Source organism: Desulfocucumis palustris (assembly GCF_002933875.1).
GTDB classification, from domain to species: Bacteria; Bacillota; Desulfotomaculia; order Desulfotomaculales; family Desulfocucumaceae; genus Desulfocucumis; species Desulfocucumis palustris.
Map to the genome: position 1 here is coordinate 1 of NZ_BFAV01000141.1, position 115,343 is coordinate 115,343.

At 50.7% G+C, this 115,343-nt stretch carries 105 protein-coding genes, 1 tRNA gene and 1 riboswitch (1 of these 107 running past the window's edge); of the genes, 26 read left to right on the forward strand and 80 right to left on the reverse strand.

Annotation, left to right across the window (positions count from 1 at the left end):
• Nucleotides 1-249: 249 nt before the first annotated feature.
• The 32 genes from spoIIGA to DCCM_RS12510 all read right to left on the reverse strand — a co-directional run bounded on the left by spoIIGA (nucleotide 250) and on the right by DCCM_RS12510 (nucleotide 38,852).
• Nucleotides 250-1,170: a sigma-E processing peptidase SpoIIGA gene (spoIIGA, locus tag DCCM_RS12350; protein ID WP_104372700.1), complete on the reverse strand. Its 921-nt coding sequence runs from the start codon at nucleotides 1,168-1,170 to the stop codon at nucleotides 250-252.
• A gap of 492 nt (nucleotides 1,171-1,662) precedes the next feature.
• A complete protein-coding gene (gene ftsZ, locus DCCM_RS12355) occupies nucleotides 1,663-2,718 on the reverse strand; it encodes a cell division protein FtsZ (RefSeq protein ID WP_104372701.1) in 1,056 nt (351 codons plus the stop codon).
• Between the two features lie 193 nt (nucleotides 2,719-2,911).
• Entirely contained in the window at nucleotides 2,912-4,126 is a 1,215-nt protein-coding gene (gene ftsA, locus DCCM_RS12360) for a cell division protein FtsA (RefSeq protein ID WP_165792141.1), read from the reverse strand.
• 85 nt (nucleotides 4,127-4,211) lie between these two features.
• The gene (locus tag DCCM_RS12365; RefSeq protein ID WP_104372703.1) at nucleotides 4,212-4,553 is read right to left on the reverse strand and encodes a small basic family protein; all 342 of its coding nucleotides are present in this window, start codon (nucleotides 4,551-4,553) and stop codon (nucleotides 4,212-4,214) included.
• Between the two features lie 169 nt (nucleotides 4,554-4,722).
• Nucleotides 4,723-5,418 (reverse strand): DUF881 domain-containing protein, encoded by a 696-nt coding sequence (locus DCCM_RS12370; RefSeq protein ID WP_104372704.1) that lies wholly within the window; start codon nucleotides 5,416-5,418, stop codon nucleotides 4,723-4,725.
• Complete coding sequence (locus DCCM_RS12375; RefSeq protein ID WP_104372705.1) at nucleotides 5,415-6,143, reverse strand: DUF881 domain-containing protein; 729 nt, start codon at nucleotides 6,141-6,143, stop codon at nucleotides 5,415-5,417. The genes DCCM_RS12370 and DCCM_RS12375 overlap by 4 nt, the downstream gene beginning before the upstream one ends.
• A 110-nt stretch (nucleotides 6,144-6,253) precedes the next feature.
• Nucleotides 6,254-6,994 carry a cell division protein FtsQ/DivIB gene (locus DCCM_RS12380; protein WP_104372706.1) on the reverse strand — a complete coding sequence of 247 codons (741 nt, stop codon included), beginning with the start codon at nucleotides 6,992-6,994 and terminating at the stop codon, nucleotides 6,254-6,256.
• Between the two features lie 511 nt (nucleotides 6,995-7,505).
• A complete protein-coding gene (locus DCCM_RS12385) occupies nucleotides 7,506-8,630 on the reverse strand; it encodes a HigA family addiction module antitoxin (RefSeq protein ID WP_104372707.1) in 1,125 nt (374 codons plus the stop codon).
• A complete protein-coding gene (locus DCCM_RS12390; RefSeq protein WP_104372708.1) occupies nucleotides 8,599-8,961 on the reverse strand; it encodes a type II toxin-antitoxin system RelE/ParE family toxin in 363 nt (120 codons plus the stop codon). Before DCCM_RS12390 ends, DCCM_RS12385 begins: the two co-directional genes overlap by 32 nt.
• Before the next feature lie 318 nt (nucleotides 8,962-9,279).
• Nucleotides 9,280-10,533 carry a UDP-N-acetylglucosamine 1-carboxyvinyltransferase gene (murA, locus tag DCCM_RS12395; protein ID WP_104372709.1) on the reverse strand — a complete coding sequence of 418 codons (1,254 nt, stop codon included), beginning with the start codon at nucleotides 10,531-10,533 and terminating at the stop codon, nucleotides 9,280-9,282.
• 16 nt (nucleotides 10,534-10,549) lie between these two features.
• The gene (gene murB / locus DCCM_RS12400) at nucleotides 10,550-11,461 is read right to left on the reverse strand and encodes a UDP-N-acetylmuramate dehydrogenase (protein ID WP_104372710.1); all 912 of its coding nucleotides are present in this window, start codon (nucleotides 11,459-11,461) and stop codon (nucleotides 10,550-10,552) included.
• 1 nt (nucleotide 11,462) lies between these two features.
• Entirely contained in the window at nucleotides 11,463-12,884 is a 1,422-nt protein-coding gene (gene murC / locus DCCM_RS12405) for a UDP-N-acetylmuramate--L-alanine ligase (protein ID WP_104372804.1), read from the reverse strand.
• Nucleotides 12,885-13,168: 284 nt separating this feature from the next.
• Nucleotides 13,169-14,311 (reverse strand): undecaprenyldiphospho-muramoylpentapeptide beta-N-acetylglucosaminyltransferase, encoded by a 1,143-nt coding sequence (gene murG, locus DCCM_RS12410; protein WP_444979467.1) that lies wholly within the window; start codon nucleotides 14,309-14,311, stop codon nucleotides 13,169-13,171.
• Nucleotides 14,312-14,330: 19 nt separating this feature from the next.
• Entirely contained in the window at nucleotides 14,331-15,437 is a 1,107-nt protein-coding gene (ftsW, locus tag DCCM_RS12415; protein ID WP_104372712.1) for a putative lipid II flippase FtsW, read from the reverse strand.
• A 72-nt stretch (nucleotides 15,438-15,509) separates the two neighbouring features.
• On the reverse strand, nucleotides 15,510-16,913 hold the full coding sequence (gene murD / locus DCCM_RS12420; RefSeq protein ID WP_104372713.1) for a UDP-N-acetylmuramoyl-L-alanine--D-glutamate ligase: 1,404 nt from the start codon (nucleotides 16,911-16,913) through the stop codon (nucleotides 15,510-15,512).
• Nucleotides 16,914-17,037: 124 nt separating this feature from the next.
• A complete protein-coding gene (mraY, locus tag DCCM_RS12425; protein WP_104372714.1) occupies nucleotides 17,038-18,030 on the reverse strand; it encodes a phospho-N-acetylmuramoyl-pentapeptide-transferase in 993 nt (330 codons plus the stop codon).
• A 119-nt stretch (nucleotides 18,031-18,149) separates the two neighbouring features.
• Entirely contained in the window at nucleotides 18,150-19,526 is a 1,377-nt protein-coding gene (locus DCCM_RS12430) for a UDP-N-acetylmuramoyl-tripeptide--D-alanyl-D-alanine ligase (RefSeq protein WP_104372715.1), read from the reverse strand.
• A gap of 74 nt (nucleotides 19,527-19,600) precedes the next feature.
• A complete protein-coding gene (locus tag DCCM_RS12435) occupies nucleotides 19,601-21,097 on the reverse strand; it encodes a UDP-N-acetylmuramoyl-L-alanyl-D-glutamate--2,6-diaminopimelate ligase (protein WP_104372716.1) in 1,497 nt (498 codons plus the stop codon).
• 149 nt (nucleotides 21,098-21,246) lie between these two features.
• Entirely contained in the window at nucleotides 21,247-23,433 is a 2,187-nt protein-coding gene (locus tag DCCM_RS12440) for a stage V sporulation protein D (protein ID WP_104372717.1), read from the reverse strand.
• Nucleotides 23,434-23,475: 42 nt separating this feature from the next.
• Complete coding sequence (locus DCCM_RS12445) at nucleotides 23,476-23,982, reverse strand: septum formation initiator family protein (protein ID WP_104372718.1); 507 nt, start codon at nucleotides 23,980-23,982, stop codon at nucleotides 23,476-23,478.
• Between the two features lie 7 nt (nucleotides 23,983-23,989).
• The gene (gene rsmH / locus DCCM_RS12450) at nucleotides 23,990-24,970 is read right to left on the reverse strand and encodes a 16S rRNA (cytosine(1402)-N(4))-methyltransferase RsmH (RefSeq protein ID WP_104372805.1); all 981 of its coding nucleotides are present in this window, start codon (nucleotides 24,968-24,970) and stop codon (nucleotides 23,990-23,992) included.
• A gap of 103 nt (nucleotides 24,971-25,073) precedes the next feature.
• On the reverse strand, nucleotides 25,074-25,511 hold the full coding sequence (gene mraZ / locus DCCM_RS12455) for a division/cell wall cluster transcriptional repressor MraZ (protein ID WP_104372719.1): 438 nt from the start codon (nucleotides 25,509-25,511) through the stop codon (nucleotides 25,074-25,076).
• Between the two features lie 210 nt (nucleotides 25,512-25,721).
• Nucleotides 25,722-26,621 (reverse strand): patatin-like phospholipase family protein, encoded by a 900-nt coding sequence (locus tag DCCM_RS12460; protein ID WP_104372720.1) that lies wholly within the window; start codon nucleotides 26,619-26,621, stop codon nucleotides 25,722-25,724.
• 200 nt (nucleotides 26,622-26,821) lie between these two features.
• On the reverse strand, nucleotides 26,822-28,075 hold the full coding sequence (locus DCCM_RS12465) for a diaminopimelate decarboxylase family protein (protein ID WP_104372721.1): 1,254 nt from the start codon (nucleotides 28,073-28,075) through the stop codon (nucleotides 26,822-26,824).
• Between the two features lie 487 nt (nucleotides 28,076-28,562).
• On the reverse strand, nucleotides 28,563-29,390 hold the full coding sequence (locus DCCM_RS12475; RefSeq protein ID WP_104372723.1) for a histidinol-phosphatase HisJ family protein: 828 nt from the start codon (nucleotides 29,388-29,390) through the stop codon (nucleotides 28,563-28,565).
• Complete coding sequence (locus DCCM_RS12480; protein WP_104372724.1) at nucleotides 29,380-30,462, reverse strand: uroporphyrinogen decarboxylase/cobalamine-independent methonine synthase family protein; 1,083 nt, start codon at nucleotides 30,460-30,462, stop codon at nucleotides 29,380-29,382. Before DCCM_RS12480 ends, DCCM_RS12475 begins: the two co-directional genes overlap by 11 nt.
• Nucleotides 30,463-30,852: 390 nt before the next feature.
• A complete protein-coding gene (locus DCCM_RS12485; RefSeq protein WP_104372725.1) occupies nucleotides 30,853-33,636 on the reverse strand; it encodes a 1,4-alpha-glucan branching protein domain-containing protein in 2,784 nt (927 codons plus the stop codon).
• 59 nt (nucleotides 33,637-33,695) lie between these two features.
• Nucleotides 33,696-34,208, reverse strand: a complete 513-nt coding sequence (locus tag DCCM_RS12490) for a DUF4912 domain-containing protein (protein WP_165792142.1) — start codon at nucleotides 34,206-34,208, stop codon at nucleotides 33,696-33,698.
• A gap of 318 nt (nucleotides 34,209-34,526) precedes the next feature.
• Entirely contained in the window at nucleotides 34,527-34,979 is a 453-nt protein-coding gene (locus DCCM_RS12495) for a Fur family transcriptional regulator (RefSeq protein WP_104372727.1), read from the reverse strand.
• Between the two features lie 79 nt (nucleotides 34,980-35,058).
• Nucleotides 35,059-36,333: a D-alanyl-D-alanine carboxypeptidase family protein gene (locus DCCM_RS12500; RefSeq protein WP_104372728.1), complete on the reverse strand. Its 1,275-nt coding sequence runs from the start codon at nucleotides 36,331-36,333 to the stop codon at nucleotides 35,059-35,061.
• Nucleotides 36,334-36,393: 60 nt separating this feature from the next.
• Nucleotides 36,394-38,331 (reverse strand): ferrous iron transport protein B, encoded by a 1,938-nt coding sequence (gene feoB, locus DCCM_RS12505; protein WP_307718815.1) that lies wholly within the window; start codon nucleotides 38,329-38,331, stop codon nucleotides 36,394-36,396.
• Between the two features lie 263 nt (nucleotides 38,332-38,594).
• Nucleotides 38,595-38,852, reverse strand: a complete 258-nt coding sequence (locus tag DCCM_RS12510) for a FeoA family protein (RefSeq protein WP_104372729.1) — start codon at nucleotides 38,850-38,852, stop codon at nucleotides 38,595-38,597.
• Between the two features lie 261 nt (nucleotides 38,853-39,113).
• Between DCCM_RS12510 and DCCM_RS18675 the strand changes: the two genes are divergently transcribed.
• Nucleotides 39,114-39,260: a hypothetical protein gene (locus tag DCCM_RS18675; RefSeq protein ID WP_165792143.1), complete on the forward strand. Its 147-nt coding sequence runs from the start codon at nucleotides 39,114-39,116 to the stop codon at nucleotides 39,258-39,260.
• A gap of 127 nt (nucleotides 39,261-39,387) precedes the next feature.
• Here DCCM_RS18675 and DCCM_RS12515 read toward each other — a convergent pair whose 3' ends face one another.
• Nucleotides 39,388-40,635 carry a glycosyl hydrolase family 18 protein gene (locus tag DCCM_RS12515; protein ID WP_104372730.1) on the reverse strand — a complete coding sequence of 416 codons (1,248 nt, stop codon included), beginning with the start codon at nucleotides 40,633-40,635 and terminating at the stop codon, nucleotides 39,388-39,390.
• A gap of 224 nt (nucleotides 40,636-40,859) precedes the next feature.
• Here DCCM_RS12515 and DCCM_RS12520 point away from each other — a divergent pair, with 224 nt between their 5' ends.
• Nucleotides 40,860-42,077, forward strand: coding sequence for an MFS transporter (locus DCCM_RS12520; RefSeq protein WP_231702763.1), 1,218 nt, complete (start codon nucleotides 40,860-40,862; stop codon nucleotides 42,075-42,077).
• 5 nt (nucleotides 42,078-42,082) lie between these two features.
• Entirely contained in the window at nucleotides 42,083-43,387 is a 1,305-nt protein-coding gene (locus DCCM_RS12525; protein ID WP_104372732.1) for a polysaccharide deacetylase family protein, read from the forward strand.
• Nucleotides 43,388-43,413: 26 nt separating this feature from the next.
• Here DCCM_RS12525 and DCCM_RS18680 read toward each other — a convergent pair whose 3' ends face one another.
• Nucleotides 43,414-43,557 carry a hypothetical protein gene (locus tag DCCM_RS18680; protein WP_165792144.1) on the reverse strand — a complete coding sequence of 48 codons (144 nt, stop codon included), beginning with the start codon at nucleotides 43,555-43,557 and terminating at the stop codon, nucleotides 43,414-43,416.
• Between the two features lie 266 nt (nucleotides 43,558-43,823).
• Between DCCM_RS18680 and DCCM_RS12530 the strand changes: the two genes are divergently transcribed.
• The 5 genes from DCCM_RS12530 to DCCM_RS12555 all read left to right on the forward strand — a co-directional run bounded on the left by DCCM_RS12530 (nucleotide 43,824) and on the right by DCCM_RS12555 (nucleotide 49,389).
• Complete coding sequence (locus DCCM_RS12530) at nucleotides 43,824-45,344, forward strand: class I adenylate-forming enzyme family protein (protein ID WP_104372733.1); 1,521 nt, start codon at nucleotides 43,824-43,826, stop codon at nucleotides 45,342-45,344.
• Nucleotides 45,345-45,787: 443 nt separating this feature from the next.
• The gene (locus tag DCCM_RS12540) at nucleotides 45,788-47,425 is read left to right on the forward strand and encodes an IS1634 family transposase (RefSeq protein WP_104372735.1); all 1,638 of its coding nucleotides are present in this window, start codon (nucleotides 45,788-45,790) and stop codon (nucleotides 47,423-47,425) included.
• A gap of 59 nt (nucleotides 47,426-47,484) precedes the next feature.
• Nucleotides 47,485-48,078 (forward strand): CBS domain-containing protein, encoded by a 594-nt coding sequence (locus DCCM_RS12545; protein ID WP_104372736.1) that lies wholly within the window; start codon nucleotides 47,485-47,487, stop codon nucleotides 48,076-48,078.
• A 276-nt stretch (nucleotides 48,079-48,354) separates the two neighbouring features.
• Nucleotides 48,355-48,897: a CBS domain-containing protein gene (locus tag DCCM_RS12550; RefSeq protein WP_104372737.1), complete on the forward strand. Its 543-nt coding sequence runs from the start codon at nucleotides 48,355-48,357 to the stop codon at nucleotides 48,895-48,897.
• 141 nt (nucleotides 48,898-49,038) lie between these two features.
• Nucleotides 49,039-49,389, forward strand: coding sequence for a YlbF/YmcA family competence regulator (locus DCCM_RS12555; protein WP_104372738.1), 351 nt, complete (start codon nucleotides 49,039-49,041; stop codon nucleotides 49,387-49,389).
• A gap of 169 nt (nucleotides 49,390-49,558) precedes the next feature.
• On the opposite strand, the gene DCCM_RS12560 is transcribed toward DCCM_RS12555, so the two are convergent.
• The 12 genes from DCCM_RS12560 to DCCM_RS12615 all read right to left on the reverse strand — a co-directional run bounded on the left by DCCM_RS12560 (nucleotide 49,559) and on the right by DCCM_RS12615 (nucleotide 65,786).
• Nucleotides 49,559-50,440 carry a CoB--CoM heterodisulfide reductase iron-sulfur subunit B family protein gene (locus DCCM_RS12560; protein ID WP_104372739.1) on the reverse strand — a complete coding sequence of 294 codons (882 nt, stop codon included), beginning with the start codon at nucleotides 50,438-50,440 and terminating at the stop codon, nucleotides 49,559-49,561.
• Nucleotides 50,440-51,036, reverse strand: a complete 597-nt coding sequence (locus DCCM_RS12565) for a 4Fe-4S dicluster domain-containing protein (protein ID WP_104372740.1) — start codon at nucleotides 51,034-51,036, stop codon at nucleotides 50,440-50,442. Before DCCM_RS12565 ends, DCCM_RS12560 begins: the two co-directional genes overlap by 1 nt.
• 174 nt (nucleotides 51,037-51,210) lie before the next feature.
• Nucleotides 51,211-53,466 carry a hydrogenase iron-sulfur subunit gene (locus tag DCCM_RS12570; RefSeq protein ID WP_104372741.1) on the reverse strand — a complete coding sequence of 752 codons (2,256 nt, stop codon included), beginning with the start codon at nucleotides 53,464-53,466 and terminating at the stop codon, nucleotides 51,211-51,213.
• A complete protein-coding gene (locus tag DCCM_RS12575) occupies nucleotides 53,459-54,721 on the reverse strand; it encodes a CoB--CoM heterodisulfide reductase iron-sulfur subunit A family protein (RefSeq protein WP_104372742.1) in 1,263 nt (420 codons plus the stop codon). The genes DCCM_RS12570 and DCCM_RS12575 overlap by 8 nt, the downstream gene beginning before the upstream one ends.
• A 308-nt stretch (nucleotides 54,722-55,029) precedes the next feature.
• A complete protein-coding gene (gene aprA / locus DCCM_RS12580; protein ID WP_104372743.1) occupies nucleotides 55,030-56,919 on the reverse strand; it encodes an adenylyl-sulfate reductase subunit alpha in 1,890 nt (629 codons plus the stop codon).
• A gap of 60 nt (nucleotides 56,920-56,979) precedes the next feature.
• Nucleotides 56,980-57,417 (reverse strand): adenylyl-sulfate reductase subunit beta, encoded by a 438-nt coding sequence (gene aprB, locus DCCM_RS12585; protein WP_104372744.1) that lies wholly within the window; start codon nucleotides 57,415-57,417, stop codon nucleotides 56,980-56,982.
• A 472-nt stretch (nucleotides 57,418-57,889) separates the two neighbouring features.
• Nucleotides 57,890-59,059, reverse strand: a complete 1,170-nt coding sequence (sat, locus tag DCCM_RS12590) for a sulfate adenylyltransferase (protein ID WP_104372745.1) — start codon at nucleotides 59,057-59,059, stop codon at nucleotides 57,890-57,892.
• Nucleotides 59,060-59,473: 414 nt separating this feature from the next.
• Complete coding sequence (locus DCCM_RS19505; RefSeq protein WP_104372746.1) at nucleotides 59,474-61,867, reverse strand: FAD-dependent oxidoreductase; 2,394 nt, start codon at nucleotides 61,865-61,867, stop codon at nucleotides 59,474-59,476.
• Between the two features lie 2 nt (nucleotides 61,868-61,869).
• Nucleotides 61,870-62,214, reverse strand: coding sequence for a 4Fe-4S dicluster domain-containing protein (locus tag DCCM_RS12600; protein WP_104372747.1), 345 nt, complete (start codon nucleotides 62,212-62,214; stop codon nucleotides 61,870-61,872).
• Nucleotides 62,215-62,305: 91 nt separating this feature from the next.
• Nucleotides 62,306-64,084 carry an adenylyl-sulfate reductase subunit alpha gene (locus tag DCCM_RS12605; RefSeq protein WP_104372748.1) on the reverse strand — a complete coding sequence of 593 codons (1,779 nt, stop codon included), beginning with the start codon at nucleotides 64,082-64,084 and terminating at the stop codon, nucleotides 62,306-62,308.
• 471 nt (nucleotides 64,085-64,555) lie between these two features.
• Nucleotides 64,556-65,293: a YkgJ family cysteine cluster protein gene (locus DCCM_RS12610; RefSeq protein WP_104372749.1), complete on the reverse strand. Its 738-nt coding sequence runs from the start codon at nucleotides 65,291-65,293 to the stop codon at nucleotides 64,556-64,558.
• 85 nt (nucleotides 65,294-65,378) lie between these two features.
• Entirely contained in the window at nucleotides 65,379-65,786 is a 408-nt protein-coding gene (locus DCCM_RS12615) for a hypothetical protein (protein WP_104372750.1), read from the reverse strand.
• A gap of 177 nt (nucleotides 65,787-65,963) precedes the next feature.
• Here DCCM_RS12615 and DCCM_RS12620 point away from each other — a divergent pair, with 177 nt between their 5' ends.
• Nucleotides 65,964-66,179, forward strand: coding sequence for a hypothetical protein (locus DCCM_RS12620; RefSeq protein WP_104372751.1), 216 nt, complete (start codon nucleotides 65,964-65,966; stop codon nucleotides 66,177-66,179).
• Nucleotides 66,180-66,287: 108 nt separating this feature from the next.
• Here DCCM_RS12620 and DCCM_RS12625 read toward each other — a convergent pair whose 3' ends face one another.
• Nucleotides 66,288-66,665: a NifB/NifX family molybdenum-iron cluster-binding protein gene (locus tag DCCM_RS12625; protein WP_104372752.1), complete on the reverse strand. Its 378-nt coding sequence runs from the start codon at nucleotides 66,663-66,665 to the stop codon at nucleotides 66,288-66,290.
• 352 nt (nucleotides 66,666-67,017) lie between these two features.
• Here DCCM_RS12625 and yyaC point away from each other — a divergent pair, with 352 nt between their 5' ends.
• On the forward strand, nucleotides 67,018-67,572 hold the full coding sequence (yyaC, locus tag DCCM_RS12630; protein WP_165792145.1) for a spore protease YyaC: 555 nt from the start codon (nucleotides 67,018-67,020) through the stop codon (nucleotides 67,570-67,572).
• A gap of 113 nt (nucleotides 67,573-67,685) precedes the next feature.
• Here yyaC and DCCM_RS12635 read toward each other — a convergent pair whose 3' ends face one another.
• Nucleotides 67,686-67,955, reverse strand: coding sequence for a hypothetical protein (locus tag DCCM_RS12635; protein ID WP_104372754.1), 270 nt, complete (start codon nucleotides 67,953-67,955; stop codon nucleotides 67,686-67,688).
• Nucleotides 67,956-68,165: 210 nt separating this feature from the next.
• Between DCCM_RS12635 and DCCM_RS18685 the strand changes: the two genes are divergently transcribed.
• Nucleotides 68,166-68,309, forward strand: a complete 144-nt coding sequence (locus DCCM_RS18685; RefSeq protein ID WP_165792146.1) for a hypothetical protein — start codon at nucleotides 68,166-68,168, stop codon at nucleotides 68,307-68,309.
• A 131-nt stretch (nucleotides 68,310-68,440) separates the two neighbouring features.
• Here the strand turns inward: DCCM_RS18685 and DCCM_RS19510 are convergent, their stop codons facing one another.
• The gene (locus tag DCCM_RS19510; RefSeq protein ID WP_269433753.1) at nucleotides 68,441-68,566 is read right to left on the reverse strand and encodes a hypothetical protein; all 126 of its coding nucleotides are present in this window, start codon (nucleotides 68,564-68,566) and stop codon (nucleotides 68,441-68,443) included.
• A gap of 1,354 nt (nucleotides 68,567-69,920) precedes the next feature.
• Here DCCM_RS19510 and DCCM_RS12645 point away from each other — a divergent pair.
• The 5 genes from DCCM_RS12645 to DCCM_RS12665 all read left to right on the forward strand — a co-directional run bounded on the left by DCCM_RS12645 (nucleotide 69,921) and on the right by DCCM_RS12665 (nucleotide 72,361).
• The gene (locus DCCM_RS12645) at nucleotides 69,921-70,070 is read left to right on the forward strand and encodes an aspartyl-phosphate phosphatase Spo0E family protein (RefSeq protein ID WP_104372756.1); all 150 of its coding nucleotides are present in this window, start codon (nucleotides 69,921-69,923) and stop codon (nucleotides 70,068-70,070) included.
• A 392-nt stretch (nucleotides 70,071-70,462) separates the two neighbouring features.
• Nucleotides 70,463-70,984, forward strand: a complete 522-nt coding sequence (locus DCCM_RS12650; RefSeq protein WP_104372757.1) for a tyrosinase family protein — start codon at nucleotides 70,463-70,465, stop codon at nucleotides 70,982-70,984.
• Between the two features lie 715 nt (nucleotides 70,985-71,699).
• Nucleotides 71,700-71,930 (forward strand): helix-turn-helix domain-containing protein, encoded by a 231-nt coding sequence (locus tag DCCM_RS12655; protein WP_104372758.1) that lies wholly within the window; start codon nucleotides 71,700-71,702, stop codon nucleotides 71,928-71,930.
• Nucleotides 71,914-72,021: a type II toxin-antitoxin system HicB family antitoxin gene (locus DCCM_RS19600; protein WP_307718816.1), complete on the forward strand. Its 108-nt coding sequence runs from the start codon at nucleotides 71,914-71,916 to the stop codon at nucleotides 72,019-72,021. Before DCCM_RS12655 ends, DCCM_RS19600 begins: the two co-directional genes overlap by 17 nt.
• Before the next feature lie 190 nt (nucleotides 72,022-72,211).
• Nucleotides 72,212-72,361: a type II toxin-antitoxin system HicA family toxin gene (locus DCCM_RS12665; protein WP_231702768.1), complete on the forward strand. Its 150-nt coding sequence runs from the start codon at nucleotides 72,212-72,214 to the stop codon at nucleotides 72,359-72,361.
• A gap of 456 nt (nucleotides 72,362-72,817) precedes the next feature.
• On the opposite strand, the gene DCCM_RS12670 is transcribed toward DCCM_RS12665, so the two are convergent.
• Both DCCM_RS12670 and DCCM_RS12675 read right to left on the reverse strand, forming a co-directional pair.
• Nucleotides 72,818-72,892, reverse strand: a tRNA-Thr gene (locus tag DCCM_RS12670).
• A gap of 206 nt (nucleotides 72,893-73,098) precedes the next feature.
• Nucleotides 73,099-73,407: a hypothetical protein gene (locus tag DCCM_RS12675; protein ID WP_104372759.1), complete on the reverse strand. Its 309-nt coding sequence runs from the start codon at nucleotides 73,405-73,407 to the stop codon at nucleotides 73,099-73,101.
• Nucleotides 73,408-73,523: 116 nt separating this feature from the next.
• On the opposite strand from DCCM_RS12675, the gene DCCM_RS12680 reads away from it, so the two are divergent.
• Nucleotides 73,524-74,102 carry a hypothetical protein gene (locus DCCM_RS12680; protein WP_104372760.1) on the forward strand — a complete coding sequence of 193 codons (579 nt, stop codon included), beginning with the start codon at nucleotides 73,524-73,526 and terminating at the stop codon, nucleotides 74,100-74,102.
• Nucleotides 74,103-74,126: 24 nt separating this feature from the next.
• Here the strand turns inward: DCCM_RS12680 and DCCM_RS12685 are convergent, their stop codons facing one another.
• From DCCM_RS12685 to cysK, 3 genes are all read right to left on the reverse strand, one after another.
• Nucleotides 74,127-74,669 (reverse strand): methylated-DNA--[protein]-cysteine S-methyltransferase, encoded by a 543-nt coding sequence (locus DCCM_RS12685; RefSeq protein ID WP_104372761.1) that lies wholly within the window; start codon nucleotides 74,667-74,669, stop codon nucleotides 74,127-74,129.
• 26 nt (nucleotides 74,670-74,695) lie between these two features.
• Nucleotides 74,696-75,595, reverse strand: coding sequence for a DMT family transporter (locus tag DCCM_RS12690; protein WP_104372762.1), 900 nt, complete (start codon nucleotides 75,593-75,595; stop codon nucleotides 74,696-74,698).
• Between the two features lie 242 nt (nucleotides 75,596-75,837).
• Nucleotides 75,838-76,761, reverse strand: a complete 924-nt coding sequence (gene cysK / locus DCCM_RS12695) for a cysteine synthase A (protein ID WP_104372763.1) — start codon at nucleotides 76,759-76,761, stop codon at nucleotides 75,838-75,840.
• A 273-nt stretch (nucleotides 76,762-77,034) separates the two neighbouring features.
• Between cysK and DCCM_RS19515 the strand changes: the two genes are divergently transcribed.
• Nucleotides 77,035-77,157, forward strand: a complete 123-nt coding sequence (locus DCCM_RS19515; RefSeq protein WP_193872606.1) for a sporulation protein YjcZ — start codon at nucleotides 77,035-77,037, stop codon at nucleotides 77,155-77,157.
• 339 nt (nucleotides 77,158-77,496) lie between these two features.
• Here the strand turns inward: DCCM_RS19515 and DCCM_RS12700 are convergent, their stop codons facing one another.
• The 13 genes from DCCM_RS12700 to DCCM_RS12755 form a co-directional block, all read right to left on the reverse strand.
• Complete coding sequence (locus DCCM_RS12700) at nucleotides 77,497-78,030, reverse strand: type II toxin-antitoxin system antitoxin SocA domain-containing protein (protein WP_104372764.1); 534 nt, start codon at nucleotides 78,028-78,030, stop codon at nucleotides 77,497-77,499.
• Between the two features lie 22 nt (nucleotides 78,031-78,052).
• On the reverse strand, nucleotides 78,053-79,330 hold the full coding sequence (locus DCCM_RS12705; protein ID WP_104372807.1) for an HD domain-containing protein: 1,278 nt from the start codon (nucleotides 79,328-79,330) through the stop codon (nucleotides 78,053-78,055).
• 700 nt (nucleotides 79,331-80,030) lie between these two features.
• Nucleotides 80,031-81,674, reverse strand: coding sequence for a chaperonin GroEL (groL, locus tag DCCM_RS12715; protein ID WP_104372766.1), 1,644 nt, complete (start codon nucleotides 81,672-81,674; stop codon nucleotides 80,031-80,033).
• 41 nt (nucleotides 81,675-81,715) lie between these two features.
• Nucleotides 81,716-82,003 (reverse strand): co-chaperone GroES, encoded by a 288-nt coding sequence (gene groES / locus DCCM_RS12720; RefSeq protein ID WP_104372767.1) that lies wholly within the window; start codon nucleotides 82,001-82,003, stop codon nucleotides 81,716-81,718.
• A gap of 297 nt (nucleotides 82,004-82,300) precedes the next feature.
• Complete coding sequence (locus DCCM_RS12725) at nucleotides 82,301-82,792, reverse strand: MogA/MoaB family molybdenum cofactor biosynthesis protein (RefSeq protein WP_104372768.1); 492 nt, start codon at nucleotides 82,790-82,792, stop codon at nucleotides 82,301-82,303.
• Nucleotides 82,793-82,882: 90 nt separating this feature from the next.
• Entirely contained in the window at nucleotides 82,883-84,808 is a 1,926-nt protein-coding gene (locus DCCM_RS12730; RefSeq protein ID WP_104372808.1) for a molybdopterin biosynthesis protein, read from the reverse strand.
• A gap of 66 nt (nucleotides 84,809-84,874) precedes the next feature.
• Nucleotides 84,875-86,116 carry a molybdopterin molybdotransferase MoeA gene (locus DCCM_RS12735; protein ID WP_104372769.1) on the reverse strand — a complete coding sequence of 414 codons (1,242 nt, stop codon included), beginning with the start codon at nucleotides 86,114-86,116 and terminating at the stop codon, nucleotides 84,875-84,877.
• 20 nt (nucleotides 86,117-86,136) lie between these two features.
• Nucleotides 86,137-86,319 carry a hypothetical protein gene (locus DCCM_RS12740; protein WP_104372770.1) on the reverse strand — a complete coding sequence of 61 codons (183 nt, stop codon included), beginning with the start codon at nucleotides 86,317-86,319 and terminating at the stop codon, nucleotides 86,137-86,139.
• 171 nt (nucleotides 86,320-86,490) lie between these two features.
• Complete coding sequence (locus tag DCCM_RS18690; protein WP_165792147.1) at nucleotides 86,491-86,643, reverse strand: hypothetical protein; 153 nt, start codon at nucleotides 86,641-86,643, stop codon at nucleotides 86,491-86,493.
• A 101-nt stretch (nucleotides 86,644-86,744) separates the two neighbouring features.
• Complete coding sequence (locus DCCM_RS12745; RefSeq protein WP_104372771.1) at nucleotides 86,745-86,972, reverse strand: hypothetical protein; 228 nt, start codon at nucleotides 86,970-86,972, stop codon at nucleotides 86,745-86,747.
• Nucleotides 86,951-87,121, reverse strand: coding sequence for a hypothetical protein (locus tag DCCM_RS18695; protein WP_165792148.1), 171 nt, complete (start codon nucleotides 87,119-87,121; stop codon nucleotides 86,951-86,953). The genes DCCM_RS12745 and DCCM_RS18695 overlap by 22 nt, the downstream gene beginning before the upstream one ends.
• Complete coding sequence (locus DCCM_RS12750; RefSeq protein WP_104372772.1) at nucleotides 87,121-88,377, reverse strand: Ger(x)C family spore germination protein; 1,257 nt, start codon at nucleotides 88,375-88,377, stop codon at nucleotides 87,121-87,123. The genes DCCM_RS18695 and DCCM_RS12750 overlap by 1 nt, the downstream gene beginning before the upstream one ends.
• On the reverse strand, nucleotides 88,374-90,032 hold the full coding sequence (locus DCCM_RS12755) for a spore germination protein (protein WP_104372773.1): 1,659 nt from the start codon (nucleotides 90,030-90,032) through the stop codon (nucleotides 88,374-88,376). Before DCCM_RS12755 ends, DCCM_RS12750 begins: the two co-directional genes overlap by 4 nt.
• A gap of 220 nt (nucleotides 90,033-90,252) precedes the next feature.
• On the opposite strand from DCCM_RS12755, the gene DCCM_RS12760 reads away from it, so the two are divergent.
• A complete protein-coding gene (locus DCCM_RS12760) occupies nucleotides 90,253-91,452 on the forward strand; it encodes a GerAB/ArcD/ProY family transporter (RefSeq protein ID WP_128739148.1) in 1,200 nt (399 codons plus the stop codon).
• 337 nt (nucleotides 91,453-91,789) lie between these two features.
• Here DCCM_RS12760 and DCCM_RS12765 read toward each other — a convergent pair whose 3' ends face one another.
• From DCCM_RS12765 to DCCM_RS12775, 3 genes are read right to left on the reverse strand one after another with little or no spacing between them, the layout of a single operon-like run.
• Nucleotides 91,790-92,983: an iron-containing alcohol dehydrogenase gene (locus DCCM_RS12765; protein ID WP_104372775.1), complete on the reverse strand. Its 1,194-nt coding sequence runs from the start codon at nucleotides 92,981-92,983 to the stop codon at nucleotides 91,790-91,792.
• 31 nt (nucleotides 92,984-93,014) lie between these two features.
• A complete protein-coding gene (locus DCCM_RS12770; protein WP_104372776.1) occupies nucleotides 93,015-94,529 on the reverse strand; it encodes an aldehyde dehydrogenase family protein in 1,515 nt (504 codons plus the stop codon).
• A 21-nt stretch (nucleotides 94,530-94,550) separates the two neighbouring features.
• Nucleotides 94,551-95,279 carry a FadR/GntR family transcriptional regulator gene (locus tag DCCM_RS12775; RefSeq protein ID WP_104372777.1) on the reverse strand — a complete coding sequence of 243 codons (729 nt, stop codon included), beginning with the start codon at nucleotides 95,277-95,279 and terminating at the stop codon, nucleotides 94,551-94,553.
• A gap of 258 nt (nucleotides 95,280-95,537) precedes the next feature.
• Here DCCM_RS12775 and DCCM_RS12780 point away from each other — a divergent pair, with 258 nt between their 5' ends.
• Both DCCM_RS12780 and DCCM_RS12785 read left to right on the forward strand, forming a co-directional pair.
• Nucleotides 95,538-96,680, forward strand: a complete 1,143-nt coding sequence (locus DCCM_RS12780) for a hypothetical protein (RefSeq protein ID WP_104372778.1) — start codon at nucleotides 95,538-95,540, stop codon at nucleotides 96,678-96,680.
• A 163-nt stretch (nucleotides 96,681-96,843) separates the two neighbouring features.
• Nucleotides 96,844-97,344: a CBS domain-containing protein gene (locus DCCM_RS12785; RefSeq protein ID WP_104372779.1), complete on the forward strand. Its 501-nt coding sequence runs from the start codon at nucleotides 96,844-96,846 to the stop codon at nucleotides 97,342-97,344.
• Nucleotides 97,345-97,420: 76 nt separating this feature from the next.
• On the opposite strand, the gene DCCM_RS12790 is transcribed toward DCCM_RS12785, so the two are convergent.
• Both DCCM_RS12790 and cbiQ read right to left on the reverse strand, forming a co-directional pair.
• Nucleotides 97,421-98,266, reverse strand: a complete 846-nt coding sequence (locus tag DCCM_RS12790) for an energy-coupling factor ABC transporter ATP-binding protein (protein WP_307718817.1) — start codon at nucleotides 98,264-98,266, stop codon at nucleotides 97,421-97,423.
• A 55-nt stretch (nucleotides 98,267-98,321) separates the two neighbouring features.
• On the reverse strand, nucleotides 98,322-99,116 hold the full coding sequence (cbiQ, locus tag DCCM_RS12795; RefSeq protein WP_104372781.1) for a cobalt ECF transporter T component CbiQ: 795 nt from the start codon (nucleotides 99,114-99,116) through the stop codon (nucleotides 98,322-98,324).
• A gap of 306 nt (nucleotides 99,117-99,422) precedes the next feature.
• Nucleotides 99,423-99,608: riboswitch (cobalamin riboswitch) on the reverse strand.
• Between the two features lie 204 nt (nucleotides 99,609-99,812).
• Here cbiQ and DCCM_RS12800 point away from each other — a divergent pair.
• Nucleotides 99,813-100,418: a flavodoxin family protein gene (locus tag DCCM_RS12800; protein ID WP_104372782.1), complete on the forward strand. Its 606-nt coding sequence runs from the start codon at nucleotides 99,813-99,815 to the stop codon at nucleotides 100,416-100,418.
• Nucleotides 100,419-100,557: 139 nt separating this feature from the next.
• Here the strand turns inward: DCCM_RS12800 and DCCM_RS12805 are convergent, their stop codons facing one another.
• Nucleotides 100,558-102,183 carry a long-chain-fatty-acid--CoA ligase gene (locus tag DCCM_RS12805; RefSeq protein ID WP_104372783.1) on the reverse strand — a complete coding sequence of 542 codons (1,626 nt, stop codon included), beginning with the start codon at nucleotides 102,181-102,183 and terminating at the stop codon, nucleotides 100,558-100,560.
• A gap of 348 nt (nucleotides 102,184-102,531) precedes the next feature.
• Here DCCM_RS12805 and DCCM_RS12810 point away from each other — a divergent pair, with 348 nt between their 5' ends.
• The gene (locus tag DCCM_RS12810; protein ID WP_104372784.1) at nucleotides 102,532-103,254 is read left to right on the forward strand and encodes a type 1 glutamine amidotransferase; all 723 of its coding nucleotides are present in this window, start codon (nucleotides 102,532-102,534) and stop codon (nucleotides 103,252-103,254) included.
• 28 nt (nucleotides 103,255-103,282) lie between these two features.
• Here the strand turns inward: DCCM_RS12810 and fdhF are convergent, their stop codons facing one another.
• From fdhF to DCCM_RS12835, 5 genes are all read right to left on the reverse strand, one after another.
• Nucleotides 103,283-105,970: a formate dehydrogenase subunit alpha gene (gene fdhF, locus DCCM_RS12815; RefSeq protein ID WP_207655597.1), complete on the reverse strand. Its 2,688-nt coding sequence runs from the start codon at nucleotides 105,968-105,970 to the stop codon at nucleotides 103,283-103,285.
• 171 nt (nucleotides 105,971-106,141) lie between these two features.
• On the reverse strand, nucleotides 106,142-107,071 hold the full coding sequence (locus tag DCCM_RS12820; protein ID WP_104372786.1) for an NADH-quinone oxidoreductase subunit G: 930 nt from the start codon (nucleotides 107,069-107,071) through the stop codon (nucleotides 106,142-106,144).
• Nucleotides 107,072-107,089: 18 nt separating this feature from the next.
• Complete coding sequence (gene nuoF / locus DCCM_RS12825; protein ID WP_104372787.1) at nucleotides 107,090-109,042, reverse strand: NADH-quinone oxidoreductase subunit NuoF; 1,953 nt, start codon at nucleotides 109,040-109,042, stop codon at nucleotides 107,090-107,092.
• A 15-nt stretch (nucleotides 109,043-109,057) separates the two neighbouring features.
• Complete coding sequence (gene nuoE, locus DCCM_RS12830) at nucleotides 109,058-109,543, reverse strand: NADH-quinone oxidoreductase subunit NuoE (RefSeq protein WP_104372788.1); 486 nt, start codon at nucleotides 109,541-109,543, stop codon at nucleotides 109,058-109,060.
• A 134-nt stretch (nucleotides 109,544-109,677) separates the two neighbouring features.
• Nucleotides 109,678-110,247: a 5-formyltetrahydrofolate cyclo-ligase gene (locus DCCM_RS12835; protein ID WP_104372789.1), complete on the reverse strand. Its 570-nt coding sequence runs from the start codon at nucleotides 110,245-110,247 to the stop codon at nucleotides 109,678-109,680.
• An 817-nt stretch (nucleotides 110,248-111,064) separates the two neighbouring features.
• On the opposite strand from DCCM_RS12835, the gene DCCM_RS12840 reads away from it, so the two are divergent.
• From DCCM_RS12840 to DCCM_RS12850, 3 genes are read left to right on the forward strand one after another with little or no spacing between them, the layout of a single operon-like run.
• The gene (locus tag DCCM_RS12840; protein ID WP_104372790.1) at nucleotides 111,065-111,664 is read left to right on the forward strand and encodes a CBS domain-containing protein; all 600 of its coding nucleotides are present in this window, start codon (nucleotides 111,065-111,067) and stop codon (nucleotides 111,662-111,664) included.
• Nucleotides 111,665-111,700: 36 nt separating this feature from the next.
• The gene (locus tag DCCM_RS12845) at nucleotides 111,701-112,990 is read left to right on the forward strand and encodes a sulfite exporter TauE/SafE family protein (protein WP_104372791.1); all 1,290 of its coding nucleotides are present in this window, start codon (nucleotides 111,701-111,703) and stop codon (nucleotides 112,988-112,990) included.
• Complete coding sequence (locus DCCM_RS12850; protein WP_104372792.1) at nucleotides 112,987-113,697, forward strand: hypothetical protein; 711 nt, start codon at nucleotides 112,987-112,989, stop codon at nucleotides 113,695-113,697. The genes DCCM_RS12845 and DCCM_RS12850 overlap by 4 nt, the downstream gene beginning before the upstream one ends.
• A 77-nt stretch (nucleotides 113,698-113,774) precedes the next feature.
• Here the strand turns inward: DCCM_RS12850 and DCCM_RS12855 are convergent, their stop codons facing one another.
• A complete protein-coding gene (locus DCCM_RS12855; RefSeq protein WP_104372793.1) occupies nucleotides 113,775-114,206 on the reverse strand; it encodes an ACT domain-containing protein in 432 nt (143 codons plus the stop codon).
• A gap of 53 nt (nucleotides 114,207-114,259) precedes the next feature.
• On the reverse strand, nucleotides 114,260-115,343 hold the 3' portion of the coding sequence (locus DCCM_RS12860) for a phenylacetate--CoA ligase family protein (RefSeq protein ID WP_174705164.1). It continues 215 nt past the right edge of the window; 1,084 of the gene's 1,299 nt are visible here — the last part of the coding sequence; its start codon lies beyond the right edge, outside the window; the stop codon is at nucleotides 114,260-114,262.

The following is a 115,343-nucleotide window of genomic DNA, read 5'->3' on the forward strand; positions in this document are numbered from 1 at the left end:
ATTCCTCTGACCCGAAAGCCATGCTCCAAAGAGAGGTGTGTCCCCTAACCTTAGATAGAGGTGTGTCCCCTAACCTTAGATAGAGGTGTGTCCCCTTTCCTAAATTGCCTGTTTATCCCCGGCCTTCAAGGGCGGGGTCTTACAGGCTGTTAGCGAGATAAACACAGGCTAAAGCCGCCTCATGGTAATTACAATTACCCCGCCGGCCGGCGTCTCCAGATTCTTTTAAAAGCCGGTGCGCGTATAAAATCAAGCCGCGGGAACATTCTCAACCAAATCCGGATGCAGCAGGGCGCTGTATTGACGGCCGGGGTCCAGGCGGCTGTTATGAATTGCCAGAACAGTTTTTTCCACCCTTTTTATTTCCGAACCTGATTTTATTTCCAGGCAGTCGGGCCTTATACCAAGCAGCAGGCCCCTGTCATTGCCCAGAGATTTAAACGGTATCAGCCTCAGCCGCTCGTTCCACCGGGTACCGGCCATCACCGACACCACCGTCATGCCGTCCCGGTATTTCTCCATTGCCGCCTTTAAGGGATCAGGCAGAATATTTTTTAAAGCGCCATACTCCACCACCATGACAGGAACGCCGGAAACCGGGTCGGTAAGACTGTTACCCGTATCCACCAGCCCTTCCACCACCACTTTTTTACCCCATAAAATTATGGTTACAGGCATTTTGAGAGCATCTTTTTTGAGCCGGCCGCGCAACTGCCGGGGCACCGCCACGGAAGCCCCCAGCAAGACCAGAGCCGCCAAAATTAATCCCGGCCACAGATATCTGTCAACTACTTCTAAAACGTTTTTTACACCTTGATAATAGCCGCCCCGGTATATCAGGTAGGAAAATCCCATAACCGCGCCGCCCAGCAAAAAAGATCCCAGGTAGAAAAAACCCAGACAGGATAGGTAACGCCTTACCGGCAGGGGTAAAAAGGCCACCCCCACCATCAATAGCGATACGGCAATTTTTATAAAAAAGTAAAAATACCGCCCCGTACCCGGCAGAAACATTAAAACCGCGTACAAGCTGCCCAATCCGGCCGCAACCAGCAGGCGAATCCGGTTTCCCCGCACCCCGGCCAGCCTTCCGGAGGTCCGGAGAATTAGATAATTAACGGCCAGATTTCCTATAAAGACCTTATCCAGATATACCACATGTTCGCTCATTTTATATCCCCGCAGTCGCCTTCAGACAGTGGCGGCCCGCAAAACTCCGTTACCAGTATATGGCCGCTTTTAATTGAATATTACATTTTTGTTTTTTACAGCAAAAAAATAACCCTGCCTCATATTATACACGGCAGGGCTGGAATAAATTGTCAAAATAGTGTGGCGCCAACATTTTTATTTCACCGGGTCAACACTTTTTCAAATATCTGTAATTCAACCTGGGTGACAGCAAAATCCACAGGGGATGTCCACTATTTATTGGAGGGCCCTCTTTCGGGATCGATAATCTTCTGCTTTCCCCGGACGCTGTTCAGATTTTCCTTGCGATTGCCCTTTACTTCCCTTTGTTCCTTATTTTCCCGGGACATGCTTTTAAACCCCCTTTTTGCGCTAATATCCCCATTAAAAACGTCAATTAAACAAAAAACCTCTCCGTTCAGAGCTCACCCACCTTGCAAAGCTCTAACGGAAAGGTCTGTGTCAATATATTTACTTTCTTCTCAGGAATGCCGGTATATCAAGGTCGTCGTGGGAGCTGAAGGGCTTTATCACATCCACTTCCTGCTGTCTGGCCTTATCTTTCTTGCCCATCCGCTGGTCAAAGCCCGTGGCTATAACGGTGACCCTTACCTCATCCTCCATCCGCTCGTCAATAACCGCACCGAAGATAATATTGGCTTCCGGATCCGCCGCCTGGGAAATTATTTCCGCGGCTTCATTCACTTCAAACAATCCCAGGGAGGATCCGCCGGTTATGTTGAGTAAGACACCCCGGGCGCCTTCTATTGACGTTTCCAGCAGGGGACTTGATATGGCCAGGCGGGCCGCTTCCGTGGCGCGGTTTTCGCCGCTGGCGCTGCCTATGCCCATCAGGGCCGAACCTGTTTCCTTCATTATTGTTTTAACGTCTGCAAAATCCAAATTTATCAGGCCGGGCACGGCAATCAAGTCGGAGATGCCCTGTACGCCCTGCCTGAGCACATCATCCGCTATACGGAAAGCCTCCATGATGGATGTGTGCTTGTCAATCACCTGCAGCAGCCTGTCGTTGGGTATGGTAATGAGGGTGTCCACCTTTGCTTTCAGGTTTTGTATACCGGCGTCGGCCTGGGTCAGGCGCTTGCGGCCTTCAAAGGTGAAGGGCTTTGTTACCACGCCCACGGTAAGAGCGCCCATTTCCTTGGCCACCTCGGCCACCACCGGCGCCGCGCCTGTTCCGGTGCCGCCACCCATGCCGGCTGTTACAAAAACCATGTCAGCTCCCTTTAATGCCTGTATGATGTCATCCCGGCTCTCCTCCGCAGCCTTCTGACCGATATCCGGATTCGCACCGGCCCCCAGGCCCTTGGTCAGCTTCGCCCCTATCTGAATTTTAGTGTTTGTCTGGGATAGCTGTAATGCCTGGGCATCGGTATTAACTGAGATAAACTCGACACCTTTCAGGCCGGCAATGATCATTCTGTTAACGGCATTATTACCGCCGCCCCCCACTCCAATTACCTTTATATTGGCAAGCGGTTCCTGGTCGAGTTCAAAGTCAAGCATTAATTATCCTCCTCTGTAGATTATCAGCCTGGGAAGCCGCTCCTAAAAATGTCGCCTGGCAAATTAAGTCGGTGTCAAGTAACGATGCCGGGAGTTGTAAAACAGCGCCCTGTTATGGAAACCAGTTTACAGCCCCACATCTGACTACTGCCTGCCGACCACCGAATTTTCCATGCTTGTTTTTAACCGGCCTCTAATTTCTTTCCGAAGTCCTTAAATATTCTATTAGACTCTTCCATACACCCCTCTGCCGGCCTTCAGCGGAAGGGGGTTTCAGGTCGAATTCGTCTTTTTGAAGAAGGCCAACCGCCGCTGTACAGCAATAGCCCTCCGACACTTTGCCGTCCGGGCCGGGTATCCTGGTGCCCGCCAGTCTTACCGGCATATCCAGGTATTCAGCCGCGAATTTTTCCAACCCTCCCAGCGCCGCCCCGCCACCGGTTAAAACCACTCCACCGGGAAGGGCCGTATCCCCTGCTATTTCTTTAATGGCTATTTTCGCCATATCCAGTATCTCGGCAACCCTGGCTTCAATAATTTTTTGGGCAAATTCACAATCTATCCGGTGAGTGCCGGTACCGTTAATACCGGGCGCCTCAAGATTCTCAGGAGCAATTTTGATTTCAAGACCAATACGCTTTACTATTCCCCCGGCGGCCTCCAGGGTGGTTCGCAATCCCACCGCCAGGTCTCCGCTGATATGCTCTCCCCCCACGGGAAGCAGTTTAAAACCAAGCCGGCAACCGTAATTATACACGGTCAGCCCGGTGGCGACGGCTCCCAGGTCTAGCAGCGCCGTTCCCAGATGCATTTCCGGGGTGGTCATGGCCCCGCCGGCCGCCGCCAGGGTGGAAGGTACAAAGCCTGTGGGCTTCAAGGATATTCTGTTGAAAACATCAGTCAGTGAATTTATCAGTTTGCTGTCCACAGTCAGCAGTCTGGCAATTAATTTAAGGGTTTTAAATTTCATACCCAAAGGATTATTTACCCCGGCCAGAGAATCCACCACGTAATCCACGGGCATTACCTGCAAAATTTGTTTGCCGGCAGGAATATTCTTTGTGGCGGCAATCCCCTTTAGCCTGTCAAGATCCCCCTGATTCACCCTGCGGGTACCGGCGGCGGTAATTTTAACCTCAGCCGGTACAAACTCCACGGTGTAGCCGGTGAAACCGACCCTTACGGCGGGAACCTTGATTCCCGCTGATTTTTCCGCTTTTTGCAGCGCGTCTGCCACACACCGGGCAAGGCTTTCAGGATCGGTTATCACACCCCTGCGCATTCCCACCGTGGGACATGCCGCAACGGCCGCAGGTATGGAACTACCGGTAGCATAAGCAACCGCGGCAACCACGCTGGAATTTCCCACATCAATTCCGGCAGGGTTATATTTTCCTTTTTCGGCCAAGCCAGGCACCCTCCGCCTAAACTTTACTTAAAATGTAAAGTTCAACATAACCGTGATTTTCCCTTTATTGTGCAGTCAGAAAAATTTATTTTTTTAACAAATGTCGCCTTATTATGGCTAAATTTTGGAATAACCTGACTCCAAAAGCCACCACCGCCGCCAGGTAAAGATCTATTCCCAGTCTCTCCCCGAAAAAGGCAAGTCCGGCCGCCAGAAGGGTGTTGCTAAAAAATCCGGTTATAAATATCCTGTTGTCGTAATGATCTTCCATGGCCGCCCTGATTCCCCCAAAAACGGAGTCCAGGGCCGCCAAAGCGGCAACCGACAGATATTTGGCGTACGCCTGGGGTAAAGCAACCGGTAAATTAAGGCCTATAAGCACCCCCAAAACCAGCCCCGCTGCAGCCAATACAATTCCAATCCACACCGGAGGTCAACCCCTTTCAATGTCGGTGGATATAACTTCTACGTGTCGTTATCTCCTTGTTATTTAACAATTTCCCAGGGAAATGTCCTGTAATTAATCATCAAGCCAAGAGCTATTATATACCAACAACTGGTAAATATAAAACACAATTAAATAGACAAATTCCGACTCAACCTTTGGTGGTTTTGGCAAAATTCAATTTCAAGGAACCTGTATACGCGGGTATTTCAATCAATTCCCTGGTTTGTATGTCAACCTGGATGCCAAGATCCCTGAGATGCTCCACCTGACCATTCGGTATCTCCAATGCGCTTTTAAGCCTTTCTCCGTCGCCTATTGCCAGAACATGATATGGAGGTGTCAGTCTAGTTAGATTGACGTTAATAAATTGTCCGGCCAGCCTTATTTCTGAAGTAGAAATAATTCTCTGGCCGTCGACGGAAATAGCTTCTGCGTCGGCAACCCTCAATTCATTAACCAAACCAAGAATATCAATATCCTGGATGTCGGATAGTATTCCCATATTTTTTTCCAGGGGCGGATTATTTAAAATAATCTCCACTCCCGGCCCCTTCAGGGGTACAAAGCCGGCATAAATTCGGGCTTTTTCCAATTCATCTCCAATTGCGGCAACCGCCTGGCTTTGCCCCTTCCGGGCCTGGGTAAGCTTGTATTCCAAGTCATAAACTTCGTTTTCCAGCTTATCTATGTCCTTGTCCAACTGGTGTAGTTCCGCAGTCAATTCCTGTGCCCGATCCGAAGGTACCCCCTGCTCAATAAAGCGGTTGGTACGGAACTGAACGGCCAGCATTATGCCAATAATCAGAGCCACCACGGTAACAGAAATATAAAATGACCTGTTCACTGCCCCGCCTCCTTCTCATTGGCAGGCACGGCATATTCGAACCTTATGCTTCCTGAATAGGCGGGGATGGTAACCTGGGAAAGTTTTTTTATATTAACCTGAATACCCCAAAACTGAAGGTCTTCCACAACCCCTCTCCTCATCTTAAGGGAGTTTATCATGTTGTCCGGCTCGCCAATGGCTGTAATAACAAAGGGAGGAGTAAGCCTTTGGTTCTTATTGGTCAGTATTGTAGGCCCGGCGCAGCGGATTTCACTGTTACTCAACAGCCTTTGATTATTTATGGCCAGTGCTTCCGCCCCCGCTGCCTTTAATTCGTTCAACACCTTAAGCACGTCTCCATCATGCAGCACGTATAGATTGGAATCCTCGCCGGGCTGCACCGCCATATTACTGTCATTCATGGTGACTTCAACCCCTGGGCCAGTCAATTCGGAAAGACCTGCCTCGATCCGGTACAGCATTAATTTCTCTTTCATGTCCACCAATTCCGGGCCCGTGGCTGCCTTATCAAGATTTTCCCTTAAATCATTGGCTTTTTGCTGTAAGTCATCCCTCTTCTCCCGGGCCTCGTTAACCCTGGCCACAAGGGTCTGCGTCCTTTGCATTCCGGGATTATTCTGGGCATGCAGATCCCTGGTCACCCGGAATTGAACAGCCAGCAGCAAGCCCAGCACCAGGCCCACTACTATCAAAACTATTTGATAGCCTCTTGTTTTTACCATAATGTTTCACCACTATATTTCAAAATGCATGACCACCGGGGAGTCCCAATTAAAGAAAACGACACCGGCGCTATTTGATAATTTTTTGCTCCAGCCATAATGCCTCACTTTTACGGTTCCAAATATTGGACCACCGGTGATCCCACATAGGAGAGGTCCACATATTCTATTTTTTTGTTTTTGGCTTTTAATTCGTCAATTACCCTGGAGAGAAACATCGCTTTTTCGGAAACATCCTCCGGAGAACCCAGCCTGCATTGAATTCCGTCCAGGGTATACAGGCAGACATTGCCCTGCTCATTGATATTAACCTCGGATAGCTTGGGCAGCAGCTCTTCCGGCAGTTCCCGGACAACCCGCAGCGCCGTGTCCAGCCCCTGGCCTTTTAAAGGCTTGCCGGGAGAAGGAAGAACATACTTAATACCTGTAACCACAGGAAGGTTGCGGTCCGAAGGGGAACCTTTCTGGAGATAGACTCCCTCGGCATCCACTTGAATAAAACCCCCGGAGGAAGAAAACAGGGCCACAGGACTCCGCTCGGTTACTTTTATTAACACGGTGGCGGGCAGACGCCGCTCCAGTTCCACCGACTTTAACATGGGGATTATTTTTAATCGCTCCGATGCTTCTTTAAGGTTTATTTTAAAAATATTTTCTCCTGTATTTATACCGGAAACAGACAAAATTTTTTCCGTCGCCAGATAGTTATTACCTTCCACTGTCACGCCCCGCACCTCAAACAAAGGCGAGCGAAGCAAAATGTACAGCCCCAGCGTTACCAGGAAAACAAAAAAAACACTCTGCCACAGATTGTAGCCCCGCTTTTTGTTAGCCGTTCCCCAACCCGACAATATGTATATCCCCCCGGTTGCGCCAAAAGATATTTTTCCCTGTACCTATCAAATTCATTTCACCGGGCAGCCTTAAATTTTTTACCAAAACATTATTTAAACCATTATACCAACCCGAAGCAACTTGTCCAAGCCCACATGCAGTCGGCCACAAAAATGCCCCGCCGCCGGTTTCATAAAAATTTCAACGGCAAGAACCGTTTTCCTCCCGGATTAACCTTTAAGGCAGAAAACACCGGGTAAATATGAAACCCTTCACCTGTCATGTGTTGTGCGGGGTGGAAGAGCAGTCCAATTTGGTTTCCCCTTGACAAATCAAATCTGATTCTACCCGGGGAGAAACCAGGGAATAAAAAAAATATTATGCTGAAGCATAAGAAAAGGGAAGGTTTCCACCCGTTCCCCTTTTTTAAAAAATCCTGCAAAAAACCAAAAAATAAAATCGGGCTTAAACCCGATAATTTTAAAAGCTTTTAACACCATCTATTTACCCCTCTTTAAAAATATAATGTCATGCTTCCTCTGCCCATTTAAAATAGATCTTGAGGTTGTTTAAATGGCTGTAAGGAAGATGCTTGTCATGCTGGAGACGTCCCACTATTATGCCAGGTGCTATGCCAAGATGCTTTGCAAATCTCTCCACGGATATCGCACTAAATGAACCTTTATTTACAAAATCCTTATATTCAGAGGATGGTATTAAAGCTTCAGAAGCAAACCTATTTGCTTTTTCTTCTTCCGCTAATTTACCAGTAAACTCCAAGAAAACTTCACGTTTTTGATTCTGTAAAACGTGCCCTGCTTCATGAAAAAAAGTAAACCACAAATGATCATTTGTTTTATAACGCAAGCTTAACTGGATTACGGCCTTATCTGGATTGACCCAATATGCAGCTCCACATACTCTAGATTTTGGTAGTTCTGGAACAAAAACAACGGCAACACCGGCTTCGGCACAAATTTTTCTCATTTGGTTAATAAAGATTTCTGGTGGCTCATTTGTTATAGATCTAATTTCTTGAAGAGATCTTTTAAAAGCCGTTGAATTAAAAGAGTTACACTTAATATTCTGGGAGTCTATCTGTCCTTTTCTGATCCAGGCTGCTATAGCGCCTGATTCACTCTCAAATACATTAGACTTACGAAAAGCTAATTGCCGATTATCAAAAACCTTTTTCCATACTTCCTTCCATGCCTCGACAGTCGCCACACCAAAATAATTAAGCACTTCTTGGAGTTGCTCAATTATGTCGCTGCAACTTTTAACCCAACCGTGCTTAATCATTGCTTTTAAAGGTATTTCATTTAACCATTCTACTTGTAATTGTAATCTTTTTCTTTCTTCAATTTCTGCCAACTTTTCCCTATAATTTTGTTCTAAATTATTCCAAAAGTTAGCTGGGATACCTAAAACACGTTCTAGTTGCCGGGCTGTTTCTGAAGTTATTGCGGCTTTTCCTTTAATAATTTCATTGATCGTTTTTTTAGGTCTACCAGTTCTCTCTGCAAGCTCCGATTGTGTCATTCCCATTTTTTCAATTGTTTCCAATAAGGTCTCGCCTGGCGGCACAGCATAGTCTGGTTCATACGTTAAATAACCTGTACTATTTGCTCCTCCGTTTTTTCTTTTTACCATGATAATCCTCCACCCCATTTATCAGAATAGCAGTTATCTTACTTCTATCAATTCCGCCTGAGCCGTTTAGAGGAATCGGATCATGTGCTGGTTCAAAAACCAACCTAAAAGGTTGTTGTAGATCAACAGCAAATCGACCTTTACGCTCACCGGTTAATTCATGTAGTCTTGGCGGCGGCAAGTGACTGATATCTGATAAACTATCGGCAGCCTTTAATTCAGACAGCCTTTGACGCACCTTCTTTGCAATTTCCGGACCCCATTTTTTTATAGACTCCTGTTCTAAATTACATGCTTTCTGTAACTTAGCACAACTAAAGTATATATCCATTAGCATCTCCAGTCAAACATATTATTAACCCTAGGGGTTAATAATTTCTGATTATATCGTTACACAAATGCTAAAATGTGTCAATAAAAAAATGTTCAATTAATTGTAAATACACGGACGCCCTGACGTATGTTTAAATCCGCTGAACGCCTTATTCTACTGGTTTTTAACATGTACAAAGGTAGGAGGTAACAGGAGGTAAATGGAAGGGGAAATCAAGGAAATAATTGTTATGGCGTAGCCTGAAACTATTGATATTACTGCATTTTGATTAGACAATTACTCCTTGTCCCCCAAACATCCAAAAAAGAGTCCACATTAACTGTGCACCCTAATAATTCTTGCGCCCAAAGCGCTGTATTTTCTTTCCAGCCGTTCATAACCCCGGTCTATATGCTCTATGTGCTCCACCACGCTGCCGTTTTCGGCGGATAGGGCCGCCAGCACCAGCGCCGCCCCGGCCCGCAGGTCGGAGGCTTCCACCACTGCTCCGCTAAGCTTTGTCACCCCTTTTATTATGGCGATTTGCCCCTCCACTTTTATATCGGCGCCCATTCTCCTCAACTCGCTGACATGCTTGTAACGGTTTTCAAAAACCATTTCACTTATTATGCTGGTGCCGTCCGCCGCGGTCAGCAGCGCCATTATCTGTGGCTGCAAATCGGTGGGAAATCCGGGATAAAACAACGTCTTTATGTCAACGGCTAAAGGCCTGCCCCTGGAGGTGACCCTTAATGTATCATCGCCCACCGTGATTTGCGCCCCTGTTTCTTTCAGCTTGGCGATAAGCGATTCCACGTGCTCGGGAATTACATTGGCAACCGTTACGTCGCCCCCTGTAATGGCCGCCGCGATCATGTGCGTGCCGGCCTCAATGCGGTCGGGGATCACCGTATGTTCCGTGCCGCCCAGGGAAGCAACCCCTTTTATCTTTATAATATCGGTTCCCGCTCCCTTGACGTCGGCGCCCATTTTATTGAGAAAGTTTTGCAGGTCCACTATTTCCGGTTCCCTGGCGGCGTTTCTTATTATTGTGACGCCCTTGCCCAGCACCGCAGCCATCATTATGTTTTCCGTGGCGCCGACACTGGGCATATCCAGGTGGATTTCAGACCCCGCAAGACAATTTGCCTCGGCGGTAATGTAGCCGAACTTTTCCGTTATCCTGGCCCCCATGTTGGCCAGGCCCTTTAAATGCAGGTTCATTGGCCTTGACCCGATGTCGCAGCCCCCGGGGTGGCTGATGGTGATTTTTTTAAAACGGCTCAGCATTGGTCCCAGTACCAGGTTTGATGCCCGCATCTTCCTGGTCAGTTCTTCGCTTACATCCCAGCAGTTAATTGCGGCGGCATTCACCCTTACCGTGCTTCCCTCCCTGGTTACCCTGGCCCCCAGGTACTGCAGCACTTCAATCATTACTTCCACGTCTTTCAAAAGGGGAACCCCGTGTATGACACTCTCCCCCGGATTGAGCAGGGTGGCCGCCAATATCGGCAACGATGCGTTTTTACTGCCGCTTACGCTGATCTTGCCCTGCAGCCTATGCCCCCCCACAATCATAAATTTTGCCATATAAGTCACCTCCGCCTCAGTTGTCGCCCAATATCTGGACCTCAGTGACCAGTTGTATTCCGGACATTTGATTTACCCTGTTCCGGACGGTATTTATCAGGCTAACCACATCCATAGCGGTGGCTTCCCCCAGGTTGACAATAAAATTGGCATGTTTTAAGGATACCTGGGCGTCCCCGGCTGCAAGCCCCTTACATCCGGCCGACTCTATAAGCCGCCCCGCGGAGTCGCCGGGCGGGTTTTTAAAAACACTTCCGCCGTTCGGTAAATCGTAAGGTTGAGTTGTTCTCCTCCTGGTTAGAAAGTCGTTAATCTTTTCCCTGATAATCTCCGGAAGGCAGTATTCTCCCCGGAAGACAGCTTCTACCACAATATATTCGGAGTTTAACAAATTGCTTCTGCGGTAGCCGAAACCCAGCTCGGAAGCCTCGCGCTTAAAGATATTACCTTCCCGGTCAAGCAGCACAACCTCTTTAACCACTTTACTGACGGACGAACCATTGGCCCCGGCGTTCATCACCACAGCCCCGCCCACCGTGCCGGGTATTCCGGCCAGGAATTCAAACCCGCCGATACCCGCGTCGCAGGCCGCCGCGGAAAGCCGGCCCAGCTTTAACCCGGCCCCGGCGGTGATCATGCCGTCCCGCACATTGAGGGAGTCCATTCCGGCGCCCAATTTAACCACTAGGCCGCGGATGCCTCCGTCCCGCACCAGCAGGTTGGTGCCGGCGCCGATAACGGTCAGCGGCACGCTCCTGTCCCGGGTAAATTTTACAATTTGCCGCAAGTCCTCTATACCGTGCAAATCCACCATTATCTGGGCAGGGCCGCCGATGCGCCAGCTGGTATGCCGGCGCATCGGCTCCTCTTCCCAAATGGGGCTGGCTATTATTTCCCCCAAATCCCAGGCCAAACCCTTCGAAGGCATATTAGCTTCCCTCCACAGCCTGGAGCCTCTTTACCAAATCAATCCCCGCCGTCCATATATTTCCCGCGCCCATGGTCAGAATCAAATCCCCGGGCCGGACAAAATCCACCAGATAATTGACTATGTCTTCACGGGTGGGAAGATATGTCACCGGCCTGTTTTCGAAGTTTTCAATAGCTTCCGCAATAATCCGGCCGCTGACGCCTTCTATGGGCTGCTCGCCGGCGCTGTATATATCACTCAGTATTATCACGTCGGCATCGGAAAAGGCCGTGCCAAAACGTTCCCTCAATAAAGACGTCCGGGTATAACGATGGGGCTGGAACACCGATATAACCCTGCCCATGCCAACCTGCCGGGCCGCTCTCAGCGTAGCTTTAATTTCACTGGGATGGTGCGCGTAATCATCCACCACCCTTATGCCCCGCACCTCTCCCAGCACTTGAAACCTTCTTCCGGCGCCTCTGAATTTTTTCAGCGCCCCGGCTATATCAAAAAACTCCAGCCCCGCCCAGCGGGCCGCAGCCACCACCCCCAGGGCGTTGGACATGTTGTGGATTCCCGGCACCAGCAGTTCCAGCATACCCAGGAACTCGCCCCTGAAATACACTTCCGCCCGGGATACCGCCCCGTTCAAATAAATGTTCCGAAGGGTGTAATCCGCCTCCTGCCTGTGTACGCCGTAAAACATCCGGGGGCCTTTAAAATCCGCGGCCACTTCCCTCACCCCGGGGTCATCCAGGCACAATACAGCCATACCATCGGAGGGAATCTTGTTTATGAACCCCCTGAAGGCTTCTTTAATTTTCTCCACCGTACCGTAGTAATCAAGGTGGTCATCCTCCACATTGGTTATTATCGCCGCAGTGGGGTCCAGTTTTAGAAAAGAGCCGTCACTCTCGTCCGCCTCGGCAACCAGATATTCGCCCCGCCCCAGTTTGGCGTTACCGCCAATATCGTTCAATTCACCTCCAACCACAATGGTGGGGTCAAGGCTGTTGCTTTCCAACACCAGGGCCAGCATGGATGTGGTGGTGGTTTTCCCGTGGGCCCCGGCCACGGCTATGCCTCGCTGTCTCTTCATCAGCAGGGCCAGCAGTTCCGCCCGGTGGATAACCGGAATGCCCTTTCTTTCGGCCTGCAAAAGCTCCGGATTATCTTTTTTAATGGCGCTGGACACCACCACCATCTGCACATGGCCCACATTTTCCCCCCGGTGACCGGTGAAGCATACGGCACCCTGCTTTTCAAGCCGTTCGGTCACCTTGGTTCCGGCCAAATCCGATCCGCTGACATGGTGTCCAAGTTCCAGTAATATTCTTGCCAGGCCACTCATACCGGCTCCGCCGATTCCTATGAAGTGCACCCGTTCAGGTATAACGTGCAACTGCTTATCATCTCCTCCCGAAACGGTCTGCAGCATACTTTGGCAGGGAGACGCCGCACTTACAGGCAATCGTGCCTGCTTCCCCCGGCCCGGAAAAGAGCCGAAAGATAGGATATATTATGCGCAGTCCGGATAAGGTGTTACTGGCGACGCCTTCTCCCCCCGTCCTTTAGGGGCCGGGATTGACGCTTCGCCAAAATTTTGGGATTTAGTGGTAAAACATCCTACTTGTTTTTCAAAAAGCCTCCGGGTTCCCTTTGAAGGCATGTCCAACTGTTATATATGAACCCATAAAATGCCTTTTTTCAATAACATTTCTATCAATTATTGAGTATTATTTGCACACAGTCAAGTATATCCTCCAGTGCCCGGGGTTTTCCCATCCTTTTGCTGGATTCGGCCATACCGGCAAGCCTGGAAACATCCCCCAGCAACCGGCGGGCATTACTGAACAGTATGTCGCCACTCAAATCGGCATCCCTGATGACCAATGCCGCCCCGGTACTTTCCAGCGCCCGGGCGTTGTACTCCTGGTGATTGCCCGCCGCGTAGGGATACGGTATCAGAATGGCGGGCAATCCCAGCACGGTTAATTCCGCCAGTGTCGCCGCTCCCGCCCGGCAAATCACCAGGTCGCTGGCAGCCAGGGCGTCAGGCATATCGTACAGGTACGAAGTAATGGTAATATTCCCATTATTAGCCAACAATATACCGCTATTATCCAATCCCTCCATGAATTCCTTGTGCTGGCGAGGGCCGGTCACATGAAGAAAATGAACCTTCCCGGGTAAGCCGCAATGCCCGGCCCCTTCCCCGTGAAGACTTTTAAATAGCCCGGCCATGGCCCTGTTCAGGCTGCCGGCCCCCTGGCTGCCGCCAAAGGAAAGGACAAGCCGGGCTTCTTCGGGTATGCCCAGCTTGTCCCGGGATGCCCGCCGGTCTTTAAGCAATATCTCCGGACGCACCGGAAGCCCGGTAACCTTGGTCCGGGCCTTAGATGTAAAATACTTCTTTGAATCCTCAAAGGTGAGTGCAATATGGTCGACAAACCTGGCCAGAATCCTGTTGGTTATGCCCGGCAGCGCGTTCTGCTCATGAATAAGGGTGGGTATCCCGCAAAGGGAAGCCGCCAGCACCACCGGGCCGCAGACATACCCGCCGGTACCCACCACAGCGGCGGGACGAATCTGCCTAATATACCTCCAGGCCTGGGCGACTCCCCGGGCGGCCCGCCAGGCTACCTTAATATTGGATGGTGACAGGCTTCTTTTAAACCCCTCCAGATGTATGGGCAGAAAGGGAAAGCCGGATTTCGGCACTATATCCGATTCCATGCCCCTGGTGCCGCCTATGTAATGTATTTCGGCCCCGAACCGCTCCTCAAGTCCCCGGGCAATGGCCAGGGCAGGGTAGATATGCCCGCCCGTGCCTCCCCCGGTCACCACAAAACGCAAAGTACCCACACCTCTTCCCTTAACCCTTTTATTTTGGAGTAATATAGCGGGATATATTCAGCAAAACCCCCACGCCCATAAGGGTAAACACCAGTGATGTTCCCCCGAAGCTTAAAAAGGGGAGGGTGATGCCGGTGACGGGAAGCGTGCTGGTGACAACGCCCAGGTTAATTATGGCCTGCAGGCCTATACCCGACACTATGCCGGCCGCCAGAAGGCTTCCAAAGGAATCCGGGGCTGTGATGGCAATTTTAAAGCCCCTCCAGATAAACATGATAAACAGCAGAATCACCAGGGCGCCGCCGATAAAGCCCAGTTCCTCCCCAATTACGGCAAAAATAAAGTCCGTTTGCCTTTCCGGCAGGTATAAAAATTTGGAGTGGCGTCCCTGGCCAAGGCCCGTGCCCAGAAGCCCGCCGGAGCCGATGGACATGAGGGAATTGAGAATTTGCCAGCCGGCCCCCGAGGGGTCTTTTTGAGGATCCAGGAAAGCCATGAATCTATTATAACGGTATTCCTCGGAAAAGATTGCCGCCAGAACGGCCCCCACTCCCGCAGCACCTATTCCAATGATATGAGAAATCCTCACCCCGGCGGCAAACATCATCACGAATATGGTCGCCACCAGAGTCATCGCTGTTCCCAGGTCGGGCTCCTTCAGTATCAGCAGTCCGGCAGCCCCGGCCACCATTAGAAAGGGCAACATTCCCTCGGTAAAGCTCTGAATTTTATCCCTTTTCCGGGACAACCCGTAAGCGGTGAAAACAATAATGCAAAACTTCACCAGTTCCGAAGGCTGAAAGCTGTAAAAACCCAGGTTCAGCCAGCGCTGGGCGCCCAGCCTGGATTCACCCAGCGGGGTAAGTACCGCCAGCAGCAGCACGAACCCGGTTATCAATAAATATTTGGCCCATCTTTTAAGCTCATGGTAATCATATTTAACCATCAGGCCCATAATAAACACGCCGATTACCGCGTGCACAAGCTGCCGCAGCAAAAAGTGAAAGGGATTGTTAAAGGGGGGAAACATGGCGTAATAACTGCTGGAACTGAAAACCATCACTATGCCGACGCTCAAAAGCATCATTACGGTTATAAAAAGTATGAAATCAGGTGATTTTTTCTTGGCCATCATTTTCTTCCACCCCCAAAAACCGCCTGTGGACAGCCTGGTATCCCGTGGAAAGCCGTCCCCGCGGCGCTCTTTTTAGCCGTCCGATGACGCCGGACCCGGAGCGGCAAGATCCGCACACCCTTCCGCCAGCCGGCGCACAATTTCTTTGAAATAATTTCCCCGCTCTTCATAGCTGTTGAACATATCCCAGCTGGCACAGGCCGGGGACAGCAGCACCACTTCCCCGGGTCCGGCCGCCCGGTGGGCCAGGATGACCGCCTCCCTGAAGTCGCCGGCGCGAAGTATATTTTTTATACCGGCTTCCCGGGCCGCTTTCTCCATCTCCCCGGCGCATTGCCCCAGCACCACCATGACCCTGGTTGTTTCCGCAGCCTTGCGGGTAAACTGGCTGAAATCATTGCCCTTGTTTTTCCCACCGGCTATAAGCACCAGCGGCTGCCGGTAGGCTTCCACGGCTTTAATGCTGGCATCCGGATTGGTACCCTTGGAATCGTTGATATATTTGACCCCGTTAATTTCCGCCACAAATTCCAGCCTGTGCTCAACCCCTTTAAAACTTTCCAGGGTGCGGGCCAGGCTTTGGGGAGAAACCCCCAGGACACAGGCACAGGCCACCGCCGCCAGGGCGTTTTCCAGGTTATGGCCGCCGGGAATCTGCAGCTTGTCCTTGCCCAGCACTTCTATTTCCCGGCCGGAGAAGGAAATAACAATATTGCCTTCCCTTACATAAACCCCTTCTTCTAAAATATGCCTGCCGCTGAAAAATATTACTTTTCCTTTGGTCATTGCGGACATCGACCGGGTAAGCGGGTCGTCATAATTAAGAACGGTGTAATCCTCCCGGCCCTGGTTGGAAAAAATAAGTCCCTTGGCTTTTTTATAGCCCTCCATGTCGCCATGCCTGTCCAGATGGTCGGGGGTTATATTCAACAGGGCAGCCACCCTGGGCCTGAAGCTGCGAACCGTTTCCAGCTGAAAGCTGGAAACCTCGGCGACGATTATATCACCGGAACCGTAATTTTCCACCCGGTCAATCAGGGGAATTCCTATATTGCCGGCCACCAGGGTATTATAGCCGGCATCCCTGAACATTTCCCCCACCAGGGTGGTGGTGGTGGTCTTGCCGTTGGTGCCGGTAATGGCCACCATGGGGGCCGCGGCGTAGCCAAAGGCCAGTTCCAGTTCACCCAGCACGGGAATGCCCAGGCATCCGGCCTGCCGCACCGGAGTGATGGTGGGAGGCACCCCGGGGCTTATTACCAGAAAATCAAAGTCATCCCGGTTTATTTGCGGATATTCTCCCAGCTCAAGCTTAACCCCGGCTTTTTCCAGACCGTCCGGGGAGCCTTTAAAATCTTCACGCTTCTTGCCGTCGGTCAGGGTCACCAGGGCACCCTTGCGATTTAAAAATCCGGCAGTTGACAGACCGGTCTTGCCGGCGCCAACCACCAGCACCTTTTTATTTTTCACTTCCACAGCTTCTTGCTCCTTTGAGATTGACTTACTGCAAAATCCCGGCGTATAAGCAAATTTACAATATAAGGTTGCAATCCGCGGGAAACGGCATCCCGCAACCGTACAGGCAAACTACACTTGTTAACTAACCCAGGCGATACAAACCCGCAATGCCCAGCACCGAAAATACCAGGGTAATGGCGGTGAATGTCAATACAATCCTGTTTTCGCTCCAATTGCCCAGCTCAAAATGATGGTGCAGGGGGCTCATGCGAAAAACCCTGCGGTGAAACACCTGAAAGGAAAAAACCTGGATAATTACCGAAAGCGCCTCAGCCACATATATAATACCGATAATAATAAGAAACAGCTCGCTGCGGGTTATGATGGCAGCGGCTCCCAGCGCCCCCCCCAGGGCCAGTGAACCCGTATCCCCCATGAATACCCTGGCCGGATGACGGTTATACAGCAAAAAACCCATGCAGCCTCCGGCCACCGAAGCCATTACAAGAGCCACCCCGGTTTTGCCCGCCATCAGTGAAATAAGCAAAAAGGCAACCGCTACAATGGCTGTTACCCCTGCGGCAAGCCCGTCCAGCCCATCCGTCAGGTTTACACCGTTGGTGGCGGACAAAATCACCAGCACCGCGAATAACATATAACCCCAAAATCCCAGGTCTATGGAAACGCCTCCCGGAGCGAATAAACCGCTGAAAGGGATAATCACATCGGTTCCCCGCCCCAGGGTTGATACGGACAGCAGCGCCAGCAGCAAACCCACCAGCACCTGGCCTGTTATTTTTTCCCTGGCCCTTAGCCCCAGGGGTCTCTTGAGGGCAATTTTGATGAAATCGTCAAGAAAACCTATAAAGCCTATACCAAGGGTGGTGGCCAGCACCAGAAACCCGTCCGGGTGGCGAAGGGATAGAATCCCGCCGGCCACGGCTATCCCCGCCAAAAACATCACCCCGCCCATGGTGGGTGTCCCGGTTTTCGCCAGATGGCTGGCGGGGCCGTCGTCACGCACGTTTTGCCCGAATTTCAGCCTTTTAAGAACAGGAATCACCAGAGGGCCCAGCAGGGCCGTTACAGCAAAGGAGATCGCCAGTGATTCCAGAATAATCAGAGTTTCTGGCATTATTAATCCGGAATTGTTCCGGTCACCCCCATCTCACCATATCTTAATATTTTAACGCCGGTAAATAATTCACCCCAACAGCTTATGCCTGCCCGGGCCAGAAGTTTCCATAAATCCTTTCAATCAGCGCGCAGCCCCCTGACAATTTCCTCCATGCGCATGGAGCGGGAGCCCTTTACCAGCACCGCGTCTCCCGGCCGGAGTATTCCCTTCAGGCAGATAAGCGCGTCGCCGCTATAATTAAAATGCAGGGTTCTGTCTTTTTGCAGCCCCGCTGCCAGGCCCCCCCGGTTAATATGCCCGGAGAGTTCACCCACGGTTAAAAGATAGTCCACACCCATGGCCGCGGCGGCTTCACCTATCTCCCGGTGAGCCTCTTGGGCCCTGTCCCCCAATTCCAGCATGTCTGCCAGAACCGCAATCCTGCGGCCTTTTACCGGAATTTCAGCCAAAACCTGCAGGGCCGCCTTCATGGAAAAGGGATTGGCGTTATAGGTATCATTAATAATTTTCACGCCCCCGGCATCCAGAATTTCCAGGCGCATGGCCGTAAGGGCCGCGCTCTCCAGACCCCGGGCGATTTGCTCGCCGTTAAGCTCCATTTTCTGCCCCACCGCCACAGCCGCCAGGGCGTTAATAACATTATGCCTTCCGGGCAGAGGAACGAAAAATTCCATATCCCCCCGGGGCGTTGCCGCCAGAAAACGGTTGCCGCTTCCCTCCGGCCGCACCTCCCGGGGATAAAAGTCCATATCTTTCCCCTCACCGAAAAAAAGTACGCTGCCCCGGCACCTTTTGGCCTGCTCCCTGATATGCGGACTGTCTCCGTGCAGTACCGCAAAGCCCGCCGGGGGAATATGGTCCAGCAGCTCCCCCTTGGCCCGGGCGATATTTTCCACGCTGCCCAGCCGCTCCAGGTGCGCCTCGCCGATATTGGTTATAACTCCGGCGCCGGGCAGGGCTATGTGGCAGAGCCGGTCTATTTCACCCGGACCCCGCATGGCCATTTCAACCACCGCCGCCCGGTGTTCCCCGGATATTTGCAGCAGGGTAAGCGGGAGTCCTATCTCATTGTTGAAATTGCCTTCTGTTTTCAGGGTTTTATATTTTGTGGAAAGCACCGAGTGAATCAAATCCCTGGTGCTGGTCTTTCCCGAGCTTCCGGTAACGCCAATTACCGGAACGCCGGATTTTTCACGGTTGTGCCGGGCAAGGTCCTGCAGGGCGGCCAGTGAGTCGCGGACTAAAAGGCAGGGAACCCCCCCGGGCAGCCCGGGCACCTCCCTTTCCACCACCGCGCCGGCGGCCCCGGCTAAAAAAGCCGCCTGAACAAAGTTGTGCCCGTCAAAATTTTCTCCGGACAGGGCGAAAAAAAGCTCACCCTTATTCAACTTCCTGGAATCGGTGGATACGGCGGCAACCAGCCCCGTTCCATTCCCACCCCTTACTTCCGCCCCAATAACGCCGGCGATATTATCCAGGGAAAGGGGTAGCATAGTCTCACCTCTATCTTTAAGCGTCTTTGCAACAATTGCCTTTAACCGCGGCGGCTTTGTGTTCCGGCCCCGGTTTATGAAAGCGGGCCTTTTTGCATCCTGTCCTCAATAAAGCGGGCCGCTTCCTCCCGGTCGTCAAAATGGTGCCTGGTATCCCCTATGATTTGATAATCCTCGTGCCCCTTGCCGGCAATTACCACCACATCCCCGGATTTGGCGCCGAATATGGCTTTTTTTATGGCGGCCCGGCGGTCGGGCTCCACATCGTAACTTGCCCCCCCCGGCATCTGGTGAATACCTTCTTTGATATCCTCAATTATTCTTAACGGGTCCTCGGTGCGGGGATTATCCGAGGTGACTATGGCCAGGTCGCTGAGCCGCACCGCTATTTCACCCATCATGGGTCTTTTTTGCCTGTCCCGGTCCCCGCCGCAACCGAAAACGGTGATCAGTCTTCCCCGGGTGATTTCCCTGGCTGTTTGCAGTATGTTTTCCAGTCCGTCCGGGGTGTGGGCATAATCCACTATAACCGTGAAATCCTGCCCTTTCCGCACCGCCTCAAAACGCCCGGCAACACCGTCCACCCCTTCCAGGGAAGCCTTTATCCGCTCCGGGGAAAAGCCCCGGACCACTCCCAGGCTGTAGGCGGCCAGGGCGTTGTACACGTTGAACATCCCGGTAAGCTTTAAATTGAGCCTAATTTCGGTTTCCTTGCCCCGGGCGGTGAAGGAAACACCGCCGGAGGCAATTTCAATATCTCCGGCGGTTATATCCGCCTTGCTCCTGATTCCATAGGTGACCACCGGCACCCCGGTAACCGCGATTATTTCCCCGGCCCTGGGATCGTCCGCGTTTATCACGGCAAATTTGCGCTGTCCCTTGGAACCGGACCCCAGGCCGGAAAAAAGCGCCGCCTTGACCGCCAGATAATCGTCCATGTCCCGGTGAAAATCCAGATGATCCCTGGTGAGGTTGGTAAACACGGCCACGTCATATTCTACCCCGGCCACCCGCTTCAGGGCAAGGGCGTGGGAACTTACCTCCATAACCACGGCCCCCACCCCTTCCCCGGCCATCTCCCCCAGCAGGGCCTGCAGGTCGGCGGACTCCGGGGTGGTGTGACTTACTGCCACGGTCCTGTCCCCTACGCGGTTGGCTATGGTCCCGATCAAGCCTGTTTTAATGCCGGCCCCCCGGTAAATGGCGTCGATGAGGCTGGTGGTGGTTGTTTTTCCATTGGTCCCGGTGACTCCTATCATCTCCAGCTTCCCGGAGGGATGGCGGTAAAGGGAAGCAGCCAGCAGGGCCAGGGCCGGCCTGCTCTGTTTGACCCTGACCACCGTTACTCCCTCCGGCACCGGCACGTCCTTTTCCAGCACCAGCGCCACAGCCCCCGCCTTTACGGCCCTTTCCAGAAATATATGGCCGTCCGTTTTAAAGCCTTCCACCGCCACAAATACGTACCCGGGCTGAACTTTCCGGGAATCATAAGCTATTCCTTTAATTTCCGGATCATTTTCGCCGTGAATATACTCTATTTTTATATCCTTTATAAGGGTACTTAATAGCACTAAAGGGCCCCCTCATATACATTTCTTTCCATAATTATATCCAGTAATTATTTGTTTAACCTTAAAACATATTAATACCGGGCGGCCGTACAGGTATCCGCTCTTGATAAAAGCCTGCCGGAAGGCATCCTGCAGGCTTTTGTATTTACTCAATCCATAATAAATTCCCAGCCCATAACCGGAGGGGCGTTATCGGACAGCCCGGGCTTATCCCTGCCCGGCGGCATAAACTCCAGCCTGACGGAGCTTCCCCGGAGAACCCTGGTTCCCGGATCCGGATTCTGTTTTTCCACCAGGCCTGTTCCCACTATTTCCGGGTGCAGCCTCATTTCCTGCAGCAGATTGCCGGCCTCATCCAGGGTCAAACCGGATAGATTGGGAACCGTCACCCTGTCCCCTCCGTCCGGCGACGCCGGCGGGCTCATATCCAGCAGCACCGTGGTGCCGCTGATCACCCTGGCTCCCCCTTCGGGTACCTGACCGTAGACAATTCCACCCTCTCCGCTGGTTTGTATGGAAAGACCGGCCTCCCTCAACATCCTGGTGGCCTCGTTAACAGGATAGTTGACCACATTGGGCACGGTAACCTCCACCCTTTCCGGCTCGTACCAGGTGAGCGGGTCCTTGGGCTTTACCAGCCCGGTGGTTTCGGGTATTTTCATATAATGCAGTACATCCCTGGCAATGGCCTGGAAAACCGGGGCGGCCACCTGGCCCCCATAGTATATTCCCCCCTGGGGCTCGGCAATCATCACCAGCAGGGCAAACTTCGGGTCGTCAGCCGGAGCGAAGCCGCTGAAGGAGGCCACATACCTGCCGCTGACATAGCCGCCGCGCTCGCCCACCACCTGGGCCGTGCCGGTTTTGCCGGCTACCCGGTATCCCTCCACAAAGGCGTTGCGCCCGGTACCCCTGGCCACCACATTTTCCAGCAACTCCCGCACCCGGGCCGAGGACTCCTGGGACAGCACCCGCCGCAAGGGCTCCGGTTCAAATTTTTTTACCGTGTTCCCCTTGCTGTCTACAATTTCCCTGGCCAGCAGGGGCCTCATCAAAACCCCGCCGTTTGCCACCGCGGCGGTTGCCCTGAGCAGCTGAATGGGTGTGACAGCCACGGACTGCCCTATTGACATGGTGGCAATGTTCAGATTGGTCGCGTTTTTCTCCGGTATTACTATTCCGGTGGCCTCACCGGGCAAATCAATTCCGGTTTTTTGCCCGAAGCCAAAGGCCCTTATATATTTATAAAACCTTTCCTTGCCCAATTCCAGTCCCACTTCAACAAATCCCGGGTTGCAGGAATTCATCACCACTTCCTCAAAGGTAAGGCTTCCGTGTCCCCCGGCCTTCCAGCAGCGTATCTTACGGTCAGCCACCTTGGCATAGCCGGGGTCGTAAAAACGGTCGCTGTTCCTCACAGTGTTTTCATTCACAGCGGCGGAGGTGGTTACTATTTTATAGGTGGAGCCCGGCTCGTAATTATACCAGATGGCCGGGTTGCGGTCCCAGACGCTTCTGGGGACGTTTTTCCAGTCGTTGGAGTTAAATGTGGGCCTGTTGCCCATGGCCAGTATTTCTCCGGTTTTGGGCTCCATCACCATAACCACCGCCAGTTTGGGCTGGTATCTGGCCATTACATTGTCCAGTTCCCTCTCCACAAAATACTGAATGGTTTCGTCAATGGTCAGCACCAGGCTGTTGCCCTTTTCCGGCGGGATATATCTTTCAATGGGATTTTGCACCTTCCGCCCCGCGGCGTCGTGCTCCACCAAGATCCTCCCGGGCTTCCCCTTTAGAGTTTCGTCGAAGGTTTTTTCAATTCCCATCAGTCCCTGGTTATCCACCCCGGTAATACCCAGCAGGTGGGGCGCCAGGGTCTCGTGCAAATAATTTCTCTTGCTCTCCTCCACCAGGTAGATGCCTTGCAAATTCAGTTCCTTTATCCTGGCTGAAACCTCGGGGGTAACTTTCCTTTTCAGCCACTCGTAGGAGGACTTGCGGCTTAATATTTTATATACTTTGTCCCTGTCAATATCCAGTACCGGAGCAAGCGCCTCCGCAGTTTTGGCGGTATCTTTAACCTGATGCGGCAGGGCGTAAACGGAATCCACGCTTACGCTGGTGACCAACTCCCGGCCATTCCTGTCGTAAATGTTGCCGCGCATGGCTTCCACAGGAATTTCCCTCATGCGAACTTCCATGGCCATCTTCTGAAGATCGTCACCATGAACAAACTGAATCCAGGCCAATCTGAATATTAAACCCAGAAAGGCCAAAACACAGATTAAAAAAAGCCAGGTGAGCCTCTTCCGGACCACTATGCCCGTAGTGCGCATAGCCCTCCTCCTTAGAAGTACCCACCCGAAGGCTTGACCAATTTATCCCCGTATATGCTCCATCAGGTTTACAAACGCCTGAAGCACATGGTTCCTTTTTTCCTGCGGCTTGCTTTCCGCCTCTTCCCCTCCAGGATTTTCAGCGGCCGTCCCGGCTGTGGCAGCCGGCTTCCGGTCATTTTGGCCGGTTACGTCCGCGTCAATCAGCACCACGTTTTTGTTATCCGGCCTGACCATCCCCAATTTGGTAGTCGCCACCTTTTCCACGTATTCCAGGGAAGTCAGCCGGTTAATTCCTTCGTTTAGCTGGTTTGTCTCCTGCTGAAGTCCGGCAAGCTCTTTTTCCAGACGGTATATTTTATAACCTGTGATAAGCACCTGGGTATAATAAAACGCAATCATGATACCGGTGCAAAAAATTATACATACCAGTCCGGCAAGCATAACCTGGCCTTTACGGGGCAGCGGGCCGCGCCGCGGGCGCCGGGCAATCCGGCGGTCTTCCTCGGGCAGGCTGTAATGCTCGTACCGCTCTTGCGCTACTATCACAGCTTATTCACACTCCCGTCCCTTTAGAACTTGGAATTTTCTCCGCTATACGCAGCCTGGCGCTGCGCGAGCGGGGATTTTTATCAATCTCTTCCGCCGAAGGTGTCACACCCCTGGGCGCCACATCCCTTATAACCGGCTCCCTGCCGCAGGCGCAGACCGGAAAGTCCCTGGGACATACACAGGGACGCGCCATCTTCCGGAAGGTTTCCTTAACCAGCCTGTCCTCCAGGGAATGAAAGGTGATCACGCAAAGACGCCCGCCCGGCGCCAGGCGGTCAACCGCGGCGAGAATGGATTCCCTGATAATTCCCAGCTCGTTGTTTACCGCAATTCTTAAAGCCTGAAAGGTCCTTTTGGCCGGATGCGGCCCTTCTCTTCTGTCTCTGGCGGGAATGGCGCTTTTAATAATTTCCACCAGCCTGAAGGTGGTCTCAATGGGGCGCTTTCCCCTTTCCCGGGCAATAAAGGACGCTATTCTGGCGGCATGTTTCTCCTCGCCGTATTCCCTGATTATCCGGGACAGTTCCTTTTCAGGCCGATTGTTGACAATGTCCCCGGCAGTTTCAGGGTTTTCCCGGTTCATTCTCATATCCAGGGGAGCGTCGTGCATATAACTGAATCCCCTGGCGGGGTTATCCAGCTGATAGGAACTTACTCCCAAATCAAACAGTATGCCGTTTACCTCTTTGATGCCCATGTTGTCCAGCACCTGTGCCAGCCGGCTGAAATTTTCCCTGACCAGCATGACCCTGTCCCCGTAGCCCGCCAGTTTTTCGCCGGCAGCCGCAATGGCGTCGGCATCCTGGTCAAGCCCTATGAGCCTCCCGCCGGGCGTTGTCCTTTTCAGTATTTCGGTGCTGTGTCCGCCACCACCCAGGGTGCAGTCGACAAATATCCCCCCCGGAAAGGGTTTAAGCCCCTCCATAACCTCCCGCAGCAGCACGGGAATGTGTGCGAATACACCGGGGGTTTGCTCCTCGGTCATCAATTGCATCATTCTTTTCCGGTAAAATTTATAAACTGGGAACATTCCCCGGTCAAATTGTCAGCAGGCAGCTTCTTCCGGCAACACCTAAAAGGTTTGTCCCCTAAATCCCCAGGTCGAATCCTCCGATTTTTTCCGCTATTTCCTCCAACGAACCGGCGGCTCCCTGGTTGTACTCCTGCCACCTGGCCGCTGACCAGATTTCAACCCTGGAGGATACACCTATTATCATGGTATCCTTTTCTAGTCCGGCGTATTCCCTGAGGTTACCCGGGACAAGAATTCTTCCCTGCTTATCAACCTCACACTCGGTGGCGCCGGCAAAAAGAAAGCGGCTAAAAGCCCTGGCGTCCTTCATGGTCACAGGCAGGGAGCGTATTTTCTGTTCAAGGGCGTCCCATTCCCTGGGGGGAAAAACAAAAAGACAGCCATCCAGACCCTTGGTCAGGACAAACCTCTCCCCCAGCCCCTCCCGAAAGCGGGCGGGCATGAAGAGCCTTCCCTTGGCGTCAATGGCATGTTGAAATTCACCCATGAACATTAGCTACTCACCCACCGTACCGCACTATGGATCCACTTTCCACCACTTTCCCCCACTTATTCTATATTAATACCTCAAACCCTTTAACCGCAATAAAAAAAATAAAAATGAGTCTGTGGAACTATTTCAATAGCAGACAAGGGGACGGACATCCCGGGTTAATTAAGCCCTTTTTCCTTAGCAATTCACAGGGAAATATTTTTCTGCAGGTTAATCGAACCAGTTGTTTTCAATCCAGTGGACTAAAGGGCTGATGTCCATATCTCCGGCCAGGGATTTTAGTTCGGCAATACCCTGATAGTCATCCAGGGGAATTGGTTTGGGCAGCAGGGGGTTAACCCGGTAATAACGCGGACCCAGAAGCTGCGAGCTGAATTTGGCGTCCACCTCCACCAGCCCGTCAAACATTAAACTTAAAAGCGGCAGCGGCGGCTTGGTATAAAGCGCCCATTCCAGGGCGCCCCAACCCGTCGTGTCGGCATCTATTTTCAGCGGGCAGAATCCGGTGCCCAGGGAAAGAAGGTATATCCGGTCCAATTTCTGATTGCCCGCAAGCACATCGCCGGCCAGGGCAATCGCCGCCGTGCTGGGGTTGTTGGCGGCAACCCCGCCGTCGATATAGCCGCGGTAGGATGGAAAATAAACCGGCGCCGCGCTGCTGGAAAGGGCAACATCGATTACCTTTTCCTCCAGGGTATCCGAATTGGGAAAGTTGTTAAAAAAGACGGCGCTCCAGTTAAGAGGGCCGGTTACCCTGAATGATGGTATGAGCACCTTTTTTTCCAGATCCTTAAGCTTGAGCTCACATGAAAATATGGAGCACAACAGTTCTTTCAGATTGCCGTTGTCGTATTTGGGCCTGAACAGCTCAAGATATCTGGGGCTAAAAATATATTCCCCGTTTTTCTCCGAATAAAGCTCGGCCAGCCTTCCGGGGGTAACACCCGCCGCAAGACCCAGGGCTATGAAGGAGCCCGTGGATGTTCCGGCAAAAAAATGCGTGTTTTTGATTAAACCGGGGAAAATATCGTCCAGCCTTTTCAGCAGGCCGGCTGTAAGAGCACCGCGAATACCCCCTCCGTCAAAGGCCATTATTCTGTATTTGGCCATCACAGTTCACCCCCGCAAGCAGTAAAATTATTATCCAAATTATGCTCCGCCCCGGACGATGGTGCAGCCTTTGGGGTTACTACGCCGATTTGGGTATAAAAAAACCGCCGTGCGGGGACGGCGGTTTGATTATTGAAAAGGTACCGGCCAATTGCCGGGGAAAGTTTCAAAAGCAGCTACGCGGATTTTATGCAAATGAATTACAGCCTGGAAAAATCCAGGGTAGCGAAATAATCCTCTATTGTTTCGGCCCTGCGGATTACTTCCACACCACCGTTGGGTTTTAAGAGCAGTTCGGCGGACCTCAGCTTACCGTTGTAGTTAAACCCCATGGCATGCCCATGGGCGCCTGTGTCGTGAATCACAAGAATATCGCCGATCTCAACCATCGGCAGTTTGCGGTTGATGGCGAATTTGTCGTTATTCTCGCAGAGGGAGCCGGTGACATCATATATATAACCGTGCGGCCAGTCCTCCTTGCCCATTACGGTGATGTGGTGATAGGCGCCGTAAATCCCCGGGCGCATCAGGTTGGACATACAGGCATTAAGCCCCACATAATTTTTGTATATTTCCTTTTTATGAATCACGGTGGCCGCCAGGTAGCCGTAAGGACCCGTTATCATCCTTCCGCTTTCCATGGCCAGCTTTAAGGGGTGCAGCCCGTTGGCCGCTATCTTCTTCTCATAGGCGTCCTTAATGCCGCGGCTGAGATAAAAAAGATCCACCGGTTCCTCTCCGGGACGGTACGGTATTCCTATGCCGCCGCCGAAATTGACAAATTCCACCTTGATATCAAGGGTGCGGTAAATTTCCACCACCAGATCAAACATCATGTTGGCTGTTTCGATGAAATAATCCGGGTCCAGTTCGTTGGATATCACCATGGTGTGCAGGCCGAAACGTTTGACTCCCTTGTTTTGCATAATTTTATAGGCGTCCAGAAGCTGTTTCCGGGTCAGCCCGTATTTTGATTCCTCAGGGTTTCCAATGATGGCGTTGCCGCCCTCCCGAAGGGGGCCGGGGTTGTAACGGAAACAAATTACCTCCGGTATGCCGGCATGCCGCTCCAGATATTCAATGTGGCTGATATCGTCAAGATTTATGATGGCTCCCAGTTCCCTGGCTTTAATGAATTCTCCCGCCGGAGTGTCGTTCGAGGAAAACATTATTTCCTCTCCGTAAATACCGGCCCTCTCCGCAAGCAGCAACTCCGGCAGTGAGCTGCAGTCCGCGCCGAAGCCTTCTTCTTTCAAAATTTTCAATATATACGGATTGGGAGTGGCCTTAACAGCAAAAAATTCTTTAAATTCGGAAACCCATGAAAAGGCCTCCAGCAGTTTGCGGGCATTGGCCCGGATTGCCGCTTCATCGTAGATATGAAGGGGTGTGGGGTACTCTCTAATGATCTCCAGCAACTGTTCCCTGGTAAAAGGCAATCTTTTTTCCGACATTAACAGTCCTCCAGAATAGTAAATTGTTTCGATGTCCTTCCGGACTTCAGGAGTTATAACTACTTATGAGACTGTTGCCAAACATACCCATTGGGCCGCGTAATCATTGCGCCAACCGCCGGCCAAGGCCCGGGAGTCGGTGGAAAACCGGCAAGAAACAACAATAACGGCAGAAATTCCGCGGCCGGCGGGCAGTAGCCCAAAGATTCCCGGCTGGAACCGGCCCGTCCACCATAATTACAGGGTTACGGCCCGGCACTTCCAGGCCGCCGCCCGCAACCGGTTTAAGCCGCTTTGGCGAAAGCTGTGGGAACGGCCACCTATTAATAGATTATATAGTCCAAATATGTATCAAAGCAACCCCAAATACCGCTACCAGACTGCGGCCGGGTATATAAGACACGGGGACACACCTCCGCGGTTTTGTCCTTTGTCCCTGCTTTCCCTTTTTAATTCCCCGGGGTAATGTCATAAAAAGTCTCTAACTTTACGGCGCCGGAGCGGGAATGTTATCAATCCCAATAAAAGTGCGCTTTCTTTTATTAAAAGCGGCTGTTTCCCTATACCCCGCGGCCTTTAGCAGCTCCAGCGCCAAATCAAATCCCCAGCCCACCTGCCCGGGTTTATGCGCGTCGGAACCGGTGGTCACAGGAACCCCCATTTTACCGCACTCAATCAAAAAATCCCTGGCGGGATATATTTCCCCCACCGGGGCTCTCAGGCCGGCGGTGTTAACCTCCAGGCACACCCCCGACCCGGCAAGGATAAGGGCTGCCCTCCGGTATAATTCCAGCGGCGGCCTGCCCGGCCGGTAACCAAATTTTTTAATCAGGTCGGGGTGGGCGATAATATCGAATATGTCTGAACCGGCAGCCCGGCAGAGCTGGTCGAAGTAAAGCCCATAAATTTCATCAATGTTCCTGTTTTCATATTCATATACCAGCCCGGGATTGTCAAAGCCCCAGCCGTCTATATAGTGAACCGAGCCGATGATATAATCAAAGGGGTAGTTTGCTATGATTTCCTTTAACTGTTGCTCCCGGCCGGGTATATAATCCGCCTCCAGCCCCAGGCGGATATTGATATCCGGATTTTCCCCCCGCAGCCGGAGAACTTCTTCCACATAGCGGGGCAGTTCATCCCCCGCCATGGCTAGGCCGGGGTCCCTCTCCCCCTCCGGCAGCCAGTACATGGGAACATGGTCCGCGAAACCGACCTCCGTCAGTCCCCGCTTACGGGCCTGGGCTACATATTCAGCCATATCTCCCTCAGCATGGCCGCAGCGGCTGGTATGCCAGTGGTAATCAGTCAGCATTCCCCGCCATCTCCTTTACCCTGTCGCTCACCTGGCGGGCGAGGCTGTATATCCGCTCCGCCAATTCCCTTTCCAGCAGGCCCGTGCCACAGGCCGGAGTAATCATGGACTGGGCAAGCAACAGATTTCTGCCGATACCCCTCCGGCCCAATTCACCCCAGATATCCTCCAGCCTGGCCAGCAATGTGGAGGGATTTTCACCGTAAGCATCGTCGCTGGTGGGTACGATGCCCCAGGCCATAACCCCTCCATTTTCAAGGTATTTTTTCAGACCCCGGGCGAAGGGCAGAAGCGAGGAGGCGAAGCTGTAGGCATCCAGGTTTATAATATCCAGGCTGCTTTCAAACAGTATGGACCAGTCGACGGCGTCACAGGAGTGAACCCCCGCCAGGGCGCCGGCCTGATGTATTTGCCGGAATATTTCATTTAAGTCCTCAATCACCATATCCCTGGTCAGGGTAATGTGGGTGGAGGTACCACAGGCGCCTATGGCGGGTTCATCCACAAAAATTATAGCCGGCCGCCCCAGGGAAGCCAGCTCCTTTGCCTGCCACCGGGCGTGCATGGCCAGGGTTTTAATCAGCACGTCTTTCAATTGCTCCTGGTAATAGGCCAGATTTCCCCCGGCGTCCTTTAGCTGGAAACCTATGGTTAAAGGCCCGGCCAGATGTCCCTTGTAATACAAAGCCTCCCGGGAGGGATTTTGGCGAAAGTATTCCATATAAGCGAAAAAACCCGCCGCCGCTTCCCGGGGCAAGGCAAAGGCGTCAATAGACTTTTCGTCACCGCTCTCCGCCTGCAGGTATACGGTATAAAAATCGGTCAGCTTTTCCGGCCAGGAAGGGTTTTCAGTATCAAATACCGCGTTGTCCCCGGTAAGGGATATCAGTCCCGTATTAACCAGCGGAGTCAGGAATTGAAATACAAAACCCTCCCGGGCGCCCCTCCTGGGCAACTGGGGCCAGTGAGGCGCCTCGGGCATATTTTTAACAATTAACGGAAGGGCCGGTTGCGGCTCGGTAAAGGGCAGGCTGCCGATTCCAGTAATCAGCCCGGCCGGGGAAAATTTCATACAAATCCCTCCGGTTAAATAAATAGTTCTAATATTATATCCCAGCATAGCAATGTCCGTAAATAAGCACGGAAAACATAAACCGGGGACATCCTCTAAAAGAGGTGCGTCCCCTGGCATACGTCGGGAACATTCCTCTGAAAGAGGTGTGTCCCCTGACCTAAAACAACCGGGCTTTTGTAAAGCCCGGTTGTTTCTCCTTATTAAAACAGTTTGCACAAACACACCACAAGAACAATAATCAGCAGCAGCAAAAAGAAACCACCAACCACAATCACTACCACCGGGCTTCTCCAGTTTAATTTAACGGAATCGGACATAGCTCTCCACCTTCTTTTTTCCACCATATTATGAACGGTAAGGCGGTTTAGCCACCGGAGAAATACATTTTTACCGGAGAGCGCCATGTTCGGCCAGGGCTTCCAGATACACCCTGCCGGTTTCGTAGGCAATGTGCTTCCAATCATATCTGGTTAACACTTTTTTCATTGCCCGGAGGGAAAATTTCCTGGCCAGCTCCTCGTTAATCAGCAGCTCACAGGCAAAGCTGGCCAGTAAATCAGCCCTCCCGGGCGGCACTTTGTATCCTTCCACCCCATGCTCTATTATCTCCCCCAGGCCGCCGGTATCCGAAACGATCATGGGCACCCCCGCGGCCATGGCCTCCAGGGCAACTATGCCGAAAGGCTCGTATATACTGGGAAACACGGCGAGATCCGCCCCGGCAAGTATTCTGTTCCTGCCGGTGTCGTCAACAAAACCTACGAATTTTACCCTGTGGTCAATCCCCAGATCCCGGGCTTTTTGTTTCAGTTCCTCTTCATAGGGCCCGCGTCCCGCCACCAGCAGGCACGCTTCCGGAATCTCGCGCAATATCAGGGGAAAAGCCTCCAGCAGAATTTGCAGGCCCTTTTCCGGTACCAGCCTGCCCAAAAAAATTATATTTCCTTTACCTTCCGGGTTGCACCTGATAGCCTGTCCCCTGTCAATAACCAAATTTTCCATATTAACCCCGTTGGCAATTACCCTGATTTTATCCGGACCGGCCCCAAAAAGCTGGCTTACCTCCCGGGCCATGTAGGAACTGCAGCAAATAACCCTGTCCGCCCTGTTCACCAGGGAGTTTTCAATACTATTGATGCTCTTTTGCAGATCCGAAAACAAACCCCGGTTACGGCCGTATTCAGTGGCATGAATGGTAACCACCAGGGGTATATCGGTGCCTGAGGCCATTGTCTCGGCGGCGTCCCTCACCAGCCAGTCGTGGGCATGGATCAGGTCGAAATAACCCCGTCCCAGCCCAATTTCCTCCGCTATTCCAACCATGCCGGCATTCAATTGCTGCAGCCACTCAAGAAACTCCGACGCCGGGAGTTCGTCGGGGTTTACCCGGTGAACATGCACTCCCCTTTCAAACTGGTAAAGGGGAGTTTCCGCGGCGGGACAGGTGAGCACGTGAACCTCCAGCCCAAGGGAGGCCAGGGCCCCGGACAGGTCGTATACATGGCGGGACAGCCCCCCTACGGTTCGGGGAGGATACTCCCAGGACAATAATAAAACCCGCTTTAATTTATCCCGGAATATTTCCGGGCAAACCCTGTTATAACCGAATACCCTGTAATCAATTGACGGGAAAATATTATTCCGCCGTTCCAGCCCTATCAGCTGCTGTTCATCAATCCCCAGGGCTTCAATCTGCTCAACCAGTTTATTAAAATTGGCCAGGTGCATTTTAACCCTGGACGCGGCATACTGTACGGTGGTTTTTTGTTTAAGGATGAAGGCCCAGTCACTGCTCTGGGCCAACAGCAGCTCCCTGCCGGCTTGATTGAGCGCCCTCTCCGCCGGGCCCGTGGCCCCGGGATAGAGGTCGGCCAGTTCGGTCATTTTGGCCTCGGCCCTGTGCTGATGGCGGTAAATCCAATCGTTTTCCGGATTAAGCCAGACAAAGCTGTAGCCTTCCTCCCCCCAGCTGCTCATGGGAAGTTCGGCCTCCTGGTTTTCAGGATAGAGCCCCAGATAATCGCCGGGGGTTATCATTTCCATCCCCTCGCCGCTTGCCGACTGCCGGCAGAGGTTCTCCAGCCACACCGGCCCCTCGTACCACCAGTGGCCAAAAAGTTCCGCATCATAGGGGGATACCACCAGGGGCAGGCGGTCTTCCATAAACACCGAAGCTGTTTCAAACTGGCGCAGCCGGGCTTGCAAAAAATGCGCCGCGTGCTCAGCGGCCCTGGTCTCCGCCAGCCGGGGCGCGTAGGGCTTTTTATCGGCGCCGTCACCGGTGATACGGTAATATTTAAACCCCGTATCCACCCTTATACCGCCGGGTAGAGAGGGTTTCAGGTAGTCCATATCCAGGTCGTAACCAATGTCCCGGTAAAATTCCCGGTAATCCGGATGTCCGGGGTAGCCAATCCGCCTCTCCCAAACCTGCCGGGAACTCTCCGGATCCCGGCCGAAGGCCGCCACCCCGGAACGGCAGTGAAGGGGGGCATAAATGCCGTATTCCGGTCTGGGGCCGGCTCCCAGTATACCATGGGTATCCACAAAGAAATATGCAACGCCGTATTCCTTCAACAGTTCATCAACGCCCTGTATGTATCCGCATTCAGGCAGCCAGAAACCCGGCGGGGTTTTACCGAAAATATTGTTAAAAATTTCGACTCCGTTGTGGATCTGTGCTCTCCTTGCCTCCGGCCGCTTGATTAAAGGCAGGTAGCCATGGGTGGCGCAGGTGGTTATAAGCTCTACCCTGCCCTCCAGCATCAGTTTCTTAAAAGGCAGGGTCAGGTCGCCCTGGTATTGCAAAAAGAAATCCCGGACCCCCTCCGCCCGGCGGAGGTACAATTCCGCCAGGGGCAAAAATATAGGGTCCCCGGAATTCCTGTGGCATTCCTTTTTGCCCAGACCGATCATTTTATCAATGTATGCAAGGTATCTCTGCTGCAATAAATTATCGGTCAGCATTGAAAGCAAAGGAGGAGAAAGGGATATGGTCAGACGGAATTCTACCCCTTCCCCGGACATGGTAAGCATGGAATTAAGCAAAGGAATATAACAAGTGGTTATGGCTTCAAAAAGCCAGCGCTCTTCAAGGGCATCCTCATTTTCCGGGTCGCGCACGTAAGGCAGGTGGGCATGGAGAACCAGGGACAGATAACCTCGCGGCATACTACCCACTCCTCTTGAATAAGTCTATTTAATCTCCGGTTACATTGCAAAAAACACAACTAGATGGAAATACCCGCGTAAAATGGCATGGTCGACAGTACTTCCTTCACCGTCATTACAAATGCTTCCTTTTTAAGTGAAGGCTGCTGCCTTTTTGAGAAAGATTTCTGGAAGGCGTTGGCTGTTATTTTGGTTTTGGCGGCAAGTTCAAACCTGGTTACCGGTAAAGCAGGAGTATGCACGGGGTTGGAGCGGAGAACCGGTAAAAACTCACCGTCATTTCGCAGGAAACCCACTTCGCAGTAATAGTCCTGGTCAGAGCCGACCCCGCTAAAATACCAGTTAGTATTGAATGGAGGCAGCTGTATTTCTTCCACCGGGGACTGCTGGCCCGCAGCGGCATCCCGGCCGGAAAAACGGTACAGCCTCAAAACGGCTTTTCCCTTTTTGTTAACCGTTGCCCAGTGGCTGTCCGACAGCTCCCAGTAAACAAAAACAGTATCCGGGCCTTGAACCATCAATGTCATAACATCTTCATTGTAGCTTCCGGGAAGATATGTTTTATCAACCATCGCAGTCACCACCATTTCTTAACATATATACTAATTGATGGAACAACATAAATATTATCACATGTCCGGCCCTGATTCAACGAGACTTTTAACTAATCTGATGATAACAAAAACAACCGGTAAATACCATATGGGAAAAAAGCTGAAAATCTTTTTATATTCAGCGACAACGCGGTAAAATAAGCAATTTTGCATTTATTGGAGCTAATTATAACATTTGAATATAACGAATATATAAACATATATTAAATGGCTATTAAGAATTTATTATAAATTGTTACATTTCCCCGGGACAAAAAAAACCGGGTCAGACCCGGTTTATTTGTTTATCTTTTCCGTGCATTCCCTGCACGTGCCAAATATTTTCAGCTGGTGATTTTCAATTTTAAAATCATGTTCCTTACTAACCCTGGTTTCCAGGTCCTCCAACAAATCTTCATTCACTTCTATTATCTTACCGCAGCGGGTGCAGATTAAATGATGGTGGTGATGGCCGTCGGTGCCCGAACTGCAGAATTCGTATCTCTTCCGGCCGTCGCCAAAGTCTATGCTGTGAATTATGTCAAAAAGCAGAAAAAGCTCCAGGGTCCTGTATACCGTCGCCAAGCCAACATCCGGAGCCCTTTTCTTCACCAGATTATATACCTCTTCCGCGCTAAGATGCTTGTCTTTATTCTCCAGCAGCACCCTGAGAATATGCTCCCTCCGGGAAGTCAGCTTATATTCCCCGGCTCTTAGCTTCTCCTCAACATCGGCAATAACTCTCTTCATATTGTCACCCCTGGAACACCTTTGTAGAATAAGTATACTGGGGGGGAAAATATCTGTCAATTGAGATAATGCCCATTATTTAGCGAATTGCCCCACTGGTCCTGGAACGCCTTACAATTCTGCGCCGGCCAAGGGCAATTTTAATACGCAGCGCAACAAATGCCAGGGCAATTACCGCCAGGGCCAGGGGAACATACCACCAGCTGAAAAAGGAACGGGCTTCAACGGTGCTGTAAGCAAGAAGATTAACTCTTCCTATTTCCTTGCCGGCTTCATAAAAAACCAGGGAACCAACTTTATCCTCCCTGTAAACCGGGGCCCTTTCACGGTCACTTTTCTCAATTTTTCTGGTCACATCAATATTGGCGCCCACAGGAAAATTGTAATAAAAGGATCTTCCCGCTATGGCGGTTACACTTTTTTCCTGGCCCCCGCCAACTTCCACCGAGTCCACTTTAACGCCTGATTTTACCAGTTCCACCGGGGAATACGCGGTAAAACCGTAATCCAGCAAGGCCTTGGCGTCACTGTAAATATTGTAGCCCTGGCTTTTTAGGACCACGGCCAGCATTTCCCGCTCACCCCGGCGGGCTGAAACCACAATGCACTGCCCGGCATCAACGGTGTAACCTGTCTTCACCCCGGTAGCCCCTTCATAGCTGAACATTGAGTTGGGCCAGATCATCCGGTTGTGGTTTACAAAGTCCACCTGGGGAATTCCGTTCACAGGATGCGGCAAATTCCTTTCAATGCGCTGGTGATAGGTGCCGACTATTTTTCTGAAAGTCGGGTTCTGCATGGCCGCCCTGGCAATGATCGCCAGGTCCCGGGGGGTGGTATAGTGTTCGGGATCAGGCAGGCCGTGCGGATTTTTGAAATTACTGTGTTCAGCTCCCAGGTTGCGGGCCTCCTTGTTCATAAGCACGGCAAAATCATCCACCGAGCCGGCCACGTGTTCCGCCAGGGCCGCGGCCCCGTCATTGGCCGAGGACAGCATCACGGCATACAGCAAATCCCGCACGGTCAGCTTCTCCCCGGGCTGCAGGCCCACCGCGGACCCCCCCGGCAACACGGCATCATCAGATATGGTGACCCACTCATCCAGGGAACAGTTTTTAATGGCGATAAGGCTGGTAAGTATTTTAGTGGTGCTGGCCGGGTACATTCTGGGCTCGTCTGCATTTTTGGCAAACAATACCTGTCCGTTGCGCATATCCATGACCAAGCCGGCCTCCGCCGTTATTTCCGGCTGGGCCTGTACAGCGGCAGGAAAGTATAAAACCGTCAAAAAAGTAAACAGTACTCCATATAATATTTTCCTGGTCAGCATTACTTCACCCGTTTTTCCGTCCAATATTTTATGATTTCTAAAATTTTAGCATATTTTTAATACTGTTCCAAGACACACAGCCCTTTATACCGGCCTCTCCCTGCCTTTTAAAACCAGGAGCCCGGCCAGCAAGAGCAATAACAAGCCGATTAAAACCACGGGCTTGTTTACTCCGGGTATTCCGCCCAGCAAGTCAAACAGCCTGGCCACCGTGCCGCCCACAATAAATGCTATGACCAATATAACCGGCCATATGATAATCGCCTGTCTCCAGCCCCGTTCTTTAAATATTACCATCACCGAGGCTATACAGGGAACAAAAAGGGTAAGTGTCACCAGGGCCACAAACTGCTGCTCCGGCTGCAGGGGTAAGCTCAAGAGGCCGGCGGTGCCGAAATCTCTTCTAATAAACCCCATTATAAAGGCATAGGCCGACTCCCGGGGAAGATCAAGCCAGCCCACGGTAAGCGGTTCCATAAGCGTTTGCAGTAAGTACAAAAGTCCGGTTACTTTTAGAAGGCTTAAAAATAACGCCCCTCCCAGAAAAATAGGAAAAGCTTCCTTTATAAAATCCCAGGAACGTATTAACGCCTTGGTTAAAACATTTTTCAACCTGGGCAGCCGCAAGGGCGGCAAATCCACCAGCAACGGCGTGGAATGCCCCGGTAAAAAGCGGCTTAATACGGTTCCCGCCGCCACCATGACACTCAGAATAATTAATATAAAAAGTATCAGATAATAAGGACCCAGTCCCGCCAGCACCGCGGTTACAAGGGCAAGCTGCGCCGAACAGGGCACCGCCAGGGCCAGGAGGAATATTGCTATTAACCGCTCCCTGTCGCTATGCAGCAATCTGGTGGTGATAGAAGCCATGGTTACGCAGCCGAAACCAAGTATTATAGGTATGACGGCCAGCCCGTTCAGACCCAGGGGAGACACGGACCGGTCCACCAGAATGGCGATACGCGGCAGGTAACCGGTATCTTCAAGGGTGGAAATAACCAGAAAGAACCCCAGCACCAGGGGAGCAAGAAGTCCGAACAGATAGGTCACGGACATTGTAAGCAGCCCGAATTGACCCGATAAAATCACTCCCAGAGGAGACGCCGGATCAATATAACCGGACAGCAACTTTTTAACCAGCGGCTCATAATAACCCTGCATAATAATTCCCTCGGTGAATTGAACCACCGTTTGGGCGAAGAACACGCCCACCAGCAGATATATTGCCCCCAGCACCACCAGTAATATTGGGATGCCGGTTAACGGCCTGATGGTCAGTCTGCCCAGCAATGAGGCGAGATTATCAACCCTGGTTTCTTCCCGGATCACGGAGGCCGCTATCATGTTCGCCCTTTCACGCCTGTGGCGATACAAATCATGGCGCTCCATCCCCGGAACAACACCCAGCTTTTCAGCAACCGGCAAGTCACCCTCAAGCAAAAGCAGCGCTTCTCCCCGGCTTATATCATATAGCCCGGCTAGCCGTTCCAGGCGTTTTTTCAAAAGCTCTTCAATCTTTCCCGGACGGGCTTCCGGCAAACGCTCCACCAGTTGGATTATACCTTTCTTCTCCACCGCCACCGTTGGTACCACGGGCACGCCCAGAAGGTCCTCCAGCAGCCCGTGGTCCACGGGCAAACCGCAGAGATCCGCCTCGTCCACCATGTTCAGGGCGATAAGCATGGGGACCCCGCAGTCGATAAGGTGCAGGGTTAAAAAAAGATCTCTTTCCAGATGGGCCGCGTCTATCACATTTATTACAAGGTGGGAAGACAAAATCAGACCCGCGGCCAGTTCTTCCTCCGCGGTAAAGGAAGATATACCGTAAATTCCCGGTGTGTCGATTATTATGTCTTTGCCCAGACGTCCATGGCACATGTTTACCGTGGTGCCGGGAAAATTACTGACATCCGCGTACAATCCGGTTAAAGCATTAAAAAGAGCCGATTTGCCCACATTGGGATTACCGGCCAGCACCATATAGCGGGCACCTTCAACAAACCCCGCTTTTTTGCCCAAATCCCGGCACTCCAATACAAGAACCCCTTTCCCTGCTGAAGGGATGAAATAGAATAAAATAGCATAAAATTAACCCGTTTATACGGGCCTGACTAAGATTGCATTAAATTTACGCTGTAAAACGAATCCGTTTATGGCACCGGTTAAAGCAAAAGAATCCACCTTTATCTCGCCAACAGCCTGTGAGACCCCGGCCTTGCAGGTGGGGAATAAACAGGCAATTAAGAAAAGGGGACACATCTCCCTTTATTTGACTCATTTCATTATTCAATTTTGTCCGGCAAAGCCTTTTCCGGTGAAGAAACAACAGCTTCAACCATAATGTTTTTGGCCAGCTTTCTTCCTATGGCTATTTCCTGATTGTGCAGGGATATTACCACAGGTCCGGCAGGGACTATTTCCCGGCAGGTAACCACCGCTCCTTCGGCTATACCGAAGCGAATAGCCTGGGTTCTTATCATATCGTCGGGAATAGACAGTATTTTTACCCTCTGTCCCCTTTTTACGCTGTCAAGAGTCAATGGTCGGCCTAACTCTCCTTATTTTTCAACAGATTGGTTAAGGAATGCTCCTTAAGGGGCAGCCCCGGCGGGAAATGATAAGGATTACCGTTATCACGCTTTATTATATTAGTATATGGCTGATAAATCAATATCAACCACTTAGCTATTACATTTTTTGCCATGGTATTTACATAGCATCAACACTTTTTTAACGGGTTAAAATATAAATGTATCCCACAGGCTGTTAACGGAATAAAAAATCAAAAAAGGAGGAACACCATGGTAAACATTAATACCGAAGGAATGGAAGTGGCTTCATTAAACGATATCCAGCTGCAAAACCTGATGGAAATTGAAAAAAAGCTTAACGGCGGCACAAATAAAACCGGTGAAATATATCTGCTGGCCGTAACCAGAAGAACCTGAGACGGCACTCCCAATACCGCCGGCTGACAAATCAGTGGCCGGTTGTCAGGCGGCAGCGGCGCCCTGATTTTGCATAAGCCAGGGCGCCTTGCTTTATATGTTTATTTCACAATAATCAACCAGACAATCAGGCAAATTTTTCTTTAACAGTATTCCAGAAGGACTGATCCTCGAATCCCATCCGCCAGAAAGCTATACCCGCCAGATTATAGTTATTCACCAGATTCAGTTTTATAGCCAGGCTGTAACTGTTCTCGAACCATACATCATGCCGTTTTCCATCCTTCCAGTACACCTGGTGCGGCACACTGTTGTAATTGTCCCACTGAACATTGCCGTACCGGCTAATCAAGCCGGCCATGGAACTCCAGGTAACCGCCTTCCCCTGACCCGGGGCGGACCAGTCATAACCGAAACACCCGATTCCCATTAAAATTTTATTTGCGGGAATCTCCTTAACCGAATAATCCATAACCTTTGTCACCCAGGGAAGTGAGGCCACCGGACCGGCGGAACCGCCGAACCAGTGCTCGTCATAGCTCATAATCACCAGGTAATCCGCGACACTTCCGATATACTTGTAATCATAAGCCCCGGACCAGTGATCCCCGGGATTATCGTATGTCTTTGCCGGCACGCAAACGGTAAGCAATTTATCCCCCAGGCTTTTTGCCAACTCCCCCAAAAAAGCATTGAAACTCTGCCTGCCGTATTCCGGTATACCCTCCAGATCAATGTTAACGCCGTCAAAACCATACTTATTCACGCTGTCCATTATATTGCCGATCAGCCTGCCTCTGCTGGTTTTGTTCGATACGGCGGAATAAGCGGAAGCCCCGTCAATGCCGCCGTTAATATTATGTATAAGCATAATTGTTTTGGCGCCCTTACTCTGGGCCATTTTCAATCCGTCGGAGCTGACTTTGCCCACCAGTCCGCCGCTGCTGTTTACCTGATAATCAAAAGTAGCCACCTGGTCAACTAACTGGCCGTTTGCTTTTAGAGAATCATAGGATAGCTTGTCCCCGGGGTAATCCTCCGTATAAAAACCCATCACAACTTTGGATAGCCCGCTTTTTTTACTCTCCAGGACCGCCCAGTCCGCCGGGCCTACTTTTCCATCCACGGTAAGCCCGTTTTTTTGCTCCATTCTTGTTACGGCCTGCAGGGTTAGGGAACCAAAATAACCTGATATAATGCCTTCGGGATAATATCCTGCCTGATTCAGTTTGCGCTGCAATTCAGACACGGAGGCTCCCCGGCTCCCGTATCCCAATATCTCGGTGCCGGCAGCAGAGGCCGGCACCGTTTCCGCCGGATAGAAAACCATGATCACGGGAAGCAGAAAAAAAATCAACCACCTTTTCCTGTTCATTCTCTTCCTCCCACTATTAATTATTAATTGACATCATTCGACATTATTTATAATAACAGTAATCAAGGGGCCTGAACAAACCTTTAATATTGCCTGTCCAGCCATCATCTGACATGGGGCAACTTCCCATATATCCGCCTTTACTGTATAATAGCCTTGACCCCGCTATTTCGCCGCCCTCACCATCCGCAGGGCTGTATAACAATTTCCAGGAGAACTTTGTTTTGACAGATAACCGCAATCCAATAAATTACAAAAATTACATCCTGCTGTTAATCCTTTTCCTTACCGAAACTGCCCGGGGCGCCTTCTTTTTAACATTTTTGCCCCTATACACGGTGGAAGGCCTGGGAATGGGGGTAACCGTAGCAGGCTTCGCGGTGTCGGCACATTACCTGCTGGAAACCCTGTGCAAATCCATTGCCGGATTGCAGTTTGACCGCCGGGGCAGGCCTGTAATTCTGGCGGGTATGACCCTGGGCTTTTTAGCCCTGGCCGCCATCAGGTTTCATCCGACACCCTTTGTTATTGTAGCCTGCTCAGGACTTTTAGGGCTGGGGGTTTCACCCCTTTGGCCGGGAATAATCACGGAAGTGGCCCCGGTAAATATTTCAGACCGCAGCTTCAGGATAGGCATGGTATTTTCAACCTGGCTGGCGGGAACAGGCTTCGGCATGGTGGGAATCAATTTTTTAATGTATCTTGGTTATGAAGTTAGTTTTAATATAATAATTTTCAGCCTCTTCACCGCCCTATTCACCGCCCTGTTGTTCCTGCGCCCGGCCCGCCGGGAAGCAAGGACGCCGGAAAAAGACTTTGCCGGCGGGATTCTGAAAACCATGCGGCAAATGTCCCAAAACCCGGCGGTGATAAAATTTTTGCTGCCGGGAATGTTCCTGCAGACCCTGGCCGCAGGACTTCTACTCCCGGTGCTGCCCGTTTTTGCCAGAGCCAGACTGGGATTGAACCATGACGAATACGGCCTTCTTTTATCGGCAGGTGGTGCGGCCACTGTTTTATTACTTATTCCCATGGGCAAAATTGCTGATAAAATAGGATTAAAGGCGGTGCTCGGAGCAGGATTTTTAATTACCGCCGCATCCATCGGCATGATTTCCCTGGTGGGGAATAAAGGTAATGTATATTATCTGGTGATACTGACGGGCATGGCCTACGCCGCGGTGCTCCCCGCCTGGAATTCCCTTCTGGCCAAAGCCATCCCGCCGGAGAGCCAGGCCACGGGCTGGGGCGTATTCGCCACGGTGGAGGGACTGGGGGTGGCGGTTGGTCCCGCCCTGGGCGGCATGGCGGGACGCTGGCTGGGGATCGACATTACCATATTGATTACCACCGGGCTTTTAACCGGCATGTCTGTTTTTTACCTTTTTTATCCTGTTGAAAGGCTGTTTGGCACCTGCGGAGATAAAAACATGTGGAAGTGAACCCTATGACTGAAACTATTATGAAATATTCAGTGTGGTTTTTTGTAATCTACGCGGTATTGCCCACCGTTCTGGTAAGGTTTTGCCATTTAGGGGCAATTTGGCGGCCGGCCAATAAGGGAAGGGTATCCATAACCTTTGACGACGGGCCGGACCCCAGGTATACGCCCAGGGTTCTGGATATATTAAAGGAAAATAACATCAAGGCCTGCTTTTTTGTGCTTGGCGAAAAAGCCTCCCGGCACCCCGAACTGATGACAAGAATTATTTCCGAAGGCCATGAAATAGGCAGCCACGGTTTCAAACACCGCTTTCCCTGGCTGCTGGGGCCTGTGGGCACCCTCAGGGAAATAAAGCACGCGTCCTCCGCAATTAAAAACAGCATCAATCAGCACCCTTTATTGTTTAGACCGCCCTGGGGCTTGCTTAATATATTTTCATTTATACTTTTCTCCTTTTCCCCTTCCAGGCTTAAAGAACATAAACTGGTTTTGTGGTCGTTCATGAGCTGGGACTGGAGCAAGGGCTGCACTCCGGATAAGATTGCAAGCTTTGTATTGCGCCGGGTAAAGGAAGGAGCGATTCTGGTGTTTCACGACAGCGACACGGTACCCGGGGCCGCCCCGGGGGCGCCTGAAAAAATGCTGGACTCCCTGCCCGGGATTATTAACCAAATACAGCTTAAGGGGCTGCAAATAACCCCCTTAAAAGAAATGATCCAAACAAAACCGCCGGGCAAAAGGCTTATGATCTGGCTGTGGAGTTTTTGGGACAGTATTGTTTTGCGCCTGGCCGGGGTGGAGCAGGTCACAGTCAACGGCCGCCCCACTCTTTTCCGGCTGGCGGTTAGAAAATACACCGGCCCGGAAATAAAAATGCCCTGCGGCACATATCTGCGGCAGGGTAGACGGATTTGCGAATTACATTTGAATAATGATATTGTGGCAGAGTTGCTGGCCGGCGAAACAAAACCGGAAAAAATTGCGGTGCGAATCGTAAGGGAACTTCGCCGCTCCCTGCCGGCCCTGGCCAAATTTGTGTCCGAAGAACCTAAATATAAAGATATACAGGTGATTGCAGGTGTGACCATGCTTCACCGGGCCACTGAAAAAATGGGATTTGTTTCCGCAGACATAAAATCCGGCACAATGAAAAGAATTATTGGTTTTTACCAATCCCTTATACTCCGGATTTACCATCCGGCGGGGAAAAAACGCTTTGCCGGACAGGAAGGCCGGCTTGAGCCGAAAATTGTGGCAATAAGTAAAAAAAGCCTGCTTCAAAAGGCTGGCCGGTGGTCATCCGTTTAAGTTCGTCCTGCCCCGGCCGTGACAAATTATTTAAAAACAGAAATGAATAATAACATCATCAGCCCCGATATGGTAAAAAATAAAAATAACAGCAAAAACACTGGGTCCACCCGCAGCCGGCCCAGTTTTATTTTCCGGGGCGAGTACTGTTTTTCCTTTTCCTGGCCCATAAAATATCAATTCCTCCCGTTTCATTACAACTGTTAAAATATTTTATTTCTTAACAAGAATTGCTGTCAAACTTTAGTTTTCAATAGTTATACTTAATATCTTACTAAAGAAGGATTTTTACTTGACGGGGAGAATTTTTATGGGTAAAGTAATTTATTTAAATGTTCTAGAAAATTATTGTAAGAATACAAGGCCATAACGGCCTCCCAGACATTAAGCCGGTTTCAAGCCTTACCAGTTCGAGGCGCACAAGGAGGTTTTTTTAATGAATCTGTCCCTCAGGCTAGCCGAACTCGGCCGGATGTCTCCGGGTCACGAAGCCCTGATATATTATGACCAGCGCCTTACATATTCCCATTTAAACACCATGGTAAATAAACTGGCAAACGGTCTGACAAAACTGGGCCTACTCCCCGGGGACAGGGTCATTTTAGCCCTAAGTAACTGCCCGGAGTTTATAATTTCCTATTACGCCATAATGCGCATACGTGCTGTGGTTGTTCCCATCAACAACCAGTACACCATTAATGAAATAGGGATAATAGTGCGGGATTCCTCCCCGGCGGCGGTAATTACAGACGAAAAACTATTGCCGTCATTTTCAAAACTTTCTGCTGAAACACCAATAGACCGGGGAATAATAATTATCCGTTCCTTCCCGGAAGGGAAAAACATTCATTCATTTACCACCCTTATGGACCAGGGGGAGCCCGAATACCGGTCGGGCGCCGAATATCAAAGGGACGAAGTGGTGGAACTGCTTTACACCTCGGGCAATTCAGGCAGCCCCAAGGGCGCCATGCTTACCCAAAATAACCTGTACTCCAATGCCCTTACCTTTGTGCAGGTAAACAATTTTACTCCGGACGACAGATCACTGCTGGTGGCGCCGGCGTTTCACGCCGCGGCGCAGACATGCGTCATGAACGCCACCATAGTTTCAGGCGCGACAATGGTGGTTCATGACGGCTGGGTGGGACCGGAGGCGCTTTTGAAAGCAATCCAGGATGAAAAGATAACTTTTTATTTCGGCCCTCCCACCATGTACGCTTTGCTGGTAAACCACCCGAATACGGAAAAGTATGATACCGGGAGCTGGAAAATCGCCTATACCGGGTCCTCCGCACTTTCTATAGACATATTCAATAATTTTGAGAAAAAATTTGGTTTCCAAATTACCGAGGGCTATGGTCTTACCGAAACCTCCCCGGTGGTAACCTCAAATCCGGTTCATGGACTGAAGAAGCCGGGTTCCATAGGGCTTCCCATTCCCGGCGTGGAAGTAAAAATAGTTGACTATGAAGACCATGAAATGCCTCCGGGAGAAATAGGTGAAATACTTGTTAAAGGCCCCAATGTAATGAAGGGGTATTTCAACAGGGAGGAAGAAACCCAGTGGGTAATGCGCAACGGCTGGTTCCACACCGGGGACCTGGCCTATAAGGATACGGACGGCTATCTCTTCATAGTTGACAGAAAAAAAGACCTGATTATACGCGGCGGGCTGAACATATATCCCAGGGAAGTGGAAGAAGCTCTATACACGCACCCAAAGGTTTTTGAGGTTGCCGTGGTTGGCGTTCCGGACCCTGTAATGGGCGAAGAAGTGCTGGCCTTTGTACTGTTAAGAAACGGCGACAAGGTAGATCCGGAGGAACTGAAGGAATACTGCAAGGATAAACTGGCCAGGTATAAAATCCCCAAATATATCAGGTTTGTGGAGAATCTCCCCAAAACAACCTCGGGCAAGCTGCTCAAAGGAGCCCTGCGTAAAATGCTTGACTGACCCCGCTTAATGGCGGGGCTTTATTTTTCAGGGACAGGGGGTTGAGCTCCGGGTCCGCTCAAACCCTGCCCGCCATGCCGGGGGAATATCAGAAATAATGGTTGGTAGAATTAATTGAAAATTTTTAATTTATTTATTTGGACTGTGAAATATTGCACAATTCCATGGGTTCTAATATAATTGTTAATAACAAAAAGAATGATTACCCGAGCGGGGAAATCCTCAATTGGTACGGACCGAAGGTTATGAAAGAGCACAAAAATAAATGCCCAAAAAATCATATCAAAATATCTATTTTTAAACGGCGCCCCGAATAATGTCCCCAATTTAAAGGAGGTGTTCCTTCGCAGAATTAGCCGGCTATTATTTTTGGCGGGAATGTTCTAAATGTCACAATCCCGGGCCTGTCCGTTTCATAAACTGTTGGTAGGGTGGTGATTCAGATGTTCTTTCGAAAAGTGACAAGTAAAAGTAACGGAAAAGAATACACCTATGTCAAATTAATAGAAAACTACCGGGAAGGAAACAAAGTAAAGCAAAGGGTCGTGGCCAACCTGGGCAATATTGAAGATTTAACCCCTGAAAAAGTCCAAAGTCTTATAACGGGGCTGAACAGGATTTGCGGCTTTTCCCAGGATATAGCACAGGAAATAGAGTCAAAAAAAGTATTGGAATTTGGAGAGGTAATCGCCATAAACAAGGTCTGGGATTTCCTTGGCGTAAGCAAAGCCATATCCCAATCCATGCAGGACGGCGACAACCAGGACATTCCCTTGCTGGTTGAATTAATGGTTATGAACCAGATCATTAAGCCAAGAAATTCAAAAGCTGTTTCCGACTGGTACCGCTGCCTCTATCTCCCCCACCTGGAGGGAAAAAGATTAACGGTGGATCAGTTCAACGAAGCTCTGGATTTACTTGTATCCAATAAAGATATGCTGGAAAACCATCTTTACGAAGCCATTAACAAAGTGCTGCCGCTAAACACCGAAACAGTTTACTGCAACCTTACCAGGGCATATTTCGAGAAGACAGACAGCGACAGCGAGTCTATTTTAGAAACCCCGGACAGAAAGCTTGTTGAAGCAGGCATACTATTGACCCGGGACGGGATACCCATCGGCGGACATATATATCCTGTCAGTTTGAACGAGGAAGACGGTTTTAAAGAAAAAATGGAGGGCATTAAAGAGACATACCGCACCAAAAATATTATTTTTGTGGGCAAGCAGGCGATAATCGGCGAGGAAAATATACAACTCCTGACAGCGTACGGACATCAATATATTATCGGGCTTGAGCTCAGATTCAACCGGGAGGTGGAACGGATTCAGGGTGAAATGCGCGCTCCCGGGGAAACCTTTACCCACCTAAGCGACAACATGGCATACAAGGATATTAATATAAGAAACACCCGTTACATTATATGTATTGATACCCAAAAGGCCGACGCTAAAAAGAAATGGATCGACAACAGATTGAGTTCCATTGAAAAGGAATTGTTGCAGATAAAAAAATGGGTATCCGAAAAATTCGGCACAAATGCCAGGGCAAATTTCTACAAAGCCAGCGGTATTTTAAAAAATACCTATTGTAAACGTTATTTTGACTGCTGGTACGATGAGAAAAATTTTCAGTTCGACTACGAGCAAAAGAGTGACATAATTGAGCGGGATAAATCATACGCCGGCAAATTTATTCTGAAAACAAACAATATGGAATTAACCTCCCAGGAGATAATCAAATCATACCTGAATTACAGAAAGGCCCGGAATGAAATAAAGCTGATTAAAAACTATGAACCGTTTCCGGAGGAAAGCTGGGAAAAGAGGATCAAAGGTCATGTATTCATATTCATGCTGGCTTACCTGGTGGAAAAAACCCTTGAGCGCATTTTAGTCAGCAACGGCATGTCCATAAGCGCCTCAAAAGCCCTGGCTATGCTGGAAGATATCAAGGTGACTGTTAACCAGTTGAACAATTCGGAGATAAAATCCGTTACCCCGGCTTATGAGCCCCAGCAAAAAATACTGAAGGCACTGGGCATCAAACAGCTTCAAAGGATGCTGGACGGCTATTAGGGCACTGTCAATTAAATAAGGAGCTTTTGCTAATCCAGGAATTCAAAGGAGGTTTTATCATGGAAAAAAGAATTAAGGATATAATGATATCCGCCGGGGAATACCTGGCCATATCCGCGGACGCCAGCCTTAAGGAAGCGGTTACTCTTATCAAAAGATCCTTTTGTCCGGAGGAAGGCAAACCATGTACCGGCCACTCCACACTGCTGGTCTACGACAACAATATACTTGTGGGCTTTATTGGCCTGGATGATGTTTTAAAAGCTGTGGAGCCCCAATACCTTAGAGGGAAAACCTACAGGGGCTGGACCGTCGACACTGCCTGGGCGGTTCCGGTCTTCTGGGAAGGCCTGTTCACAGATCGCGCCCATGAGGCCTTCGATAAAAAAGTCAGGGATATAATGACCGCAGTTGAATTCCAGGTTAGCCCCGAGGATGCGCTGATAAAAGCGGTTTACGGCATGGGCAAACAAAAATCCTTTTTACTCCCTGTGCTGGAAGACGGCAGGGTGCTGGGAATTGTCCGCAGCATGGAAGTTTTTCATGAAATATGCGAGCTGGTATCCTGTGAGGATGCGCCGGTTTATTCCCTGGACAGTATAATTAAGACTAAAAAAGACACCTCCGGCTTACCGGCTTCCGGGCAAAAATAAGCCGGCTCCTTAGAAGGAATGCAAGCCCAACTTTGTTACTGATCATTCTCAAACAGTAAATTGTGCACTTTCAGACTAATGTATAATTTCACATACACAAACCCGATGCATTGCCGAATGTTAAATAAATAACATAATCGAGGCAGGCTTCTCCATTGGATTTGCCTCCCCCCTGCCGCCGGCCGGCGATTTATTATAAGAAGCTTTATTTTTGGCATACTTTATGCATGAGCAATTATTAAAGTTTCTGATAATTTCCATAGGGGGGGATAATTAATGGGTCTGCCTCAAAAACAAAGCGAAAGCGTTAATCAAATTAAACAGGAAAAAATAGTCAAGGACCTGATGAAACCACTGGAGTTTTTCTCAACAGTATCAGCAGACACCACTGTAAAAAACGCTGTTTATATATTGAATAACTCCTCGGCCAACGACCGGACGGCGACACACCTTCTGGTCTTTGAAAACAAAACCCTTATCGGCATTGTGGGAACCAGGGAGCTGCTTAGCGCCATTGAGCCTCCCAACATTAATCCCGAGCAGTGGTACCGGGGCTGGAATCTGGCCGCTTGGACGCGCCCGGTTTTCTTAAGAGGGCTGTTCACCAGCAGGTGCCTGGAAATTGCCGATAAAACGGTCCGGGACATAATCCGGCCCATAACAACGACTTTGAATGAGAGCTGCAGCCTTAGCGAGGCCGCCTACCAGCTTTACAAAAGCAACCGCAACGCGCTTCCCGTAGTCGGCAACGGTCTGGTTATAGGACTGCTGAGGGGTATTGACCTGGTGGGAGAGATAGGCCATATTATGGAAAAATAATGTTTGCCGCATTTTAATCGGCGGTGTGGGTTTTATCCCTGCCGCCGGTTTGGAATTTTATTCATCCTCCCGAATTTATCAATAACTAATATGCAGGATTTACATTGTTTTTGGAGAAAATAGTGACGGGAGGTGAAGACGGTGTCCGCGATCGATAAGGCTTTTGAAATGTGCGTTGAACTGGGAAAAACCATTTCCCAAACAGAAGAATACAAAAGATTTAAAGAATCAGAATATAAATTGCTTCACGACCAGGAAGCGCGTTCTCTGATTGAAAATCTTCAGGTTCTTCAAGTGGAGCATCAGAAAAAGAAACTGACGGGAATGGAAATAACCGAAGAGGAAGAAAAGAAACTTAAAGACATGGAAAGACTGGCCCTGATGAATCCCACTGTAAAGGTTTCGCACTATTGCAACTCTAAATTCCAGGAATTAATGCAAGATATAAGCAAAAAAATTAAAGAGGGAATAACCAGCGAGGAAAAAAAATAACCCGGCCATGAGCCGGTTTATTTTTTAGGCGGCCAAGAACGGCGTCAAAGGCGCAAGGGCTTGTTAATTCGGGACTTTTTGGTATATAAAGAAAAAAAAGGACCTCCAGGGAGGCCTAAGCAATACAATCTCTATAATTGTGGCTTTGAGAAAACAAAATATTGTTAAACTACTTGCCCACTCCCAGGGGTGCCAGGGCTTCATAGGGGGATACAATGCAGTACTTTAAAGCCGAGGCTTCCGGGGGCAAATCGAAGGCTATGGCCATTAGCTGTGTGATAAACAGTGTCGGTATGGCATAGTTGGTATTATAGGTCTTGTTTATCATCCCCTGATAGGCGTCAATATTAAGCTGACACATGGGACAAGGAGTTACCATCATACTTGCGCCGTTGGACCTGGCCGATTCCAGTATTTCCCGGCTGCAGTCCAGCACTATCTCGGTCTGGGCAATGGCATGGGAACTGCCGCAGCAACGCGCCTTCATGGGGAAGGGTACCGCGGTGGCGCCCAGGGCTTCAACCAGCTGGTCCAGCAGTACCGGCCGTTCAGGATCGTCGTATTCCCAGGGCAGCGCCCGGACGGTCTGGCAGCCGACGTAACCGGCCACTTTTAAACCTGTAAGCGGGCGTTTTACCCTGGCTTTTATTTTGTCCAGCCCTATGTCATTGACCAATGCATCCACTATCTGGCGCACTCTGAGTGTGCCGTTATATTTAAGTCCCCCCACCGCCAGCGCCTCATTGGCTAATTTGGCGAAATGGGCATCGTCCTTAAAGCGTTTGTTGGTAAGTCCCATGTTCATGTAGCAGGAGCTGCACGCCACCAGTATATCCAATCCCTTTTCCTCGGCCAGGGCGAGGTTTCTGGCAGTCATCACCTGCTGGGCAAAATCACCCACCACCCCGGAGGCCACGCTGGCCCCGCAGCAGTTCCAGTCAGGAATTTCCTCCAGGTGCATGCCAAGCGCTTCAGCAACCGGCTCCAGGGATTTCATATAACTAAGCGCAGTAGCCTCCAGGGAACAACCAGGGTATACACTATAGCGCATCACTTGGCCTCCTTTTCTTGCAGGGACTGCGCCCGCTGTATTATCTGCTGCAGTGATTTGAGGCCCTTTATTTTACGCGGCGGGACAATGGGCATCCGGCCGTGCTTGAGCATTTCCATACCCAGATCTTTCATGCCCAGGGCTTTTTTTATTTCATTCCAGCCCCGCTTAAGATAAAAACGGGCCATTATGCCGCCTTCAAAAACGCGGCCCCGGCCAAAGGCTTCCGCCCACATGGCCTGATAAAACGCAGCTTGCGGGTATTCAACATAACCCTGCTTTAAGGCCAATGCTTTTAAATCGTGCATGACGTCCACCAATGGAATTCCCCTGGGACAGCGCACCTTGCACATGCAGCAGGTGGTGCACATCCACATGGTGTTGGACCGCATAAATTCTTCCTTCTTACCGGCCCTTATCAGGTTAAAAAGCCTGCGGGGAGAATAGTCCATAATCTGCCTTGTGGCGCAGGAAACGGCGCACATTCCGCATTGCATGCACATTTTAACGTAATGGCCGTTTTCCAGGGAGTATATTTCCTTTGCAAAGGTGTTGTCGTATTTGATTGGCGCAGAGGAAATCTTGTTATCTACCATCCATTTATCTCCTTTGGCCTCATTATTTTATATAACATTTCTCTCTTTAAAAACATTGGTTCAAAATTTAATCAAAGGAGTTAGGACGGCGCAAAATGGCCGTCCTTTCTATATTTTTGCCGGTGCCGGGTTCATGCCTGGCACGTCCCGGCACCTTATAAACAGCTGTAATTATTAGAAGCCCTTCATGGGGTTGGGTCCGAGTTCTTCTATCTTCTCCATGAATTCGGCCAGCATTTTGGGTATAACTTCGTAATCCATAATACTTACCGTCCTGGCCTGTACCCGTTCGGATTCCAGACCCAGCCTGTCGAGGGTTTCAGAAACCTTGGACAGCCTGATTTCCGCCAGTTCGCTGCCCTTCATGAAGTGGCACTGGTAATCGTCACCGTGCTTGCAGCCCAGCAGCAGAACGCCGTCAACGCCTCTGGACATGGCATCGTTAATCCATACCAGACTCAGTGAGCCAAGGCACCTGACCGGGATGATCCTTATCCAGGCATTAAGCTGCAACCGGCTGATTCCAGCCATGTCGATTGCCGGAATGGCATCGTTTTCGCAAGCGAAAATGAGTATTCTCGGTTTTTCCTCGTCCTCTTCCGGAACCTCGAAGGCCTTCAGCATGTTGCCGATCATAGGCACCGAGTAATTCTTGAAGGATATAATCCTTTCGGGGCAAGCACCCATACAGGTGCTGCACCTTCTGCAGCGGGTGGGGTTGATCAGGGGATTACCCTTTTCATCCTCGTTAATGGCGCCGAAGGGGCATTCATCGGTGCAACGTTTGCACTGGGTGCAGCGGGTGAGCTGGAAGTCCGGGAAGGAAATATCCAATGCCCGGGGGTGAACCGCCGCCCCCTGTTCGGTAAGCTCCACGCACTGAATGGCCTTCAAAGCCGCTCCAACACCATCTCCCACAGACTGGCCCATATCCATTGGCCTTCTCACGCTGCCGGCGGCGTAAATGCCTGTGCGCCTGGTTTCATAAGGGAAGCAGATATAGTGCGAATCCGGGAAACCATATTTAAGATCCGGCAGTTCAGGGCCCTGCCTGTATTGCAGGTTCAAAATGTTGGATTTGATAATGGTTGCGGGAGGCACTGCCGGAGCGTCGCATGAAGCGGCTGCTTCCCCGGCGCCCTCGGTCACTGCCGCCACAGCCCCCAGCCCCATATACACGCCTTCTTCAAAGGCGGTGGTGGGTACCATGCCGTTGGCCAGAACTATCAGGTCAATTTCATCGGCCATGGTTTTATCGCCCATCAGCAAATCATCCGCCTCAATTACCAGGGTCCCCTCGTCGCCCTCGGAAACGTCGGTAACATCTCCCTTGATGAACATTACGCCGGCCATCTGAGCCTTCTTGTAGAAATGCTCGTACTGGCCGGAGGAGCGGATATCCTTGTAGAACACGTAAGCCTGAGCCTCGGGATCCTGCTCCTTCAGGTACAGGGACTGTTTAATGGACTCGATGCAGCAGGCCGCGGAGCAATAAGGAAGATGCTCCTGGTCCCTGGAGCCGGCGCACTGTATAAAAGCGATTTTCTTTACTTCCTTGCCGTCGGAGGGCCTGGTAATGGTTCCCTTCTTGGCGATTTCCTCGAACATTGACTGGGTTATCACATTGGGTGACATGCCGAAACCGAGATGGCCCAGCTTTTCAGGATTATAGGGAACCGCGCCGGTGGCCAGCACTATGGCCCCCGCCCGTTCGATTATTTCATTGCCGTTTTGCTTGATGGTAACATCAAACAGTCCCGGACCTCCGGCGGTCTTTTCAATTACCGCGGAAGTATATACCTTAATGTTTGGATTATCGTTTATTTCCGCAATCCTGGCTTCCAGATTGGTGTCTTCCAGTTCGGTATGAGGAGCCTTAACCGGGGCAAGCTTGTAAACTTTGTTTAACCAGCCGCCCAGGGCAGCCTCTTTTTCCACCAGCAGCACCTGATAATTGGCTTTAGCGGCTTCAATAGCCGCGGTCATGCCCGCCAGGCCGCCGCCAACCACCATGATGGTTTTGGACAGATTTTCGGCAATATAGGGTTCCGGAGCTTCCACGGTTTTCGCCTTGGCCATATACATGCGGATATAATCCTCAGCCATGGCCTGGGTGTCTTCATCGTTTGGCTGCTGGCTCCATGCCACCTGCTCCCTGATGTTAACCCTTTCAACCACCACCGACGGCCCAAAGTCAAAGGCCTCGTAGTTAACCCTGTTGGAGCAGCCCACTACCAGGACGCAGTCCAGCTCTCCCGCGGCTATATCCTGTTTGATCAGCTCTACGCCTTCCTTGCCGCACAAAAATCCATTGGTTTTACATACCGGCGCCTTGCACTCCTTGGCAGCCACTTTGACCAGGGCGTCGACATCCAGTGATTCACCTATGCCGCAGCCGCTGCAGATAAAAACTCCCGTTTTCTTAGCCATTGTTCCGCCTCCTCACCGATTGAATAGCCCTGAGCGCTGCGGCAGTAGCATCCTGAACAGCTGCGGCAACGTCCGCCGGCTTGGAAACGCACCCGGCTCCGTATATTCCGGGTGATGCGGGGTCAGAGGCCAGGAAACCGTCTTCATCATAGGACATGGCGGCGGGAACCTTGCTTAAGGCTGTGGCCGGCTGCATTCCAGTGGCCAGCACCACCAGGTCGTATTTCTCTTCGGTCAGCACTTGATTGATCTGGTCCTCGGCAATAACAATCAGGTCGTTGGTGGCGGGATCTTCTTTAATCTCCCCGGCCTTACCCTTGATAAACACCGCGTTCATTTCATTCTGAACCTTGACGTAGAAGTCTTCGTGCTTACCCCTGGCGCGGATGTCAATATAATAAACGGCTATTTTCGCATCCGGATACTGCTCCCGCACATAGGTAACCTGTTTCAGCGAGGCCATGCAGCAGACGGAGGAGCAGGCATGTATGTGGTTTTCATCTCTGGAGCCTGCACACTGGATAAAAGCAATATTTTTAATTTCCTTGCCGTCTGAGGGACGCACAATTTTTCCCTTGGTGGGGCCGTTGACAGCTGCCATCCGCTCCATCATAACGTTGGATATAACGTTGGGATAAACGCCAAAACCATAGCAGCTGATTTTGCTGGCGTCGTAAGGGTTCCAGCCGGTGGCCCATACTACGCTGCCCACTTTAATAGTAACGGTTTTTGCCTCCATGGCGGGCTCAATGGCGCCATACTGGCAGACATCCGCACATTTGGTGCAGCCGCTTCCGGCGCAGGCCTTGGGATCGATAACGTATTTGGCCGGGAAGGCAAATTCGTGGGGCAAATATATGGCCTTGGTTTTATCCAGGCCGTAGTTGAAATCATTGCTTCTTTCCACCGGACAGGCCTCGGCGCATTTGCCGCAGGCTGTGCAGTTTTCATTCACATAACGGGGATTGATTTTAATAGTTACATCAAAATCCCCTTCCTGGCCCGAGATGTTCTCCACTTCAGCCATGGTGTAACACTTTATTTTAGGATTATTTTTAATTCTTTTAAAATTGATCTCAAGGCCACAATTGGGAGGACACAGTTTGGGGAAATATTGATTTATCTGGGTTACTTTGCCGCCCAGGTAGGCGTTCTTTTCAACTAGAATTACCTCGCAGCCGACCTCTGACGCCTCGATGGCGGTGGTCAGGCCGCTTATTCCCCCACCTACTACCAAAATAGTATTGTTTACCATGCAATTATCTCCATTCATTTAGATGTTATAGAGATTGTTTATTGATACCAGCAAAACCTGATAATGTAAAAATTTACAGCAAAAAGCTATAGGCGACCTTATCCAGGGCGCCTGCAAAATACCTTAATACTACTTATACACTCCGCCCTATTAGCGCACAGGCCCGGCAAATGCGCCGGCCCGGCATGCATTGGCAAATTTATCCGGCGTAAGAGGCCCGTGGCCATGGATGGCCACGGGCCCCATTAGCGCCGTGAAGGCAAATTCTAAGAAACCATCGATCTGTCCCGCTGACGGAATCAGATCAATTAGTCAACGTTGAACAGGTTCAGAACAGGCTTCTTGAATACCGACCATTCCTTGGTCTGGGGATCGTACTTGGTATTTACGAAGCACAGCCAGTTTTCTTCGTCAATCTTCGGATAGTCAGCCCTGAAGTAGTAGCCGGGCCAACGGGTTTCTTCACGGAACAGGACTGTCCGGACGTGCGATTCAGCCTGCATGATTCTGTGTTTGTTTTCCCAAACTCTCATCAGTTCGTGCAGATCCCTGGCGGCCAGTTTGTCGGAGTCTTCCTGCAGGAAGGTCAGCAGTTCCATGGCACGGTTCAGGGATTTGGTGTTGGTGGAGAAGTTGGAGGAGAAGCCGCCAACGTATTCATCCATCAACTTCTGCAGACGGAACATGAACATTTTGGGCAGAATGTAGTTCGGGTTAACTTCCGGAGTAGTTGTATAGCCCTTGTTGGCTTCAAAAATTTCCAGAGGCTTGTAGGTTTCAGCCTTCAGAGCTTCAACCACGGCTGCGTCCACATTGGGCTGGGTGTTGTTGTCAAGGATGAACTTGATGGCAGCCTTGGCAGCAATACGGCCTTCAGCGTGGGAACCGGAGGAGAACTTGTGGCTGGATGCGCCGGAAGCGTCACCGGCTGCGAACAGACCCTTAATGGTGGTCATGTTGGCATAGCCCCAGAAATAGTCAGTGCCGCCGGCCAGATCCTCGGGACCGGATACCCATGCGCCGGAAGCGCCGGAGTGTGATCCGATGAAATACGGCTCGGTTGCGGCAATTTCGGAAGATCCTTTTTCCGGCTCAACGTTGGTGGCAGCCCACAGCAGAGCCTGGGCAATGGTCATGTCAAGGAAGTCTTCCCAAGCTTCGGCTTCCAGTTCTTTCATTTTCTTCTTGAAGGCTTTCTCGTCGCCTTCGTATTTCTTGGCCAGGTTGGCGATGGCTTCATCAGTTCTCATGAAGAGCGGGCCTTTGCCTTCAAACTGATCCAGCATGCCCAGATAGTTACGCAGGTTGGCGGGAATGGGCTTCACAGCGCCATATTTGCCCCAGTTGGCCAGCTCGCTTCTGCGGGTTGCCATATATTCTTCGTCCATGGCGTTGGTTGCTCTGGATTTGAAGAGCAGGAACCATGCGCCCACCGGACCGTAAGCGTCTTTGAAACGAACGGGAACGAAGCGAACTTCCTGGCAGGTCATTTCAGCGCCGGCTTTGATGGTAAAGTAAGCGGAAGAACCGGTGGAGAAAGGAGGATACCAGGAACGGCCCATACCTTCACCAGTGGACTTGGGCTTGAATACGCCTACCGCGCCGCCCATGGCAGCCAGAACGGCTTTTGCCTTGAAGACATAGAATTTATTTTCGCGAACGCTGAAGCCAACGCAGCCGGCGATTCTGTCGCCATCAAGCAGAGGCTCGATTACGAATACGCGCTCGTAAATGTTGTCCATGCCCAGAGCGTTCTTGGCAGCTTCAGCCACAACTACCTTGTAGGATTCACCGTTGATCATTAACTGCCAGCGACCCTCGTTCACATAACCGCCTTCATCGTCTTTCCAGAAAGGCAGGCCCCACTTGTCAAACAGGTGAACGGAGCTGTCAACGTGACGTGCGATGTTGGCAACAAGGTCGTCACGGGCAATGCCCATCAGGTCATATTTAACATACTTGATATAGTCTTCAACTGTGTTGGTGCCTTTGGTCACACCAATGTATTGGTTAATAGCGGAAAGACCCATGCCCACGGCACCGGAACGCACCATGGAAGCTTTGTCAACCAGGGTCACCTTAACTCCGTGCTGCTTGCCCCAGTAAGCTGCCTCAACGGCTGCGCCGCAAGCCGCCATACCGCCACCAACGATCAAAAAATCAGTAGTTACTTCTACGGTTTCAAAGTTCATCGGCATTTAAAATTAACCTCCTCCGTTAATTGTTCGATTGGTCAATTGCTTTTAAAAGCAAGAAAATTACTTCTTATAGGTCCAAACAGCAGCTCCCAGGGAAGCAGGTTCGGTATACAGTTCAATGCTGTCCAATTTGGCTTCATTTGCAAATCCGCCGTCGGGAGCCGCGGAACCTTCTTCAGTTGTCCGGATGGGGAACTTGAAGCGCTTGACCGAACCGTTACGGAACTTAATGGTCCACATAATGCTGTCGGAACCACGCAGAGGTGTGCAGGTGGCGCCCAGGGGAACAAAGTCGGCATAGCCCCGCAGGTCGATGGCCTGTTGCGGGCAGGCTTTACCACAGCAGAGGCACTCCCAGCAAGCCCAGGTGTCACGGTTGTAAGCCTTCATTATTTCCTTGTCCAATACCATCAGGTCGTTCGGGCAGGCGTACATGCATGCAGTTTTATCTTGCCCCTTGCAACCATCACATTTTTCAGCAATTATAAAAGCTGGCATAATTCAACCTCCTGTTTCTATTTTAAAGACTTAGTAAAGGGTTTGTTGCGGATTTTATTCCGCTTCAGCAATTACAAGAAGCCAAGGCCACGCAGCCTTGAGGTTTTTTGCCACTCCTTAAGGGATGTGGCTGTTAAACCTTCTCTCAGAACACAAACCAACTGAATACCTAACTTACCACAGGCGATCTCCATCCATCTCCCCGGAAACAAACCACCTCCTTGAACGGGTTCCTCAACATTGACTGCAGCCGCCCGTATATCTATTATGTCTGTCACACGGCGGCCTGGGTCTAAAAACAATTGACAATATGGCGCTTACGCCAAATGCATCAGCTGGAGACATTCCTTAGGATTTTAGATAACCCAGGAAGGTGTGTCCCCTCACCTTAAACCCTGCTCAAGCTATATAACACCCCTGATACGTATCCCCTTTTGGGGATGCGTATCAGGAAAATGATTTTTTGAATGAATTACTTTAGGCTCTGGTAGTACGCCATGAGAGCCTTCAGCACTTCGGGACGGCTGAAGTTGCTGGGCGGAAGCTCTCCGGCTCCCAGCATGGCGCGCAGCTTGGTGCCGCTGATGTTCAGATGATCTTCGGGGCTGTGCGGGCAAGTCTTCTCGGTGGTCATGCCTTCGCACTTGTTGCAGTAGAAAGCGGAGGTAACTTTAATAGGCTGGCAAAGCAGCTCGCCGGGCTTGAACTGATCGAACAGTTCCTGTGCCTGATAGGAGGTATAGTAGCTGCCTACGCCGGCATGGTCACGGCCGATGAGAATATGGCTGCAACCAAAGTTCTGGCGGAAAATGGAGTGCAGGATGCCTTCGCTGGGTCCGGCATAGCGCATTTCCATGGGATATACGCGCATAACGGCGGACTTGGCATTGAAGTAGTTGTCCAGCAGTATTTCATAGCACTTGAGGCGTGTTTCAGCGGGAATGTCGCCAGGCTTCAATTTGCCTACGATGGGGTGAATCAGCAGGCCGTCGCATACTTCGTTGCCGATTTTGCACAGGAATTCGTGGGAGCGGTGCAGCGGGTTCCTGGTCTGGAAAGCCGCAACCGTCGCCCAGCCCTTTTCATCAAAGAGAGCACGGGTTTGAGCCGGGGTGGCATAATATGCGCCGTATTTGGTGGCATAACCCATCTGGCTGAAGGTTACCACGGAACCGCCCACGTTAACTTCGGGCTGGGACATGACCTTCTGCACGCCGGGGTGTTCCATATCGTCGGTAAAGAATACTTCTTTGCATTCCTTGGTCTTGTCGTATTCGTATTTCTCCTGAACAGTGAGAATACCGACGTATGTATCTGTCTCGTCGTCCACCAGGGCTACTTGCTGTCCTTCTTTCAGGTCGGCAGCCTGCTCCTTGGTCACCGAAAGGGTGATGGGAATGGGCCATGCCAGGCCGTTGGCCAGGTGCTTGGTGTTGACTACGCTCTCATAGTCGGCTTTACCCATGAATCCGGTCAGGGGGCTGAAGGCGCCCATGCCGATCATAAGCAAGTCGGAGGTTTCCCGGGAGCTCATCCGGATAGCAGGCAGAGACTTTGCCTTGGCTTGCAGTTCCGGGCGCTGAGCTTCAGCAGCAAGAACAGGAGTAAGTTTCCCACCATGGGGCGGTACCAATTTGGACATGTAACAGGCCTCCTCATTTTTTTGTTTTTTTAATATACCCAATCTCCCAAAATAAATATAGAAGGGCACAAAAAGGCGTAAAGACCTCACGGGCCTGTCCGCCAAAAGCTGGCATGGTTTTCATATTCACCATAGCAGGTTCTCTTTATTCGTGCATATATTCTATTTTATATGAAAACTTCTTTACCAAACCAACTGCGTTTTGCCCATTTGTAGTCTTCGACACCAATATGTGAACATCCTTTTTTTTTGTCCTTCCAAAATTCAGAAATCAAAACAAAAAATACAACAAAAATCGATTTCCGGCTGTTTTCAGTAATTACACCGGATATAGACTATTATAGCCGGTATACCGTATACTGTACAGTGATTTGTAAAAAAAATAACTAGCTCCCGGGCCGGAACTTTTTGTAATCAATTTATTTTCTTAAAGGGACTTGGCCCCATTTTCTTCAGTCTTTCAACGAAATCCCTGGCATGCCCGGCGAACTTTTCCGCGTCCCGCACGCCCAGCCTGACAAAATCAACCCTTTCAGGCTCGATCATTATATCCCTCAGGGTTAATTTTATGTTGGCAACCCTTTCTTCAGTACGGTCGGCTCCATGAATATAATGACATTCCCCGTGACGGCACCCGGCCAGAATAAACCCGTCTATACCCTCCGGCAAACCGTCCTGGATCAAAACCATGTTACAGGAGCCCGCGCATCTGACAGGTATCACGTGCACCCCGGAGGGATATTCCAGGCCCATGCGTCCGGCCAGCAGCACGGCCTGATAGGCGTCATTCTCACATACGAAGGCTACCACATGGGGCTCTCCGGGCTCCGTCTCCTTTACCCTGGCGGTAACCGTGCCCACCAGTTCCTGGACGGAGAAGCCCTGGGCGGAAATGCACTGCCTGGGACAGGCCCCCACACAGGTAAGACAGGTTTTACAGTAAAGCGGATCCGGCGCGGGATAGCCGTCATTGTCAAAATACCAGACGCCGTAAGGACATTCTTCCATGCAGCGCTTGCATTTGTCGCAGCCGGCCTTGTCCACCTGGGGCACCATGGGCGACACCTCCACCCGCTCTCCGGAGGTTTTGAATATTTTACAGGCCGCGGCCAGGGCACCCCGCACGGTATTGGCCATATCCATGGGCTCCTGGCAGGTGCCTGCCGGATATATCCCCTGGGCCGGCGACTCCAGGGGGAAGCACTGCCTGTGCCCCACGAAAAACCCCCGCCGGTCCAGGAGACCGGCTTCCTCCGGGTTACCCCGGCTCTCCCCCGCCTGCCCGTGGCTTAAATGATTTAGAATAGGCTGAGGTATACCGCACGGCTTCATCCCTGCGGCCAGAACAACCAGATCGGCGCTTATTTTAAGGGTTCTGCCCATCAGGGTATCCTCGCCCACAACCATTAATCCGGCCGCCCCGGGCTCGGCATATACCTGGGCCGGGCTGCTGCGGACGAAAACCACTCCGGCCTCCTGGGCCCTGGAGTAAAGCTCCTCATAATCGCCATAGACCCTGATATCAATATAGAAAACATAAACCTTGATACGGGAATTCAGCAGTTTAATGTTAATAGCCTGTTTTAGGGTGGCGGCGCAGCATATGGTTGAGCACCAGCCCTGATAATTAATGTCCCGGCTGCCCGCGCACTGGATGAATACAACATTTTCGGGCTCCCTGCCGCTTTCCGGACAAACAAGTCTGCCCCCGGCGGGCCCGTCCGGCGACATTATTCGCTCCATTTGCACATTGGTAAGCACGTTGGCGTAACGCCCGAACCCCAGGCGGGAAATTTTTTCCGCCTCAAAGGGCTGCCAGCCCGTGGCCAGGACTATACTTCCGAATTTAACCGTGCTGCTCGCCGGCTCTCTTTCCAGAGCTATGGCCCCGGCGGGGCATATATCCGCGCAAAGGCTGCAGCCGGGCAAACAGTTCTCCCTGTTGATAACATACGAACCCACCTGGTCCAGGGGGCGGGGAGGCGTTACCGCTTTACGGGTAACAACTCCGAAGTTATACTCATCCGGCAAAATCACCGGGCAAATTTGTTCACATTTGCCGCAAAGGTTGCATTTTTCCGGGTCCACCGTCCGGGGGCGGCTTGAAAGCCCGGCCTCAAACCTCCCGGCGCTGCCTTTCAGTCCGCTGATTTCGGTAAAGGGCATTATTTTTATCCCGGGATTATCCTTTAGCCGGTTCACAAGAAAAGTAACCCCGCACCTGGAATCGCACATACGGGGAAAAACCTTGTCAAATTGGCCGGCCCGTCCTCCCAGATAAGATTCTTTTTCTATCAGGGTGACATTTAGACCTGCTTCAGCCAGCTCGTTGGCAGAACTCAAACCGGCCAGCCCTCCGCCGATAACCAGCACGTCCCTGTTCCCTGTGGCATAAACAGGCTTATAAGGCTCAGCCAGCCTGGCCCGGGCGTTCCACATTTTTATCAGGTTGACCGCCTTGGCCGTGGCTCCTCCGGGGTTGTTCCCGTGCGGGAAGGCGCAGCCTTCCCTGATATCCAGGCGCAGAACCATTTCCGGCGCCAGTCCCGCTTCGGCGGCCACGCTGTTGAAGACATCCCTGCATTCCGACTCCGGGCAGCCCGCAATGATAACGCAGTCCAGGGCGTTTTGGGAGATTGCGCTCCTGACCGCGCCGGTCCCCCCGGACCCGCACAGCCTCGGATGAAACACCTTGGCCCCAATCCTCTTCTTAACCTTTGCCAGTCCCGCCTCCACCCCTGCCATATCCACCACGCCGGATATGAGGCCGTCACAGCCGCAGACAAATATTCCTATATTACCGGCCAAGTTTAATCCTCATCCTCATCATCAGAACTGACCAGGGTTTTCATCACGAAACGCTCCACCCGGCCATGGCAGTCTATGGATGTCCAGGTTACGCTGTTGGTGCCCACCAGGGGGATAAGTTTACCGGGGAAATAGGCTATCTGGTATTGCAACATAGTCTGTATGGCCTGACGGGGACAGGCCTTTGTGCAGGTCATGCAATCCCAGCAATCACCGGGTTCCCGGCAGTATGCCTTTTTAGTTTCTTTCTCCAGGGTCATCAGATTGCCAGGGCAGACTTGCTCGCAAAGCGGTTCGCTTTCCCCCTGACAACCGTCGCATTTGGTGGGATCTACCTTGGGGGGCATTCCGGCTCCTCCTTTCAGCGGTTAGGGAACACACCTTCTGATGTTTCCTTAATGCTTTACCTTTTACAATTTCACGAAGGAATGTCCACGGCTATATGCTCTGCTTCCTGCGATCCCCGGGAACTATTTGTTCGTAAGGAACTTTAAAGCACACGACCTCATCGGTTTCAGAATCCCATTTTGAGTTTATAAAGCAGTCAAATTCCGGATTTGTATCGGGATAGTCTGTTCTGATTACATAGCCCGGGAATCTTGTTTCCTTGCGGTAGCTGATATGCTCAATAACCAGCTGGCATACATCCAGACGGTTGATTACATCCCAGGCCAGCTGCAAATCATGCAAATCCCTGGCGCAAAGATACTGCAGCTGATCATTGCGCATCCTTTTGATATGCCTGCGGGCAATGTTCAGGTAAGGCTCGCTGACAAAATACCAGCGGGTACGTCCGCCGCAGTATTCTTCCATTATCTTTTGCATGCGGTCTTCCATTTGTTTGGGGAATATTCCGCTCATCAGGGTGCTGTCGCTCCAAAGCCCTTCCTTGGACCTCTCCAGGTAATTTTTAAGAGGTCCGAAGGTGCGCTCCTCCAATGAGTCTATCATCGCCGGCTCCAGTTCAGACAGCTGGTAATTATTGTCCTTTATGGCCCGGGCCATGTTCCGGCCGGTAATCCTGCCGCAGGTCCAGGTGCCTGATATAAACCGGCTGGGAGCTCCACCCAGGGCATCGCCGGAAACATACAGACAGTTTACCGTTGTTTCCCTGCTGGTATCCCTGGTCCAGGCGCCGGCCATTCCCGCGTGCGCCCCCACAATGTTGGGGTCGCCGCCGTCTATTTCCACAGGCTCCTTGGAAGGATCGATATCATTGCATCCCCAGTAAAGCACCAGGCAGGGGCTCATATCCAGATACTGGCCTTTTATACCGGTAACCTTGGCGGGATCGCCCTTGGTTGTATCCATGAAAATAGGCCCTCTGTGGGCAAGGGTTTCCCTCTGGAAACCGTACGCCCTGATCGGGGTGGGCGCGGTATGGCCTCCCAGCTGAACGTAATGCGGGTCTTCGGTCATGAATGTCTGTCCAAGGGAGTTGACCATGGGGGCGCCCATGCCGATGGACAGAGTTCCGGTGGGGGAATATGTGTCTTTGGTTCTCACCGGCACAAAACGAACCTCAAAGGTGGTCATTTCCGCGCCTGCCCGTTTGCACATGGCGTAAGAGCTTCCGGCATTGAAGGGGAAATACCATATTCTGTGGTGCGCCTCGCCGTGGTTGTTGGGCCGCCACAATCCCGCCGCGCCACCGGAGCATACCATGGTAACCTTGCCCCGGCAAACATAAAATTTCCCGTCCCTTACACCGAATCCCACAGCACCGATACAGGTGTTATCCTTTATTATCAATTCGGTAATGTATACCCTGTTATAAATTTCAGCCCTGGCTTCAATGGCCTTAGAAGCGGTAATAGGTTTAAGAAGGGAGCCGTTAATCTCTATATTCCACTTGCCCCTGTTTAAATAACGGCCATCTTCCTTCTTCTTCATGGGCAACCCGGATTGCTCCATTATTGCCACGGTATCGTTAACCTCATTTGCCACCGACAGGAGAATATCTTCACGGATGGGTGCGCCGCACATGTCATAGCGGGCATAAGAAACGTAATCCTCCGGCTTGCCCTGGTTGATATACATGTTCAAGGCGTTCATTCCGGCTGAAAGACATCCGCTGTGTCGTATAAAAGCTTTCTCAACTATTACTATCTTGAGATCGTCACCGCCCGTACGGCGAGCTTCCCAGGCTGCCATGCATCCTGCCGTACCGCCCCCGAGAATGAGCACATCGGCATCAATATATACCCTATCAGCCACGTTGTCACCCTCCTGTTTTTTATTCCCACAAACCAATCAGTTTTAACTGATAACCAGCTGTTAACCGGAAATAAAATATAAACTTTTTCAACAACGGACACTGATACTCCTTCTTACACACCTGGCCGGTTTATCTAAAACCTTTCATAATTAACTTTCTTTTAAAAAACATATCCCAAATTATGGCAAATAATTGGCGCCAGAGGGGTAGTGAAGTATTTTACTAAACTAAAAACATATATACTATTTTTAAATTATACTTTTGTTAAAAATATACCATGTATATAGATGTATAACAAGACAAACAGATACCGGAGATAGTTTCTGCGCGCCCAAACCCTTTGCCGGGATTTATGAACGCCTCGGCACTGCTTGAAATTCAGGGCCGGATGTCGCGGAACAGAAATAATATGGAAACAATTAAAGGAGATCCGGAGATCTCCTTTAATTGTTTCCTATAAATTAAAGATATCAGATGGCATAGGAACGGTATTTTTCCACGTAGCCGTTCAGCAAAACACTACTCCCGCTGTCCAGGTACTCCTTCATAATCCTGTGCCTTCTGGCTCTGGCGCCCTCTCCCAGAACGGTCAGCGCCAGATGAGTGGGGAAAGGCACAAAGGTGTACTCGCTGTCAACAATCTCCATGGGAAACAAACCGGACTCCAGCCTGGCCACGTCGGCAATGGAAATCTCCAGCAGTTCCGGCATTATCTTTTTGCCGCCGACCACCTTAACCCTGCCGCAACGGGGCAGTTGATAGTTAACCACTTCATCCGGAAGAATTATATCATATTCCTTTTTATACCTTTCAGCCAGCCTTAGCATCTCTTCCCTGGCGTCCCGCACGTCCCCCTTGTCAAAAAGGCCGTACCCCCTGCAGGTAAATGGACGGACGGGATATACCAGGCAAGTGTTTTCCTCCGGGTCCACAAAGGGACATTTGCTGTTGATATCCACCAGTTCAAGAAAATAGAACTTTATGCACCGTTCAATAATATCGGGTATCTTGTCCGACAAATTGTTTTTCATATAATTAAACATGTTTAAAAACTCAATTACATAAGCGGGAGAAGGCACCGTGCAGCAGGTGGAGCATTTCTCACAGGTGGTTTCCGGCAAGCGCTGGTAAACCCGCTGGAGCTCTCCCAGCAATCCATGCTTTTCAACGTAGCTCAATTGTGTATATATTTTATCCAGACTTAACATAAACTACCACTCCCATCCCAATATTTTTAATACCCGGACATAAGGCCTGCAAGAAAGCGGCAGTCCTTATGTCCGTTTTTTACGGCTACCAATCAAAGGATATGAAATCCCTTATCTGGCCCGGAGTCATGGATGCCCCTTGCAATTCCCCCTTATCATCCAGCCCTGACGCGGCAACTATCAACTCTATAGGCTGACCGTCCTCATAAAGGCCCAGCAGCACCTCCAAATGCTTGCCGCTTATTCCCCGGACTTCAAAGCCCTCCACATGCTCCGACAGTTGACGGGCGGCCCAATCCGCCATTTTTTTCTGAGGGAACAGCATTAACATTGTTTTTCCAAACCTATTGCCCATACTGTGATAATTTCCGGTATTCCTTCCGTCCTTAATTTCCATCAAGGCCCAAAAGGGTTCCCCCGGTGTCGATTCACCAGGAAGCACAGTGTCAATATTTTCGGTATATTTTAATATAATTTTTTTCCATGGGGACATGACCTCACCCCGGGTTGTTTTAATGACACCTTAAAGAATTATAACAAAGCGGAATATTCATAACAATGGTAGGTTTATTATGGTTGTCCATATTTTATAATTAGTATAATATTAAAAAATAGCAACCGGTATTTTTGTTACACCCCTTAAACAATTTTTTTAACAGAGGCTTTTTGAATGCTTTATCTGAGTCTGTTGTTCATACTGGCAGGAACAGCCGTAATACTGACGGCTGTTGTGACAATAACCTGGCACCTGTTGTCCGGGAGTGAAAAAATCAGCTGGCTTCAGCCGGGAACCTGGCCTGACAGCATTATCAACTGGTTAAAGATAACCGGCCTGGGTATACTGTCCATAACCTTTGGCATGCTTTGGGCAGTTCTGGGGACATAAAGGAATGTCCCCGGGTTTTTGCCGGAAAATACACCTTTTTTGATGCTTATGGCAATAGAAAACCTCCGGCCACAAAGGCTGCCGGAGGTTTTAACACGCTTCTTTAGTTTAACCGTGGTGATGACCGTGCCCATGGTCATGACCGTGACCATGATGGTTGCATACCACCCGGCGGGAAACCAATTCCCCCCTGGCAAAAGCCTCAACTGCCTCCTTGATGTCCCCGGCAGCCCCTGTAATAACATTGAATCCCTTTTGTTCCAATGCCTCCAGGGCGTATGGACCAATACCCCCCAGAATAACGGATTCCACATTTTCATTTTTTAGCAGGTCCGCAAGTCCTGAGTGATTATGCTGCAGGGTTTGCGCGGATACGGTTTTCTGACCCGACATTTTCTGTCCCTCCACGTCACAAATCACAAATTCCTTGCTCTGTCCAAAATGCTGGTTGATTTTTCCATTGTCATTGGGTACGGCTATTTTCACAATTATCACTCCCTCAAATGTTTGATGTTGGTTATGGTCATTGTTTCGTATCTATATTATGCCCTGCCTTATATAATGTCAACAGGTAATTAACCCTAATAAATAAAACATTATATGAATTAAGAGGGCGGCACTCCCTTTTACTTAATAACAATTATTTATGGTTTATTCAACACAATGTTTCTTCTTACCATGTCGTCTAATACAAATAGAACCTTACAATTAGTATATACTGCCGTATAACTGTCAAAATGCCGGGGAAATTAATGAAGCCGGCATTACACCAATCTCCTTTTTTCTTCCGGGACTTCTGAGATAATATGCATAAATTTTGACCCGGAGGAGATTAACTTTGCCGGCTAATGATAAATATCTGTTTTGTAAACACTTTGAAGAAAAATTTCTGTTCAGCAGTCTGACAAATATATTTACTAATGAACTTTCCTGCCAAAGGGAGATTGTATTTTTATGCATAGGTATCGACCGTTCCGCCGGAGACTGTTTCGGTCCCCTAACCGGAACACTGTTAAAGCAGCTGATGGTGCCCAATGTTGTCGGCACACTGGAAAAACCGGTTCATGCCAAAAATCTTCTGGAAACATACGATAAAATAGAAAAGGAGTGTTTTGTGGTGGCCATTGATGCTTCCCTGGGAAGCATCAATGATCTGGGGCATCTGGTTATCAAAAAGGGGCCGATATTTCCCGGCAAGGCCATGGGAGTGGATTTGCCGGCCGTGGGCGAGCTATCAATTATTCTCAACGTAAATATTGGAGGAATAGCAAATTATCTTCTATTGCAAAATTCAAGTTTATATATGGTATGGAAAGGGGCCACGGCGGTGGCCAGATCGATCTCCACCGCACTGTACATGCTTAAAAAGGAACGTCTGAGGGCCGCCACCTGATTCCCGGCCTTCAAGGACGGGGCCGGCTGTTGGCGAACTCAAGACAGCGGCACACCTTACCGTATTGTGTGAACTACCCCACCCTTCGCTCTCGCTTCGCCGGTAAGGAAGGCTCAGAATGGAGACCTCCCGGCCCTCTTATCATTTTTCACGAAGGAATGTCCCCGGCTAAGAATGAAGGGATCCTCTCCTCTACCCCCATTTACAAATTTACACCGCGCATTCCGGCAGACCATCAAATTTCCCTCCCTGGCGGTCCTGCAGGCATATTTTTGCCTGGCGGCGGCAGTCCTGCCCGGACCTGGCGCCGTCTCCCTCACCTGTATGGTAGCCTCGCAGTCAATAAATTTGCAGTACCTTTGAATGGATTTGTAAAACCGCACCTTATACCCCCCTATAACTCCCGGTGTTTCTTGATTAATTTAACATATTAAAGCTACAGTCACTTTTCAAATATTGCTACAATTTTTTTTAAATTGCGGTTTTATACTATTTTTTTACCTGAGACGGCTTGGAAAGGAAATAAAACCAGTAATTTTGCAATGATTCCGGATGGATAATGCCATATACTTTTTGTACGGGGGTGATTCAATTTGAAGCCGGTTGATATAATTGAAGATTTGTTGGGCAGCATTGTTAATCTGGTTTCAAAGATGTTCCAAATTAGCTTTGAGCCCGTTAAGGTAGTCAAAATTCCGGAACTTGACAAGCCGGAAGTTCGAAAAACCGTATATTAGTTTTTACAATAACTCCGGCTTTACGCCGGTTTTTTTATCTGTTGGAATTGAAGGCATTTAAACTTTCCCGCCGGGAAGTCCCCACAACTTTAACCGTCCTTACTCGCGAAGCGAGAGCGAAGGGGGGTAGTTCACTCATTTGTAATGATGCCAAAATAATCAAGCAAACATTTTAGACATAGCCGCACCCCATCGTCAATTATTCCCGCATGGGTTCCGTCCAGGTCGGCCAGGCAATTAAAGCATCTGCAAGGCATACCGCACACCCCCGAAATTTTTATGTTATGATATATGCCAATGAATAATCACATGTCATATTTTCCTGCCGTAAAGTCGATAACAGCCCCCCGGCAGCTATTGGCTCCGGGTACTAAAGACCGGATACAATTAAACGGATGCCGGGAATCCTGGTTCAATATACGTGAGCCCTGGGTTCAAAAGGAATTGTTCCCCCTGGCGAGCCTTTATTAGGGCGAACTTAATAATTCGGGGACATTCCTCATCCCAGAGCCGGATTCACAATAGAGGTGCGCCCCTTTTCCTTATTACGGCCTGTTTATCCCCGGCCTACAGGGGGCCGGCTGTTAGCGGGATAAATAAACCCTCAAGCAACCTTCACAGACTTTATTAATGAACAGCCGCACATTTTTATATGCCTGCCCCGAAAGAATCGCATACAAACGGGTCCTTCCCCTTCCCACCGTTTACGATTTTACACCGCTTCATCCTGCAGATTAGTAAATTTCCATCCCTTGCCGTCTGGCAGTTGTACTTGGTTTTATTTCTTTTTGTCTCCTTTGTCCGCACCTTTACACCCTGGTTTAAAATATAACAGTGCCTTAATTCTGTGGTATTATACATATTCATTAAAATCACCCTGTCCTCGCTTGTAAATATTTAACATTAAATGTTGTGTTATGTTACTTGTTGTAAAATTCATATCATATTTTGGCATAACTTTTTATCCTTCGGTGGAATGATTTTTATTGTTATTGGGTGGAGAATAATAATCCTACCAAGGCACATGAAAAAACACAATTCCCAAATGTCCCCGGGTTTGAGAATTGTGTTTGTTAATTATTATTTAATTTTAAGTATTATTTTTTGTCGGCTCCATAATAACCGCCGTAAAACGGCATTGAAAATACCAGCAGAATCAGAATCAAAAACAGAATAAAGCTTCCGTCAAAATAAGGATATCCGCCGCCCATCAATTAAACCTCCTCATTTTGAAAATTTTTAAGACAAACCGGCTAAATTATTTCTGGTCGGCACCGTAATAACCTCCGAACGGCATTGAGAAAACCAGAAGAATAAGAATGAGGAAAATAATAAAGCTGCCCCCGCCATATCCACCAAATCCGTAGCCCATTAATCCTGCCCCCTTTCATAAAAAGGTTATCTACACTGCCAATATATTCATGAGTTGATAAAAGTGTTAACCACCGCCGATAAAAAACAAACCGGAAGCCCAAACTAATTTAGTTGGGAATCACTTTTAATTTTTCCTAATTTTCAATATTATTTTTCTTGTGCAAATATTATCCACCCAACAGGAATCAACACGATTCGCCAAGAATGTATCCCGCATATAAAAAATGAGGTAAAACCATGTCCAGCGCTGAATTATTTTTTGAAATTGAACGCCTCAGGGCGCATATGTATTCCCTGTCTGATTTTAACGCGGACTATTCCGAGCTGTTAAAGGTAAGTCAGGAACTTGACCGGCTGATAATTTTATATTATAAAGCTCTCTCCTGAATTACCCGAAAACCGCCTCTGGCTTCCCGGTGCGTCACGCCTCCATATCAACGTTGAAGTGAGCATCTGCAACCGGGGCCCCTTTCCCGCACAAAAGCCGGCCGGGCCTAAAACCCGCCTGCCCACGGCAAATCCCCCCGCTCTTCATCTTCTTTCACCGGGATTATTAAAAACATTGCTAATTTTATGGACCGTACGGCCCCTTTTTCTAAAGGCGCACAAAGCATTCTCCCATATCACCCTGTCCGGCCGCGCCTTTTCCATATACTTATTCCGAGCCGTCCTAACATTTCCACCACCACAACACCATAAGTCCGGTGGTTTTTTTGTGTGTATCACAACCATTGTTAACATTTCATATAAAATATAAAAACAAAACCAGGAGGTTAACAATGGCTAGACCCAGCCTAAATGATTTAAATGAAAATGACAGGGCTTTGTTGGCGGAAGAAATTCAGAGATATGTCACACCGGATATAGTTGATATACACTGGAATGCAGTCCTGTCCGGCGCTCATAACGACCCGGCGATGTTCTTAAGCTTTCACAGGGATTATATTAGCGGCTTGGAAAACTTTCTATCAGACCGGGGATACACTCAATTTGTGCCGCTACCGGCATGGAACCCCAAAAATCCAATTCCTGAGGAATTTAATATTCCCGACGCCGGACCGGGGAGGCTACAAAACCTAAACCCTGATATAAGTTTCTCGCCGGAGTTTGACCGGGAAAATTTAAATGCCTTTGGCACTGAGGAAGAACTGGGAGAAGCCCTTATGACCAGACACAACCTGGTTCACGCAAGAATTGGCGGCATAATGAACAGCATGCGGCTTGCACCGTTAGCCCCCATTTTTTGGCCCTTTCACGGTTTCATTGATGGCATATGGCAGGATTGGCAAGATCTGCAGTAAGAATATTTTTATGTTAACCAAGAGGCTTATTCCTTTATTAATTTGGCGCATAGATAAAACCCATCACGACGATTAATATTTTATATATTACTGCTTCTTAAATGAATCGCATATGATATAGTGTAGTGGGGAGTATCTCTCAACGGCTTGCCGGCGGTCTCCCCAATCATCATACGGGAATTCCGCCCCGGCAGCGGTTATTCCCAATATTTTGGAGGTGCAATATGTTTACAAAACACTGGATGCTCAGAGAAACAGCCCATTGTAAAGAAGGTTGCCTAATTCCGTCCCGGGCAAGACGTTAAACTGCCCAAACAATATCGGTCAATGTTGTGGACCCGGCCCCTCACCGGAGCCCGGCAATATTTCCCCAACATTCCTTTTATATTTGAACGGTGGCTCTAAACTTAAATGAATTATGTTATGAAGATGCAAAAAATCGACCTCCGGGCAAAACCCCGGAGGCCTTCTTGTTATTGGAGCTGAAGATGGGATTCGAATTCACGCCGTCCGCATTACCCTGGAGCGGTTCGGGCCTTTGAAACATTCCCGATTATCATAGAAACTTTATTTGCCAATAGAAACCCCTCCCATATCTACAATATAGCATAGATATTATACAATATATAATAGATTGGTCAACGCATTTATATATAAATTCTTTGACATGTCGTAGATTTTATTTATTATATATAGAAGGGGGAGGTGTAATGTCATGCCATTTTCATTTAACCCACTTTGGAAGATGCTTATAGATAAGGGAATGACCAAAGAGAAACTTAGGATTGCCTTAGGGTTATCACCTTCAACAATTGCTAAAATGGGACGGGGCGAATATGTTTCTCTTGAAGTAATAGAAAAAATATGTCGACATTTTGACTGCCAGCCCGGAGACTTGTTTGAATATATCAATGAGGAGGCTCCCGCCAATGCAACGCAGGTTTAAGGTTGTTCTGGATAAAAACGAAAGCGGAGGGTTTACGGTAACGGTTCCGGCTTTGCCAGGTTGTATCACCCAGGGGAGAAATAGAGAATAAGCTTTAGAACGTGTCCGGGAAGCAATTGAGGGCTTCTTAGAGGCATTAGAAATTGAAGGGCTACCTATTCCTGAGGGCGATGTGGATATTGAAGAAGTCCAGGTAAGTTATGGATTATGACAAGGTTACCAAGAGTTTACGGTAAAGATGTGGTCAATGCCCTTAAACGGGTGGGTTTAAATTATCTCATATAAGGGGTAGCCATCATTATTTACGCCGCCCTGGAAGCAGCCTTGTCAGTGTCCCGGTTCATGCCGGTGAAATGATTGACCAAAAAACCCTTAAATCTATTTTGGACCAAGCCGGCCTTACCGTTCAGGAATTAATTGAATTGCTCTAAGCCCCGCTCCACCCCGGCCACAGTGCCGCTTCGCTTCTACTGTCCCCCAATAATGACATTAACAATAATCTTTGTTTCACTCTTAACCGCCAATTGGAGGATATAATTGTGTATCTTTAATCACTGAAAAAATTCTGCACCGGGTATTTGTAGCAATAGGTTCCTATACCTCCTCGGCCCCGACCGGCGAAGGTGGAACTTCAGCCATCGGCCATGTTCAGCAAAGCGGACCAGGGATGATAATAACATTGTTGGTGTCTAGCTGGCCGGGTACATAGCCCCAGGCAGCAGGAAAAGGGCAGGCTTAACAACCTGTTTTTTGTTTTTGTTGGGTACTGTCTTATATTTTGGGGTATGGTTTTGATGGGATTCACACCAAATTCACACCTTTTTCGCCGGTGTTCTACCGCAAATAGTAAAGCCAGCATCCCAATCCCTTGGGAATACTGGCTTTCTTGGAGCTGGAGATGGGATTTGAACCCACGACCTGCGCATTACGAGTGCGCTGCTCTACCCCTGAGCCACTCCAGCTTATATTTATCGGATCTTCCTTACCGTTACCCTGGCTTTGACGCATATCTATGTTAAGGTATTTTGCCACCGTTGTCAAGACGGGTACAGGCACCGGAACACGCCGGCGTAGAAAACCGTAGCCTTTTCCATCCGGCACTAATATTAGTATATGTACATAAAATATTAAAAACAACAAAAAAGCCCTTTAAGGGGCTTTAGTTAAATTATTGCAGGACAGCGTATATTGCCTTCTCGTTTGGCTCGTATTTAGCTTCAAACTTTCCTTTTTTGGTGATGCCGAAATGATTAAAAAATCCCTTGCCAAACACTTTTGTTTTCTTCATTTCAATTCCGCCTTCAGCCACAGCCTGAATCCTTATCGTATGAGTATCCCGGTCAAAAGCCAGCTCTATTCTGTTGCTGTCGAGTCTTTGCCTGGCCACGTTATTTAACACTATTGATGATTTGGAAATGGAAACCACCGGCACCCTTTCCATTCTTTCTCCACGGGGTTTATATACTTCAAATGCCACAGAATGCACCTCCTTTTACAAATATTATTACCACATCACCATAATTAACATACGCTCCCGAAAACATTTTTATTCGCAAATATTCATTTTTGTATTAAGTAACGGGGGTTAAAACTATGACTTTCCAGTACCAGTACGGTGACGTTATTCTGGCGCACGGTGATAATATATTTTCTGAAGCCATTCAAAATTTCACCGGCAGTTTTTATTCTCATGCGGCCATGTGCGTTAACAATGGAAAGGTTATTGAAATGCTGCATGACGGCTTTAATTATAACAATAACGGCTACATTAACGGTGCCAGAGCTTTCATGGTTATCCGGCACCGGCGCCTCTACTATTCTCCGTACCCGGAAATTCAAAGATTAATTATAAAAATGCGGAATTACGTTGAATTTTTAAGAAAAAACCCGCCCAAATATGATTATTTTGAAATCATCAGGCAGGCAGTCGAGCTATTGAAATCTAAGGGGAATGTTTTTTTTAGAAACGGGGAGGATTTTAGCGTCAGCGAACTGATGGAAACCGGCAGAAGGCTGATTTGCTCGGCTTTAATCGACTCGGTTTATGAAAAAACCGGCATTGACCTTTTTCCAGGCCGGGAGCCTTACAGCATAACCCCGGCCGACATAGCGGAGCTGGCCTATGGGCCCAACTCCGTATTCATCGTAATCCAGCGTTATATGCCCAGGTAAATCCGGGGATTTATTTATGATGAGTTAATATTTAAACCTCTCTATTGCCAGTAGCCTTTGCTTCCACTCAAGACCGCCTCCAAAACCTCCCAGGGTGCGGTCATTTCTGATTACCCTGTGGCAGGGCACCACCAACAATATTTTATTGGAGCCCAGAGCCCCGCCCACCGCCCTGGCCCCCCCGGGAGTACCGGCCAGAATCGCCGTCTCCCCGTAGGATCTGACCTCCCCCCAGGGTATCTCCTTTACCAGGGATAAAATCCTTTTTCTGAAGGGCGTGCAGTAACTCCAATCCACCGGGAGGGTAAACTCCGTGGGCTCACCGGAAAAATACCGCTCCATTTCCAGCTTAATTCTCTTTGCCAATCCGTCATCCTCCGCCTCTTTTATATCGCGGGGAATTTTGTGGCAAAGCTCCAGCAGTTCCGCGTCAAGCTTGCCATGGGCGCCGGCAATTGTCTCCTCCGGCAAAGTCAAAGCAACCAGCCCTTTCTCCGTCCAGGCCGCCCCCATGAATCCGGCGCGGGTTTCGATATAGGCCTTCTCCATACTGTTAATAACAATCACCCTCTTTTTTGGATTAACTTTTTTAGCTACCGGGAAGCCCCGGACGTACTGCTGATAAACAGCGCCAGTCCCAATAATATGGACAGCCCGCCAATCAGTTGCAGCATTCCTGGAACCTGGCCGAAAATGAAGAAGGCCAGTATGGTGGCGCCCACCGGCTCACCCAATATACTCACCGAAACAACCGCTGCTTTAACATAGCGCAGCGCCCAGTTAAACACCGTATGGCCCATTATGGTGGGAATCAGGGCCAGGGCCGCAAACCACAACCAGGTCATGGCCGGATAGGGGCCCAGGGGGTCACTATAAACAGCCGCGTTCCCCAAAAACAGTAAGGCGGCAGTTGCCGTGTAAACAACATATACGTATGGAATCAATTCCAGCCGGTTGCGCAACCCGCGGCCAATAAGCACATAACCGGCTACAAAAAACCCCCCGGCAAAGGCCAGCAAATCTCCCAGAAGGGCTTTCCCGCCAATCTGAAAGTCACCTATACCTATAAGCAGGCTTCCGGCCAGTGCCAGCACCGCTCCTCCGGCCCCCCGGGGAGCTATTTTTTCTCCATAAAACAGATAACCTCCGCTAATAACGAATAAAGGCTGAAGGGTAACCAGCACAGTTGAACTGGCTATGGAAGTATAGTTAAGGGAGGTAATCCAAAAGGAGAAATGCAAGGCCAGAAATACTCCGGCCAGACAGGCCAGCCCCAAATCCCCGCCTTTCATCTCTTTAATTTGCCTGATCCCGTTTTTTACGACAAAAGGAGTTAGTATCAGCACCGTAAACAACATGCGGTAAAAGGCGATAATTAGCGGTGGCGCGTCGGCAAGCTTGGTGAATATGGAAGAAAAGGCAGCCGCCAGCACCCCTGCCAGAATTGCCGCATAAGGGTTCACAGGAGGCCTGTTCAGGTCTGTATCATGCATTTTTAGTCAACAGGTCAATTTACTAAAACCGGATTATTACCAAAAAGGGCAAAAATTTAAAAAAATATCTACGCGGGTGTTTGCTTAATTTTAGAATAAGGTCCGGTCATATAACCTGTCCGCATGCTCCCTCCATTCTGAAATAGGTTTATAATTCCATGGCGGTTTTACCCCCGCCTCATAAAGATGAAATGTGCCGGGGAGCGCGCAAGGCGCAGGGCATGGGTCTCCTGCGCAAGAATTTAAATACTGAACAGTTCGGTGGAAAGATATCTTTCCCCTGTGTCGGGCAGCAGGGTCACAATCATTTTGCCCGCATTTTCGCTGCGGCGGGCCAACTGCAGGGCGGCGAAGGCCGCTGCCCCGGACGATATACCCACCAGCAGCCCCTCTTCCCGGGCTAGTCTGCGGGCAGAGCCCATGGCCTCAAAACCCCGTACCTTAATTATTTCGTCAATAATATTTGTTTTCAATATTTCCGGCACAAATCCGGCCCCTATACCCTGGATGGGGTGAGATCCGGGCTGCCCTCCGGACAGCACAGGTGAATCGGACGGCTCCACGGCCACAACCCGCACACCCGGCTTGCGGTTTTTTAAAAATTCACCCACTCCTGTTATGGTCCCGCCGGTTCCGACCCCGGCAACAAAAATGTCCACCAGCCCGTCCGTGTCCTCCCAAATTTCCGGTGCCGTGGCCAGATAATGGGCCTCCGGATTGGCGGGGTTGGAAAACTGCCCGGGAATAAAAGATTTGGGCAAAGCGGCCGCAAGCTCCTCGGCTTTCTTAATGGCCCCCCTCATTCCCTCCAGCCCCGGGGTCAATACCACCTCCGCGCCGTAAGACTTCAATAGTTTTATTCTTTCCACGCTCATCGTATCCGGCATGGTAAGAATTATCCTGTAGCCCCTGGAAGCGCAGACCATGGCCAGCCCAATTCCCGTGTTGCCGCTGGTGGGCTCTATAATCACCGTATCCCGCCGCACCAGCCCCTTCTCCTCGGCCCGGAGTATCATATTGCAGCCAATTCTATCCTTGACACTGCCGCCCGGGTTAAAATATTCCAGTTTGGCCGCAATCACGGCGCCGGCATCCCCGGCAAAATTATCAAGTCTTAATAATGGCGTTCCGCCCACCAGCTCCGTTACATGCTTATAGATTCTCATGGTCAACCTCTTTCAAAAAATGATTTATGTTTATTTAACTCATCTCAGTATTCCACAGAACAAAAAAGCCAGTCAAGTCATCCCTCTTGAAAAATGATAAGAAAATTGGAGCTTGATCAGGCCTGAAACCTCAGACTTCCCGGTTGCCACAAAGGGAGCGCGGGCACCTGCGGCACATATGGTTCCCATATAAATTAATTTATGGTAAAAGGAACCTTCTTTATATATCCACCATACTATACTAAGGCAACAAAATAAAAGGAGGTTTTTTATATGGGTTTCGGTTTTGGCGGTGAATACGGAGGCGGCGGATTCGGAGGCAGCTCTATTCTTTTCCTGATCTTGATTCTCCTGGTCTTTTCAATGCCTTTTGGCGGAGGCTACTATAAAAAGTAAATAAAAGCCCCTGGAGTAGGAGTAGTTCAAACCCCCTCCGGGGGTTTTTAATTTTATCTCTCCCAATCAACCAGCCACGACATCCAACTCTTAGGGTGGCACTGGGGCCGTCGTTTTTCGCTGGAATCGACGGTTTGTTATATTTGTTCCTTCTGCTGACATATTTGGCTTTTGTACTTTTGATGACAGCTTGGAGTTTGGTGGAACTCATGTGATTCATCTGAAAAGAATTCAGCGACATTAGGCAGTAGGGGGTGGTGTTCTGTTAGAGGCAAAGAAAAAACCTGCTCCTGGAGCAGAGTTTTATTTAACTTCTATCCATTAAACCTTCATAAGCAATTAATTTTTCACAAGATATTCATGGCTTACCAATGTCTTTATCGCATTTTGAATCTCATCTTCGGAAAATTTATCCCCTTTAATGCTTTCCACCCCAGTGACCACATCACTAATGAGTGCTCTATCCTCTTTTCTTTGAAGCTCTTTTACAACAAAGTGAACCGTTGAAAGTAATTCCAGCTCAAGAGGAGTTTTTGTGACAAAATTATCAATTACATACTTTAAAATAGTTTTTTCTTTTTCATTGATACATTTATCTTTATAATCATCTATGTATAAATCAATATATTCAGAAGGCTTTATTAAAAGAGAACTCCCATACTGCTCTCTTTTTACCACACCATCCAGCTCCAAAACTTGAATGTCATTTTCAAGTGTCTTACAGTATGGGCCATAATGGTGAATACCATATACATAACCAAAGTTAAAGCCACGTTCCTGCAAAAAATACACAATTTTTTGCATTGCTTTCTTCCCTGGATTTGCTTTTTCACATATGTTTTTTATAACGCAAGCAAGTTTCAAATTCCTCATTATTATCGCCCCTCAAGAATTATTATAAACCTAAAGCATCACGTTGCCTTTCCTCATATATTTTTTTGGCTTTATCATAAACATCTTTTTTTGCATATATACGGATAATATTAATTGGCTTTGTCAAATTCTTAATTATTTCAGATTCGTCGCTTAGAGATGTTGGTAAAGACGATATCTTTCTTATAATCGGTATAGCCTTTTCATCATCAACTTCTACTCTGGTAGGAATTTTATGTGGCAGTTTACTAGGTGAATCTATTATAATATTTTCCTTACCACATTCTCTTTCAATTTCCCGTCCTATCATATTGTATATTTTTTTATCTTTATCATCAGAATGCGGAGGTGATTCATCAACTATGCTAATCAAATCCCTATGAATAATTCTCTGAGCCCATTCGCTATTTTCCTTTTCTCTAACCATTAATTCCCAAACAATGTTGTCATTATACGACAAGAATTCATTAATGTCATCCGGATACGTCCCGTTAGGCAAAATTTCTTTTAAAAAGTTAGTTAACATAAGGTCATATAGCCTTCTCGTGCGGTGAAAGTAAACCTGGGTAAACATAAAATATCTAGCTAATATAAACGCCTCGGTTACATGCATTCCACCTTTATCAATAGCCAATCTTGGCCCATTTTGAAAATATATAGTCAATGATGAGATTAATCTATCAAGGTCATACTTACCGTAAGAAACCCCACAATATAATGAATCCCGGAGCAGATAATCCATTTTATCTACATCTAATTCACTATCCATAAATTTTTTTAAAAAAATTAAATTTTTATCTTTTACTCTTCCCTGGTAAATATCACAAATCAAATCAGGAGTAATATTATATTCTTGGCCATATTTTTTAGTATATATAACCCCGATTTCATTAATATATTCACCAATTATTGTTTCTTTAATTACTTTTTCCGTAAAATCTTCATGTTCCAGACCTACGGGTAAAACACCCTCTGAGGCATGCGAAAAAGGTGGGTGCCCCAAATCATGAGTTAAAGCAATTAATCTTAAGATTTGCCTGAACCAATCTTGTTGTTCAGGGGGAAAAATTACCTGGTGTTTTTTCAATACGTTATCGTATGCTATGGTGGCCAGATGCATTACACCTAACGAATGTCCAAATCTTGAATGCTCTGCGCCATGGTATACCAAATTAGTCAGTGCCAGTTGATGGATTTTTCTAAGCCTTTGAAACGGAAGGGTATTAACAATTTCTACCTCAAGAGGGTGCAGCTCAATAAACCCATGTACAGGATCTCTAAAACGTTCTATAGCTCCCATACCCAAAGCCCTTTCAGCATTAAAAATAAATAGCAATAGTTATTCTACCAAGTAACAAAAATTTCCTGCACATTTCATGGAATAATATATCATTTTTTGACGGCTTATTAATATTTTTAGTTCAACACCTCTCCGGCAACCGGCCAAGTCATCCCCGATAAGATCGCAATGCTTGGGAACCGGGGAGCGGAAAGAGATACCGGTCAGTACGGGACTAATAAAAATACCTTCTTGCAGCGGGTATTCTTTGAAGACAATTATAGCAAACATACGTTTGATCAGGCAAGAATAATAGATTCCCGGGTATTGTTCAGGGGGCATTAATTATTCAAAAAATATCCCCGGCCCGGAGCCTAAAAAGAAATACCGCTTTCATATAAAAAGCGGTATGGAAAAGAAGGGTTGTGATGAAGGAGGTTGTGTGAGTTTTTCCATCGTTATTATGATAACCCCTCAAGCTTAAAGCGACCTTAAAATTGTTTGTAAAAATAACAAAAATCCCCGGCCCTTGATTTATGAGCCGGGGGTATAATTATAATTTTGGCTGCCGGGGCAATGTGAAAAGAGGCCTCCCGCAAGTTCAGTGAACTCATGGGAAGCCTCCAATCCGCAACATCTTTTCTGCACCTGACCGGTCAAAATGTGGTCACAGCAGGTTTTTTACATCACAATACCATGTTCAGGGCTTTTGGGGCTTAACTTACATCATGCCGCCCATTCCGCCCATTCCGCCCATTCCACCCATGCCGCCCATGGGATCCTTATCCTTTTCGGGCTTATCAGCCACCAGGGTCTCGGTGGTAAGAATCATTGCCGCGATGCTGGCAGCGTTTTGCAGGGCAGAGCGGGTAACCTTGGCAGGGTCGACGATACCCGCGTTGATCATGTTGGTGTACTCTCCGGTTAAAGCGTTGAAGCCCACGCCGGGTTCGGCGTTACGGACTTTCTCCACCACCACGGAGCCTTCCATGCCCGCGTTGTTGGAAATCTGGCGCAGGGGTTCTTCCAGCGCCCGGCGGATTATATCCACACCGGTCTTCTCATCCAGGGAGTCGGTGGTGATGTCGCCCAGTGCGCCGATAGCCTGCACGTATGACACGCCGCCGCCGGATACAATTCCTTCCTCAACAGCGGCCCTGGTGGCATTAAGGGCATCCTCAATGCGGAGCTTCTTCTCTTTCATTTCAACTTCGGTGGCAGCGCCAACCTGAATCACCGCTACGCCGCCCGCCAGTTTGGCCAGGCGTTCCTGCAGCTTTTCACGGTCAAAATCGGAAGTGGTTTCTTCAATCTGCTTTTTAATTTGGGCAACCCGGGCGGTAATATTATCCTGGGAGCCGGCGCCTCCGACGATGATGGTTTCTTCCTTTTTAATCCGTACCTTGGAAGCGGTGCCCAGCATATCCAATGTTGCCTTGTCCAGCTTGAGGCCGATATCCTCGGTGATAACGGTGCCGCCGGTGAGGATGGCGATATCCTCCAGCATGGCCTTGCGGCGGTCGCCGAAACCGGGGGCCTTAACCGCGACACACTGGAAGGTGCCGCGCAGCTTATTCAGCACCAGGGTTGCCAGGGCCTCGCCTTCAACATCTTCGGCAATGATCAGCAGAGGTCTGCCGGACTGCACCACTTTTTCCAGAACGGGCAGCAGGTCTGCCACGGCGGAAATCTTTTTATCGGTAATAAGAACGTATGGATCGCTCAGATTTGCTTCCATTTTGTCGGTATCATTGATCATGTAAGCGGAGACATAACCCCGGTCGAAATTCATGCCTTCCACCACTTCCAGGGTGGTGCCTATGCCCTTGGACTCCTCAACGGTGATTACCCCATCCTTGCCCACCTTTTCCATGGCGTCGGCAATAAGCTCGCCGATGGAGGAATCGTTGGCGGAAATTGAAGCCACCTGGGAAATTGCGGATTTGCTTTCCACTGTCTTGGCCGCGCCTTTAATGGCGTCCACGGCCTTTTCCACGGCCTTCTCAATACCCTTTTTGATTATCATGGGATTGGCGCCGGCAGCCACGTTTTTAAGGCCTTCCCGCACGATGGCCTGGGCCAGCAGGGTGGCGGTGGTGGTGCCGTCTCCGGCCACATCGTTGGTTTTGGTGGCAACTTCCTTCACCAGTTGGGCACCCATATTTTCAAAGGGGTCGCTTAGTTCTATCTCCCTGGCAATGGTCACACCGTCGTTGGTGATCATCGGGGCGCCGAATTTTTTCTCCAAAACAACATTGCGGCCTTTGGGACCAAGGGTTACCTTAACGGCTTCCGCCAGGGCGTTTACGCCTCTTTCCAGGGAGCGCCGGGCATCTTCGCTGAAAATGATCTCTTTACCAGCCAATTTCATTTACCTCCTTATAAATGGGTTTAACGGATATTTTATTACTTCTCAATTACACCCAGAACGTCGGCTTCACGCAGGATCAGATATTCAACGTCGCTGATTTTCACCTCGTTGCCGGCATACTTGGAAAACAGCACCTTGTCGCCCACCTTCAAATCAATGGCAACCCTGGTACCGTTGTCCAGCAAACGACCGGAGCCAACGGCCACAACTTCACCCTCCTGGGGCTTTTCTTTCGCGGTATCCGGCAGTACAATACCGCTCTTGGTAACTTCTTCACTGGGCAGGGGCTTTACTACCACCCGTTCGCCTAATGGTCTGATCACAAGGAACCCTCCTTTAAGTATTTATTTATTATTATTTACCATCTTGTTAGCACTCATTCAGGGCGAGTGCTAATACCCAAGTAATATAATATAGAACGGCAAAATCAAAAGCAAACACCTTTAATTCAAAATATCACCCATTTTGGGTCGTTTATGCAAAAATAAGGTGTTTATCTTTTAATATCTCCTTCTATATAAGGCTTGCATCATTCTACATTATTCAATTTATAACAATATTTTCTCCCGTACATAAGTTTTTATACCATATTTTTCTGTAATGTTAAAAAAACAACGGCTCTATTCGGAGCCGCACTCCCCGCCTCTGCCCGTCAGTATTTCCAGGGCATGGGGCAGAACGGGAATTATTACTTCCAGACACTCCCTGACCGCCTTGGGGCTGCCGGGCATGTTAATAATCAGCGTGCCGCGTCTTATGCCGGCCACCGCACGGCTGAGCATGGCCTTGGGCGTTTTTTTCATGCTCTCCACCCGCATGGCCTCGGGAATGCCCGGCACCACCCTGTCTATCACAGCCATGGTTGCCTCCGGAGTGTTGTCCCGGGGCGAAAAGCCCGTCCCGCCGGTGGTCAGGATAAGTTCCGCCTTCCGGTGATCCGCCAGGTCGATCAGCGCTTCGGTGATGGCCTCAATATCATCAGGCACAATTTCATAAGCCACCACCTCATAATTAATTTCCGCCATCATTTTGCCGATCACTTCGGCGCTTTTATCGGCCCTCTCACCCCTGGCCCCCTTGTCGCTGGCAGTTACCACGGCCACCCTGTACATAAAAGCCCCCCCCTCTCGTTATAATCAATCCCCGCGAAAAAACATCATCCCGCTCACCATAAAACCCGGGATGATCAATAATTATACCGGTTATTCGGACTCCCACACTATTTTCCCGCAATCCCGCAGGTCGTACCCCCCCAGAGAACGCACCTCCTCCCGGAATTCAGGAAGCTCCATTACCTCCAGCAGCCTGGTGATATAGGGCAAATCCCGGAACTCTCCCGGTATGCACAGGTCGTAGCGTTCTTCCACCACGCCGACAAAATCCAGGTCCAGGGCTTTTGCCGCAGCCCTGATGCCCATACCCGCATCCGCCGAGCCGCTGGCAACCGCCGCCGCCACAGCCATGTGGGTGTATTCCTCCCTCTGATATCCGCTGATTAAACCGGGGTCCATACCCGCCTCTTTTAATTTATAATCCAGCAGTATCCTGGTGCCCGCCCCCCTCTGGCGGTTTACATAACCGACGTCCGGCCGGATGAGGTCCCTCACGCCTGTTATCCCCTTTGGGTTGCCTTTAGCCACTATAAAACCCTGCTCCCGGTAAACAAGGTTCAAAAGCACCATGCTCCTGCCGGGCAGCAGCCTTTTAATATATGAAACATTATAGTCCCCCGTCTCCTCGTCCAGCAGGTGTGTGCCGGCACAGTGGGCCTCACCCCGCTTTAAGGCGGACAGCCCCCCCAGGCTTCCCACGTGGGCCGAGGACAGGCTGGCCCCGGGATGTATTTTTCTTAAATAATTTGCCAGCACATCCAGGGCCATGTCATGACTGCCTATAACCACGGTGGTCTCCCGGACTTCCTCCAGGGATCTCATCAATTCCACCGGGGCAACATCACCCGGGTTATAACCCTCGGACAGGCGGGGCACCCTGAGCATACCGTCGGCCCGGATCATGGACATAATGACTCCGGCGCCCCGGGAGATAGGAGTGGCTATAAATTTATCACCCACCCGGCCCAGTTTCACCCGGACAAACTCCTCAACACCCATGGGGGACACTATTTTACGGGACATTACACAGTCGGCCAGAGGCCGGGCCGGGGGAACGGAACCGATTTTTCTGTAAACCACCGGTTTGACGAACAATTCCATACCCAGCACCGCCGAAACCGGATAACCCGGAACCCCCACCACCGGCTTTCCGTTAACCAGCCCCAGTATTACAGGCTTGCCTGGTTTTATGGCAACACCGTGGGTAAAAACCTCTCCCATTTCGGCAATCAGCTCCGCGGTGTAATCCTCCCTGCCGGCGGAGGAGCCGGCGTTTATCAATACCACGTCCGCTTCATCCAGGGCGCTTTTCAGCCGCTCCTTAAGCAGCCCGTAATCGTCCACTGTTATGTCGTAACGAATGGGCAGGCCGCCCCACTCATCCACCAGGGCGGCGAAAACCCTGGTATTGTATTCAATGATATCCCCTTCTTTCAAGCCCGCTCCGGGCTGAACCAGTTCGCTGCCGGTGGGTAAAAGCGCTACCCTGGGCCTTGGATATACATATATCTCCGTAACCCCGCCGGCCAGTATCCCCCCCAAATCCACCGGGCGCAGCCTGTGATTGCCCGGAATAATCATTTCCGTCGCCACCACGTCCTCCCCTATGACCCTGACGTGTTGCCAGGGGGAAGCGGCGGAAGTTATTTCAAACTCATCCTCTGCCACAAAATGGATATCCTCGATCATGATTACCGAATCGCAGCCCGGGGGCAAAGGGTCGCCGGTGTCCACCATCCGCACCAATTCCCCCATTTTCAACCTTTTGGGGCAGTTTTCGGACGCTCCGAAGGTATCCACCGCCCTGACCGCCACCCCGTCCATGGCCGAGGCATTGTAGTGGGGAGAGGAAACCTTTGCGTAAACCGGCCCGGCCGTAATCCTGCCGGCGGCCTTTTCCACTTCAATTAGTTCCGGTCTGCCCGGGTTAATGGCGCCGGCCTGCTGTAAAAGTTGAATATAATCCGCCTGGGCCTCCTCCAGGGGACGGTCCGACAGATACACATCCCTTTTCACCAAGGGTTCACTCCTTCTTTGTCAGCTCTTTGAACCAGGGGCGGAACCGCCACATACCGGCAGGGTTTAGAAGGGCCTGACCAGGACATATTCGCCTGCTTCGACTCCTTCTTTTTCAATGGGGATGCGCGCCAGCCCTTCGGCCCTTACCATTGTGCCTATCAATCCCGATTTACCCAGCACGGGTTCAGCCACCATCACCCCTTGCTCCATCTTTAGCTCCACCCGCAAAAAGTCCTCCCGTCCGGCAGCTGAGCGCACGTTTCTGTTGATTTTAGCCGGGAGGGGGAACTCCAAACGCTTTTCTCTTTCATTTTGGGGATACCTTCCCGTTTTCAACAGCGGCTCCACCAGAAGAGCGAACACAACCATGGCGGAAACCGGGTGGCCGGGCAGGCCGAAAACCGGTTTTCCGTCCACCACCGCGCCTATGGTGGGCTTGCCCGGTTTTATGGATATGCCGTGAAAAAGCACCCCCGGCCTTCCCAGGGATTCTATCACCCGGGAGGAAACGTCCCTGGTTCCCACCGAGCTTCCCCCGGACAGCAAAACCATATCCGAACCGGTCAGAGCCTTTTCCATGGCCTCTTTAAGAGTCTGAAAGTCATCCTTTATGATGCCGGCTATTACCGGGTATGCGCCGCATTGCCCGGCCATACCGTATAGGGTATATGAATTGACGTCCCTCACCTGACCCGGCCCGGGGGACCGTTCAGGAGGCACCACTTCGTCACCGGTGGATATAATGGTTACCCTTAAAGGTTCCTCCACCTCCAGGGAATGAACTCCCGCCGCTGCAAGAAACCCCATGTCCTGGGGCCGTATGGAATGACCCCGGGCTAAAACAACACTACCCGTTGAAACATCCTCACCCCGGCGGACAATATTCTCCCCCGGCGCCACAGGCCTGGTAACTCCTATGGTACGGCCGTCCAATTCCTCGGTGTGCTCCACCATCACCACTGCGTCCGCCCCGGGGGGAAGCATTCCTCCGGTGGGTACTCGCCAGGTTCTTCCTCCCACAATGGCCAGGGAAGCTTCCTTGCCCATGAAAATTTCTCCGTCCACGTCCAGATAGGCAGGCAGACTTTCCATGGCGCCGAAGGTATCCCGGGCCATTACCGCAAATCCGTCCATGGTTGAGCGATCAAACCCGGGCACGTCCTCCTCCGCCGTTATGTCCCCGGCAACCCTTTTACCAAGCGCCTCAGTAATAGAAACCCGCTTTACCGGGGGTTGTAAATTTAAATTGCGGCCTATCATTTCCCTGGCCTGAGCCACGGTTATCGCCTTGAATAATTCAGCCATTACACTTCTCCTCAATCCATTTAAAAACAGCCCAGTTCGCAGGCCTTAATTTTAATCTGCAACTGGTGGCAGGCTTTCCCTATACTGGCCGGGGTGACTTTCAGCTCCTCAGCCAGTTTTCTGGCCATGGTACAGGACAGCCTGCCGTCTTTGGCGGCCTCCCTCACAGCGTCAAGAATAACTTTTTCCGCCTTGTGGTCCAATTCTTACAACCCCCAGATAAATTTTTACACAAATTAACAGATGGTGCCGGATAAATACTGTTTTTTCGCCAGGAGATTTTATAATCCTGCCAAAAAACTCATAAATTGGGGCCGGCCTCTCTTTTCAGATAATTAAGAAAGATCCCGCCGGCCCGCTTAAAACCGGCATTTTCAGATCACATCCCGGTTCTGTTTACCCAGGCCCCGGATACCAGCCACAATAAGCAAAAGCAGAGGAATGACAAAGGCGGTGGGAAACGCATGGGGCATCCGTATTCTGGCGGCGAAATCCACTTCTCGCATATGAATGCTATAAACAATCATGGAAAGTGCCGGCATGAGAATCCCCGGGGGCAGTACCAGGGGTTCCTGCAATGTCGGCCTAAGAGAGGCGGGATACTATGGAATACTGGGAATACGGCCGGTCAGGACAAAATTTTTTCCAGATATTCGCTGACCGGCTTAAAAACAGCCTCGATACCCTTCGTGGGATTGGGTAAAGGCAGGTCCAACACCTGGCCGTAACTGTAAATCATGCCGATAATGAGCAGCACACCGAAGGCCGCCAGTTCTCTCCACATCTTTTGCCTTATCAACCCTGGCGCCTCGTAAGCAATAATTGCGATAAATATCAGACTGAGCAGAAAAAGCACCGGTATCCCCCCCAAAATTCAGCTATCCATGGCAGCCAATTGGCGGCCGCAGCCCCGGCCAGCAGCGCCACGGGCAAAGGCATCCCCATAACAATGCTGACGCAGGCATAACCACCGGCCAGAAAGTTTCTTACCTTATATAACATCATCAGCGCTGCATCGGTTCCACCGGCTTGGACACCAGTCCGCTGCGCCTAATTTTAGCCTCCACCTCCATCTGCACCTGCACACCGGGGAACAGTTCCGACCACATTTTTTTCATTTCCTTCCACTGCCCGGGGTATTTGCGGTGCACCGCCTCACCGAAGCCGAATACATCCACCCCGTAATCCTGCTGGGCTCTGGCCAGGGCGGACTCTATTTCCTTTTGGATTTCCCGGGCCTGCAAAGCTTCCAGTTCTTCAATCACCTCCGGCTTGGTCAGGTCCAGCATTTCCATGGTTTCCCCCAGGTTGCTCTCTTCCTGAATTTTAACTTTTATGTAAATCTGCCCGTCCCTGATCTCAGGCTCCAGTTTTGTCTTGGAACGCAATATCTCCAGGGAGATGGACTTTTTTTCACTTTTGGGAGCCGGAATCTCAATAACTCCTCCCTTAACCTCCCCCCTGACCCACAGCAGGCCCCGGCTTTCCCTTTCATCCAGCCGGCCCGCCATTTTGTCCCGCCGAAAGACCGCGGTGCCGTTTATTTCTAAATTCTCGTGCGGCTCGGGGGTTTGCCCCTCGGATATAAAATTGTGCCTGGAATCAGACGGCCTGGCCTGATTCGGAATGATATCAATAACGGCGGTAAAGGGTTGTGTGCTCTCGCTCTCCATCAGCTCCAGGAAATTTCCCACCATCCGCACCGCATATTCGGAAGTGCGGTAGCGCTCGTTGACAATATTGAAAATCCGCTGGGACGGAGCTACTTCCAGCCGGCCGGATACGTCCAGCAATTCGGCCACTTCTCTATTACTCACCAAAAGCCAGGTGGTGCGCCGCATCTGGGGATTGCGCTCGAAAAAATCCATTACCTCCTTAACCCCCCGCTCCCGGGCCAGTTTCTCGGAGAGTATGATAACCTGGTTGTGAGCAAAGAAAAGCTGGCGGGGCGACTGCCGGGACAATTCCCTGATGGCCTCGAAAATTGTATCCCCCTCTATGCTTCTATTGCGATAGGGCTTGGCCCCCCCGGCAATTACCCCGCCCGTACCGGTGGCTCCCTTTCCCAGGGCGGCGGGGTTCACTGTCTGTACGGTTATTCGCACCCTGCCCCCGGAGGCAGGCTCCACCCCGGTGGCCATAACTATTCCCAGCTGCTCCACCTCCCGGTGGTCCCAGCAGGAGGGAAGAGTAATCAAAATACCGGCAAGCAGCAAACCCAACAAAAAAATTTTTATTATTGCCTTCATCTTCCCTTTCATTCCTGCCGGTCCCCCTGCTCACCCCCGGGTTTTTTAACGGAAGGCTTAAGCCCCGGGGCCTGGCGCCGGCGGTTCTGCTTGGCTGTCTCAGCCGGGCGTTCGTCCATGGCCCACCAGGGGACCCGCATCAGCACATCCTTGAGATCCCTGGGGTGCAGGGGCGCCAGGGGGGAAAGGTAGGGTACCCCGAAGGAGCGCAGCCCGGCCAGGTGGATCAATATGGCCAATATACCCACCATCACTCCGAACAGTCCCAGGCTGGCCGCCAGCAGCATCATGGGAAAGCGCAGCAGGCGCAGGGCAAGGCCGAAATTAAAGGCCGGGCTGGCAAAGGAAGCTATTCCGGTAACCGCCACCACTATCACCATCAGCGGGGATACGATACCGGCCTGAACGGCGGCCTGCCCGATAACAAGGGCGCCCACTATACTTACCGCCTGGCCCACCGACCGGGGCAGGCGCACACCGGCCTCCCTCAGGGCCTCAAAGGTAAATTCCATTAACAGTGCCTCCACCAGGGCCGGGAAGGGCACCCCCTCCCGGGCGGCGGCCAGGGTAATCAACAGCCGGGTGGGAATCATCTCCTGGTGGAAGGTGGTGATGGCAATATAAAGGGACGGCAGCAAAATAGATATGCCAAAGGCCACAAATCTCAACCACAGTATGATGGTGCCCATCATGTAACGTTCATAATAATCCTCGGCGGAACTCATGAAAGCGGTGATATCCACCGGCACGATCAGTACCACCGGTGTGCCGTCCGTAAGTATGGCCACCCGCCCCTCCAGCAGGGAGGCAGCCACCCTGTCCGGCCGCTCGGTATGGATTATCTGGGGAAAGGGCGAATAGGGATTATCCTCTATGAATTCCTCCAAATATCCGCTTTCCAGCACACCGTCGATATTGATGCGCTGCAGCCGGCGTTTCACCTCGGCCACCATATCCGGAGACACAATGCCCCGGATGTAGGCAATGGTAACCCCGGTATGGGAAACCCGCCCGATATGTATATTCTCCAGAATAAGATTGGGGCTCCTGAGCCGGCGGCGAATCAGGCTGGTGTTGGTGCGAAGGGTTTCCACAAACCCCTCCCGGGGCCCCCGCACCAGGATCTCGGAATCCGGTTCGGATACCTGCCGGGAATTCCAGTTCTTGATGTCCAGAACCAGGGCTTTATCCTGCCCGTCGATGAACAGTATCACATTCCCGTACAACATGCTGGACACCACATTCTCCATGTTGCCGGTTTCAAACACGTTGGATACCGGGATGGCGGAGTTCTGCAGCCATTCCAGAAGGCTTCCCGGGGCGGGCCTGAACCCGGCCTGGCGGGACTCCAGCATCAAAGGTTTCATTATATCGTTGTTAAACGAGGCGTTATCCGTCATGCCGTCCACATAAACAACCGCCGCCCCGGTCTGCTCCGCCGCCCCCAGCCGGAAATGCCGGAACACCACGTCATTATTCAGGCCGAAAATGTTTTTCATTAAATTAAGGTTATCCTCAAGGCGGGACATTACCGCCATCTGTTTAAGCTCCCGGTCAAGGTATACCCGCCGGTCCGGCTCCGGCTGCTGATGGCCGTTCGCTGCCTGCCCGGCGTTTCTTTTCTTTGACGGTTTTCTCGCTAGCCTTTTTAACAGCCGGGTTACCACCGGGCAAGCCCCCCTGTTTAAGATATCAAAGGTTTTACCAAGAAGGAAAAATTTTGGCTGCGCTTATAATATCCGACACAAAAGGAGTTTTTATTCCGGGCTGTTAAAAAACCAATCACGTTTCCGGGTTTCCATCCCCGGCTTGCTCACCCGGCGGCGCGGGCCGCCGGAGCAAAGATTAATAATATTCGCTTTTGCAACAAAAAATACCATTGGATGCTTGCCGGGCCGCGCCGGGTATGTAAACGACACCGCGGCCGGAGAGGCAATTTATCTTCAGGCTGTTTACCGCACACGGACGAAAAGAGGCAGGGAATCCGCAGTTATGCTGGAAAAGGGAAAAATATCATGCACCCAGACGGTCTTTTTACTGGCAAATTTAGTTAGCGCCACCGCAATAATATTCCTGCCGGCCATAACCTCCCGGGACGCCGGGCGGGACTCCTGGCTGGCCCCGGTGATTTCCACCCTGCCGGGAATCTACCTGGCCCTGGTAATCGGCGCTTTGGGGAAAAGGTTTCCCGGCCGGACCCTGATCCAGTATCTGCAATCCGTACTGAGCGCCTGGCCGGGAAAAGCGGCCGGTCTTTTTTACCTTTTCTTTTTTTTACATACCAGCGGCGTTGTAATCAGGGAATTCGGCGAGCTGCTGGTCAGCCTGGTAATGCCCAATACTCCCCTGATAGTTTTCCACTCGGTGATACTTTTGCTCTGCGCCTGGGCCATACGGGGAGGGCTGGAGGTCCTGGCCAGGGTATTGGCCGTTACCTGGCCGTTTCTGGTTTTCCTTTTTGTTGTATCGGTGCTTCTGGCGTTCAACGAAATGGATTTCAGTTACCTGTTCCCGGTGCTAGAGAACGGCATGCCCCCGGTGCTCAAATCCTCCCTGGCCCCCACCGCCTGGCGGGGTGAAATAATAGTGCTGGCCATGTTCCTGCCCTTTTTGACCAATCCCGGGAAAGGGAAAAGGTGCGCCCTTATCTCCGTGTTTCTCATCGGAATCATACTAACCGCCGACGCCATAGCCAACACGGTAGTATTCGGCCCCTCCACGGCCAGGCTGACCTTCCCCACCTTTTCGCTGATAAGAATGGTCAGCGTCTCCAATTTCCTGGAGCGCATCGAATCCGTGATGGTCGCCCTCTGGGTTATTGGAATGTTCAGCAAAATATCGCTGTTCTATTACGTCACCGTGCTGGGAGCGGCCCAGCTTTTCAATTTAAAGGACTACCGGCCGCTGGTGTTCCCCATGGGGGTGCTCCTGGCGGCACTGTCCATCCAGGTGGCGCCAAACGCCGGGGAACTGGTGGATTACATCACAAAACCCTTCCCTCCCTTTGCCTATGTTTTTGAATACATCATCCCCACCATATTGCTGGCCATTTCATATTTTCGAAAACCCCAAAATCTTAAAACCTAACCCGGAAGGTGTCTCCATAGAAAATTTCCGGGCATACTGCAAAGGCAAAACATGCCGGCAAAACAAAATTGCCCTTCGGGCGGCTCTGAAAAGTTATCCACAGATTTACCAAAAGCATAATTTAATTTCCCGGCTTATTTAAAAAAGCCCGGATTGACACCGGACTTTTTTTGCCAAATAACACATGCTGAAACAGCCGCTTCGATTCGCCTTTTATCCCGGGATTACTTCGACACCACGTCCAGTTCCTTCTTTTGCCTCATTTTTCAGGCATCAAATTCATATACGTCACCAAAGCCGGCTCCGGCATACTTCCATGAGAACAGCCGGCGCCAGCCTACTGCTTTTCAAAACACGACCCCAGGCAGCTTTTTATAATATCATCGGGCAGCGGGTAAAAAATCCCGGCAGGGTCAAATTTGACGGCCCAGAAAAGGTTTTCCAGGCCCATACCGGTTATCTTTGTGTCAAACACAGGTTTAACACCACACTTTTGCTGCAGTTCCCGCACTGCCTCCACCACCTCCACCAGCAGGCTCTCCGGCGGCGCGCCCTCTTTATATACCCCGAAGGCCCGGGCCAATTCCTCAGCCCTGGGAATATAATAGCGGGAAAACTCCTTCAGCACCACCGGCAGCAGCACCGCGTTAGCCTCGCCGTGAGATATTCTCAACTGCCCGCCCACGGCGTGGGCGATATTGTGCACCGGAAAAAACAATCCGGACATGGCAAAGCTCATAATGGCCATGTTGCTGGCCACCAGCATTTTGCTGCGGGCTTCAAGGTTATTGCCGTCCCGTACCGCCGCCGGCAAATTTTTTAAAATCAGACTAACCGACTGAAAACCCAGGGCATCTATCATGCAGTTGGCGCCGGGGGAAGCCAGTCCCTCCACGGCGTGGCAAAGGGCGTCGAAACCTGTATCCGCGGTCATTTTTGGAGAAAGGCCCAGGGTCAGATCCGGGTCCAGCAGGGCTACGTCGGCGGGAATATAGGGATGCAGAATATTGGCTTTTATTCTTAGCTCCTCGTTGTATATAACCGCTATGGGGGAGACCTCGGAACCCGTGCCGGCGGTGGTGGGAATGGCCACATGGGGAATACCCAGCGGCTTGCCCAGGGGCTTTAAATAGGGTCCCAGGTTACCCGGTATCAGCTCCTTAATATCGGTGGCCTTCATGCCCAGCAGGAGCTTGACGCCCTTGGCCGAATCCAGCACACTGCCCCCGCCCAGGGCCAATATGCCGTCGGCGGCTGTCTCACGGTACCAGCGGGCGCAATCGTTAATAACCCTGCTCACCGCGTCCGGCTCTATCCTGTCGTAAACACCTGCCAGGGCGGGACTTCCCTGAACCTCGAAAATATCCTTGATCTGGTCCACAATCCCGGCCTCCGCCAGCCCCTTATCCGTTATCAGGGCGACCCTGCGGCAGCCCATTTCCGTAAACCGCTGGGCGGCAAAAGTGCGGCAGCCGGAGCCCACCTCCACCGAGGTATGATAATCCCAGGCAAAATATTTAGGCGCTCCCATGCAATACCCTCCCGTTCTTTATAAAATAAAATTATTTAAGCCCGATCAAGGGGTTGAAGAATTTTTCACCCGCTTCCGGGGTGAGATCCTGGCAGACATGCTTAACCTCACTGTAGGCCAAAAGGGCGTGATAGCAGTTTTCCCGCCCGAATCCGCTTTGCTTGTAGCCGCCGAAGGGGGCGTCCGGCCTTAAGGCGTGCCAGGTATTAATCCAGACCGTCCCGGTGCGCAGCCTGGCCGCTATTTTTTGCGCCCTGGCCACATTGGTGCTGCAAATGCCCCCGCCGAGCCCATAAACGCTGTCATTGGCCATGGCAACGGCTTCCTCCTGATCATCGTAAGGTATCACACACTGCACCGGGCCGAATATTTCCTCCCTGACCATGGTCATTTTGTTGTGACAATTCATAAAAATGGTGGGCTCAAAGAAGAACCCCCTGTCATACTCCGGCCCGGACAGCCTGCTGCCGCCCCAGACCAGCTGCGCACCCTCACTTTTGCCCGTCTCCACATAATTGATGATTGTTTTTAGCTGGGCCTCGCTGGCTATAGGTCCCAGGTCGGTGGCAGGGTCCATTTGATTGCCTGTCTTCATCTTCTTTATCTTCTCAATCATTCGTTCCACCAGTTCCTGCTGTAAATGCCGGGGAACGAATACCCTGGTTCCAGACTCGCAGGCCTGGCCGGAATTAAAAAGAAAGGCGTACAGGCTGATATTGACGGCCACTTCCATATCCGTATCATCCAGTATGATTAAAGGCGACTTTCCGCCAAGCTCCATGGTTATCCTTTTAATACCGTCCGCGGCCAGGTGGGCAACCTGGCGCCCCACTTCGGTGGAACCGGTAAAGGATATCTTATCCACTTCGGGATGGGCCGCCAGGTGGTTTCCCACCAGCGGACCGGGGCCGGTTACCACGTTGAACACACCTGCGGGGACTCCCGCCATGTGCGCCAGATTAGCCAGTTCCAGGGCGGTCAGCGGTGTAATGCCGGCCGGTTTTAGCACTATGCTGTTGCCCATGGCCAGGGCCGGGGCAAATTTCCAGGCGGCCAGGATCATGGGAAAGTTCCAGGGTGTTATACCGGCACAGACGCCAATGGGCTCTCTTTTCCAGTAGCTGTGCATGGGCAATACCCAGGGCAGGCAAAGGCCGTGCTCCACCCGGGGCATTTCCTTTATAAACATGGCCGTCATCACCAGGGATGCGGCCACCTCGGCTATGTCCACGGTGGAGGTGCGGCGAATGGTGCCTCCCGAACATAAAGATTCCAAACCGGCCAGCTTATCCTTGTTGACCATCACCAGGAGAGCCATATTGTTTAAAATCCCCGCCCGCTCCTCAACGGACTTGCCCGACCAGACACCGGATTCAAAAGCCCGGCGGGCGGAAAGAACCGCTTGGTCCACATCACCCCGGGTCCCCAGGGCCACCCTGGCCACCACCTCCCGGTTGGCCGGGTTGATCACCCCGGTCATTTCCCCCGACTCGCCGGCCGTCCACCTGCCGTCGATAAAGTGCTGATACTCCGGAACAGTATTCATACTCTCATACCTCCCAGCTTTTTATAGCTCCCTATTTTCTTCCTCTTCAAAAAGAGCCCGGCGGGCCCAAAGGAAATGCTCCTCGGTAATACGGCGGGAATCCGCCGGCTTTCCCGCGGCCAGGGCTTCTATAATCTTCCCGTGGTCCGCAATACATTTATCCCTGTTTTCCCTGAGCCCGAACAGCACCATGGCGTAACGCTCCATGATAACCCACATGGTGGTCGCCACGCTGAGCAGAACCGGGCTCTTGGCGGCCCTGCCCAGCAGCAGGTGAAACTCCTTATCCAGGGCTGTAAAATGTTCCCCGGTTTCCACCGCCTCTTCCAGCAGCCGCTGCAATCCGCCGATTTCCTCCAGCTCCCCCTCGGAAATCCTCTGGGCCGCCAGTTCCGCCATCACTCCCTCAATACGGGTAACCGCCTCATGGGCTCCGGTAAGGGCGGCAGCGTCCAGCCCGTCTTCGGACATAAAGCGGAATATAACGGTTTCCACGCCGAAACCGCCCGCACCGGCACTGACAAAAACACCCTCCCCCACCCTTTTTTCTATTACCCGCATAAATTCCAAAACCCTAAGCGCCTCCCTCAGGGTGCCCCTGTTTACCCCCAGAGTCTCGGCCATTTCCCTCTCTCCGGGCAGCCTGTCGCCGGTTTTGAATTTTTCCTCCAGGATTAAATTCAGTATCTGGCTGGCCACATCCTCATAAAGCGAGCGTTTTTTCAAATGTCTAAAATAGGTGTTAATCATCCTCGCACTCCCTAAAAAATTTTTGTCTCATAAGCTGCCGGGTGGTTGGACCAGTGTATAAATTTAGAATATTGCAACATAACTGTTTAGGCAATACTTTTTTGTTCACCGGCAAATTATTTTCAAAAAGACCATGGCATTCTCCCCAAAATGTTTAATAATATAGTCCTTTGCAGAATATACATTTATTAACTATTTATTTACCTATTTGCATACATTAATAGTAAAATATTCACCCGTAGAAGGGGGCTGAAACTGTTGGGAATTCTTTCGGAAAAAGAAATGTACTTTAAAGCAGCCGAGAGGGCATTCTATAGAAATCCATTTTCCGATTTGCTTATTGTTTCATTTACAACCCTGAACAGTGACGATGAAAGCTGGAAAGGCCTTCAGCTTCCGGTGCTGCTGGTGCCCGCAGACGGCGCCGTACCGGATGCGACACGCAGAGAGATAGCCAGGCGAAGAAGGGTAAACCTTTACGTATGGGGAAACAGCGACACTGTGCCGGACCATACTCTCAGGGAACTGACGGCTTTAACCAGTGGAAAAGTGTACAGGATTCTGGGACATGAAGAGAACAGCCAGCAGGATGTTGAAGATTTACAGGCCCCGCCGCCGGAATCCTCTCCAGAAACCCAGAACACTCCGGATTCGTCTGCCGGGGACGCAGGCCCGGACACTGCCGCAATTGCCCCTGAACCAGCCGGAGAAACGGCTGCTGCTGAAACGGAAATGGCGGAGGCAGCGGTTCCCCCCGGGGAAACCGGGGAGGAAGCGGAAAAGGACCCGGCTCCATGGCAGGACGTGGTCATAGCGGAAGAGGAAAATATCACAATGGAACCGGCCGACAGTCCGGCCGGGCCGCCCCACGAAGAAGCCATGGAATTAACCATGGATTTGGCGGAGGAAAATACCACGGGGGCTGATTTTGAAAAATCCCAGGAGATTGTTGATAAAGCGGCCGGAGAGGAAACAGCCGGCTTCGGTTTGCCCGGGGATGAAGCAACAACTGAAGCGGCAAAAACACCTGCCGAATTAACGGAAGAAGTATTTGAGTCTATTGAAGAAACATTTGAGACTATTAAAGATACACCCGGAGAAACGGCGGAGTATCCGGAGGAATCCTGGGAAGCCGCGGGTGAAAATGAGGGTGAAGGCCCTGAAAATACAGATGCCGGGGAGGAAACAGGGGAAGAGGCCGTCGATACGGAAGGCGAACAGCAGCTTACGGAAGAGGTAATCATTCTGGAAACCGGTTATGCCGGGGCAGAGGCGGATGCCGGCGGCGCTGAAACTGCCCGTACGGCAGACGAAGACCCCAACAGGGATTCCGATGCTTACTTTAACGGGAACAGTAAGGAATATGGTAAAAATGTAATTATATGGCGCTTTCCTTCCTAAAAACACCAAAAATGCTCTCCGGTCCGCGGGGAGCATTTTTTCTGAAGACATGTCGGCTAAATGAAACTTTCTCCGGCAATTGCCGAATAATATAAAAAGAAGTATTTTAATCCAGCACTTCGGGGCAAGAGTATTATATTTTTAAACCAGGAGGGTCTGCCATATGCCGGAAACGAAAATTGTTAAGGATTTAATGGTCCCCATTTCGGAATATCCAGTGGTTTACGAAGACCTCAGCCTTAAAGAAGCCATTATAATTCTGAAAAACCACCTTTCCAGGGGCAAGGAACACCGCTCACTAATGGTTTTCAGCAAAGATAAAAAGGTGGGCGGCGAAGAACGGCTGGTGTCCATACTGACGGTGCGGGACATACTCAATACCATCAAAAGAAACAGGATGATTTACGAAAACACTGAACTGTATACCATGTCCTGGGCTTTCTTCTATCACAAAACCCCCCTGGAACAATACACCATCACCAGGGTCGGTCAGGCCGCCCGTCCGCTGGTTAAAGCCTTCTTGCAGGATAATGACACGGTAACCAGGGCAATAGAATTGATGATGACCCAAAACGTAAATCTGATTCCGGTTTTCCGGGACAAAAAGGCTGTGGGAATACTCAGGGCGCTGGACATACTGGATTATATAGGGGATATGCTGTGAGGTGAACTATCCCACCCTTCGCTCCCGCTTCACCAGTAAGGAAGGCCTAAAGTTGCGGGACTTCCTGGCGGGAAAGTTAAATATTCCTTATCAGGCCAAACAGTTTTTCCCTGGTTCTGGGCACGCCGCAGCCCTCCGCAACCAGGCCCCTGCTTCGCAACTGCCGGTAAACATCCACCAGCCAGGGCTTATCCAAATCAGCGGCGGCTAAAAGTCCGTCATCCTGAAAAATATCTTCCGGCTCCCCTTCCCCGGCCACGGAGCCGTCCTTGATCACGATGACGTGGTCGGCCCAGGAGTAGGCGGCGTTTACGTCGTGAGTGGACAGTATAACCGTTTTGCCCTCCCGGCTAAACCCGTCGAATAATTCCATAATTTGACCTGTCAGTTTTGGGTCCAGCCCGGAAGTGGGCTCGTCAAATATTATCACTTGCGGATTCATGGCCAGTATGTCCGCGATGGAGACCCTCTTCTTCTGGCCGTAACTGAGGTAGTGGGTGGCCTTGTTTTTTAATCCGGTGACCCCGGTAATTTCCATTGCCCGGTCAACCCGGCGTCGCACCTCTTCCCGGGAAAGCCCCATATTTAAAGGCCCGAATGATATTTCCTGATAAACACTGGCTGAAAAAAGCTGTATTTCCGGATCCTGAAAAACAATGCCCACATTTTTGCGGAGTTCCGTCAGGGATGAGTGATCGTACCGGATTTCCCTGCCCCTGAAAATGATTTTACCCCGGGCCGGCTTTAGTATGCCGTTAAAGTGCAAAAACAGGGTGGATTTTCCCGCCCCGTTGGGTCCCAGAAAAGCTATTTTTTTCCCTTTCTCCAGGGAAAGGGTTATATTATTCAAAGCCCTGGTGCCGTCGGGATACTGGTGCACAACATCCCTGGCCTCCATAATAATTTCCGTCAAAAACAGCACCTCCGAGTATTATCTGGCTAACAGCCTGAAAGAATCCGTCCTTGGCTCACTTGCATCAGGCCGCCGGTCCGCCCCATTTTTCCCATATCCCGAAGAGAACCAGGCCGGTATCCAATAAAAGTATAACGGCAATATTCCCCGGCGATAAACTGTAGTTTCTTTCCAAAACCGTTATTTCCCCGTTGTAGCACCTGGAAGTGAGCGCTATGAACAGCATTTTGGACCGGTGGTAGGATTTAACGAACAGGTTGGAAACAAGCTGGCCCAGGGAATGGTATCCCCTGTTCAAATTCACGTACCCCAGCCGGGAGGACTGTGAAGTATATATTTTCTCCGCCGTTTCGGCCATAACAAATATAAAGCGGTAAACCAGGCCCATAAGTTCCATGAACAGCGAAGGAGCCTTTATCTTCCTGAGCAGCGAGATAATGTCCACCATGGGTGTGGTAAGAGCAAGAAAATACAGGCAGCAAGCAGCCGCCAGGGATTTTAAAAATATTTTTCCGGCCAGGGCCAGACCCCCCGCACTTACACCAACACTGACTCCGGCCAGGGAAAAACCCCAAAATGTCCCCGCAGCCTGTCCGGAAAATGAAACCGACAGGGCTATGGCGGCCACACCCACCAGCAAAAAAGCCGCCGGCAAAGCCATTAATTTCAGGTAAAGTCCCCAGGGTATTCCCGCCCGCAAGACCACCGCCCCGGTCATTAACAATATCACCGCCAGGGAAACGGCATAGGAATTGATGGCTAGGCAGATGAGCATGGTTATAAAAGAAAATAAGAATTTTTCCGCCGGATGAATGGAAACCATCCGGTTGGAATAAGCGTAATAATCAATCTGAAACATGAATAACCGTCTCCCAGCCTACTGGTGAATAAAAAAGCCTTCCAAACACCCGTTTAAAAACATTAAAGGGCATCTGAAACGGCCGGTTAGTGCTTTTTCAGGCTCATGGCGAACTTAAAGTAACGATTCCTTTTAAGTTCACTCCCCATAAATTCAGCAAGGCACTCCGCTTGGGCCCCTCCCCTCGGGGCGAAGCCGCCAACATTTTATATTGGAATTTTAAATAAACCAACCCCCGCACACCTGCGGGGGTTAATATTACGCGGCTAAAAAATGCCCTGCGTACATCCCCATCCACGTGGGTACATGGCGCTTTTGGAACAAGCAAGTCTACTGGCTTGAGATCCTGGTCCAAACCGCGCCTTCCCGGTTTTATCCAGTGGCATTGTGCAGTCGGACTCCCTCTTACAGTGGCGGGACCGCGCCGGACTTTAACCGGCTTCCATTTTATATTCTGCCCCGGGCAGAATAACTTGTTCCGGAATAATTTATTTCATTTATTCTACCACCGTTACCGGAAAGCAGTCAAATTAATTAATTCAACGGAAATTGAGCGCCACAGCCCGGGAAACAGACAGCCCCCGGTGGAACAACGGGATTAAACCCGGGCATAATTAAATCTGCAAAAGGAATTAAAAGCTTAAATAGAGAAAAGATACTTCATTCATTTAATCAATATTGGGCCAGGTGTTTATAATGGGTGACATAAAATGTTTGGGTTTGTCCTGCAGCCCCAGGGCTACAGGGAACACCACCGTGCTACTGGAAAGGGCTCTGGCCGGAGCCTCGTCCGCCGGGGCAGCCACGGAGCTGGTAAGACTTGCGGATTACAGCGTCTCACCCTGCAGGGCCTGCGACGGCTGTTTTAATAATGGCCTGTGCGTTATAAAAGACGGTGCGGGGGACATATTTGACAAAATTATTAAAGCGGATAGGATAATACTGGCCGCTCCTATTTTTTCCATGGGCATGAACGCCCAGGCCAAAAGCCTGGTGGACAGGAGCCAGCGATTCTGGGCCAGCCGCTATATTTTGGGACAGCCGGTGATTAAGGATCCCCATCTCCGGCCCGCCCGGGGGGGGATTTACATATCCGCCGCGGGAACGGATTTAAAGGGTGTATTTGACGGGGCAATCAGGGTGGCCCGGTATTTCTTTAAAATGCTTGACATCGGATGGAACGGCAGCTTTTGCTATCCCCTGACGGATAAAATAGGCGATATATACAACAATCCGGCGGCCCTGGAGGAAGTGTACCGGGCCGGAAAAAGACTGGCCCGGGCCGGGAACGATCCTTCATGAACCTGTTGAAAAAAATACGTTTAAAACAAAAAGGCGTCTGATAACCCGTTAAATACAGTGGTTTACCAGACGCCCTTCTCTCTATAACCTAAGTTTCAGGTATTTGTCAGCAGCCCTCCATGGCGGGGGACTCTTTACCTTAATTACCCTGTTGTTTTTTAACCTCCTCTTCCCTCAGGAAGCGGCGCAATACCTTACCCACAATGGTTTTTGGCAGCTCCTTGCGGAATTCCACCAGTTTGGGCACCTTATAGGCGGCCAGCTTGCCCCGGCAGAAATCAATCATCTCCTGCTCGGTGGACTCCATGCCCTCCTTCAAGACTATAAAAGCCTTCACGGTCTCACCCCGGTAGGGATCGGGCACCCCGGCCACCACAGCCTCCTGAACCTTGGGATGTTCAAACAAAACCTCTTCCACATCCCTGGGATAAATGTTGAACCCCCCGGCAATAACCATGTCTTTTTTGCGGTCCACAATATAGAAATACCCGTCTTCATCCATCTTGGCTATATCCCCGGTATACAGCCACCCGTTCACCAGGGTTTTGCCCGATTCCTCCGGCATGTTCCAGTAGCCCTTCATTACCTGGGGCCCGCTGATGCACAACTCCCCAATTTCCCCGGGCGGCAATTCCTTTTGCCCCATTTCCAGATCCATAATTTTACAAACGGTGTTGGACAGCGGCATACCGATGCTTCCCGCTTTGCGCACTCCGATCATGGGATTGCAGTGGGTCACCGGAGAGGTTTCGGAAAGACCGTACCCCTCAACCAGGCAGCCGCCGGTCAGCGCCTCGAACTTCTGGGAAACTTCCACCGGCAGGGGGGCCGAGCCGCTTATGCAATATTTGATTGATTTTACATCATATTTGCCTATCTCCGGATGGTTGTTCACCGCGATATACATGGTGGGCACCCCGGGGAACAACGTGGGCTTATATTTGTCAATGGTTTGAAGCAGGGATTCAATTTCAAACCTGGGCAGCACCACCAGGGTGGCGGCATTGGCTATTCCGAAATTCACGCAGGTGGTCATGCCGTAAGAGTGGAAAAAGGGCAGCACGGACAAAACCACTTCTTCCCCGTATTTGCAGCCCTGAAACCACTGGGTTACCTGAAGCGCGTTGGCCACTATGTTACGGTGGGTCAGCATGGCGCCCTTGGAAACCCCGGTGGTCCCGCCGGTGTATTGAAGCACCGCCAGGTCATTCACCACGTCAAAATCAATTTTAGGAGGGTTCGCCTCGGTGGAGGCCAGAAGCTCCTCGGCTTTGAGCACTTCCGCCTCCCCTTCCGCCGCGGGCTGCCCCAGGCTGAAAAGAATTACGTGTTTAAGAGGGGTAAGCTCCCTTACATTTTTAATCCTGGGATAGAACTGGTCGAAGGCAACAATAATTTCCGCCCCGGAATCGTTAAGTATGTGTTCCAGCTCTCTTTCCACGTACATGGGATTGACCTGCACCACGATCCCCCCGGCTTTTTGAACGGCGAAAAAGCCCACTATGTACTGGGGGCAGTTGGGTGCCATCAGGGCAACCCGGTCTCCCTTTCTGACGCCGAGGTTGTAAAAAGCGGTGGCCATTTTGTCCACCATAACATTGAGCATGGCGTAAGGTATTTCCAGTTGGGCAAAAATCACTGCCGTCCTCCCGGGAAAAGCGGCCGCCACCTTTTCCAGCAGCTGGGGCATGGTTTCTTCCGGGTAGTCCAGTTCCGCCGCAACACCCTGAGGATAGTTTTTCAACCACAATTTTTCACTTTGCATATACGTCCCTCTCTCTCATTATATTTATTATTTTGCAAAGGACTGCTTATATAAAACGGCCTGGGATTATCGGCGGGCAAGTAACTGATTGATTGCTCATTCATAAAATGATAAACATTTAGGCCGACTCTCCAGGTTGATTATAGGTAAACTTCATATATTCATTTTAGAATTTTTTTAATTTTTATACAAGCTTAATATCTTAAAACACTTTAATAATTCACAAAACACGCAACAACGCGACAATTTTTTCTATTTAATTCCCCGGCGCCGGACCCCGGAAACCTGCTACCCAGGCGGTGAATTGTTTGTTAAAATAAAAGAAATTTTAAACACCGGGAGAATAAAATGAGAATTCATTATTTACAGCATGTACCCTTTGAGGACATGGCAAATATTGGCCTTTGGATAAAAGGCCGGGGGCACGAATTATCCGGGACAAAATTTTTTGCGGGTGAAAGGCCAGGACCGGAAACCGCTTTTGACCTGCTGGTGATCATGGGCGGGCCCATGAATATATACGAAGAGGATAAATTTCCCTGGCTGACTGCTGAAAAGAAATTTATAGAAAAGGCCGTGGCCGCTGAAAAATGCGTGCTGGGAATCTGCCTGGGGGCTCAGCTTATGGCCGACGTGCTGGGAGGCAGGGTATATAAAAATAAGCACCGGGAAATAGGCTGGCACCCCGTTACCCTCACCCCGGAAGCCAAAAACACCGCGGTGTTCGGCACCCTGCCGGAACGGTTCACCGCTTTCCACTGGCACGGGGATACCTTCGACACTCCCCCCGGAGCGGTTTGCACCGCGAAAAGCGAGGCCTGCGGGAACCAGGCCTTTGAATACAATAAAAGGGTGATCGGGCTGCAGTTCCACCTGGAAAGCTCCCCATCCAGCGTTGAGGCACTGCTTAATAACTGTTCGGATGAGTTGGCAAAAGACAGCTATATACAAACACCGGAAGAAATAATTTCAGGGATCAAGCACATCGAAAAGCAAAATGAAATAATGTTTTCCATATTGAACCGGCTGGAAAACCTCGCCGCTCCCAAAACAGCAACTGCCCCGGTTTAACTCCGGGGCAGCTGCTGTTACAGGCTATTTATGCTGTTTTCTCCACTTTCACTGCGCAAACCTTCAGCTCGGGTATCTTGGAGATACCGTCCCTGGCAGGGTTGGTAAGCTTGTTGATGGCCACCTCCGGGAAATGGAAGGAGGTAAACACCAGCCCTTCGGGAACCACATCGGTAATTCTGGCGCTAAGTTCCACGCTGCCCCGGCGGGAAGATACCCTGACCCTGTCGCCCTCCGCCAAACCCATTTTTGCGGCGTCCGAGGCGTTAATCTCCAGGTACTCCGTGCCGTAGTGCACTTCCAGCGCCCCTGTGCGCATGGTCATGGTGCCGGTATGATAGTGGAAATGCCTGCGTCCGGTGCTCAGCACCAGGGGATACTGCTGGTCGGGCAATTCCGCCGGGGGCACGTATTCCACCGGGCTGAACTTGCCCAACCCCCGGGAAAATTTACCCACGTGCAATACCGGGGTACCCGGATGGTCGGCGGTGGGGCAGGGCCACTGAATGCCTCCCTGCTCCAGGCGAGGATAAGATATGCCCGCGTAGGACGGGGTAAGGGAAGCAATTTCCCTCATTATTTCCGCCGGGGATTCGTAGCTCATGGGATAGCCCATGGCGGTTGCCACATCGCAGATAATTCTCCAGTCCGGCCTGGCCTCCCCCACGGGCTCAATGGCCTTGCGCACCCGCTGCACCCGCCGCTCGGTGTTGGAGAAGGTGCCGTCCTTTTCGGCGAAGCTGGCTGCCGGCAGCACCACATCCGCCAGCTGGGCGGTTTCCGAGAGGAAAATGTCCTGCACCACCAGAAAGTCCAGTTTTTCCAAAGCATGTATCACATGGCCGGCGTCCGGGTCGGAAAGAACCGGATTCTCGCCCATTATATACATTCCTTTAATCTGTCCGCGGGACGCTCCTTCCAGCATCTCTCCCACGGTAAGGCCCGGTTTGGCGGGAAGGCTTTCCAGACCCCAGGCCGAAGCGAATTTAGCCCTGACATCGTCCAGACCCACTCCCTGGTAGCCGGTTAATACTGCCGGAAGGGCTCCCATATCACAGGCGCCCTGCACGTTGTTCTGGCCCCGCAGAGGGTTTACCCCGCTGTAAGGCTTGCCGATGTGACCGCAGAGCATGGCCAGGTTGGCCACGGCAAAAACATTATGGGTGCCGCAGATGTGCTGGGTTATGCCCATGGTGTAAAGTATGGTGGCGTTTTCCGCCCCGGCGTAGCCCCGGGCAACTTCCCTGAGTTTATCCGCCGGTATGCCTGTCAGCTCCTCAACATACTCCGGGGTATATTTCTCCACGGCTGCCCTGAATACCTCAAAATCTTCCGTTCTTTCCTTAACGAATTCCTTGTTGTAAAGCCCCTCGGAAATTATAACGCCGGCCAGTCCGTTCAGCAGAGCTATATCGGAACCGGATTTAATCTGCAGATGAGTGTGAGCCAGCTCGGCCACCTCGGTCTTCCGGGGGTCCGCCACCACCAGGGTCGAACCTCCCCGCACGGCTTTCTTTACCTGCAGCCCGATAATGGGGTGGGATTCGGTGGTATTGGTGCCTATGGCCAGTATAAAATCAGCCCCGGCCACATCTTTGATGGGGTTGGTCATTGCTCCGCTGCCGAATGCAGTCGCCAGACCGGCGACTGTGGGAGCGTGTCAGAGACGGGCGCAGTGGTCGATATTGTTGGTGCCGAGCACCGCCCGGGTAAATTTGCTAAACAGATAATTCTCCTCGTTGGTGCAGCGGGCGGAGCTAAGTACCGCCAGTGCTTCGGGGCCAAAGCCGGACTTAATCGCCCCAAGCTTTTCCGCCACCAGATTTATAGCCTGCTCCCAGGACGCCTCCACGAACCGGCCGTCCTTTTTAATCAGAGGTTTTTTCAGCCTGTCGGGGTGGTGGATAAAGCCATATCCGAAACGTCCCTTGACGCACAGCGCCCGGCCGTTCACGTCTCCGTCACAGGAGGTGACCCCCACCACCTTGCCGTCCTTGACGTTTAGATCGAAATTGCAGCCTGTGCCGCAATAGGGGCACGTGGTGCGGACCTTTTCAACCTCCCAGGTGCGGGCTTTGGCTCTAAGGCCCTTTTCCTGCAGCGCGCCCACCGGGCATACTGCCACGCAGTTGCCGCAAAATACACAGTCTGATCCGGCCAGGGTGGTATCCATGGCCGGGGCGACTTTGGTATTAAAGCCCCGGTAGGAGTAGTCCACCACTGATTTGCCCTGTATCTGGGCGCAGGCCCGGACGCATTTGCCGCACAGGATGCATTTGTTCATATCCCTGACAATAAAGGGATTATCATCTTCAATTTGGTACTGGTGCACGGCGCCCTTGAAGCCGCCCTCCTTCACCCCGTACCTGTAGGCATAATCCTGTAAACGGCAGTCTCCGCTTCTGGCGCAGGTAAGACAGTCCATGGGGTGATTGGCCAGCAGAAGCTCCAGTATTGTCTTTCTCGCCTCCACCACGGCGGGGGATTCAGTCTCCACCACCATGCCCCCGGTGGCGGCGGTGGCGCAGGAAATCATCAGTGCTCTTGCTCCTTTAATCTCCACCACGCACATGCGGCAAGACCCATCTATGGTTAATTCCGGATCATAACACAGGGTTGGAATAAATATATCCAGCTTTTTGGCCGCTTCCAGTACGGTGCTCCCCTGGGGTACAGTCACCTGACGGCCATTTATGGTTAATGTTACTTCAGCCAATATAAAAGGCCTCCTTTTTTGCAAACCTGGCATAACACCGGTCCACTTAAGATTTTTCAAAAGAATTCCCGGTAGTCGTTATTCCCCGCAAAACACAGCGCCAAAAATTTAATAAAGAGCCAAATATCAACATTTGGCTCTTTATATCAACGGATTTTATAACTTTCTTTTTTAACCTTCTATTTTCTTGAGCTTTTCCAGCACGCCCTGGAGTCCCAGGGCCTCCGGCCAGGTAACCCCCACGAACTCTCCATCCTTCTTCAGCTGCGGTGTCCCGGGCTGGTCACAGTACATAAGCTCCAGGCCCAAACGTCCCTTGAGGCACAGGGGCCGTCCCGGTCCCGGCGCCCTGGCGGCCACACCGATAACCTTTTGGCCCTTGGAAATTAAATCAAACTGGCAGCCGCTGTCGCAAAAGGTACAGGTAACAGGTTTTTTCTCCAATTCCCAAACCCGCCCCTGTCCGGACAGCCGCTTATAGGTAAGGGCGCCAACCGGGCATACGGCCACGCAGCGGCCGCAATAAACGCAATCCGATTCACCCAGGGGAACGTCCATGGGAGCGGCTATTTTAGTATTGAAGCCGCGATAAGCATAGTCCACCACGGCCCGCTCCTTCACCTGGGCGCAAGTGCGCACGCACCTGCCGCACAATATGCATTTATTCAAATCCCTGATGATGTAGGGATTGCTGTCTTCAATAGCGTAGGAATGCCGCTGTCCCTCAAATCCAGGCCCCTTGACGCCGTAGCGGAAGGCATAATCCTGCAAACGGCAGTCCCCGTTCTTTTCACAGGTCAGGCAATCCTGGGGATGGTTGGCCAGGATCAGTTCCAGTATTGTTTTGCGGGCTTCCACCACCGCCGGCGATTCGGTCTGCACCACCATGCCCTCGGTGGCTTCGGTGACACAGGAGGCAGGCAAATTGCGCATGCCCTGAATTTCCACCACGCAAATGCGGCAGGCTCCGAAACCGGTCAGCTCTGGCGCGTGACAAAAGGTGGGAATAAAAAATCCCGCTTCCGCCGCCGCGTCCAGTACGGTGGTTCCCTTTTGCACCGTTACTTTAACCCCGTTTATGGTCAGGGTAACATTGGCCACTTACATACACCTCCCTGATTAAGCCTTGATAATGGCTTCAAATTTACAGCCCATCAGGCAGCTTCCGCATTTGATGCATTTGGCCGCATCAATGACGTGGGGCTGCTTTTTCTCCCCGGTAATGGCACCCGCCGGACAGCTCCTGAGACACTTGCCGCAGCCTTTGCATTTCTCCGGATCGATGACGTAGGTCAGCAGGGCGGAGCAGGCCCCGGCCGGGCAGCGCTTGTCCTGTATGTGGGCAATGTACTCGTCTTTAAAATAGCGCAGGGTGGATAGAATGGGATTGGGACAGGTCTGGCCCAGACCGCACAGGGCGGTATTTTTAACCACCCGGCCCAGTCTTTCCAGGGTGTCGATATCCTCCATCTTTCCTTCCCCGTTGCAGATGCGGGTGAGAATCTCCAGCATCCGGGTGGTGCCTTCCCGGCAGGGGGTGCACTTGCCGCAGGATTCGGACTGGGTGAAGGTAAGGAAGAACCTGGCCACATCCACCATGCAGGTTGTCTCGTCCATAACCACCAGCCCGCCGGAACCCATCATGGCCCCTGCGGAGATAAGGGAGTCGTAGTCCACCGGGAGATCCAGCAGCTCATCGGGCAGACAGCCGCCGGAGGGACCGCCTATCTGCACGGCCTTGAACTTTTTGCCGTCCTGAATGCCGCCGCCGATGGCAAAGATGATGTCCCTCATGCTGATACCCATGGGAACCTCCACCAGCCCGGTGTTGTTCACCTTGCCGGTGAGGGCGAATATTTTGGTGCCCTTGCTCTTCTCGGTGCCCATGGAAGCGTACCAGGCGCCGCTGTTGCGTAAAATTTGCGGCACATTGGCAAAGGTTTCCACGTTGTTCAGACAGGTGGGCTTGCCCCATAAACCGCTCTGGGCCGGGAAGGGAGGCCTTACCCTGGGCATGCCCCGGTTGCCCTCGATGGATGTCAGCAGCGCGGTCTCTTCCCCGCATACGAAGGCACCGGCGCCGGCTTTTATTTTAAGATGGAAATTAAAGCCTGAATTCAATATGTTATCGCCCAGAATGCCCTTCTCCTCGGCCTGGGCAATGGCTATTTTCAAGCGCTGTATGGCCAGCGGGTATTCCGCCCGCACGTAAAGGTAACCCTCGTCGGCACCCACGGCGTAACCGCAAATCATCATACCTTCCAGCACCGCGTGGGGGTCGCCCTCCAGCACACTGCGGTCCATGAACGCGCCGGGGTCGCCCTCGTCGGCGTTGCAGACCACATATTTTTTGTCACCCTGGGCCTGGCGGACAAAACCCCATTTCATGCCGGTGGGGAAACCGCCGCCGCCCCTGCCCCGCAGGCCGGATGTTTTTACCTCTTCAACCACCTGGTCCGGTGTCAGTTCCAAAAGCGCCCTGGCAAACCCGCTGTAACCGTCATTGGCAATGTATTCTGAAATATCCTCCGGGTTGATATGCCCGCAGTTGTGCAGCACCAGGCGCTGCTGGCGGGCGTAAAAAGGAACGGTTTCGTAAGTTTTGGCCGCTTCCCCGGTGTTGGGGTCCTTGTACAGCAGCCTCTCCACCGTTTCCCCCTTGACCAGGTCACTGGCCACTATTTCAGCCACGTCGTCCTCGGTGACCCTGGTGTAAAAAGTTTTATGCGGCTCCACAATCATAAGCGGGCCCTGTTCACAGAAACCGTGACAGCCGGTGGTGGTGATTGTCACCTTATCCGCAAGGCCATTGGCCGCCAGTTCCTCTTCCAGTTTCTTTCTGAGTTTCGGCGAGCCTGAGGATACGCAACCGGTGCCGGCGCAAATCAGCACATTCCTCTTCGCGCTTTGTTCCGGCAGATGGATGGCTGCCAGAAAATCCGCTCTTTTCTGTTTGCAGGCCTCGTCCTGGTGGCAAATGGGGCCTTCTTTGCGGCATTTTATATAATCCTTACAGGGAGCAGCCGGTTCGTGGGTGCATTTGTCACAGCATTTGTCCATTAAATTATTCATCACGCGGCCTCCTTCCTACTCGTACTTTTCAAGGGTGGATACCGCCTTGTCCGGGGTGAGGCGCCCGTGGGTATCGTCGTTCACCATCATCACCGGGGCCAGTCCGCAGGCGCCAAGGCATGCCACCGTTTCCAGGGTATAACGCAGGTCTTCGGTGGTGCCGTTTTTCTCCACGCCAAGCTTTTTGGACACCCCGTCGAATACCTTTGAGGCGCCCCGCACGTGGCAGGCGGTTCCCTGGCACACGCGAATAATGTTGCGCCCCCTGGGCTTCAGGTGAAACTGCGCATAAAAGGTTACCACTCCGAATGTTTTGCTGAACGGAACGCCCAGGCTTTTTGAAATCTGCTGCATAACCTCTTTGGGCAGGTAGCCGTAAATCTCCTGGGCCTCCTGCAAAAGGGGTATCAGGGCGCCTTTCACTGTTTTGTACTTGTCCAGCGCTGTTAGCAACGCCTCCTGTTTTGCCGATTCGTCACTGTGACCGCATGTGCAAGACAAATTAAACCCTCCTCTCAATTCTCTCCCGTTTATACATAACTGAAAGCCCGCAAAGGCCGGGAAACGGCTGCCCTTGGTGAGACAGCCGAAATTTACAAGTCCTTTACCCCCGCGGACTATCAAATGTTAATCAACTAAAACCTTAATACCCTTTGTTCCGTAACCAGTATGTGCACCGGGCAGTCATGGGGTCCGGGGTATACATTCTCCATTATCTGCAGCTCAAAAGCCGGGGCCAGGAACACTGTTCCCGGTTTGGTCCTGGGTAAAAAGCGATCATAAAAACCCCCGCCGTAGCCCAGCCGGTCCCCGTTCAAATCAAAGGCAACTCCGGGCACAACCACCATATCCAGCTCCCCCGGTTCCAGCGGACGCACGCAGCCGGGAGCCGGCTCCAATATTCCCCAGGCGCCGGGAACCAGATCCTCCGGATAATGAAGTATCTCCGAAGGGGTAAGAACCTTGCCGGCTATATCGGTAATGGGGACGGCAATCCTCTTCCCGACGGCCAGGCAATGGCGAATGAGCTCTCCCATCCGGACCTCGTTGCGGAAATCCACGTAGGCCATTATTGTGCCCGCCCGCCGCCACTCTTCCAGAGATATTAACTTATTTACTATGGTGCTGCTTTTTTCCGCCACTTCCTCCGGTATCATGGCTGCCCTTCGTTTTAAAACATCCTTTCTTAATTCGCCTTTTGTCAATGTAATTCCTCCAAAAAGTCAGACTATTTACCCTTAACTTTTGGTAATATATGAAACAACCCTGCATCAATAACTTTAAAGCGTCATTCCCGGCCCGGAGGTTTCAGGAAAATACCTGTCCCCCCGGGCCGGTCATCATCTAAAAGAAATATATCCTTTAACCCCTGTGATGTCAATTAAGCATAATGACAAAAGACCTTTTATATGCTACATTGCCGGTCCAGTCCCAATTGTCTGAATTATTTTAATTTAACAACATACATGTGAACTATTGCACTTATTAATGTGAATAGTTATAATCAAAAACAACAAAAGCAGTGACCAAACAGAATGTGAATACTGGTACAATACAGAAGCGGCAAGGGTCGGGCCAGTCCCCAAAAGCACTTAAAAAATTTAACGCAAAAAGACCGATCTAAACCCATTGACAGAAACAAATAAAAATCATCTTTGTTTTATCCGCTAAAGCCCGAGAATAAAGAGCTTTTTATTTTTAATGACGTTTGTACCTTTAATCACAATCTGTGGTGACAGAAACCCTAAAAAGGCCGACTGTCAAAAACAACCTCAATCCGGCCTACACAGCGGCTTCCGGGAGGTGATTAATGTACCGAAACAATGTGTCAAAATGTAATGACAATCGCAAAAAACCGTACTCTTAAAGGATTTTTAAAAGATACCCACGGACTAATCAATTAATGTTATTTATTTCACATTCCCAAACAAGGGATTTGGAGGTGATATAAAATCAAAACTCCCGGCAGATTTAAATGTACCCCAAAGTACCGCTCAAAAAAACTCAAAGGAGGCTAAAATCATGGGCGAGAGAAAAATTCGGGATATCATGCTGCCCCTTGGCAATTTCCCGGGAGTGTCACCCCGGGACAGCTTTGAAAAAACAGTAAATGAACTGAATAAATTTCTGCGGACCGGGGATACGCCAGCCATTGATAGCGCAATTTTACTGGTTTACGAAAATAACGCAATAATAGGAATTATAAGAATTAATGATCTGATTGAAGCCATTGAGCCCCAGTATTTGCAGGGCAAAACATACCGCGGCTGGACAGCCGGCAACGAATGGTCAATTCCCGTTTTCTGGGAGGGCCTTTTTACGGAACGTGTCAGGGAAGTCATGGACGGCAAGACGGCCAGGGATATTATGCATCCCCTGGAATACGAAGTTGAAGCGGACGATCCGATGATAAAGGCTGTTTACGGCATGGCCAGATATTCCGTTAACATACTGCCGGTAAAAGAAGACGGCCTGATTACCGGCATGGTTCGCAGCCGGGAGCTGTTCCAGGAAATTTCCGGCCTGGTGGCAAAAGATGAAGCTGAGGTTTACGCCCTTAACAGATTTATCGAAACAGGGAAAAAAGCCGGTTGGGTACACTCCTCCGCCGGGGGCAATTAATCCCAGGAAGAAATGTAAAGCAGGAGGGTTAAAAAAATGAGAAATTATTATGAGGCGCTGATGGCGGCTTCAAGAGCCCACGCCAAATGGGAGATAGAAACCTCCCTGTCCATAATTAGAAACCGCAAATCAATGTTAATACTATTGCTGCTGTCGCTTCCCATTCTTATACCCGCGATGGCCCACGCGGCAGGCGCCCTGCCCGATTTCATCGGCGGCAAATCTTCCTACGGGCCGTCTTACTTCAATCCCACAACCTTTTACGGCTCCATAGCGGTGGGCGTAATTGCGGGATTAATCACCGGATGCATAGGAGCCGGGGGAGGCTTTGTCATCACACCGGCGCTGATGAGCCTGGGAGTAAAGGGTATCCTGGCTGTAGGAACCGACATGTTCCATATTTTTGCCAAGGCAATTATGGGCACCACAATCCACAAAAAACTCGGTAACGTGCATGTGGGTCTGGCCATTGCCTTCCTGGTGGGCTCCGGCCTGGGGGTTACCGGAGGCGGATTGATTAACAGGGCGCTATTCAACTACAACCCTGTAATGAGCGACTTTGTGATCAGCGGAATATATGTGATAATGCTGGGGTTCCTTGGCTTTTACGCCCTGGGCGACTACCTCAGGAGCAGAAAAACCGCCACGGCTTCGGACGACGCCCATGGAGGTCCCTCGGGACTGACCCCCCTGGCGGTAAAACTGCAGGGAATAAACCTTCCCCCGATGATTACATTTGACGAGGAAATCACTCCCGGCGGAAAGAAAATCTCCGGTGTGTTCGTTGCCGTATGCGGCACGGTGGTCGGTTTTACAGCCGCAATACTGGGAGTCGGCGGGGGCTTCCTCACCTTCCCGATGTTTGTATACGGCCTGGGAGTTTCCTCCTTCACCACGGTGGGCACCGATATTCTGCAAATCATCTTTACAGCCGGTTACGGCTCCATTGCCCAGTACGCCGTTTATGGATACGTGTTCTACACCCTGGCCATGGGCATGCTGATCGGGTCCCTGTTCGGCATTCAGCTGGGCGCCATCACCACCAAGGTGGTTCCCGGTATTCAAATCAGAGCCTTTTACGCCCTGGCCATACTGGCGGGCTTCACCAACAGGCTCTTCGCCCTGCCGGAAAAAATGGCCCAGATGGGCTACATTCAACTATCCGCGGAAGCCGGTAAGCTGATTGCCAATATCGGCGTGGTGATTTTCTTCGCACTGGTATCATTCTTCGCAATTTGGATTTTAGCAACCTTTATCCGCAACATACCCAGGCTAAGGGCGGAATCAGCCGGCCAGGCATATTCTGAAGGGGGTGTCACCCAATGATTAGAAACAAGAAGACCTTTTTCATCGGGCTGGCCATGTTAATAAGCTTCTGTGTGGTCTACATCGGAATAATGTCTCCCAGCTTCGGCAACGGCAGAAACGGCCTGGAATTCGCTGACGATATGTTCAATTCCCTGTCCAAGGGCTCCGCTTACTTTATTGGCGAGCAAATGGAAAAAGCGGAAAAAGAAAACGGCAAGGCCATAGACCTGGCCATAACGGCGAAAAGTGAAGAGGAAGCTGCAAACTGGGCAAAATTATATGAAGCTGCGGGGGCCGAGGTAAAACTGGATGGAAACAGTGTGAACATCAAGGGGGATTTCGGCAAAATACTGACCTCCGCCCTGACGGACTGCGACTCCATGTACAACAACCAGGGAGACACCATAACGGCCAAATACGGTTATGACTCCAGAGAAGCCACCTACAACTGGTATAACTCCTTTAAAAAGATGGATGACCAGTTAAAGAACAAGGAAATGTTCCCGGAATCCAGCGTGCTTAACAATGTCATGAAAAAGGGCGTGGAGCCCGCCTACAACTACTACGGCATTGAAATAAAACACGTTAAGGAAAACAAGGCCACTGTCTCATTCATGCTGATATTCTACCTTATCTATACATTATGGTACGGTTTTGGACTCTACTACCTCTTTGACGGCCTGGGTATATCCACCAGCAAGTCCCCCAAAAAAGCCGAGGCATAAAAACCCGCCAAAACTGCTATAAGCCGGTGCAATGGCACCGGCTTATATTTTTAAACATCACCATGCTTTTGTTGCGCTTACAGCGAATACACTTCTTTCTCTTCCAGAGTCCTGATCCCGTTATTTTGAAGCGCGTTTATGGCCTCGTCCAGCTGCTCCACCCGGAACACCACCAGGGCGGCATTGGTGGCCTTTTGAAGAAAAGCGTAAAGGTATTCTATATTAATGCCGGCCTCTTGCAGCACCGTGAGCGCGCCCGCCAGCCCGCCGGGACGGTCCGGCACTTCAACGGCTATTACGTCCGTGGAAGTCACCGTAAATCCCGCTTCCTTTAATGCGTTAAAGGCCTTGTCCGGATCGTTTACAATCAGGCGGAGTATGCCGAAGTCGGTGGTGTCGGCTATGGACAGCGCCCGGATATTAATGCTGTTTTCTCCCAGCACACTGGTGACCTTGGCCAAACGTCCGGACTTATTTTCAAGGAAAATGGAAATTTGCTTTATTCTCAAAACTTCCTGCCTCCTTAATTATTATTTTCAAGGGTGGCCTATTATACCGGCAGTTATATTTCTCTTTTGTCCACTACCCTCTTGGCCTTGCCCTCGCTGCGGGGTATGGTGCGGGGCTCAACCAGTTTTATCCTGGCGTTGATGCCCAGCACGCTTCCTATGCGGGAGCGCAGGCGTCCTTCCAGTTCCTCAATGAAACGAACCTTGTCGCTGAAAAACCGGTCCGAAAGCTCCACCCATATTTCCAGTTCATCCAGGTTGCCCTTGCGGTCCACCACCAGCAGATAATGAGGCTCCGTATCGCCAAATTCCAGCAATACGCTTTCAATCTGCGAGGGAAACACATTGACTCCCCTGATGATCAGCATATCGTCGGAGCGGCCGGTCACCCTCTTCATCCTTATGTGGGTACGCCCGCAACTGCAGGTTTCCTCTGTGAGGGTGGTTATGTCCCGGGTGCGGTAACGAATTATGGGAAAAGCCTCCTTGGTGAGGGAGGTGAATACCAGTTCCCCCTGTTGCCCGAAGGGTAGCTGTTCTCCGGTTTCCGGATCAATAACTTCCGCAATAAAGTGATCCTCGAATATATGCATGCCCTTTTTCTCCTGGCACTCCATGGATACCCCGGGTCCCAGGACCTCGCTGAGCCCATATATATCATGGGCTGAAATAGCCAGCTTTTCCTCCAGCTGGGCCCGCATCCGCTCGGACCACGGCTCAGCACCGAAAATGCCCGCCTTCAGTGGAAGCTTTGTAAAATCTATTCCCGCGTTTTTGCCCTCTTCGGCAAGAAACAAAGCGTAAGAAGGTGTGCATGTGAGAATGGTCGTTCCGAAATCCTGCATTAGCATCAGCTGCCTGTCGGTATTGCCGCCGGAAACAGGCACAACCGTGGCCCCAAGTTTCTCAGCCCCGTAATGAACTCCCAGCCCCCCGGTAAAAAGGCCGTAACCGTAGCCGTTCTGTATTACCTCCCGGGGACCACCGCCTGCCATGACAATAGCCCTGGCTATCAGCTCGGACCACATGTTAATGTCGTTCCTGGTATACCCCACCACGATGGGTTTGCCGGTGGTGCCGGAGGAGGCGTGCACCCGGACCACTTCCTCACTGGGCACTGCAAAAAGCCCGAAAGGG

Excerpts from the sequence above, each read along its gene's own strand:
- spoIIGA (WP_104372700.1), bottom strand. The coding sequence starts at position 1,170 with ATGAGCGAACATGTGGTATATCTGGATAAGGTCTTTATAGGAAATCTG.
- ftsZ (WP_104372701.1), bottom strand. The coding sequence starts at position 2,718 with ATGCTTGACTTTGAACTCGACCAGGAACCGCTTGCCAATATAAAGGTA.
- DCCM_RS12375 (WP_104372705.1), bottom strand. The coding sequence starts at position 6,143 with ATGGTAAAAACAAGAGGCTATCAAATAGTTTTGATAGTAGTGGGCCTG.
- DCCM_RS12385 (WP_104372707.1), bottom strand. The coding sequence starts at position 8,630 with ATGGTAAAAAGAAAAAACGGAGGAGCAAATAGTACAGGTTATTTAACG.
- DCCM_RS12390 (WP_104372708.1), bottom strand. The coding sequence starts at position 8,961 with ATGGATATATACTTTAGTTGTGCTAAGTTACAGAAAGCATGTAATTTA.
- murA (WP_104372709.1), bottom strand. The coding sequence starts at position 10,533 with ATGGCAAAATTTATGATTGTGGGGGGGCATAGGCTGCAGGGCAAGATC.
- murB (WP_104372710.1), bottom strand. The coding sequence starts at position 11,461 with ATGCCTTCGAAGGGTTTGGCCTGGGATTTGGGGGAAATAATAGCCAGC.
- murC (WP_104372804.1), bottom strand. The coding sequence starts at position 12,884 with ATGCTGCAGACCGTTTCGGGAGGAGATGATAAGCAGTTGCACGTTATA.
- ftsW (WP_104372712.1), bottom strand. The coding sequence starts at position 15,437 with ATGATGGCCAAGAAAAAATCACCTGATTTCATACTTTTTATAACCGTA.
- mraY (WP_104372714.1), bottom strand. The coding sequence starts at position 18,030 with ATGCCAGAAACTCTGATTATTCTGGAATCACTGGCGATCTCCTTTGCT.
- DCCM_RS12430 (WP_104372715.1), bottom strand. The coding sequence starts at position 19,526 with ATGCTACCCCTTTCCCTGGATAATATCGCCGGCGTTATTGGGGCGGAA.
- DCCM_RS12440 (WP_104372717.1), bottom strand. The coding sequence starts at position 23,433 with ATGCGCACTACGGGCATAGTGGTCCGGAAGAGGCTCACCTGGCTTTTT.
- rsmH (WP_104372805.1), bottom strand. The coding sequence starts at position 24,970 with ATGACCGAGGAGCAAACCCCCGGTGTATTCGCACACATTCCCGTGCTG.
- mraZ (WP_104372719.1), bottom strand. The coding sequence starts at position 25,511 with ATGTTCATGGGTGAATTTCAACATGCCATTGACGCCAAGGGAAGGCTC.
- DCCM_RS12460 (WP_104372720.1), bottom strand. The coding sequence starts at position 26,621 with ATGGCCAAATACAGAATAATGGCCTTTGACGGAGGGGGTATTCGCGGT.
- DCCM_RS12465 (WP_104372721.1), bottom strand. The coding sequence starts at position 28,075 with ATGTCGGAAAAAAGATTGCCTTTTACCAGGGAACAGTTGCTGGAGATC.
- DCCM_RS12475 (WP_104372723.1), bottom strand. The coding sequence starts at position 29,390 with ATGCTGACTGATTACCACTGGCATACCAGCCGCTGCGGCCATGCTGAG.
- DCCM_RS12480 (WP_104372724.1), bottom strand. The coding sequence starts at position 30,462 with ATGAAATTTTCCCCGGCCGGGCTGATTACTGGAATCGGCAGCCTGCCC.
- DCCM_RS12485 (WP_104372725.1), bottom strand. The coding sequence starts at position 33,636 with ATGCCGCGAGGTTATCTGTCCCTGGTTCTCCATGCCCACCTGCCTTAC.
- DCCM_RS12490 (WP_165792142.1), bottom strand. The coding sequence starts at position 34,208 with ATGGTTGATAAAACATATCTTCCCGGAAGCTACAATGAAGATGTTATG.
- DCCM_RS12495 (WP_104372727.1), bottom strand. The coding sequence starts at position 34,979 with ATGAAGAGAGTTATTGCCGATGTTGAGGAGAAGCTAAGAGCCGGGGAA.
- DCCM_RS18675 (WP_165792143.1), top strand. The coding sequence starts at position 39,114 with ATGGTAAACATTAATACCGAAGGAATGGAAGTGGCTTCATTAAACGAT.
- DCCM_RS12515 (WP_104372730.1), bottom strand. The coding sequence starts at position 40,635 with ATGAACAGGAAAAGGTGGTTGATTTTTTTTCTGCTTCCCGTGATCATG.
- DCCM_RS12525 (WP_104372732.1), top strand. The coding sequence starts at position 42,083 with ATGACTGAAACTATTATGAAATATTCAGTGTGGTTTTTTGTAATCTAC.
- DCCM_RS18680 (WP_165792144.1), bottom strand. The coding sequence starts at position 43,557 with ATGGGCCAGGAAAAGGAAAAACAGTACTCGCCCCGGAAAATAAAACTG.
- DCCM_RS12530 (WP_104372733.1), top strand. The coding sequence starts at position 43,824 with ATGAATCTGTCCCTCAGGCTAGCCGAACTCGGCCGGATGTCTCCGGGT.
- DCCM_RS12540 (WP_104372735.1), top strand. The coding sequence starts at position 45,788 with ATGTTCTTTCGAAAAGTGACAAGTAAAAGTAACGGAAAAGAATACACC.
- DCCM_RS12545 (WP_104372736.1), top strand. The coding sequence starts at position 47,485 with ATGGAAAAAAGAATTAAGGATATAATGATATCCGCCGGGGAATACCTG.
- DCCM_RS12550 (WP_104372737.1), top strand. The coding sequence starts at position 48,355 with ATGGGTCTGCCTCAAAAACAAAGCGAAAGCGTTAATCAAATTAAACAG.
- DCCM_RS12560 (WP_104372739.1), bottom strand. The coding sequence starts at position 50,440 with ATGCGCTATAGTGTATACCCTGGTTGTTCCCTGGAGGCTACTGCGCTT.
- DCCM_RS12565 (WP_104372740.1), bottom strand. The coding sequence starts at position 51,036 with ATGGTAGATAACAAGATTTCCTCTGCGCCAATCAAATACGACAACACC.
- DCCM_RS12570 (WP_104372741.1), bottom strand. The coding sequence starts at position 53,466 with ATGGCTAAGAAAACGGGAGTTTTTATCTGCAGCGGCTGCGGCATAGGT.
- DCCM_RS12575 (WP_104372742.1), bottom strand. The coding sequence starts at position 54,721 with ATGGTAAACAATACTATTTTGGTAGTAGGTGGGGGAATAAGCGGCCTG.
- aprA (WP_104372743.1), bottom strand. The coding sequence starts at position 56,919 with ATGCCGATGAACTTTGAAACCGTAGAAGTAACTACTGATTTTTTGATC.
- aprB (WP_104372744.1), bottom strand. The coding sequence starts at position 57,417 with ATGCCAGCTTTTATAATTGCTGAAAAATGTGATGGTTGCAAGGGGCAA.
- sat (WP_104372745.1), bottom strand. The coding sequence starts at position 59,059 with ATGTCCAAATTGGTACCGCCCCATGGTGGGAAACTTACTCCTGTTCTT.
- DCCM_RS12600 (WP_104372747.1), bottom strand. The coding sequence starts at position 62,214 with ATGCCCCCCAAGGTAGATCCCACCAAATGCGACGGTTGTCAGGGGGAA.
- DCCM_RS12610 (WP_104372749.1), bottom strand. The coding sequence starts at position 65,293 with ATGTTAAGTCTGGATAAAATATATACACAATTGAGCTACGTTGAAAAG.
- DCCM_RS12615 (WP_104372750.1), bottom strand. The coding sequence starts at position 65,786 with ATGTCCCCATGGAAAAAAATTATATTAAAATATACCGAAAATATTGAC.
- DCCM_RS12620 (WP_104372751.1), top strand. The coding sequence starts at position 65,964 with ATGCTTTATCTGAGTCTGTTGTTCATACTGGCAGGAACAGCCGTAATA.
- DCCM_RS19510 (WP_269433753.1), bottom strand. The coding sequence starts at position 68,566 with ATGCCTTGCAGATGCTTTAATTGCCTGGCCGACCTGGACGGAACCCAT.
- DCCM_RS12645 (WP_104372756.1), top strand. The coding sequence starts at position 69,921 with ATGTCCAGCGCTGAATTATTTTTTGAAATTGAACGCCTCAGGGCGCAT.
- DCCM_RS12650 (WP_104372757.1), top strand. The coding sequence starts at position 70,463 with ATGGCTAGACCCAGCCTAAATGATTTAAATGAAAATGACAGGGCTTTG.
- DCCM_RS12655 (WP_104372758.1), top strand. The coding sequence starts at position 71,700 with ATGCCATTTTCATTTAACCCACTTTGGAAGATGCTTATAGATAAGGGA.
- DCCM_RS19600 (WP_307718816.1), top strand. The coding sequence starts at position 71,914 with ATGCAACGCAGGTTTAAGGTTGTTCTGGATAAAAACGAAAGCGGAGGG.
- DCCM_RS12680 (WP_104372760.1), top strand. The coding sequence starts at position 73,524 with ATGACTTTCCAGTACCAGTACGGTGACGTTATTCTGGCGCACGGTGAT.
- DCCM_RS12690 (WP_104372762.1), bottom strand. The coding sequence starts at position 75,595 with ATGCATGATACAGACCTGAACAGGCCTCCTGTGAACCCTTATGCGGCA.
- cysK (WP_104372763.1), bottom strand. The coding sequence starts at position 76,761 with ATGAGAATCTATAAGCATGTAACGGAGCTGGTGGGCGGAACGCCATTA.
- DCCM_RS19515 (WP_193872606.1), top strand. The coding sequence starts at position 77,035 with ATGGGTTTCGGTTTTGGCGGTGAATACGGAGGCGGCGGATTCGGAGGC.
- DCCM_RS12700 (WP_104372764.1), bottom strand. The coding sequence starts at position 78,030 with ATGAGGAATTTGAAACTTGCTTGCGTTATAAAAAACATATGTGAAAAA.
- DCCM_RS12705 (WP_104372807.1), bottom strand. The coding sequence starts at position 79,330 with ATGGGAGCTATAGAACGTTTTAGAGATCCTGTACATGGGTTTATTGAG.
- DCCM_RS12725 (WP_104372768.1), bottom strand. The coding sequence starts at position 82,792 with ATGTACAGGGTGGCCGTGGTAACTGCCAGCGACAAGGGGGCCAGGGGT.
- DCCM_RS12735 (WP_104372769.1), bottom strand. The coding sequence starts at position 86,116 with ATGGCTGAATTATTCAAGGCGATAACCGTGGCTCAGGCCAGGGAAATG.
- DCCM_RS18690 (WP_165792147.1), bottom strand. The coding sequence starts at position 86,643 with ATGATTGTTTATAGCATTCATATGCGAGAAGTGGATTTCGCCGCCAGA.
- DCCM_RS18695 (WP_165792148.1), bottom strand. The coding sequence starts at position 87,121 with ATGATGTTATATAAGGTAAGAAACTTTCTGGCCGGTGGTTATGCCTGC.
- DCCM_RS12750 (WP_104372772.1), bottom strand. The coding sequence starts at position 88,377 with ATGAAAGGGAAGATGAAGGCAATAATAAAAATTTTTTTGTTGGGTTTG.
- DCCM_RS12765 (WP_104372775.1), bottom strand. The coding sequence starts at position 92,983 with ATGGGAGCGCCTAAATATTTTGCCTGGGATTATCATACCTCGGTGGAG.
- DCCM_RS12770 (WP_104372776.1), bottom strand. The coding sequence starts at position 94,529 with ATGAATACTGTTCCGGAGTATCAGCACTTTATCGACGGCAGGTGGACG.
- DCCM_RS12775 (WP_104372777.1), bottom strand. The coding sequence starts at position 95,279 with ATGATTAACACCTATTTTAGACATTTGAAAAAACGCTCGCTTTATGAG.
- DCCM_RS12785 (WP_104372779.1), top strand. The coding sequence starts at position 96,844 with ATGCCGGAAACGAAAATTGTTAAGGATTTAATGGTCCCCATTTCGGAA.
- cbiQ (WP_104372781.1), bottom strand. The coding sequence starts at position 99,116 with ATGTTTCAGATTGATTATTACGCTTATTCCAACCGGATGGTTTCCATT.
- DCCM_RS12800 (WP_104372782.1), top strand. The coding sequence starts at position 99,813 with ATGGGTGACATAAAATGTTTGGGTTTGTCCTGCAGCCCCAGGGCTACA.
- DCCM_RS12805 (WP_104372783.1), bottom strand. The coding sequence starts at position 102,183 with ATGCAAAGTGAAAAATTGTGGTTGAAAAACTATCCTCAGGGTGTTGCG.
- DCCM_RS12810 (WP_104372784.1), top strand. The coding sequence starts at position 102,532 with ATGAGAATTCATTATTTACAGCATGTACCCTTTGAGGACATGGCAAAT.
- nuoF (WP_104372787.1), bottom strand. The coding sequence starts at position 109,042 with ATGAATAATTTAATGGACAAATGCTGTGACAAATGCACCCACGAACCG.
- DCCM_RS12840 (WP_104372790.1), top strand. The coding sequence starts at position 111,065 with ATGGGCGAGAGAAAAATTCGGGATATCATGCTGCCCCTTGGCAATTTC.
- DCCM_RS12845 (WP_104372791.1), top strand. The coding sequence starts at position 111,701 with ATGAGAAATTATTATGAGGCGCTGATGGCGGCTTCAAGAGCCCACGCC.
- DCCM_RS12850 (WP_104372792.1), top strand. The coding sequence starts at position 112,987 with ATGATTAGAAACAAGAAGACCTTTTTCATCGGGCTGGCCATGTTAATA.